This window comes from Lentimonas sp. CC4, assembly GCF_902728235.1.
Lineage (GTDB): Bacteria > Verrucomicrobiota > Verrucomicrobiia > Opitutales > Coraliomargaritaceae > Lentimonas.
On sequence record NZ_CACVBO010000001.1, the window covers coordinates 807401 to 922743 of the forward strand.

Consider the following 115343-nt stretch of genomic DNA (forward strand, 5'->3'; position numbering starts at 1 on the left):
CAACCGCAATGGAGTCAGCACCATCGAGGTGCTACGCCGTGCGCCGAATGTGAACCTCGTCGCACTGTTTGGCCCGGAGCATGGCATCTATGGGAACGAAAAGGCCAATGTCCCAGTTGATGATAAGATCGACCCGCGCACTGGCCTCCCCGTCTATTCACTCTACGGCAAATATCGTAAGCCCTCGGCCAAAATGCTTAGCGGACTCGACGCTCTAGTCATCGACCTACAAGACGTCGGCGTGCGCTCTTACACATATGTCAGCTGCATGCGCTATGCGATGGAAGCCTGCTTCGAAAATGGCGTCGAAGTCATTGTGCTGGACCGCCCGAACCCACTCGGTGGCCTAAAAGTCGACGGCCCTCCGCTCGATCGCCAGTGGCGCAGCTACGTAGGTGCGTTTCACGTGCCCTACGTGCATGGCCTCACTATTGGCGAGCTGGCTCAGGTCGCTCGATACACCTCAGGCACGATGGAAGTGCCTGATAGAGTGCGCCAGAATGGAAAGCTCACCGTGATCAAGATGCGTGGCTGGAACCGTAACATGCTTTGGCCGCAGACAGGCCTGAAGTGGGTGCCCACTTCGCCTTACATTCCCGACCTTTCCGCCGTTCTCGGCTACTCGATGACAGGCCTCGGCGCACAGGTCGGCGGCTTTTCGCACGGTATCGGCACGCCCTACCCATTTCGCTTCCTACGCTTTACTGGTAAATCCCCTCAAGCAGTGCAACAAGCACTCATGGCGAAGCGCATCCCCGGTCTGAGCTTTCGTATCATTCGCACGAAAACCAAGGCAGGTGCTCCAGTCGAAGGCGTCTATGTGAGCGTCAGCGATTGGGCGAAAGTCCGTCCCACCGAAATCAGCTTTTATATGATGCAGCTCACAGCCGCATGGACCCCCGGCAATCCCTTCACCAGCGCAAAAAATCCTGGGCTATTTAATAAACATGTCGGCAGCACCGCATGGTGGAATGAGATCAGTCAACGCGGCGCTCAGGCCAGAACCAAAGACTTCGTGCAAGCATGGGCAACGCAGGCACAAAACTTTCAGCACGGAAGCGCACGCTTCTACCTCTACTAGACGATCATTCGGCCTCAAGCTCACGCTTCGCCTGCCCCACACGATAGGCTTGATAGCGCAACAAAGCGGCCTTCAACGAATCCCCGGACACTGGCTTAGTGATAAAGTCCTGCATGCCTGCCATCTCACAGGCATCGCGGCTTTCATCCAAAGCATTCGCAGTCAGCGCAGAAATGTATGGCTGCGATCGATTCGCACACATTTCGCGTATTGCATAAGTTGCCTCTAAGCCATCCATATCCGGCATCTGTAGATCCATTAAGATCAAGTCATAATCAAGCGATTCAACTTGCCCGATCGCCTCATGCCCATCTCTAGCCCAGACGGCATGTAGCCCATGGCGACTCAAAATCTTCTGAGTTAATTTATAATTTAACGCATCATCTTCCACCACCAACACACGAGTTGACGTGGGCAAATCCAGCTCCCGCTCGATGGCTGTCTGATCCTGCAAAGCATCCTGCATCCGGTCTGCCCAGCTTCTAAAATAAAATGTAAAGGTGCTGCCATGCCCCAAACGACTTACCGCGGAGATCTCTCCGCCAAGCATTTCCACGATTCGATAACAAATCGCGAGCCCTAAACCCGTGCCTCCATACTGACGGGTCGTCGAAGAGTCTGCCTGTGTGAAGGCAAGAAACACGTCATCAATCTTATCCTCAGGAATCCCGATGCCCGTATCACTCACTGAAATATAATAACGCGGGCCATCTACTTCACCGTGGTCTTCCAACCACGCACGCACACGTATCTCCCCTTCGGCAGTGAATTTCACCGCATTACTCAACAAATTATTTAGCAGCTGCTGCAAACGCGTCCGATCCGAACAAACATCGGCACGAATTTCGTCTGATATATCGACATGAATCGCGAGCCCCTTCTTATCCGCATTCACACGAAACAAACCCACCACCTCCGTGATCATGTTCTCTAAATCCACAAGCGAAACAGTCAGCTGCACTTTACCTGCTTCGATTTTTGATAGATCTAGGATCTCACTAATCAAATCCAATAAGATCCCCCCCGAATTTCGAATGGCCTGCAAGTCCTGCAGCTGTTCTTCATCCATGGGCGTATCCTGTAACATTTCGCTGAATCCAATAATCGAATTCAGCGGTGTGCGGATCTCATGGCTCATCGTCGCGAGAAAATCACTCTTTGCCAAATTTGCCTCCTGCGCCAACTCAGCCATTTTCTTCGATCGAGCGGTTGCCAATTGTAGCTCCTTAGTGCGCAGCCTCACCTTCTCTTCGACCTCAGAATAACTATGCCGCAACTGATCGGTCATGTCATTAAATGCCCGTGCTAAATCATCTAATTCACTCTTCCCCCCGGCAGGCACTTGTAAGTCGAAATCACCTCCAGCAACTGTATTGAAATTTCGCGACAAACGACTAATCGGCCGACTAATCCCCAAAGTAAACCAGACACCCAAACCAATCGCGCCAGCGAATAAAACAACCACAGAAATCCAGAATAATAGGCTCAAGTTCGCAGACTGTCGATCACTCCGCTCTTGGCTAGAGAGGATCAAGTAATCCACCATCTCACGTAAGCGCACACCATGATTCTCCAGAAGCTCTACGGACTCTCTTTCCACTTTGGCAGCTACTGTGAATTCGACTGCGACCGCGCGTAGATCCTGCATCACAACGCGCATGGATTCGAGATATACATCTAGGGGCTCAAGCTCCAACGTCTCCGCTAACGCTTCTAATTCAAGATACTTTGCTTCATACGTTTGACGTGCGATTTCAAAGTTAGCCCGAAAGCGCCCCAAATCATTTTCTAACAACAGATCCCGATCAATCACGCCGATCGCTCGATTCAACCAGCCCCACACATAACTATTTGCACTCATAAAACGCTCCAAGCTCTCCAACTGGATCGTCTCTTCTGTAAAACTTGCATGCAGCTCCTGATGATGGGCATCGAGATACTTCTGCATCGCCACGCTATGAGCTCCGAATCGAATGACTCCTTCGCGCACGTCTTTATCCAAATCAGCCAAGAACTGCTTACTCTGCACCAAGCGCTTGAATACAGTCTCATATTCTTCAATACGCGTAATCATGTCGGCTAACGTATCAATATCATACGCATCTGCATTCACGCTCAGCCGATCAAGAATCTCGATCGAGTTCTCCAAGGAACTCTGCACATAACGCTCACCAGTCATACGGTCTTGGAAAATACGATTCCCGATCACGACATTTGAAAGCTCACGAGAGACGACATTCAACTGCGTCAAGCGCTGCTCGTGGCTCCTCACCTCTGCAATCGAATAACGGCTAATCCCCACAAACAGCGCAAACGCCAAGAGCGAGCAAGCAACTGCAATTCCTATTTTTGTCGAAATGCGCATGAGTTATCGAGATGAAGAATCAGAACGATAGACAACTTCCATCTCACCTCCACTATATTTCGAAAGCAAAATAGGAATCGATAATTGCCGACCACCTGTCAACAGCGTGCCCCCCTGCAAACCCATCATCCGCATTTCAACGATAAAAGGGTCTGGGAAATTGAGCGTTTCGATCGACTCAATCAACATCTCAGAAGAGCTCACTGCTTCGCTCCCACAATGAACGACACCACGAAGCACGCTCTCCAGCGCATACAATTTGAGATCCACATCCGCATCCCATTCTGAGAATGTATCGAGGTAGCGATCCTTCAAATTCAAATAATAATCACTACGCTCCTCGATCGGCGCAGAGCAGCCGACTAGCCACACCTCACCTGCCATCAAACGAGACTCCCTCGCATCATTCAACTGCTGTAAATCACGAGCAATCACGAGACCAGTATAACCTCCCTCTCGAAGAGAGGACACCGCCAACGAAAGTGTGCCATGCGGTTGACCACATAAGATGACTACATTCGACTGACTCGAAACCACCCGTGCCACAAAAGACTGAACCGCAACTGGAGGATGCGACAAATCAAAGACTGCCTCAGTCACATCGAAACGTGCAAATCGAACCACTTCGATGCCCGCTTGCTCCACCATTTCCTCCACCTTCAACTTCTGATACATCGCAGGTCGGGAAGCACCAACTAGCACACACACAGACAATTCCCCGAGGTCCCCTTGGTTTTCCTTTAAATAATCCACCACACTTGCAAACAGCTGGATCGCCCGCGGCTTTGCCAAAACCCCATAACTCGAACTGCTTAACAAACGATTGGATAACCCGTAGTGGAGATACAAAATACCGGCAGAATCCAGAACCGGAGCAACTGCCTCACTGACCGCATTCCCCTCTGGGCCGATCACATAATGGACATCGCCCGCCTGCACAAAATCATACGCAATCTCTAACGCTCGAGACGCGTCACTCACATCATCTCGCACCAGCAGTTCGATACGGTAGCGCTCGCCATCGACTTCCAAGCCTCCGTGCTCATTATAATAATCGGCGATCACACTCGCACAGTTCACCGTAACGATACCGCCACGCTGCCCCTCCCCACTTAGAGAAGCAATCACCCCGACTTTCAGCACCTGGCCCTCCGGAACAGACTCGCTCTCACAACCGACTCCTAAAAGAAGCACAGCCACACACAGCACCGTAGCGATAAACTGATTCCGGATGCGTCTCATTCTTGTGGGTAAAATAAAATACGGTCATGCACTAAAAACGCGAAATCAAGTTTCCCATCTCCCGTAAAATCGCCAATCACGACTTCACGCGGTTCCACCTTACTGCCAGTGCGACCTTGGTAATGCAGGTTTTGCTCGAACACTTCCCAGAACATTCGGCTTTCCCACTTTGATTCTTTTTGCACTAGAAATTCCACCACATGGCTCTGTCCATCCACTGCAATCAAATCAACACCGCCATCTTGATCGAAGTCTGCGCTCTCCACATAGCTATAGTGCACGGCTTCGAGGTCCGTCTCGTAGCTTTCCTCAACTAGACGCGTCCAAGCATTGGCCTGCGTAGGTAATCTCCAAAAGCGATCGTCTCCGGTAAAGATAAATTCCGATGCCCCCTTACGTGCCTTCAATTCATGCCACTCCTTCAAATTAATCTTCCCAGCAGCGACTGTGCTGCGATAGCGAAATACGCCATCCTCATCACGCTCTAGTAATTGAAACTCACCTACGCCGCTTACATAGAAAACCAACTGCTGCACATCGCCTCGCTCATATAACGGCACGACCGCCGAGACCATATCATCTCCACGTCGCGCATTAAATTGATCCACCATTTCAAGGTTGCCATCCTTCACTTTAAGCGCACGCGCATAGCCTGCCCTTCCGACGACCAACTCATTCGAGCCGTCGCCATTCACGTCAAATACACTGACCTGCGCTGGCTGAATATCCTTTAACAAGCTCTCACGAATCGTCGAGCCCTGCGCCACCTCTTTAAAAGTCACGCCATCTTCCTGATCCAAAGACAACAGCACCGGTGCCTCTCGCGCCACAAAGATCATCAGCCCGTAGCTATCTTTATCAAACACGGCCACCTCACGAATTGCGAACGGCTTACGCTTAACACCAGTCAGCTCAGTGCTAGAGAGCACCACCCATTCAGAATCCGAATCCTTGCGGTTAGCAGGTCGAGCAAGCGTCAACGTCATCTTACCCTTCAACTCGCTCACCAGCACTAACTCCGAATATCCATCTTCATCCAGATCGACTGCCGCACACACCAGCGGCTCGCCCTCTCCTAACACCAGCTGACGGGGAAATGAGAGTCGCCCACTCTTATCCATCTGACTCACGCCCATGGTCTTCTCCGTCGCACTCACAATCACAACGGTATCTTGATCATCTTTAAAAAACTGCCCACACGCCATCGAAGAAATCCCCGAAAACGAGGGAAACGTCTGCGCCGCCTTAAAATGTCCAGACTCTTTCAAAAATAGCACGAGTTCCGCACCCGCGGGATCTGCTGCTAACACATCCTGCTGTCCATCCCCATTCAAATCACCCAGCGCATAATTCGCCGACAAACGCCCCTTCTTAAAGATCGGGTAGATCTCTGGCTGCGCAGCCGAAAAGCCCTTCGCCTCCTGCACCGCCTCAGCCTTCTTTAATTGAAAGAATTCCAGCCCACCGCTGCGCGAATCCACCGAGCAAAATGCCATCGACTCACCATCCGCTTGAGGTAGCGCGCGCACCGCGCGCACCGAACGCTCAAAAACAAAGCGCCGCTCAGGCCCAAAGCCCCCCTCACTTAACTGCTCACGCAACACCAGCGACTGATCACCATTGGATGTAATGTAGAGCACATCCTTGCGTCCATCTCCCGTAACATCCTCTAGCAGCATATTAAACGGATTATCGCCAGTCAGGTAGTAGAGCTCCGCCTCTCCGAGCTGCCCATGCTTATCCTGATGATACACACGCAGCGCATCCGCAGAAATAACCAACAACTCAAGACTCCCATCGTCATCGATGTCCGAAATCTGAACGGTGCCTGTCCAACCAAGAGTTTCTAGATTATCAAACTCATCGGTCTCCGTCCAATTCCCAGCCTCGTTCTGATACCGAACAGTCAATGGCACGTCGCCCGAAGTATAGGCCAAGTCCGCACGACCATCTCCATTTAAATCCCCCACCGACAAATCAAATACAGGAAAGCCGATCGTAATGCCTTCGCTCTCAAATCGCGCATCTTCAAGTTGCGGATCCCAACGGTTACGGTTTAGCCGTGTCTTACCACTATCACTATCCGTATCCTCGCCACGCTGATACAATATCTCGATCTGTGCCGTATCATTATTCACCACGACCAAATCGTTCAAGCCATCCTGATTGACATCACACACATTCAGCGCGCGCGTCCCCCAGTCCAACTTCAACACCTCCGGCCCTGAAAACGAAAACGACGATGTCTCTGCGCCCGTAAGCAAGCTCACGAACAACACGCCGCAGCCACACAAAAGACTCTGCTTTAAGCCAGCTCTCATTCACTGTCCTCGCTCTTAATGATTAATGTGCGCCCAAACAAACTATCCGGCGCTTCATTCACTTCAGATATCAAACGATACGACACATCCAAATCCGATGGGATCTGATCCGCACTCACCTTCGAGGTAAACCCGCTCAGCTCACCAGCCTCTAGCAATGACCGAAACAAAGGCTCAACCATTTGCTCCGCATTCATATAAGAACGCGTCACCGCATTCGGCTGCTCGATACGTTCAAACAATGCCTCGATCTCACGACTTTGCCACAATCCATCGCCCCCCTCACTCATACGTGAAAGCACCTGATGTAAAAGTCCCACGCGTCCAATATTCACAATCAATTCCGAACGAGTCATCACATAGCTCACATCCGCCTGCTGGGCTTCTGGAAAATTCGGATCACTCGGCCCGTGGATGGTATAAATCGTCTGCCCTTCATACTCTTGGGTTTCGATCATTGCTCGCGCCCCTGGCACCATATCTTTAAATGCCTCAATCGCCTGAGAAAATGCCTGTGAATCATTCAGCTCGACCATAAACAATTGTTGCGACTCGGCCGTTTGCATTCCCTCCAGACCTGCCTCATTCAGCACCGATAAGTTAACGACGCGACTGCCGAAGTTCTCCAATATCGAAGAGCGCAGATCAACGCCAGTGTTCGTTTGCATCATCTGCATCTGCATATCGATCAACGGTGGTAATGTAGGGCTAGCCGAAGTCAGCACTTTCTCCAAATTTGCCAGCATCTCGCTGAAATCAAACAACGACACAGCACTACTCAGCACCCCCTCTGGCACGTAACGTGCCTCTGGCAGCTCCCCTTGCCCATAGCTAAGCAAGCTCAAGAACCCAAGCTTCTCGTCATAAATCATGCCATAATGCGCTAGCACACCATCCTCGATCAAATCGAGATCCGCATACATTGCCTGCAACGACTCCAACGACAGCGCATTTTGCAGACTCTGCGCAGTCACCCCGAACATCGCCAAATTGTTCACCATCGGAAGGTCAACTAATGCTGTATTTAGTGGCGGCATCAAATTCTCCAGGTTCAAATACACAGACACGTCACCCCGCCCGCCATCTTCGCGAGAGCGTCGATACACATCAGAATCCGCAATCGGATCACTTGCACCCTCTTTGATCGACTCCACTGCATCACGCAAACGGCTCTCTGGCGCCGCTAAGACCACGATGCCATCCACAAACGCATAGCCATCCTCGATGTAAGTTTCCTCACCATCAAAGGTCTCATCAAAATACAAAGTCTCACCCATGAACGACTCCTGGATCATCTCATGTTCGACCAATGGATTCACCTCCTGCTGTGCCGCCATATTTCGCTCAAACTGAATGTGCATCAATTCATTTAAACGATCTGCATCTCCAGAAAACTCAGCCATCAGCACCATCTCTTCACGGTCAACCTGCCCCATCATCTTATCCGCCAGCTTGTAAAAAGCCAAACTCGCCTGCCCTGGGAAGAGTTCAAACAACTCATCCTGTGTCAGTCCAAACGCATCAAGCACATCGTCGAAATCTTCTTCATCATCCCCATCATTGCCCGCGTCCTCCGCTGCAACCCTATCAAAAAAATCAAGCAGCTCCTCATCCTCAAACAATTCTACGATCGGGTGCGTCTCCCACTGCTCCCGCGTCTCCGAGATACTCCGAACCGTGACAAAAAAATCAGCATCCTCGCCGATAATTTCCTGAAAAGGCACCGCAAACACCGCAGAGCACGACAGCCCCGCACACACAATTGATAACAAAAATTTATTCATACTTAAAATGACAACTCACAGTTCAAATCTACCCCTCAGGCTTCAGCTCTAATATTTCAGGTTTCAGCTCTCAATCCTCTGTCCTCACCTCCGGCGGGCTCAAGTAGCGGAACCCCGTATTCGGGTTACGCGGATCGAATGCATACGCATCTCGATTATCCAAAAATGACTTTACGATATGCGCAGAAATCGAGAAGCCCAGCCCCTCGGCACCCACGGCAGCGATCTTCATATTGTTCACGCCCACGACTTCGCCGCGCAGGTTAAACAACGGGCCGCCCGAATTACCGGGATTGATCTGCGTCGTCGTCTGCAAATACAGCCGCCCACCAATCACACGGTTCGCCACACTGATGATGCCCTCAGATACAGTGCGATCCAGCCCCAACGGACTACCAATCGCAAAGACAGTCTGCCCCTCACGCACACCACCATCCACGGCAGCCAAGGTCACACTCTCAAACACCTCGTCCGTCTCCGGCTCAATCTTGAGCAACGCAAGGTCCAGCTCCGAACTCGTCGCCACGATCCGCACATTATCATACGTCACCTTAGACATATCATTCGCGCCTTTTCTAAAAATTGTCACTGAGATGCGGTGCTCGCCTGCAATCACATGATCATTCGTCACCACATAGCCATCGGCATGGATGACAAAGCCCGAGCCTAAGCCCGTCGGAGTTTGCACCAGAGCGACAGCTTCGCCCAACTGTTCCACCCACTCTAAGATTGGTTGATCCCCCCGATCTGCCGCCACACTATACAGCGTATCCGTAACCTCAGAAGAAATAACCTCACCGCTCTGAGCATCCACTTCCCCTAGACTTGCGACAGCAGCCTTAGGCACCGTCACCACATCAAAGCCTAGATCCACGTAATACACATCAGGCCGTTCCAAGACGATTGCTCCCCGAATTCCGCTACCATCCTTCAATTCAATCGAATGAATCGCATGTAACGAGGTAAGGGCAAGGGTGAGAAAAGACAATAAGCCAACTTTCAGCATCACAGCATCAAAAGGTAGAAGCTTACAACTGACCAACAAATAAGCTCAAAAAATCCTTGAATTCTTATCGCATTGATTAGGCGAGATGAGCTCACCCACACAAAAGTCTCACAACTCTAATCAACCGAAACATCCGCATAGCAAGCCAACACTCCAGCGACCACTGCATCTGCATACTCCACCAAAATATCATCATCTGCCAGCGCTCGCGCCGCAGCCCGATCAGCCAACGCAGCCTGAATCCGAGCATACGCGGTCACACTATTTGCCACATGGGGCTCCAGCAATACCGTTGGGCACTCAACCATCCGCAGCATCAACAAATTACGCGCAAACAAATACGGCTGCTCTAGGTCCAATAGTATCGCATTATGCCCCTCATACTTGCCAGCGGGTAGAGCCGTCGCCTCCGCCAATGTAACCATCAACGCATCTCCTAATGATAGTTCCACAGCGCCACTCCCATTAACGAGCTTCACCGCCAACTGCGCCTGCTGACGCCCGGACTGCAATTCCCCCGCACTCATGCAGCCGAAAATCAACGCATGCAAATGATTCGAGTCGACTAAACATAGCATCTTTTCATCACCGTATTTATCACTATATCCATCATCTCCAACCTTACTATCACTCTCACTCTCACTATCACTCTCACTCTCACTATCACTCTCACTCTCACTATCAATCTCACTCTCACTATCACTCTCACTCTCACTCTCACTCTCACTAACTGGCCATGCCGCCGCATTGATGTGCAGCGAGATCAATGCATCAGGCTGAATCTCCTGATTCACCAAGCGCGCACGCTCGAGAAGTTCTCCCGTCACAATGGATAAACGCTCAGCCCTAGCCCGAAGCGCACTACCATACGCCCACAGTGCCTCCGGCGTGCATTCAATCGGCTGCCGCACCTGCGTCGCAGCTAATTCCAAATAATCAAACGGCCGCTTAGGATTGACTGGTAAATTTGCCTCCCGCAGCAACGACACCTTCGCCCCCAACGCGACTAACTGCTCCCGAGCCCTCTGCGCCACCAGCAACACGAGTTCGCCCTCGCGCACATAAAAATCATCCTCTGTGATCCGAAAATGTCGCCCCTCGGCATCTGCCCACGCCCCGCCGATATGCCCTGGATCTAAAGCGATGTGCAGTCCCGCCAAAGGCAAGGCACCCTCCGCACGCTCCGAAACGATCTCATTTGGCGTGCGCCAATAGCGCGACGGCGTTTGACGCGCCAACACATCGACATCCATCACCTTGGCCCAATCCGCATACGGGGCATAGCGCGTCGACATCTCGATCGCCAATGCAGAAGCGTCGAGCGCCCAAGCAGACGCCACGAACCTAAGAAAAAGCATACCACCTACGACACTTCGTAACCACATGACACCACACACAACAAATCTTCACCTCACAGACAACCCAGCATCCAGAAATCTGAACCTAGCTAAAGTGACACAGACATTCTTGTCTGTCCCCGAGAATAAGCGACAGACAGCAATGTCTGTATCACGAACAAACCACATACAACTAAACAGTCAGTCGATCCATCAGCCCTTGAAAATCGGCTGGCAACGGAGCAATAAACTCCATCTCCTCATCACGCTCAGGGTGCTGCACATGAAACTCTGTCGAATGTAGCATGACGCGCGGCACATCAATGTCCTTCAAACGACTCGGCCTATAACCATATGTGGTATCGCCCAGCAGCGGGTGATTCAACCCGCTCATATGCACGCGAATCTGATGCGTGCGCCCCGTATGGATCACACAACTAACCAACGCCACCTGCCCACCGAAGCTATGCTCCACCGACCAGTCCGTCTTGGCTTCTTTGCCCATTGCAGAGAGTGCCATGCGCGTGCGATGCACACGATGCCGCGCAATCGCACCATCACAGGTGCCCGCCGTCTTACGAGGGGTGCCGATCACCAAAGCTAGGTAGCGCTTATACGTCTCACGCGCACTAAAGGAGGCCACCAGCTTATGATGCGCCCGATCCGTCTTCGCCGCCACGATCAGGCCAGTCGTTTCCTTATCCAAGCGATGCACAATACCCGGACGATCCGGCGCACCGATACTGCTCAACTGACCATTGGTATGGTGCAGCAAGGCATGCACTAAAGTATCCTCGCCCGTGCCACTGCCAGGATGGGTGACCATGCCCGCAGCCTTATTGACCACGACGATCGACTCATCCTCGTAAATAATATCCAACGGAATATCCACCGCCTTCGCACCCTCACGCACCTCGATCTCTTCAAGCACCGCGCGCAACAACCCGGGGCGATTCACCTTAAAGCGCTTATCAATTGTGATGCCATCAAAGGTCACTTGCCCCGCCTCAAAAGCTTTCTGCAAACGGACACGACTAATATCGTCAAACTCCGAGGCAAAAATCTTATCCGCGCGCCCGGACTTCACACCCGAAGGCACAGTAAATTCAATGATACGATCTGGCATGCCGCAGCATGCAAACAGATCGCAACACTTTGCGAGCCTCCATTTGCGAGACAGTCTCCGTGATACAGACATTGCTACGCCATCTCCGGCAGACCTACGTCCTGTCTTTCCACCGCTCAACGTATCCACGACACGACACCGGAATTGCACGCGGACTCTTACTACTATCGCATATAATGATTTCTGCTGAAACCCAGCGATAGCAAAGCAGAATTGAAATGAAAAAGCGGATACGCATTTTGTCCCGAATGAATCATTTACCTGAAGAAGTCACAAAAGCGTGGGAGGCTCGTAACCCACTCGCGGTATTAACGACTGTAAGTAAAAGTGGCACACCGAATACTGTGTATGTCAGCTGTTATGGCCTAGGAAAAGGAAAGCAGATTATGATCTGCGACATCAAGTTCGGGCAGACGCTCAACAATCTAAAGCACGGAAAACCAGAGGTGTCGTTTCTATTTCAAGCACCCAACTTCGGTGCCTACCAACTCAAGGGCTTCCCACACTATGCCACCGACGGTGAGCAGTTTGAACAAGGCAAGGTCTTTGCCAAACCAGAGGCAACTGTCCGCGGAGTCTTAGCGATCGAAGTCACCGCCATCTACAAAGGCTCAGAGAACATCCAGTGCTGAAGTAGCAGCGAAGTGATACAGACATTCCTGTCTGTCCCAGTAGAACTGCACTTATCCAACGTATCAGACAGGACGTAGGTCTGCCGGAGATGGCGTAGCAATGTCTGTGTCACTTCACTCAACCACACAAAAAAACGCAAAATATAAAGATCTCAAATCTTCATGCGTTTGGAGCTACACCTAACAATCCGATAACGCACGCGCAGTCTCACAATCTTTTGAAATCTGCACCTTCAACGCATCGAGCGACTCGAATTTTTGCTCGGGGCGAATGAAGCGCAGCCACTCGACTTCGATGGAATCGCCCTGGTCCAAGGTGGTATCGCCCAAGGCATGCACCTCTAGTGCGGGCGTTTGATCTGCCTCGGCTACCGTCGGCTTCACACCATAATTCGCCACCGCAAAAGCCCATGGCTGATCCGCGGCCGAACGGAAACGCACCTGATAGACGCCAAAGCGTGGCAAAGACTCAGGTGACCACGGCAAATTCAATGTCGGGAAACCGATGGTCCTCCCAAGCTGCGCGCCACTGACGACTTTCCCTATCGAAAAATAATTATACCCAAACAGGGCATTCACTGCCTCGATTCGACCTGAACCGAGCTCCTTCCGAATGCGAGTGCTACTGATCGGATCGCCATTATGCTTAATACGATCCACGCTAAATACTCCAAGCCCGAGTTGATTGCCAGACTCGACGAGCGTTGCGACATCACCGGCACGCTTCTTACCAAAACGAAAATTCGACCCGATATAAATCGACTTCAACGCAGGCAAAGCCGCCTTTAAATTTGCTAGAAAATCCTCAGCGGGGATCGATGCAAAGGCACGATCAAAGTGCTTCTGGATCACTATATCCACACCGACCGCATGCAGCATCGCTGTCTTCGCTTCGATCGGCATCATCAGAAGCGTCGGCGCATCAGGCCGAAACAGACGGCTCGGATGCGGATCAAAGGTCAGCACCCCACTCACACCGCCAGAGCGTTGTGCCGAGAACACTGCCGATTCAATCACAGCTTTATGCCCAAGATGCACGCCATCAAAGACACCAATCGCGAGGTGCAGTTCACCAGTGAGCCCAGCAAGTTCCTCAAAGCGTTCGACGTGGGCGGGAAGTTGCATGGTTGATGTTTATTAGAGCGCGACGCTTGGCACCGCCTGATTGACCGGAATCAATTTCTTGCGGAGTTCAGAGGGAGCCATGTTTTCGATTTCCTCCAATGTATTCGCATCTTCGATACGAAACTTACCGACTTGAGTGCGGCGTAGCGCACACAAGTGACCACCGCAACCGAGGCGCTCACCCAGATCATGTGCCAGCGTGCGGATGTAAGTGCCCTTACTGCTACCCACGACAACAGAAATTTCAGGAAGGTTGAAATCTAGAATATCATAGCGGCTGACATGAATCACGCGCGGTTCACGCTCAATCGTCTTACCCTCGCGCGCCAACTTATAAAGCTTCTGCCCGTTCACCTTCTTAGCCGAATACATCGGTGGCGTCTGATATTGATCGCCCATGAAAGTCGCCATCACCTTTTCGACATCTGCTTGTGTCAACTCTGGCACTGGAGTGGTTGCAACGATCTCGCCGTCAGCGTCCTGGGAATCAGTGACCTCACCGAGCTTTACAGTGCCAGTGTATTCCTTATCCATGCTCATCAGGAATTGAGACACCTTGGTCGCCTTACCAACAAGGATCAGTAACAAGCCTGTCGCCATCGGATCCAGCGTGCCAGCATGGCCGATCTTCTTAATACGAAATACGCGGCGCATACGCGCTACGATATCGTGCGAGGTCATGCCCTGAGGCTTATCAACGAGCAATACGCCGATCGGATCATCATTTGTTGGCTGAGACATAATAAAAAATGGGTTACTTGGGCTGACCGAGGGCTTCGAGATGTTTGCCCAATGCTTGCATGAGTTGTGGGTAGAATTCTTTAATCGAGCTGTTGTCCACATTTAGACCTGCAGCGCAGGCATGGCCTCCGCCATTGAAAAGCTTAGCGACTTGATCGACGCGGTAGAACGGGTTCTTCGCACGCAAGCTGCCTTTGAGCGCGCCATCGCGGTCTTCAATCATCACACCGATATCCACGCCCGCAATCGAACGTGCATAGTCCACGAGGCCTTCGGAATCATCAATGGTCGCACCGGTTTCGTCATACACACCGCGCTCAATCAGACCGACGCACACTCGGTTATCAAATTCCATGGTCAGCGAATTCAAAAAGTTCTGCAGCAATTTGATCTTCGCAAAGGTCTCGCACTCATAGAGCTCGTGTGCCGCAACCGAAGGCTGCGCACCATACTCACAAAGACGACGCGCGATCTCGAACGTCGCAGCCGTCGTCGAAGGGAAACGGAACTGTCCGGTATCGGTCGCGATGCCGACATACAACGCTTGTGCAGTAATCGCATCAATCTCATAGCCCAAGTCCATATAGAACCCAGCAAGGATCTCTGCAGTGGCCGATGCCGTAGCGATGATCAAATTCTGCTGCGCATAGGCCTTGTTGGAAATGTGGTGATCCACATTCAACGCCACTTCAGGAAACAGCTCAATCAAGCGATCACCAATACGCTTCTTATCCGCGCAATCGACTGTAACAGCCACATGCCCCTCTGGCTGAAAGTCAGATGCGAGGATTAACGGTGTATCGCCGACAAATGCCTTCAAGGTCGCTGGCACTTCGTCGCGATTGATACCAATGGCATCAATACCGAGGCTCTTTAATACACGGACGACGGCAACGATCGAACCGATGCAATCTCCATCTGGGCGTAAGTGCCCACAAACGGCGACCTTCTTACCTTTTAATTGTGCAACACTCGCCGCAAATTGCGGACTCTCATTCGGGTAGAATTCAGCTTGGCTCATCTTCTTTATCTAGTGCGTCTAGTAGGTTTAGGATCTCTGCTCCACGCTCCAAAGACGGATCATACATGAAGTCGAAGCGTGGGAAATATTTCAGCGTCACACGCGACATCACGCGTTGACGCAGCTCTTTACCGATACGCTTAAAGAACGCCTGTGCCTCTTTGATGGCTTTCTCGTCACCAATCACGGCGTAATAAATCTTACACTGGCGCAGGTCAGGCGATGTATCGACATCACTAATAGTGATTCTGACCGACTCTTCACCGCCATAGTAGCGGCGTAGTTGCTCTCCAATCTCACGCTGGAGCAGCTCGTTTACACGGGAAATACGTTTTGACATAATTTAAAGGGATGGAACCTATTCAAAAAAAAATCGGCGACGTGCGCGAGCGCACGCCGCCGAAGTTAAATACTCTATCGTAGCGTTGGGCGGATTTCGACCACCTCGAAGCATTCGATGATATCGCCTTCTTCGTAGTCGTCGTAACCATCCACGTTAATACCACACTCGTAACCGGCGCGGACTTCCTTAACGTCGTCCTTGAAGCGCTTGAGTGTATCAATCTTACTCTCGTGGATGACTTCACCATTACGCAGCAAGCGTGCCTTGCGGTTGCGATTGATCGTGCCTTCGGTGACCATGCAACCAGCAACATTGCGGTTCTTGCCCATGCTGAATACTTGACGGATCTCGGCAGCACCAAGCTTCTTTTCGCTCAGTTCTGGCTCAAGCAACTCGGCCATGCACTCTTCGACTTGGTCGAGCAGTTCATAGATGATGTCGTGCTGAATGATGCGCACATCGTGATGCTTCGCGAGGCTCTGCACGCCATTATCAAGGCGCACATTAAAGCCAACGACAGTCACGTCCGTTTCGCCAGCGCTCGCAAGTGCGATATCGCTCTTACTGATATGGCCGACGCCATGACTGATGATACGGATGTCGACCTTATCGCTTTCGATCTGCTTAAGGCTACTGACCAATGCTTCGGTCGAACCATGCACATCCGACTTAACGATGACGTTGAGGCAGGACTTCTTTTGCTGCGCAATTGCGGCAAACAAATCTTCAACAGTGACGCCACCGCCACCCTCCTTCTTCGCAGATTGATCCGGAGCAACATTTTCTTCGCGCTTACGCTCAGTGGTCGCCTCAGCAGCGGCCTTTTTCGCGGTCTTCTCATTCTTCACAGAAGTAAATTTATTACCGCCACTTGGAACTTGAGACCAGCCAATGACCTTCACTGGAGTGGATGGTGGAGCTTCTTTAAGCACCTTACCATTCTCATCGACCATGGACTTTACCTTACAGTAAGCTTCACCACAGATCAGCGCATCGCCTCTCTTCAAGGTGCCTCGTTCGACGATCACAGATGCAGTCGCACCGCGACCTTCTTCGAGCTGCGCTTCGACGATCGTGCCAGATGCTGGACAAGTCGGATTCGCCTTAAGCTCTAGAACTTCTGTTTGCAGAAGGATCATATCGAGTAATTCGTCGATATTAGTGCCCTTCAATGCGGAAACTTCCACAGCAATGGTTTCACCGCCCCAGTCTTCGGGTGCGATGCCCTTTTCCTGCATCTGTTGCTTGACGCGATCAACATTCGCACCCTTCGCATCGACCTTATTGATCGCAACGATGATCGAGTTGTTCGCCTCTTTGGCAAAACGTAGTGCCTCTTCCGTCTGTGGCTTAAACGCATCATCCGCAGCAATCACGAGAATCGCAACGTCAGTGACGTTCGCACCACGCTCACGCATTTGCGAGAACGCCGCGTGACCTGGAGTGTCGAGGAAAGTAATCTTCTGACCGCTGTGTTCGATCTGATACGCACCGATATGCTGGGTGATACCGCCGGCTTCGCCGTCAGTCACATTTGCCTTACGAATCGTATCGAGCAATGTCGTCTTACCATGGTCAACGTGACCGAGGATACACACAACCGGAGGACGAGGCTTCAGGAAGCGAGGATCATCGTCCGCTACTTCAGCTTTTTTCTTCTTCTCAGCGACCTCAGCTGTGGTCTCACCACGGTGGTGAATCTCAAGCTGGAAGCCGTGACGCTTCGCGATCTGAACCGCAACCGCTTCTTCGATGGTTTGATTCATCGAAGCGAAGATGCCCATTTCCATGAGCTCGGAAATCAATTTGAACGGCTTAACCTCAATCTCTGTCGCGAAATCGCGCACTACGATCGGAGGCTTGGCATGAATGATACGTGCTACAGCTTCAACTGGCACTTCGCCATCGACTGGAGCTTCCGCGTCAGTCGCTTCTAGCTCAGGTGCTTTCGGAGCAGTTGCTGATGGAGGCTTAGGCGGCCCCGGAGGTTTCGGTGGGCCAGCAGGCTTCGGCGCAGCAGGTGGTGCAGCCGGAGTTGGAGCTTTTGCCACAGGAGGCTTAGCTGCCGGAGGCGCTGCGACTGGCGGCTTGGCGGCAGGAGGCTTCGCTGCAGGTGGTTTTGCCGATTCCGGAGTTGGCGCGCTTGCGACAATCGGAGCTTTCGGCGCACCAGTCGGAGCTGGTGGCTTCGCAGATTTAAGCCCCGCAGGCGCAACACCTGGAGGTGGTGTCTTCGGGCGCGGTGCCGCAGGAGGGCCTTTAGGACGTGGCGCAGAAGGCGGAGCCTTGCTCATCGGAGCTGGCTTCGGCACGACTGGCAACGGTTTCGGCTCGGGCGCCGGAGTCGGCTTCGGCTTGGCCGCTTCGGCCGCAGCCTCACGCTCACGCTGAATCTCTTCGGCACTCTTGACGATGACTCCCTCAGGAAAGACGGGCCCCTTCGGCTTCTCAGCCTCAACGGGTTCGGCCTCAGGCGCAGGTGCGGCCTCAGCCTCCTTCTTAGAAGCAAATTCCTCTACGAGTGATTCGGCGGATATATTATCGACGGTGCTGGAAGCGCTTTTGACTTCGAACCCGCGACTACGGAGGAGCTCAATAAGCTCTTTATTCTCCATTCCGACTTGTTTTGAAAGCTGATGTATACGAACACTCATGAAAGAGTTAACTACTTAATATCTGATAGATGGATGGAAGACTTGGGCAATACTTGATTATGCGTTTTGCGCCAGGTATGCTGCAACTTTAGCCAGCACGTCGCTGGCTTCTTCTTCACTAAATTCTGCGTCGACGAGATCGCCAACGGATACGCCTTCGAAGGCTTCAGGACTGATGAGACCGATGGAAACGAGGCGCTGAGCAATCGCGGGCTCAATACCGGGAATCAAATTGATACCCTTGAGTGCCTTTGCGACCTTCTCATCGAAGCCGACCGCTTCCTTCTCTTCCTTGCCGATGTCGAGCTTCCAACCGATGAGGCGGGAAGTGAGCTTGGCATTGAAGCCACGGCGACCGATCGCGATCGAGAGATCATCTTCAGCCACTTCGAAGTGGATACGACGATCTGCTTCGATGACTTTGATGTTCTTCGGCACCGCTGGTTTCAGTGCTTCTTCAAGCAACTGAATCGGATCAGCGTGGTAACGAATGATGTCGATTTTCTCGCCACCGAGTTCACGCACGATCGTTTTAACACGAGCACCACGTGCACCGACGCAAGCGCCGACAGGATCCACTTTAGGATCTGAGCTGTTCACTGCGATCTTCGTGCGGTAGCCTGCTTCGCGAGCCATCGCTTCGAGTGTCACGGTGCCATCAGCGATTTCCGTCACTTCGAGTTCGAAGAGGCGGCGCACGAAATTGATGTTCGAGCGTGAAAGAATAATGTCAGGGCCACGATTGGTTTGCTCAATCTTAAGAAGGAGGCAACGAATGCTCTCACCCGGCGCGTAATCTTCACCCTGCACGCGCTCGCGTGGAGGAAGAATCGCCTCAGCTTTGCCCAAGTCGATGATCAAATCACCGCGCTCACGACGACGCACAATACCAGTGACGATATCACCGACCGTGTCCTTATAATCGTCATAGATACGATCCTTCTCGAACTGGCGGATACGCTGCATAATCGCCTGACGCGCAGTCTGCGCAGCAATACGACCGAGATAGGCTGGATCAATTTCCTGCTCAACGACTTCGCCGAGTTGTGCGTCCGGATTGGTCTGGCGTGCTTTTTCAACATGAATCTCCAGAGCGGAATCACCCACGGAATCGACCACAGTCAAACTCGACCAAGCCTTCAAAGCACCTGTGCGGGGATTGATCTCTACACGGATGTCCTGCCCAGCACCCACTCCCTTTTGGGCGGCGCCAGCGATAGCAGCAGAAATGGCTTCGATCATGTCGGCACGATCGATGCCCTTCTCCTTCTCCATGTATTCTAGAACTGATAGTATTTCGTTACTCATTGCGGGCAGAAAATGAAAAAGCGGACTGATGCCCGCTTAAAAAAGATGTTGCTGGGTTAATTTAAGAATCCAGCAAGCTAAACGGCCTCGGTCGCTTGTCAAGAGTCGGTATTGGGGCAATCGACGATAGTTTTGAGGGCAAAAACCGACTGCGATACAGGCATTCCTGCCTGTTCATCCTCCACTCGCCCAATCACAGGCAGGAATGCCTGCATCACTCTAGCCCTTAGCCCAAACCTGCTCCCGCCCGCCTCCGTTTTCACTTGCCGTCTGCCCGTAACACATCAATTTCCCCCATCCAACAGCTGGCCTTGCTAACGAATTCCCAGGGCCGCAGCCAACCGGCAACCACTGAATTCATGAAAAGCGTCCTGATCTATTCCGGCGGACTCGACTCGACCGTCCTCCTCTATCACTTGCGCGCCGTGGGCCACACCGTCCACGCGCTCTCAGTCAACTACGGCCAACGCCATAGTTGCGAACTCACGCATGCCGCCGAGATATGCCGCTCAATTGATGTGCCCCATCAAACTGCCGACCTCTCTGCCATTCAGCCGCTCCTCGCAGGCAGCAGCCTGACCTCGCCCGACATCGAAGTCGCCGAAGGGCACTACACCGAGGAGTCGATGAAATCGACCGTCGTGCCAAATCGGAACATGATCCTGCTCGCCATCGCCGCAGGCCACGCTCTCTCGATCGGTGCGGAGCAAATCGCCTACGCAGCTCACAGCGGCGACCACGCGATCTACCCAGACTGCCGCAATGAATTTGCCGATGCCATGGCCGAAGCGATCCGACTCTGCGACTGGAGCACGGTGGAGCTCAGTCGCCCCTTCGTCGATTGGAGCAAGGCCGACATCGTGCGACGCGGCGCAGAACTCGAGCTACCGTTCGAAAAGACTTGGTCTTGCTATAAAGGCGGCACCATCCACTGCGGCCGTTGCGGCACCTGTATCGAACGCCGCGAAGCCTTCGACCTCGCAAGCGTCACCGACCCGACCGAATACGCCGCCGACGCACCCAGCGTCGAAACACTCCGCGCCAACGACTGGCGATTATAAATGACTGATGAATAATAGGTAATGACTCATCCATGATGTTTCAGCTTTTCACAATTTCAAACTCTCAGCTTTTCCAAAAGATGCTCACTTGCAAAAAATCTTACCGCGACATTCCGTTCGCCCACCGCCAGCACCGACACGACGGGCATTGCGCCCTGATCCACGGACACAACTGGGGGATCACGCTCACCTTCGCTTGCAGCGAGACCGATGCAAATGGCTTCGTCGTCGACTTCGGCAAACTCAAATACCTAAAGACCTGGATCGACGAGCACCTCGACCATGCCTGCCTTTTCAACGCAGACGACCCCGAAACCGAGACACTGCTCGCCAATGCCGGCCACCTATTCAAGGCATACACCCTGCCAAACTGCTCCTGCGAAGGCGTAGCGGTGCATCTGCATGGTATCTTTGACTCCATGGTGCGAACCGAAACCGACAACCGCGTCTGGATTACCGAAATCGAAATCGTCGAAGACTCAAAGAACAGCGCTGCCTACCGCCCCGAGTAAAGAGACACAGCCCAACCCGCCCCATGACACTACCGATACACGAACAGTTCTACACCTTTCAGGGCGAAGGCGCACATGCGGGGCGCGCAGCTTACTTCATCCGCACCTTCGGCTGCCCAGTGCACTGCCCCTGGTGCGACTCCGCAGGCACATGGCACCCCGACTACATACCCAAGCATATTGAGCGGCTCCCCCCTGACGCCCTAGCGGCAGAAGTCGCCCAGACCCGAGCCGAATTCACGGTAATCACCGGCGGCGAACCCGCCATCCACGACCTAACCCCGCTAACCGATGCGCTTCACGCAATCGGGCAGCAGACTCATCTGGAAACCAGCGGCGCCTTCCCGATCCAGGGCGCGCTGGATTGGATCACGCTCAGCCCCAAGCGCTGGAAACTGCCCCTCGCCGAAAACGTCGCACGCGCCAATGAATTTAAGCTGATCATCGACCGCCCTGGAGCCATCGACGAATACGTCACCGCACTCACCGAGCGCGGTGCCAATCTGGATGCCGATAGTATTGTGTGGCTTCACCCCGAATGGTCACAGCACAGTAACCCCGCGGTGCTGAACGCCATCACCGAATGGATCAAAGCACACGGCGCGCCTTACCGCGCAGGCTGGCAACTCCACAAAAACTACGCAGCCGACACCATGGATCAGCGCAGCGCTCCGCCCGCACCACTCGGCGGCAACCCCAGAAAAGGCTATTAACTCACCAACATTTGAAAACTCGATTGCATCTCTCGCTTTCAGTGCACACTTTCGTCGCACTCGCTGTTACCCTCAGCGTGACCACAATTTAGCACCACTCATCTCATGGCATTCTTCGGAAAAAAAACTAAGACACCCGCTCAGCTCAAAGCCGAGATCAAACAACTGCAAAGCGAACTCGAAGCCCTCGAAGGCCCAAAGCCCGTTGACAAGCAAGCCACACCACCTGCCAAGACTGATCCCGAGACCAACAAGTCCGCATCCAATGCACTCTTTGCCACCCTCTCCCACGAGCTACGCACCCCACTGAATGGTGTGCTTGGCATGGCTCAACTACTCAAAGAGAATAATACCGACAGCAAACTCGATACCCTCGAAAGCTGCGCGCAACACATGCAGTCGGTGCTACACACACTCGTCAATTTATCTAAGATCCAAGAAGAATGGGGCGAACTCCCCGAACACCGCGAATGGATCAACATGCACGACTTCATGGAACAGGTAAAACAAAACCTGACCCTGCGAGCCAGCAACCGCCATCTCAAAATCGAGATCGAGCACCACAACAATACCACCCGCCTGCGCGGCGACTACGACCATTTGACTAACATGATCGAGACCGCCATCCTCGGCTCGCTCGAATGCACCGATATCAACGCCGAAGGAGCCCCCGCCGTGCTCACGGTGAAATGGCGCAACAATCAGAGCGGCATAAAAGTCACCATCATTAACCCGCTCGAGACCATGCCCTCCTCTCGCGGCTCACGCATATCCGAAGTTTCTGGGCTCACCACAAGCAACAGTCACTCACGCATACGCATGGAGTTCCTCTATTGGGCAGTGTCGATCTCGCTCTTGGAAAACCACCAAGGCGGTATGATTGCCTCGAAGCTCGACGGCAACACGGGCGTAAAGACCATACTCGTCTTCCAACTCGAAAGCATGGAAGCCTCGCCCAGCAACGAACGCCCCGTCGGCGGCCTCACACTCTCTGTTGGCGGCAAAGCGCCCAATCCACTAGTCGAACTGCCATTCTGCATGAAAGTGCTCATCGTCGAGGACGATCCGATCAACCGCGAACTCATGTCGATGCTGCTAGAGCGAATTGGCCAGAAGTCCGCAGTCGCAGTCAACGGACAAGCCGCGCTCGACATCATGCTCGAAGACCCAGAGTTCGATCTAGTGCTAATGGATATAGACATGCCCGTCTTAGATGGCATGGCCACTACTCGCGCTCTACGCATTGGCGAAGTGGGCGATATCGGCATGAACATCCCCATCGTCGCCGTCACCGCATTCAACACACTGTCCGACCAGAGTAAATTTAAGAAAGCCGGCATGGATCACTTCCTCTGTAAACCGGTATCACTCAAAGACCTGCGCAGCGTCCTACTCGAGATCAATCGCAAGAAGAAAGAGGAATAGCACAGCTGATTGCGCAGACTCTGTAACACAGCGACACCCCGACTACAGGTCGCCAATATCATCCAGTATGGACTGCTTTGTTGCGGCATCCAAATCAGGAAAACGCGTCTCATTAAACGCGCTTCCAGGCCGATCCAAGCCAAAGGAATCCGCCGAAGGCACTGCAACGGCAACATCCGAAGACACACTGCCAGTTAACGCCGCCGGCAGCTCGTCTGCCCCAATCGCCCCCTCAGGCAATCGACCCGGTAGATACAGCCCCGAAGGCCGAGAAAACATCCACGGCATCACGCCCGTATTGACCTCCACACTGCGCATACGCACTTCATGCGTAAATTCGCTATCCGTTTCCATCGTGCTCACCATCGGAACCGACACCCCCTGGATCACGCTCAATTCGCCATGGGTCGTGACCTCTCTGGCCCCCGAAACCGCATTTACCACGATCTGCTGACGCTCCACAAAGTCCGCACGATCAATCGCATAAACGATCTGCTGGCCTCCCGGCAGCGTCACCTCCAAGTCATAGCAATCATACCCATCAATCACACGCGTGCCTAACAATTTGATCTGTTTGCCTGGGATCCCAGAATAAAGTAAATGTCCCGCCGTTGGCGCATCACGTATAAAGTTCAGCGCCTCCAATGGTGGCATCACAACTGGCTCAGTCGACTCCATCGTATTGAGCTGCCACGCATCCGCCCCATCGTAAGACATCACAATCCGCTCCCGGCCCGCAAATAGTATAACCTTACAATAGTCCGGCTTCTTCTTAAACGCGACGAACTGCAAGGCCCCCTGCGACATACGCAACACGCCTTCGAATCGTAGGCTCTCGACCTTCTGCCAGCCCTCTATCCCACCAAGCGATAGGCGATAATACTCTCTGAGAATATGCGCTACCAGTGGTTCGACTCCTCCCAGCCGCATCGGATCGACTTTTTGAATCGCCGATCGATACGCAGGCGCAGCTACTGAATCAGGCGCAGCACCGCACAGCGAGGCGAGCAAACACAAGAACACAGAGCAACTGAAGAAAGAATAAAACGACATACTGGATAGCGTATCGCAAAAGACGACCAACGAATCGAGCCTAGAAATCAAAAGCCCCCGAGTTCTATCAGAGCGCCCCCCCCTATCTACAACCAAGCCGACTTACTTTGGCATTTTAAACATCCACGGCATGATGCCCGAGTTCACCTTCACCTCATCCAGCTCCAAAGTCGAAACCCACTCGTCGCTTTTATAGCTCACGACCTTCTGTGCAATTGGCATGCCGAACTCACGAATATAGTCCTCATACACCACCCAGCTAACCGTCCCCGTGCGCAGATCAGTATTAACGACTTTAATCTCCAAATAAGTGCGAACATCGACAAAATAATCGACTTGATACTCAGTATCGAGCGTTACTCGAATTTGATGACAAATCGTGCCATCCACAGGCACAGTATCCAGATATTCCATGCGCTTTCCCGTTGCATAAGGGTAGAGTAAATGATTCCCAAATCGAGCACCATGTATAAAGCGACGTGCCTGAGCGGGCTCCATCGCCTCAGCCGCATGCGAACCGCGCTTCACCGCATGCCAAGCAATGCGCCCATCATACCCCATACGTATATCGCCGTGATCGCCATGAATCGTCATTTTTATATAATGCGGCTTCTTCTGGTAGGCATTAAAATCAAACTCGCCCCCAGATAATTTCAACCGACCAGCCACTCGCAAGCTCACGACTCGCTCCCAATTCTCTGCCCCACCGAGCCCCTCCTTGTAGTAGCGATTCAAAATCGAACCCAAGCGATCCACGCCCATCTCTGGCATCGCCGTCTGACGCAAGACAACATTCGCGTCTTCGCCCTCAGCCGCGACCGAAGCGACCGAAGTGGCCGGCTCGACAGAGCCACACGCAAGAGAGACGCAAACAACGAGCGCCCCATAGAAAAGTGTGCACAACTTCGACTGACTCATAAGGAAGAAACTGTCAGGCAATCCGTAGCGCCATGCAAGCCAGTATGTTTGGTGAACATTGAACGCCTCCAGCAGTAACTAAAGCATCGACTCAACGATCAGAACATTACACATCTGTTTATCACGACTCTACTATGCCCCAGTTTGACTACAAAGCCCGACAGCCAGACGGCAAAACCATCACCGGAAGCATCGAATCTGCGGACCGGCGACAGGCTGCCCAACGACTCCAAGAGCAAAAGCTCAGCCCGATCACACTCAAAGAAGTGAGCACAGCCAAGCCCTCGGTATTCAGTAAGCTGCGCAATAAAACAAAATCGCTCAAGAGCCCGAAACGCAGCTCAGCCGATAGCGAGCCGACAAGCTCACAAAACGGCGGCACACCCAGCCGTGAAAAGTCCGGCCTAGCCCTACTCACCCGCCTACTAGAACTGCACACCTCGGGGCTACCGATCGGCGACTCGATCCGCATCCTTAGCCAACGCCTGAGCGACCCTGAGCAAAAGCAACTCGCCAGCTCGATCTGGCGCGACTTAAGCGAGGGTGCCACACTGGCTGGCGCACTCACGCGGCAACCCAAATACTTCTCAGGTTCCATCAGCTATGTCATCGAAGCAGGCGAAGCAACAGGCAACCTCAGCCCGATCCTCCGCAAAGTCATCGACTTTCTCGAAGAAAAGCAGGCGATTCGCAAAAAAATGATCACCAGCATGGCTTACCCTGGCTTCATTTGCACGGTGGCGTTCGTCGTTGTGATTATTTTCCTGACCGTGCTCCTCCCGCAGATCCAAGGCATGCTCGACCGCCTCGGTGGCGAAATGACCTGGAGCGCACGACTCCTCATGGATGGATCGGATTTTTTAATCAAATTCGGGCCCATCCTCGCGATCGCGATCGCACTCGGAGCAGTCGGCATCGCGCAATGGCGCAAGACGAGCGTGGGACGACAACGCTCCGATAAATGGTTTCTTAAGATTCCGCTACTTGGCAAAATTTTCTATTACTCTGACCTCTTTCAATCCGGCAATCTAATCAGCACCCTCCTCGAGAGCGGAATCAACACCACAGAAGTGCTACGCCTGACTGAACGCACGATCAAGAACACCGACCTGCGCGAACGCTTCCACACCGCACGCGGGCAAGTCAACGAAGGTCTCTCGATCGCGCAGGCCTTTAAGCGCAATGAATTCATGCCTGACCTCGCAGTCGACATTCTAACCGTAGGCGAGAACACAGGCAATCTGGGACACAGTATGAGCGAAGTCACCAAAGGCTTTCGCAACGAACTGACAAAGCGCCTTGGGCTACTCACGAACCTAGTCGCCTCCGGCGCATTGGTCTGCGCCTTTATCATGGTGGCTCTAATCGCCATCGGCATCGTGACCAGTGTATTCCAAGTCAGCCAGACCTTGTCGTAGTATCAGACTAGCAATGGCGCAACGCCTGCCAACCGCTGGCGATCAAGATCACCTCAACGATGCTTCCGCAAGGTCGAGACTACGATATACATCCCCAAGATACCTGAGACCAAGAAGCCCAAGATACCAATGGCAGGGAAACCAAACAGCAATGGCCCAACTCCGGTAGTAATAATCAGCGATGAACCAATCAGCAACGAACCGATAATGATGCCCACGGTCAGGCGATTCATCGACGCATTAAAAGTCTCTTCCAAGTTTTCCGTTCCAGTATGGTGGAAATTGATCTGTAGATCCTCCTCCTCAATACGCTGCAAAATACGCTGCATATTTTCAGGGATCTGCTGCATACGTCGCAACATCGACAGCATCGGATAAAGCGTTTGCCGAGTGACGCTCTGCACACTCCAACGCTCCTTATTCAACTTCACCAAGAAGGGCTTCGCCACGCTCAGGATATCAAATTCCGGATCCAATGAACGCGCCGTCTCTTCCACACAAAGAATGGCCTTCGATAGCAGGGCATAATCAGGCGACACCTCAATGCCATTACTCCCGAAGATATAGAGCATCTCTAAGCCAACTGTTCCGATCTTCGTCCCCGATGGACCAAAGCTGCGATGCTTATTCAGAAGGAACGTCACTTCTTTCTCCACGCGGCGACGGTCAATGCGGCGATTATTGACCGCCATACGCTCTGCCACACGAATCACCTTCGCCGCATTCCGATCTGTGATTGCGGCAAAAAGATCCACCAGCAAATAGCGCATCTCCAGTGTGATCTGCCCAGCTTGCCCCCAATCCAGCCAGCAAATTCGCTGATCCGGCGTGATTAGCATATTACCGGAATGCGGATCTGAGTGAAAGAAGCCGGTGCCGACAATTTGATGAAAGACGGATTCGCCGCCCTGCTTAGCCAACTCACGCGCATCGGCCTCAGGCAAGTCCGCCTGATCCGGAGCAACTCCGTCGACCCACTCCGTGACGAGCAAACGACGCGTGGTAAACGCAGTATATACCTTCGGCGCAAAGACACGCTCCTGCTCCGTGTTCAGCGCTCTAAAAATCTCCGCATTATCTGCTTCATTATTATAGTTGAGCTCTTCCTCTAGGCGCTTCTCTGCCTCGCTCACCAGCATCGGTAAATTATACGGGCGCAACTCCTCAACACGTGCATGCAGCTGCTTGGCGAACCAACCAATAATCTCCAAATCCGACGAAATCGTTTTATGAATATCGGCTCGCTGCACTTTAACGCTCACCCATTCTCCGGTGGAAATCAACTTCGCCTTATACACTTGCCCCAATGAACCCGCAGCCACCGGGATCGGCTCAAAATCCGCAAAGACCTCATCAATCGGGCAGCCCAAATCCTTCAACAACACAGGCTCAATCTTCTCAAATGCCTGCGGCTCGACTTGACTGCGCAGCTTCTTCAGCTCCATCACGAGTGGCTCTGGAAGACGATCAGGCCGAGTGCTGAGGATTTGACCAAATTTAACAAAGATGGGCCCCAACTCCTCACACGCATTACGCACCCGCTCGTAGGGCGTCAGGTGCGTGACCTTCTGCCTCACCAGATTACGCAACAAAAACTGCGGCGTATCAAGTTGAAGCAATAAATCCTCGAACCCCCAACGCACCAAAATGGCAACGATTTCCGGCGCTCGAACTGCGTTGGAGAGATAGTTAAAAGGTTTCAAATGAGTTGCTGGTTGTTTGTTGTTCGTTGACAGCTGGCAGTTGGACGCGGCCGATGATCATTTCTTTGCTGTTCGCGCCAAATAGCTCGCGTAGCCATTTGAAAGCGCTGACGCCTTTTCGAAGATCACTCTAAAATCTGCTAATAGCTCATCAGCCATCATAAGTTCGTCATTCGCAGTTATCATATGATCTAAGCATTCATCCTGAGAACCTAAGCTGTTACGAATAAACTTCGCATTATCTAAGTAATGACGCCGACCAAAGCCTTCCGCAATATTTGCAGTGGTCGAACGCGCAGCCCGGATCATTTGATCCGCAAGCAGATAGCGTTCTTCTGCGGGCAATTTTGGCACAATCTGACGAGTCATAAAAAGGCGCAACTCGCGACATGCCTGCCAACACTCTAAGTCCTCAAAACGATCAATACGCCCCATGATATTCCCCTCAACAACAAACAACCAGCAACAAACAACCAGCGACTAGTCGCCGTTCGGAAACTCTTTATGCAAGCGACCTTCGAGCTCAGTCACACGTGCAGCAAGCGCATCATACTGATCCTTCGTCACGACATTCGCTTTGTTCAACATATCGATAAAGAGCTTACTCGCTTCGACCTTTGCCTTCTCAGTCTCCACTTTGCCCTCCTCCACGATTTTCTCGGACATGGCAGCAGCTTCCTCTTTGGTCAGCTTGCCCTTTTCCACTAATTCATCGAGCGACTCCAGAACCTTGTCTTTCGTCACGACGGCCAAGCCTATGCCAGCCAACATTGTTTTTTTAACGAGATCGATCATAACGTCACATAAGGTAAGTCCAATATTGAGAAAGACAAGAAGTAGTATTCAGGAGTCTCAAGATAATGAACCAGATCAAGTTCCAGGGAAATCAGTCCGTCAACACGCCCTATTACTAACTCAAAAACAGCAATAAGCGCGTTGATCGAGCTTGAAAGCCTATAATCCTTCTGATTCTTTCATCCATTTAAATCCCCAATGAGGTTGGCAGACCGTCTACTGTTGCACACCAGCCACTTGAAGTTATTTCCATATGAACAAGTTCCTCAGCCGTCTATCGGCACTCACTTTACTCTTAATCGCAGCGTTTGCGATCGCATTACTCCTTAAGAATCGATCGGCAATGCAGCCTGGCTCTGCCCTCAGCGACTCGCCCGAGAATGCAGTTGCCACGACAAGCCATGCGCAGGCAGATCCGATTGAGGCACACGAAGCCTCGCCACAGGGCCACGCACACACACACAACCATGCCCCCACAGCAGCTCCGCAGCCGACAACGAGCGCCAGCGCCAAACAGGCAAAAGCACTCAGCGCCACACTACAAGGCAAGTCGTCAAGAAAGATATCGGTCGCAACATTCGACACCCTAAAAACAGGCACAGTAGGAGATACCGTTCAACTAGACATCGCAGGCACTCTAATCCACGGCACAATTGCAGCAGTTCAGCGCAAGGATATCTTTCATAAAATCGGCATTCGACTCGATGATGAAGCAGGCACCGCCCTTGTAAACATCACCGATGGCACGCAACTCAAAGCACAAATTTCCCTAACGGGCCAAACCAGCGTATTCACCCTAAATGGAGACATTGAACATGATAGTGCGACCTTTGAGAAGAAAGCAGTCTCAGATGTCTACTGCGCACCGAAAGGCGCCACGCTGACCCAAGCACTGGGGCTCGAGAGCATCAACGCACCAGTCTATACACCATCAGTCCCAGCACCCGAAGATGGCGAAATTCCGATCTTAAATAGCAAACCAGGATCAGAATATGTGATCTACCTCGATCTCGACGGCGAAACCGTAACGGACCCCAATTGGACTGATCGAAATTTTTTCAACACGATCTATGCAACGCCAATGGCGAATAGCACCAACGCATCATGGGTCACCGCCGTCTTCCGTCGCGTCTGCGAGGACTACGTAATATTCGATGTGAATGTCACCACAGACTACGACGTATTTATAGCTGCCGACGTAAAGAAGCGCGTGCAATGCGTATTTACCTCGACCAACTTTGAAGGAGCCGGAACCGGCGGCATCGCTTATGTCGACTCCTTCGGCACCGACGTCGTATGCTGGGTATTCTGGGAGGATGAATACTTTTCTGCATACGCAGCGTCCCATGAAGTCGGGCACACCCTCGGACTCAGTCACGACGGCGACTCAAACTCAAGCTACTACGGCGGACATGGCGACGGTGAAACCAGCTGGGCCCCACTCATGGGCAATGGCTTCTATGACGTATCCGACCCATTTGAACGCCCCAATGTCACACAGTGGAGCAATGGCGACTACGACGATGCCGACAACCAAGAAGACGACCTGGCCATCATCACCACCACCACTCCCAGAACAAATAACAGCACTGAGAAAAACGGCCTCAACTACCGCGCGGACGACTACGGCGACCGCACGATCCTATCCGAAACTTTAAACGTGCCCAACGGTGCGATTTCCCATTACGGTATTGTCGAACAAACAGACGATCAGGACTGGTTTAAATTCTTGACCGAAGGCGGCTCGATACAGATCGACGCCGATGTAGTAAACATCATGTCAACGGAAGGCACTGACGGCTCGAACACTTATGGCTCAAACCTAGCAGTCGAACTGACACTATACGATTCAACTGGCACACAGATAGACCAATCCTCTCCTGACGACATTCTGGGAGCCAGCCTAACAACCAATCTCCCGAGCGAATTAGCACTTTACTATATCAGTATCGACGGCGCAGGTCGTAAAACGTCCAGCGATGGTTTTTCAGACTACGGTAGCCTAGGGGAATACCTCGTCTCAGGAAATATCACCCCCGCGAATATCACTATTTCCGACAACAATGGTCAGCTCATCGGCCCTGACGCTGTAGCAAGCCCAACCAATGGCACCGCATTTGGCTTTGTGAACGAATCAACAACACACCAATTCCAAATCACCAATACCGGCAGCACCCCGATCTCCACCACAAGTATCACCAGCAATACAAACAATTTCACTGCTAGTTCCTTCGCGCCTGCCACACTAGCCCCGGGAGAGTCGCAATCTTTCAACATCACCTTCGATACATCCAGCTATGGCCTTTACTACGGAATAATCACCGTCAACTACGACGACGGAACACCACAGACATATCCGATCAGCGTCAGCGCAACGAGAACCAGCATTGGTGGCGATGATAATTACGAACGTAACGACACCTTCTTCGAGCCCTACAACTTATCGAGCACACCTGGCACGAATCTCCAGTTCCTGCTCGGATACGGCTACCAAAGAAACAACGATTGGTTCCAAATCGCAATTCCTGCAGGCTCCAATCAAATCAAAGCTCAATGCGATTTCCTCAACTCAGAAGGCAACATTGACCTACTACTCTACGACCAAACCGGACGACTACTACAAACGGAAAGCAGCACCGATGACAATGAAACCCTAGAGTATCTAGTCTCACATAGCAATGGAGGCACATTCTATCTGCTGGTAAAATCCGCAGATAGTAACGACGCCGAAACAAATAACATCTATGATTTGACCTGGGACTATGAGACCGTCGTCATCATACCTCCAGCCGCAGAAGACCCCTACGAAGAAAACGACGACTTCAACAACGCCAAAAACATGACCACCGAGCCTTCCCTCTCAGGGTGGTGGGGCCTTGGCACACAACTCGATAACGACTGGTTCAAATTCACCACACCGGGGAACGACAACCGCCTAGATATCTCCTGCACATTCGATAATGATGCAGGCAACATCGACATCATCCTCTACGATGATCGCGGCTATCCGATCATTTCTTCAACTGGCAGTAACGACGTTGAGCAAATCATCATCCCAATTTCGACACCAGGCTCCGTATACTATGTCCTTGTAAAAAGCGGCGAAGAAACCGCAACGGGCAATACCTATGACTTAGAGTGGTCCACCTCGTATACCAATTCCATCGACGATTTCTACGAAGAAAACGATACCCGCGAGACCGCAACTTCCGCAATCAGCACACCTGACACACCCATCTCCGAAACACCAACAGGTAAAGGCATCCAGTATGACGACGACTGGTTCGTGTTCAGCCCTGAAAATGGCACGATCGTCATGCTGATCTATGTCGATTTCCCCGACGCCGTCGGTAATATTCAAATCGCAGCATATGATTACAGAGGAATACTCACATCAACAGGAACTGCCACAGCAGATGGAGCGTTCGTCAACATTGAGGTGCACGGGGGATCAACCTTCTACTTAGAAGTGACTGGCAGTAATATCGGGGATACCTACGACCTTTACTACGAGAACCTAACCGAAGATAAATATGAGCCCAACAACAGTGCAGCCAGCGCAACCGACCTGACTGAATACAACCGCATTCCCCTATCAAGAATCGAAGGATCTGGCATACAAAACGAAAATGATTGGTATAAATATACCGTCCCTGAAGGTTCCTATGCACTAACAGTCGAAGCGAACTTCATCCATGCAGAGGGCGACCTCGACATGGCTCTAACCACCCCAGACGGAACGGTCTACGTCTCTGCTGGCGTGGTCGATGAGGAATACATCTTCATCTTCCCGGACACACTTGAGGAAACCATCGAAGGAGGCGATTACTTCCTTCGCCTGTATGGTTGGGCGGGCAACCATAACAGTGCCTACGATCTGAGCTTCACGGTCCTCGAACCACCCGCCCTTCCAGATCCTGCTCCAGAAGACAACTACGAGAGCAACAATACATTTGAAGATCCATCCACAGCCCTATCCTCTGCCAGCCAACGCGGAGTCCTCCTCTCTAATGTCAATGGATTCGGCACGCAACTAAATGCTGATTGGTATCGGATCTCAGTGCCTTCTGGGCAAAATATGGTAACCGTGCAATGCGACTTCATCCATTACGCCGATGGTAATATCGATATGGCGATCTACACAGGCAATGGCAATCCAGTCGCAACTGCTACCAGTAGCAGCAGCAATGAGACAATCACCTTTCTCGCGGCAGCATCAGGAGGCACTTACCTAATACAAATCACTGGTGAAAACGCGGGCGTCAACTACGACCTTAGCTGGACCAGCACCAGCCCTCCCGCGGAAGATGCTTACGAGCCTAATAGCTTCGTAAAACCCACCAATATTAACTCATTGGAAGGCCAATGGCTCTCCACGCGCAGCGGCAACGCAATACAGTATAACGCAGACTGGTATACCTTCAGCACAACTGGAAAAAACCTCCTTATAATCGATTGCCAATTTTCCCATTCCGATGACAACGACCTTCGTATGGTGCTCTATCGCAATGGATATGAAGTCGACTCAATAGATAGCGACAGTGGTTTAGAAACCCTCTTTTACTTCGACGACGACGGTGGCGACGCCACCTATAAATTGCTGATTGACGGGCCAGGCAATGGCACCAGTTACGATTTATATTGGAACGCCTACTCACTTAACACTACGACTCCCGTCGAAGACAATTATGAAGATAACGACGACTACTTTGAGGCCCGTAGCCTCTCTAGTCATGAAGGCACGTGGCTCAGCGCTATCAATGGCTATGGTGTTAAAATCGATGACGACAACGACTGGTATCGCATCGATATCCCAGCCGGAAAGAGCTTAGTCACCATCAATACTGCGTATGTCAATTACGACTATATCGTGTATCTTCGCGACAAAGACGGCCGCATTCTGTATAACTGGGATGGAGGCAGCACTGGACAAGTCACCCCAAACTCTGATGGCGACACCTTCTACCTAAACATTACCACCTACTTCAACGGTGCTAAATATGACATCAGGTGGAATGCAACCACAGCGAGCATCACCGCGCTAGATGCCGATTCTGACAACTTGTCAGATGCCTGGGAGCAAGCAAATGGCCTGAGCATCGAGAGCATCAATACCGATGAGAATCTCGATGCCGACCGCTACCCGAATTGGGCAGAATATACGCTCAACCTCGATCCAAACGTCTTTAGCAGTAACATTGTGCGGCAATTCCAGGACGAGGATTACATCTACATTCAGTTCACACAACGTCAGGATGCCATCGCCGACGGATACAGTGTTACAGTTAAAGAGAGCGCGACACTGAGTTTCTCAAGTCACGAAGCCGTGCATGTATCCACGGTGCCATCACCTGACAGCGATCAACTACAGATCGTCACATATCGTTGTTCAAATAAACTATCTGATACTCCGGCATGCTTCTTCATGCTTGAGGTCAACAAACCTGAGTGACGAGCACACGGCTCATGTAATACATCCCAAAGGCGGTAGAGAAATCTGCCGCCTTTACTTTGGGCACACCGTAGGATCAATGCGAGACTCCACAGTTTCTCTGTAAACTGTAATTTCTCCCGCGGAGGGTGGGGCTTGATTTTAGCACCAATGCCTTGGTTGCAACATACGTATCTTCTCTGAATCGTCGTCAAGCAATGCGGTATCTATGGAGCCATCCATAGTCTTTTTGCAATTTTAGATGATGGTGTAGATAATGCCAGCGTGTTCGCGTGCCGGAAGATATCCAATTGAATAGCCAGTTTCCCATGTCACACGTGGCGGTGTGCACAGCTTTTTTTTGCCTACATTGTTGCCGATTCATACATGGAAGTAACACACATCGATCAATCATTGAACTGAGGCTACGGGAGAATGAAAGGTAAGGATCAAACATTTAAGAAAACCGTATAATCCTAGATTCGGCAGTTGGCATGGGCTCTGATTCTTAAACCGTTAATTAACGTCCATCCAGTCCACTGCCAAAATGGCGAATGACCTAACACTCAATTCCTAGTTCGAGACCTCACCCAAGTATTTAGGCAGTATGTATTTAGAACCTCTGATTAACCTTAAAAGAGTAGTTAGAAGCTAGAAGGCAGTAGTTAGGAGCTGAATATTAGTGCTTTATGAACAATCTTCGATTCGCCAAATGGCTCCGCCTTTCGGTTGCACCCAAGGGCATAATAAGTGTCGCTGCGCTCGGAAGGCGCCAGCGAACACGATTAACACACATGGTTCCTCACGCTGGGGATATTCTTATAGCCGTGGATGATCTTCGGAGGAATTAAGGGATAGTTTACCAGTAGCGAATTGAAGCGATCCCAGTTCATTGACCCCCTCGGGGTTCGTCGCCCTAGCCATTGACGCGAGTGCCTATGCACTTCATTACGCAAACGCTTTAGGCTTCGGATGTTCCCTGTTATCCCATAGTAGCCTATGGCCACTAAGTTTCCGGTTGATCTGTTCCTGTTGCTCTTTCAAGGACAGATGGCGATGCTTCCAGCCCCACTCTTTGATTGATTTCAGAGAGCAGCGGAAGCGTTTAGCGGAGGTCTTCCGCTGCACCAGTCGCGTCTTCTCTGGATGGTTCTGCAACCCGTAGGCGGCGAAGCGTTCCTTCAATGCCTCCAGTATTGATTCGGCCTCGCCCTTATTAGCAAATCCCATAACGAAGTCATCGGCGTAGCGCACCATCAAGGACTTGCCTTGCAGGTGCGACTGGATGTCTTTGACGATACCAATCATCAAGGACGGTGTGCAGGTATACATTACTGAGTAAGGGGCTTATGACACCCCCTTGCGGCCTGCCAGCTTCGGGAGTATGCACGTGACCTTCCTCCCAAACGCCAGCTTTTAGCCATTTTCTTTATCAGGCGCGTGATCACGCCGTCTCCCACCCTGTGATGGAGTATCTCGCGCAGATGCGTATGAGCGATGGTGTCAAAATACTTGCGTAAATCGACGTCGAGCACGTAAGCCACATCTTGTTCATAGCTTAGGGCATACAGGGATGCGAGAGCATGGTGCGGTGATTTGCTAGTCGGAACCCGAAGGAAAAGTCGTAAAACTCTCCCTCGTAGATCGTCTCCAGCAGCATCACCATAGCGCGTTGCAGGATCTTATCCTCGTAGGTTGAGATACCCATACCGCGGTGCATTCCACTGCAATTCAGTCTCAAACCTCATACAGTTTACGCCGGATATACCAACCGCTGGCAAGCTCGTCGCGATCACCCCACACTTCCTGGATCATAAATGACCTTTGAGTTATTTAATTGGATGCTAGCACTTCCGTTAGTCCTCCAGTGCTAAGCACCGTGGCGACGTGCCATCCTGAGCAACTGAGTCTACACTAATCGTCGAAACTTCGCTTCAGAGCAGGATCGTATTGCTAGAAAGCGTTACACATTGGTAGCATGAGTGATTAGCAAGGCACTTCCTACTACTCGTTGATCACTACTGAGAGAACGTAAACAGGAACTGTTGTGCCGCAATGGAAACGAGGGATCCATTTCAGCAGAGTGATTCAGGTCTCGACTGTTCCTCACACAGTGTAATTGACGATGAACCAGAAAAAAGCCCCGCTCGGATACCGAACGGGGCTTTTGTAAATGGACTAGCAGAAAGCTTACTCTGCCACGGTTTCGATCGAACGATTCACAGTGCCACTCGGCGTCATGATCGTTGGATTCTGGAACAGTGAGTTCGCGTTCACATTACGATAGTTCTGACGTGATGGAGAACCACCAGGGCTGACGAGATTCGCAGTGACGAAGATCAACAGATTGCGCTTCTGACGGGACTCACCTTCCGAACGGAAGAGGCGACCGATGCCTGGGATATCACCAAGAACTGGAACCTTATCATTCACAGTCTTCACTTCATCACGAGTCAAACCACCCATCACAACTGTCGCACCATCAAACACAGTGACTTCAGTTGTAATCTCACGAGTAGAGAAAATCGGCTGATAGAAACCAGCAGGAACCGTCACAGTCAAGTCACCTTGAATCGCAACGCTCGGGCCACCATATTCAACGAATCCTTCGAACTCAGTGACACGTGGCTCAAGAATGAGGCTGATAGTGTCATCGTTCTCAACATTTGGAGTCACTGTCATTTCAACACCAACATTACGAGTGACGAAGTCTTGCGGAGTGCCGGCTGTGATAGAGATACCTCCACCGCCGCTACCAGTCGTGGAGTTATTGCTACCGGAAGAAACAGTCGACTCGATGTCGCCATAGCTTTCAGGGTAACGAAGTTCTTGAGCAACGGTGATTGTCGCACGCTTACCGGAAAGCACGGTGACTTTCGGAGCACTCATCAAATCACTGCCTGTCTTACGTGAGAGGGCGTTGATCGCTAGATCGACGTCTGCACCCGCAACAGTCCATCCCGTAGAGGTAAAGACGCTAGTGGCAGTGTTCGCCAGATCAATCACAGAAGTCAGATTCGGAGCCGCATTGACTGCTTCGATCTCGCCATTCACACGCACTGCAGATGCACTGACGCCGGTTGTGAAGGCAGAGCTCAGGTTACGATTCTGAGTGCTGAACTGACGCGCATTATCATAGGTAGGATTGCCATATTGATCCAATACCGGTGCACCATTTGAATCCAAGATGAATTGTGCACTATCACCAATGGTCCAGTCGAAGCCGAGTTCTTCGAGATCACCCTGTTGGACTTCGAGGAACTTCGATTCGATTTCAACTTGCTTCACTTCGTTATAGTTACGAAGGATCACGCGCATGCGCTCAAGATTACGGCTGGTTTGCGTGACGATGAGTTGCTCACCATCAAATGCGAGGCTTGCACCTGGAATATCGAAGTTCACACCCGCGCTCTGGAAGAAGCTTTGAAGCGCGACGACTTCGTCGTTTTGCGACGGAGCGCTTGAGCTCGAAGCAGACGGCGCAGCAAATGGATCAACGGGGCCGCCACCACTCGAACCACCACCATCACGGAAGCCAGTCAAGCGGATGACAGTTGCACGGGAGATTGGGAAGAATTCCGTGATGCTATTAGAGACACCATCATTGGCATCGCTCTTCGCTACGGTAACCGCATCACCACCGACGTTGTAGGCGAAGTTCACCTGTTGCGTGACGAACTCAAGGATACGATCCAAGTTCAAGTTACGCAGGCTAATGTTCACGCGTGGATTGCTTTCATTCGCATCAAAGAGTGGCACGATGTTCACACCGACGCCTTCTGGATCATACTCAACCGAAAGCTCGGACAGTGTGTCGATCACACGAGTCAGCTCCATACCGGAGAAGTTTACCTGAGGAATCACGATACCCTTCATCTTTTGCAAGATGCCAGTATCTTCTTTTGGCTGAACTGGGCCACCGCCAGTGACATCAAAGACTTTAGGACGCTCCCAGCTTTGATCGACCTCAGTCAGCATTTGCTCACGAGTCTTGTATTGGTTTTGAGCGTGGATATCGCCGAGAATTTCAGCAATACGAGTTTGAAAGAGCTTCGCTTCTGCGTTGTTTGCATCACGGGCTTCGACTTCTTTGAATGTGGAAGAAGCGCCATCGTAGTCACCATTCAAATACTGCGCACGCCCACGTGTAAGGAGATCGCGAATTACCTTAGTTTGCGCGACATAGTCTGGACTAATATCTTGAATTGCTAGGTCGTATGGATTGGAGATTTGTCGATTGAGATCAGCCGCCAATTCATTCGCATCTTTGGATTGACCACCTGCTGCGCGATACTCTTCAAGCAGTGCCTCAGCACCTTTTGCATCACCAGCAGCGGCCAACGCACGCGCTTCAGTTAAAACGATTTCCGCTTGCGCTTCTTGGATGTCCGCTAAGACGTCAGCAGTAGAAGTATTGAGAGTGAGACTTGCATTCGCAGCCGCAAGGAGCCCTGCGGCATCGGTATATGCACCGAGTTCTGCAAGCTTGTTTGCTTCTTCAATTGCAGTTTCAGCCGCCGCGATCTTCATATCTTGGTCTGCTGCTGCTGCTGCAACAATAGAATCTGCAGCAGAAGCGCTAGGAGCCTGCATGATGACATCAACCGACGCATCACCCGCTTGGCCGTAAACAGCATCACCACTTACTTCGCGATCTAAATCCTGATTGATTGAAGCAAGTAGGCGCTGAACATTCTCATCCTCAGGGGCGATTTTAATCAGCTCCTCTGCTTTTTCTTTGGCGAGCCCCAGATTTCCGGAGTCGCGAGCACGGAGTGTCTCAGCCATCAGCTGAACCTTCTCCGAAGCGTTTTGTGCATCGGCCATTTGCGGCGCGACGAAAGTAAAAGTTCCAAGCGCACCAGCCATCAAGATGGCGGACATGCGCTTTCGTGCTGCGAGGTATTTTTTCATATTTAGATTAAGCAATGTTGCTGTTTGTTAAATGTTTTTGAGATTAGAATGCGAAATCAAACACGTCACTATTCGCGTCTTCTTTCTCTTCTACTTCTTCGGGGGATTTAGTCTCTTCGCTTGGGGCGCTGAGTTGCAATTCTTTGATCTCTTCTTCTAATTCTAGTTTTTCGTCGCCCTGTTTCTTCACTGTGACACTCGAATCTTCAAGATTTATCTGCTCTAAGCTGTATTTACCTAGCTTTGTTTCAAACGCTTTTGGCGCCTCTTGCAAAACGACTTCGATTGAAGCGTCCTCATTCGAGCGTAAAATGACAGTCACCACATCATTATAAAGACGCTCTCCGTGAACTAAAGTCACCTCTTCGCCAGTGCGTTGATCCAGCAAGGTAGCAGACGCAATCTTAGAGGTATTGCCGTCCTTGTCTTTCACACGCTCGATAGTGAAATCAATCAACTTGAACTCGGATTTCGGCTTCTCTTTGCCAACGCGCGCACGCACCTGGCGTTGCAGTTCTTCATCATAAAGAAGCAACAGGCTTTTAGACGCATCCTTTAGATCATCTTCAATGTAGCCTTCTAGCTGGATGCGATACGGTTCACGCTCGATTGCAGCGAGGTAAAGGCCAAATGGGATATCTTTAGTGGGCGGAAGGATCGGAGACTCAAAGATGAAGTTTCCATTCTTATCGATCCAAATCTTAGGCGGTGTGAAGACGTCGTAAAGCTCCAGAGGCGACTCCTTCGCCTGCGCTGAAGTCTGAACGGCATCCGGCCAAACGCCTGGAACTTCCGTAGAAATCGGCACTGGAATTGGCTCATACAGGCCATCGCCTGGCTGACCAACCTGCGGCGTAGCCGAAGGGAGCTCTCCAGATTTCATAACGTAAAACCCAACACCCGCGAGGAGTGCCAATATCGCCACTGCAAGGAGCAGTTTATCGTATATTTTATTCATGTGCGATTAGTTTGAGTTCTCCTCGGAATTAGAGGGCAGGATGATTTCGATAAATTCAAGAGTCACGGTAAAGCTAGATTCCGTGTCAGAAATAACAGGGGTTTTGTTTGCTGCCGACTTGGTTTCGGCTGGCTTGTCAGCACTCGAAGAAGCGCCACCAAAGACACTGAAAATGTCGTCGATATTACTGGCCGCCTTCTTGCCCTTCTTCTTTGCGCCTGCGGCACTCACAGTCGGGCGATCGACTTCGACACTGCGCACAACGAGTGGCAATTCGAACTCTGCCAGCTTATTCAAAAACTTGCGTAACGACGGGGTATACCCAGTAAAAGTGACACGAAACGCGAGCGTATCAATGGCGCCAGGGACGCGAGCCGAAATGGCTGGATTAATCTTAAACCCACCATCTGCAGTTGCTGATTGCTCCAATACTTCACGTTCCACTACTTGAATTCCAGCAGGGTCAGACTTAATAAGCTGATCTAAAATATAACGTAGGATCTGACGCTGCTTATCCAACTGCGGAATAATAGCTGCATCATCTGAGATTTTCGTCTCAGATGCGTATTTCTCAAAGCCAAATGCAAAACCATTCGGCACTACAATCTCAGCCTTTACGCCATCCGAATTCTTATGATTCGCAACCCGTCTCCGGTGACTTGACATATACCGTTGCAAGCCAGCCATCACACGCGTGCCATCACTGGAAACCGTGAGACGTGAGCCACGTTGCAAGTCATCTCGCATACTTTGCAGCTTGGCATTTAACTCTTCTGCATTTTTCTGCGCGGCTTGCACATTTTCCGAAGTCGGAGCAGGAGTCGCATATAATAGACCTTTGATTTGGCTATCTGCACTCTCTACTTGCCGCTTCGACGTAGCTAACTTGCCGGACTCCATCACCACCAGCGCAGTGCCACCCACAAAAGCGAGCACACCAACAGCACAGAGGATGCAGAATACGGGATTTTTCTTAAATAAACCCATAGGAATTATAGTGGTTTAGCCGCATCCACGACCAAGTTAATAGTGAAAGGGAGAACATTGAGGCCTTCATCTTGCAACTTCGTCCATGTAACGACAGGCGAATGAGAGGACACAATAAATTCAGAATCTTCGAAGCTAGAACGCAGTTTTTTCAGCTGCTCAGTTAATGCATCCACATCGACGTCCTCTACACCATTTGCAGAATCACGCACCAGTAACTGCCCTTCGACAACGACTTCATAAGAGGACTGACCATCGGCTGCCGCTTCACGCAGGACGTTCAGCTTATCCAACCAAACGTCTTCTGCGAGGTGCAGGCTCCCTTGCAACTCAGCGAAAAACTTAATCCAATTCGATTTCGAATTCACTAAACCTTCGACACGTTGAATCGCTTGACTGGTCGCCTCCGCTTGTTCTTGGAATTTGCGAATTTGAGCTTGGCTCGACTGTAACGGCTGAAGTTCCGCCTGAATCGTCTGCACTTGATCCGAATACGCAGCATTCGCATTCATATATGCGACAAGGACTGGGAACGGCGCCAATGCAAGACAGGCCGCAGCTAAGAGAATAAATGGCTTCTTCCGAGAGAATGCCATCGCAGACTGAATCGCTTCCGGCAGCAAATTCACACCCGCAGCATTCGGAATCATATCGCGACACGCTTCACCGATGATCTCACTCGTTTGCAAGCGTAGCACTTCCATCTCAGTATCAATCGAACCATCCAAGGTCACGTTTTGAAGTGGATCAAAGAACTCAACCTCGACTTTTTGAGTTGTCGAGAGTTGTTCCGCCAATCCCTTCAGGAGCGAACCACGTCCATTCAGCAAAATACGCTTTGGAGCAGCGCCACCCTTCTGGCGGCGGTAGTTCACGATCGAACGTGTAATTTCTTGGCTCATGCGGCGCATGAACGACTCAGAGCAGGATGTCAGCAGTTTCGCACCTGAATCATCCGCAGAGTAACCATTATCCTCAGCAAAGAACTTATGCTTCACCGCCTCAGCTTGTGCAAATGGCTTACCGAGACTATCAGCAATGTTTTGCGTGAGTGAATTACCACCCAACTGAATGTTACGCACAAAGAAACCATCCGGATTGCGAAAAAGTAGATTCGTCGAACGCGCGCCGATGTTGATCAGTAACACATCGTCATCCAACTCGGGGTAGGCGAATTGCAGCGTATTGTAGTCGAGCACCGTCGCAGCACTAATGCTATCGACTGTAAATCCGGCCGCAGAGACGTAGCCACAAAACTCATCCACCATGCTGGACTTAGCCGCAATGAAAAGCACCTCCGTCTCCACGCCGTCATCGCCGACGACTTGGCTATCCCATACCACTTCATGTAGCGGATATGGAATGTTTTGCTGCGCCTCAAATGCGATGATCTGCGCACGTTTCGCTTCTTCAATATGCGGAATACGGATCGTCTTAGTAAGGATCTGATTGCCAGGAACAATCAACGTCGCCTTACCGGAAAGCTTATGAGTATGAGCAAGGGCCTTAAGCGCCTCTCCAATACTCGGTAAGATCGCGTCTTCATTTGACAAGTCGTATTGGAGGTCTTCCGTAACCAACTTGTCGACCTGAAGACTCCCACCATGCGATGAGATAACGGCAGCAGTCACTCGACTGGCACCACAATTTATAATTAACCGTTTAGAACTACTCATGTATAAAAATTAGATGCGTATGAAAGCTCGAAGTAACTGAACTCCAGTCAATCCTGCCCTCATCTCCACACACGCAGTAGCTACTGATGACGAGACCAGAAACAGACAGAATGGGGTGAAGTATTTTGACATTTACAGCTTGGGGACAGACTGAAGTGTCGCGTAGAGGCGCGACAGAAGCTATAGTGGTTATGTAGTGTTTTGGCGCATAGCAATCACTTTCTCAGTGAAAAGTTGCCGTTTTAATGCACTTTTCTCTCTCTCAGTCAAATCAGTGCCACTTTAAACATTTTTTATACAAATATCAGCATCATAGGTGCCCGCCATTCGTAGCGATCATCCCGATTACACTTGCGCCAAACCAAGCCTTAAGAATCGTAAGCACTTATGACCACGCCACTTCCTTTTAAAATAAGCGCACTCATCTTCATCCGTAACGCAAAAGGCGAACATCTCCTGATACAGCGATTAAAATCTCCTAATAAAGGCTGCTGGAGCCCCATTGGCGGCAAGCTCGACATGGCTACTGGCGAATCTCCTTACGAATGCGCCCGCCGTGAAGCACACGAAGAAGTCGGCCTCGAGCTTTCCGACACCGACCTGCACTGCTTCGGCTACGTCTCCGAAAAAAGCTACGAAGGCGCAGGCCATTGGCTGATGTTTCTCTTCGATTGCCGCATTTCGACTGACAGCCTGCCCTGCGCAATCGATGAAGGACACTTTGAATTCTTCAGCCGCGATGCGATTGACCAACTGAAGATTCCCGAAACCGACCACACCTTGATCTGGCCCTATTTTGACAAATACCACGAAAGCTTCATCGGCCTACGAGCCAACTGTGATCCAGAGGGTAAACTAACTGTAATTGAAGAGCTACAACTCCCTCAAGACTAACGAGTAAATTGCCCATTCGTCACTTTCCAGATCGCCCATTCTGAACTCGCTTCTGGCAACTCTGTGCCAGTCGCGATGATCTGAAGCTCGGGCGGACAGGCACGCCAAAACCCGGCCTTACGATACGGGTCGAGCTCGCCCAACACATCGTCGGCCAACAAAACAGGAGTCAGCCCGAGGCGCTCCTGAAAGATCCGTGCCTGCGCGATACGCAGCGCGACACAAAGCCCACGCTGCTGACCGTCAGAGGCATACTCTTTCGCGCCACCAATGCTTAAAGAGAGATTGAAGTCATCACGGTGTGGCCCCTTCTGCGTCGAGCCCATGATCTCATCGCGCTTGCGACCATCGTGCAGCATTCGGCTCACCGATTCCACATCGGGGCACGCGGCATTGACCTTAAACTCTAACTCGGGCCCTTCATCCAACTCAGCAATATCTGCATACACCGCAATCAACACTTCGCGCAAACGCTGCATCTCGGCACGACGCTTAGTCGAGACAGCGACCGCATGCGGTGCAATCTCAGCCTCAAACGCCGACAACTCCGCGGCACTCCCCCCCTTCTTCAGCAGTCGATTGCGCTCCGCCACGCCACGATGATAGTTCCGCAGCGCATGATAATAGCTCGGATCAATCGCTGAAAGAGTCAGATCCACAAAACGCCTACGCTCCGCAGGTGAACCACGCAGTAACATCAAATCGCCCGAGCTTAATGGCACCACAGGGAACCGCCCAATGAAGTCCCCCAACCGCGAAACACGCTCGCCATCGATCTTCACACTGCGCCCCGACTTGCCAGCATGTAGCTCCAGCTCCGTTCGGCCTTCAACATCGTGCTCGATTTCATACACCGCAGCAAACGAACCATCACAGCCCTGCCGCGGCAATGCCGACATACTCTGTGTTCGAAACGAGCGCAGCGCGGTCACCAGCCCAAGTGCCTCTAGCAAATTCGATTTCCCCTGCCCGTTCGCACCGAGCAGAAAGGTGCGGTTCGCCGATAGATCCAGCTCCGCAAACTCAACATTACGAAAATCCTGCACACGGAGATTTAGAAAACGCATAACAACCGTATCCTGTTAAATCGAAATCACCGTCGATGGTGAACGATCCGCCTCTGACCGAAGCGTCGCGTAGCATTCGACGATCGCCACGGCCAACGCCCGCCAATCCTCCACGCTTGTCGTCCATCCAGAACTGACGCGTAGCACTCGGCGCATCACATCTGCCTCCAGCCCCATCGCCGCAAGCACTGGCGACGCCCCCTGCTTGCCCGTCGAACACGCCGAACCAGCTGAGACTAAAAAGCCGCGCCTCTCCAACGCACGTATCCAGCGCACACTGGCAAACTCAGGCAAGATCAACAGCGCCGTATTCCACAAGCGCTCCACCTCAAGCCCGACCACCTCAACCGATGGCATCACCTGACTGAGTTCCTCGAGAAAGATGTCCCGCCCCTCAGCGGAGCCATGCTCCACCTCCTCCAAAGCAGCGACCATTGCTAAGACGCCAGCCACATCCTCTGTGCCCGCACGATGCCCAGACTCCTGCGCACCGCCGAGCAGCGACGTAAAACCCGCATTCGCCTCTGGCAGCAAAACCAGCCCGACACCTCGCGGCCCACCAAATTTATGTGCGCACCCCGTCACAAAATCACCAGCGCCCAAGCCCGACAGCGGCAACTTACCGATCCATTGCGACGCATCACAATGAGCCTGCACCCCTTGCGCGCGACATTCCTCTGCGATGCGCTGCCAGTCATTTAAAATCCCAGTCTCATTATTCGCCGCCATAACTGACAAAGCCATGACCTTGCCTTGATTGAGCAATTCCTGCAGCGCCGCGAGATCCACTGCACCGTGCACATCGAGCATCAACCAATCCACACGCTCGCCAAAGGTCTGCTTCGCCGCCTCCACCACACTCGGATGCTCCGTCGGACTCACCGCGACCCGCGCATCCGCAGGCAACGTCGCCGCCCAATGCGCAAATACAGCATTGTTCCCCTCAGTTGCACCGGAGTTGAACACCACACGCTCGGGAGCCACTTCAAATAACTCCGCAACACGCGCACGCGCTGCATTTAAATGTGCATGCACCCGAGCCGCCGCACGATAGGGACTCGACGGATTCAACCAAAGGTCATCTGTAGCCGCTAACCACGCCGCACGCGCCTCAGGCCGCAATGGTGAGGTCGCATTATAATCAAAAAAGCAGCACTCCATATCTAACACTTAAAGACCAACCTGCCGCATACGTCAAAGACACGCATTACGGGATACGAAGATCCTGCCCGACCTTCAGCGCATTCTCACTCGAGAGACGGTCGCGATTTGCCTGATAAATATCGATCCAACGCGACGGCGTGCCATACACCTTGCGACTAATACCGCTGAGCGAATCGCCGGACTGCACCGTATAGCTACGTGGCGCGCTCGCCGGATCGGGAGCCGGCGCCGTCGCTTGCGGCTGCACCGGCTGTCGAGTCTGCTGGAGCGACTGCGTCACCGTTGTCTGCGCAGTCGGCACACGTCGTGCACCACCCACGACATTTTCCAACTGCTGCACGCGCTTTTCAGCAGCCACTAAATCACGCTTCAAACTATCGTTCTCGACCTTCAAACTCTTCACGAGCTCCATCAAATCAATCCGATCGAGATCCCCCTGATACGGCTGAGCAGGCAATTGCCGTGCAAATTCCTTCTGTGCGGTTTCGATCAATTGACGCACCTGCGTCGCTTGTGGTGCCTGTGGTTTAAACTGTAAGTAGCGCTCGAAATGGTAAATCGCACGCACTGGATCTTTCATCGAATGCAAATAGATATAGCCGGCCTCGAAATGAGACTCTGGCGCATCACGCCGCGCATCAATCACACGCAGAAAAGCACTCAACGCATCTTCCGTGCGACCTTGCCCCTGATACCCCTTGGCTAACTGATACTGTTTCTCATCCGTCTCGCCCACCACTTCAACGCCACTAGGCGTGCAGGCAGAAACGAGGAGCAAAGCGAATAATGATGCAACTAGAGCAAATCGAGGCAGGAACATGATGCAGAGACGTTTAGCAGTGATCCGCCCCCCTGCAACAAACAAGTCACAGCAACTCGACTTTCCCACTGCCCACTCCATCTAAGGCTTGAGCAAGACCTTGCCCAAGCGTGGCTGCTTATCGTGCTTCAAAGCGTCAGCGAATTGCTCAAACGAATACGTTTCCTCAATTGGCAGCTTCACAGTGCCATCGCGCATCATAGCATACACCGCACTCATTACCTCATCGCGGCCTTCAGCTCCCAGCTTCTTGCACCACTTATCCCACCAGAATCCGATCAAGCGCACATCATTAAAAATAAGGAAACGAGTCGGAAAACGAACGAGGTCGCCCACCATACCGCCAAAAGTCACATGCGTGCCGCCTTCGCCCAACGCCTTGATTTGATCACTCGCACTCGCACCGCCGATAGAGTTTAGTGCCAACTGGATCGGCTCTCCGCCAGTCAACTCCTTCACCTGCTTCGGCCAACCACTGCCTTCAACGACGACATGGTCGGCGCCCATTGCCTTCAACGGTTCAACCAGCTCCTCACGGCGCACCTGACTAATAGTCTTAAAGCCCATCGCCTTCGCCATCTGAATCACACTCAACCCCACAGCGGAATTACCTGCATTTTGCACCACCCAACTGCCTGGAGCCAGATCCACGATCTTCTTCAGCAAGCAATATGCTGTCGGTGGGTTAATAAAAGAAATCGCCGCCTGCTCAACAGGCACATCATTCGGCACCATTTGCAAGTCCGCCACAGGGATGCAGGCCGTTTCTTGCCAAGCACCCTCTTCGGGAAAGCGAACACGCGCCCCCACTTCCACACTCGACACGTCTTGCCCCAGCGCATCAATCACGCCAACACCCTCACGCCCAGCGACTGCAGGCAACTCACGCAAACGTCCGTAGCTACCGCCGATCATACCATAATCCGACGGGTTAATCGTCGCCGCTAACAAACGCACCCGAACTTCACCCGCAGCAGGCTCCTGTTGCTCGACCTCTTCCAGTCGTAATACCTCTAGAGGTTTTCCAAACTCATGGTGACAAATCGCTTTTTGTAGTGTCATAGCCCAACAACATGCCCAAAACCAACACACGCGCAAAGATTTTTAACAAATTCAACCTGCATAATTAGCATCCGTAGTTGCCACTATCAGTAACAAACTCTTTCACTTTTCAGACTATTTTCTTAATTCTCCATTCCTAATTCCTAATTCTCCTATGCATCCATTTCTCCAAAAAGACTTTCACATTCGTTGGTCGACACTCACGCCCGATCACATCGAGACAGACATTAGCAAAGCACTCACCGACGCTCAAGCCGCCGTCGATGCCGTTGCCGCACGCAGCACCGACGCACCGGAAACGCTGACCTACGAGAACACCATCGCTGCGCTCGACGACGGCCTTGAACCACTCAACCACGCATGGGGACTCGTCAGCCACCTCGACTCGGTCAACAACAGCCCCGAACTACGCGACGCGCATAACGCGATGCTACCCAAGGTGAGCGAGTTCTTCGCTGGCATCCCACTCAACGAAACACTCTGGAAGACCCTCAAGGCCTACGGCGAAAGCCTCGCAACCGACAAGCTCTCACCTACCAAGCAGCGCTACATCCACGAAACACTCGCCGACTTCCGCGAGCAAGGCGCCGACCTGCCACCCGAGCAAAAAGCACGCGCCGGGGAAGTCCAAAAGCGCCTCGCCGAGCTGACACAGAGCTATTCAGAGCACTGTCTCGACGCCACCAACGCGTGGGAAAAGATCGTCACCGACGAAGCCGAACTCGCCGGCCTACCCGAATCCGCAGTCGCCGCAGCCAAGCAAAATGCCGAGCAAAAGGGACACGAAAACGCATGGCGCTTCACACTCCAAGCGCCCTCCTTTATCCCAGTGCTCACCTACGCCGATAGCGACAGCCTGCGCCAAGAGCTTTGGCAGGCTTACGCCACGATCGGCCGCGAGGGCGAATACGACAACCGCGAACTCGTCCGCGAAATCCTCGACCTACGCCACGAATTCGCTCAGATCGTCGGCCAAGACAACTTTGCCGACCACGTCACTTCACGCCGCATGGCTGCTTCAGGCGACGCTGCGCTCAAATTCGGCAACGCCATCTTTAATAAAATCCAAGATCAATTCGTCGAAGAGACGAACGCATTGAGCCAATTCAAAGCCGACGCCACCAAAGAGCCACGTGAACTGCTCGAACCATGGGAAGTCGGCTACTGGGCCGAGAAGCAACGCCTCGCCAACTTCGACTTCGACGAAGAAGCCCTGCGCCCCTACTTCCCGATCAACCGAGTCATCTCCGGCATGTTCGACATCGCCCAGCAAATCTTCGGCCTCCGCATCGAAGAGCGCGCAACCGCGGGAGGGACGGCCTCCGCGCCGTCAGCCGAACCCAAGTCTCAGTCCTCAGCCCTCAGCTCTCAAGCCTCAGAAGCCCTCCCAGAGGTCTGGCACGAAGAGGTCAAATTCTACGACCTATTCGACGCCGACTCTGGCGAGCAGCTCGGCTCCTTCTACGCCGACTGGCACCCGCGCGAGTCCAAGCGCGGCGGCGCATGGATGAACTATCTGCTCACTGGCAACCGCGATGCATCCGTCGGCCCACGCACACCACACCTTGGACTGATCTGCGGCAATCTAACACCACCCGTTGGCGATCAACCCGCACTCCTCAACCACCGTGAGGTCGAAACGATCTTCCACGAATTTGGCCACCTACTCCATCACCTCTGCGGCGAAGTCGAAGTTAAGTCACTCAATGGCGTCAACGTGCCATGGGATTTCGTCGAGCTTCCCTCACAGATTCTCGAGAACTGGTGCTGGGATCGCGAAAGCCTCGACCTCTTCGCCCGCCACCACGAAACAGGTGACGCCATCCCGCAGGACCTCTTCGACAAGATGCTCGCCGCGCGCAACTACATGAAGGCCAGCGCCAACGTGCGCCAACTCTCCTTCGGTAAGATGGACCTAGAGCTACATATTAACTGGCCAGAGACGAAGAAGAAGGATCTGGACGCGTTCATCAAAAAGCAGCTCGACGGCTATAACGCAGCCCGCAAGACCGAACCGAAATCGAACGTCTTCAATTTCAGCCACCTCTTCAGCAGCCCCACCGGTTACGCCGCAGGCTACTACAGCTACAAGTGGGCCGAAGTGCTCGACGCCGACGCGTTCACCCGCTTCCAGAAAGAAGGTATCCTCAACGCCGAAACTGGCCGCGCCTTCCGCAACGAAATCCTAGCTAAAGGCAACTCCGAGGATCCCGCGCTGCTGTTTAAAAACTTCATGCACCGCAACCCCGATCCCGATGCGCTCTTACGCCGCGACGGACTGATCGACTAGACATTGCATACGCAAATACTTAACAAAAAGCCGTATCCATTGGATACGGCTTTTTTTGTAAATGGAGATAACCGTTAATAGCACATGAGCCCTCGCCCTACCCGCGCAGATGCCGCAGATACAGCTCCGCGCAAGCCTTCGCATCCGACAGGGCATCATGGTGATCTAGCGGGATGCAGTGTTCGTCGCACAGCAGGTTCAACTTCTTCTTATAGATCTTGTAGGTGCATGCTGGCTCGTAGCTCGGCTCGTCCATGCCATAAAACTCCAAGGTCTTACGCAGGCAGGAAAAATCAAAGGCACCATTGTGCGCCACCAACGTGCGCCCCTCGATATAGCCACGGATCTGCGGCCACACCGCATCAAAAAACGGCGCATTATAAGTGTCCGACTCCGTCAACCCATGCACATTCGTATTCCAATAGCTGTAAGTGTTCTCTGGCGGCTGCACAAGAATACTGAGCTGATCAACCACCTCCCCCTGCTCCACTCGGACGAGCCCAACCTGGCAAATACTGGAGCGCGCTGGCTGCGCCGTTTCAAAATCAATCGCGGTAAAAGTAGGCATGCGCACCACAGAACTGAGAAGTGCCGAGGTCTGCAATTCGATTTTTCGCCTCAGGTTCGCACTGATATAAAATCGGCTGTAGCGATGCGACGCCAGTCGCGTCTATTTTTCGGCGGGGAATCGTGTAGTGGTCGACCTCGCTAGCGCGAGTTCGCTACCATGTTTTTGCTTCATTGCACGAGCTTCCCCTCTGTTTGACGATGAACACAAAAAAGCCGCCCAGTAACAGGACGGCTTTTAGAAAAATCAAAAGAACGACAGTCTAGAACCAGCCTTTTTTACCATTGATGTAAGTCGCGACGAAATCTTCGTCTGTCTTAGTCAAGTAGATGATCCCCTCAACTAGACCGATGATACCAGTGATGAAGCCAAGCATACCCAAGCTGATGACAGTTAAAAGAAGCATAATAATGCCTTCTTTTGTGTAGCCTAGAACGAACTTATGGATTCCGAAAGCTCCAAGGAGAATTCCCAAAATACCTGCTGCGATTTTCTTTTCTGATCCTGCTGGTTTGTCTGACATAATAATAAGTAGTTATAAGTTAGTGATGCAGCTCTAGCACTATCAAAAAATAACGCTAGGTTTCCAGATTAAAATACCAGCGACATTTCAGTTAGCGATTCAGCGAAAATTCAATGCGCCAGGAATATTTCGCGCTCACCGCTTGCCCGTTCCGTATCGGCGGGGAAAAACGCGTCGCCGCAGCGCCTGCCTTTGCCGGCGCCACAAAATCCTTGTGCGAATAATTAAGCACCTCTTGCACATCAACGCGCCCACTGGGATCGATAAACACCAGTAATTGCACATAACCTTCCACTCGCCGGCGCTGAAGCTGCACAGGATATTGAATACGCCCATGCCTGGTAACATGCGGCACCTCATCGAGGTCATCGAACCCATAGCGGCTCATTAGCTGCTCGGCTGATTCGACCTGAAAATTGAAATCCAAACTGTCACCAATCGTCAATTCTCCGCCTATTCCAGGATTTAAGCTCAGCTCCAGCTGCTCTAAACTTGGCATCGGCGGCGGTGTGTCCAACTCCGGCGGTGTTTCCTCTTTTTCCTCAGGTGGAGGCGGAGGCGGATCGCTCGGAGGAGGTGGTGGCGGCGGCACTGCCAACACCAGCTCTTCGATCGGTTGCGCCGTAGCAGGCCGCACCTCGCTAAACTGCACCAGCGGGATCAATAAGAAGATCAATAACGCCGCCACCAATCCTAACACCGTGCTAACAGCAAGGTTGGAGCCTTTCTTAGGTGGTTGATACAAGCGCGCCATACGAACCGCGCATGTTCTACGCTTTTATCTGCCTGTCAAAGTCCGAGGGACAAAAAGCACCACTAATTCGTATTTTCCATACTCTCATCGAGCACGCGCTCACGCTTCTCGACCTGACTCCCTCCGGCATCGACCACGCCCATCACCACTTGAGCAGCATATTGAAGACTCATACCAGCGAACCCAGCCAACACCAACGCGAGCACGGCCGAAACTTTGCTAAAATCCCATAATTTGGAAGAGACCAACGCCCCGGCCAATACAAACACGATGCCAAATGTCGCCCACGGCAAGAATTGCTCAGCCCAGTCTGCTTGGATTTCAGGCAATGCATACAGCTCAATCAAGACATAGCCCAAGGCCGCCAGCAGCAATGGAATCATCACCGCAAAAGCCGTGATCACGATCCCCTTCGAACTACTGAAAACACCTGAAAGTAGCCGCGCCACAATCAACATGCCACCAATTGCACATCCCAGCAGGATATAAAACTCGGCAGTGCCAGCTTCGAAAGGAAACACCACCTCTAGGAAGGCGATTAGAGCATCAAGGATTGGTTTAAGCATAACGTCAGGAGCTAGGGATCGATGTATCAGTTGGAATTTACGTTATCTACGTTACGTCAGAATGCGACCCCATTTTAACGAGCGCCCACCGCAGTAACGAGCTCAGCATGTAGCTGTGCCAACTCCGGCATCTCCAGCCCCAGTGCCTGACCACGTCGCAGCGGTTCGCCGAATATCGCCTCCACTTCCACTGCACGTCCGTCGAGATAGTCGATCAAGGACGACGGACGATAAGCGCCCATTCTCTCAGTCACATCGAACTGCCCTTGAAGAAAGGAATCAGCGATCTCATGCCCGCACAATGCCGACGCCGCTTGAACCTCTGCCATCAAACGACGCGCACGCGCGGCCAACCCAGCATCAGCCAAAATCAAGTCCGTCGTAATGCCGCCCGCCGCGATGGCCAATCCGTTGAAAGGCACATTCCAACAAAGCTTACGCCACAGCGCCGCGTCCAGAACCGGTGAGACATTCGCCTTCACGCCTGCAGCGGTAAAGTCCGCGACGACCTCAGCCGCACGCTCAGGCCAGCGTTCCCCGAGCGAACCGATTTCAACACGGCCTGGCAGATAATTTTCAACCACACCCGGCGCGCTTCGGTTGACGCAAACAGAGCACAGACTCGCCAGCACTGGATTGGTCGGAAAGTGCTTTGCCAACAATTCGGCGTTACCCATCCCGTTTTGCAACGTGAGCAAAGTGGTGCGCCCTGGCTCGACCAAATGCTGTAAACTCGGTAGTAAGTCACAGTTCACTGTCGCCTTGGCCGAGATGATCACCAGATCCACCGCCCCGATCGCAGCGGCATCTGTCTCAATAGCACTCGGCCGAACTGAATGTGTCTCACTCAACTCCCCCGAACGCGGATCCACCATGCGGATTGTGATACCGTCCTCACGCAGCGCAGCGGCATCCGAACGTGCAAGCACATGCAGTGAAGCACCCGCCTTCGCCAGCAAACCACCGTAATAAAGGCCAATCGCTCCAGGGCCAACCAGCGCGCAACGAGTAGATGAACTCAAAAATGACATGTAGCTAATTTGGCCACGCAATGCTGTGGCAGCAATTGGAAAAATGAGGCATCGCACAGATCGGAACTGCTTCAGTCTTCGCTAAAGCTACGCAAGATACGAATTCACAAAAAAGACGATGCGTCACAGACATTTCAATCAGCAGAAAAACCAAACGATTAGGAGCTTGCCGAACAAGACCTCATAAGTAACCTATCAATACCTATGAGCAATAAACAAAAAACATCAGGCCTCGCGATCGCTAGTTTAGTCCTAGGGCTATGCTTCTTTATTCCGTTCGGCTTCCTGCTAGCGATCATCTTTGGCTTTGTTGCTTTGAGCAAAGTGAAAGACAGCAACGGTGAGCTAAAGGGCAAAGGCTTGGCAATTAGCGGCATTGTGCTTGGCTTTGCATGGCTCGCCATGATTCCAATCATGGGACTGCTAGCTGCCATGGCGATTCCAGCCTTCCAAAAAGTGCGTGAGACGTCACTTGAAAAAATGATGGCTAATAATGGCAGAATAATTTCGTCAGCGGCACAGCAAACCATGCTCGAGAATGGCACGGTATCGGTTCGGTTTGATGACCTGAGCGATTATCTACAGCCCGACTTCTTTGGCAGCACTTGCCTACCTGGCGAGGACACAACAGTTGAAGTGAATGGCACGTTTGAATTGATCGAACCCTCTCTACAGCGACTTTATGTTTTTAATGCGGATGGTAATTTAACTGAAGTCATTGACTTAAACTACCAATAAGCTGGATCGCGCGATCAGTCTCAGCTCTAGAAAATAGGGCTGAGGCTGGCGGCCACAGCTCTATAACATCAGCCTAATCGAACCGTCGAATCGACTAGCACCTCACTTTTCTCAGAATAGTCCAACGTGCAGTGCAGCCCACGGCTTTCTTTGCGCTGCAGGGCGCAATCCACAACAAGACCAGCGACTAGGATCATGTTGCGCAGCTCCAATAAGCTTTCATCAACTTTGAAATTCCAGTAGTAATCGTTGATCTCGCGGTCGAGCGTCTTAATACGGGTGCGAGCACGTTCGAGACGCTTGGTCGTGCGAACAATACCGACGTAGTCCCACATCGTCCGCTTCACCTCATCCCAATTGTGCAAGAGCACCACGCGTTCGTCAGAGTCCCGCACGTCGCCGTCGACCCAATCTGGCAGGTCCACCATTGAAGCCTTTGCGGCCGACAAATACTCGCCCACTGCTGTCGCACCTCGGTTCGCCATGACCACCGCTTCGAGCAGCGAGTTACTTGCGAGGCGATTTGCCCCATGCAGTCCAGTGCAAGCGACTTCACCACAGGCATACAGCCCAGGCAACGAGGTCTCGCCACTGAGGTTCGTCTTCACGCCGCCACATAAATAGTGCGCTGCGGGCACCACGGGAATCATATCCTTTTCCAGAGCGATCCCCTGCTTCGCGCAATGCTCATAAATATTAGGAAAATGATCATGCAGCTTCTTGAGCGTCAAATGACGTGTATCCAGCCAGACATGACGTGCCCCCGCCTGCTTCATTTCCGAATCAATCGCACGCGCTACTATATCGCGCGGAGCGAGATCTTTTCGCTGATCATAGCGCTCCATGAACGCCTCACCTTTGAGGTTACGCAGAATCGCGCCTTCACCTCGCACCGCTTCACTAATGAGGAATCGATCCGAATCGCGGCTGTAAAACGCAGTCGGGTGGAATTGGATGAATTCCATATTGCGCACTTCAACGCCCGCACGATACGCCATCGCGATGCCATCACCTGTCGCGATAAAAGGATTCGTCGTGTATTGATAAACTTGGCCAATGCCTCCGGTCGCCAACAACACCACACTCGACTCAAAGGTCTCCACCTGCTCGGAGTGCGTATTGAGGGCATATAGGCCGAGCACACGATCATCTCCGGGTAGCCCGAGCTTCGACGCAGTGATCAACTCCACCGCAAAGTGATGCTCATAAGTATCAATATTTGGCGACGTCGCAATGCCATGCAGCAACGCATCTTCAATCGCCTTACCCGTTACATCCTTAACATGTAAAATGCGGCGTTTCGAATGCCCGCCCTCTTTACCGAGCGAGACACTGCCGTCCTCCAACTGCGTGAACGCTACACCACGGCGCGCTAGTTCTTCAATGCTCGATGCGCCGTCGGTCAAAATCTCGCGCACCGCAGCTTCATCACAAAGCCCATCACCTGCATCCAAGGTATCGGCCACGTGCATCTCGACATCGTCCGTTTGCGAAGTCACGGCCGCGATGCCGCCCTGCGCATAGTTCGTATTCGATTCGGCCGAGTTCTTCTTCGTAATAATGGCCACACGTTGCCCTGCCTCGGCGACTTTAAGTGCAAAGCTCAGGCCAGCGATTCCACTACCGATGACGATGACATCGTATGATTTAGACATAAATAGAAGGGAAGTTAGGAGGTAACAGGTAGGAAAGATGATTCAAAAAACTAACTTCTGACTCCTAAATCCTAGCTTCTTTTTAAAGGGCAATATTATCAATGAGTCGTGTCTGATCCAGCCATGCCGCAACACAAACCATATGCTGCCCTGGGATGATCTCGCGCCCCGCGGGCTTCATCGTTAGCCGGTCAACAACCTGCACATAGATCACACGCACACTTCGAGCCATCGACAAATTATGCGTAATCTCCGCAACCACACGGTCGACACTACGCACCCCCTCTTCGCGCACCATGCGCTGGCCTAGCAGGAGCGCCTTCGAAATATTGAGCGCTTCAGCATGCTGCGTGGTCGTCAGATAGCGATTGCGTGAACTGGTGGCGAGGCCATCTTCACCGCGCTTCGTTTCGCCGATGACCATCTCGGTCGGAATGTTGAGATCAGTGATCATCTTCTGAATCACCGCACACTGCTGCGCATCTTTTTGACCAAAGACTGCGATGTCTGGGCGAGCGATATTGAACAACTTCAAACACACCGTCGTCACCCCACGAAAATGGTTCGGGCGCGAAATCCCGCACAATCCAGAGCCCACATCTTCTTCATTCACATACGTGGAGTAGCCCTGCGGATACATTTCAGCCACCGAAGGATTAAATACAATGTCAGCTCCTCGTGCGGCACATTTCTCTAAATCTTCCTCCAAGGACTTCGGATAGCGGTCGAAATCCTCGTTCGGCCCGAACTGGGTGGGATTGACAAAAATCGAAACAATGACCTTATCAGCACGCTCCTTCGCAATATCAATCAACGAGAGGTGCCCTTCATGGAGGCAGCCCATCGTCGGAACTAGCCCGATGAGTCGGCCGCTGGAGCGCAGACCGATGGCGTGAGATTGCATTTCGTTGACCGATTGGATTGTTTGCATAACAAATTTTCGGAACAGGTTACGCCTGTATGACACTTTATCAAAATAATAATCAGAACTTATCAACTCCGCTAAAACTCAATTTGCAGCGTTTAGCCATTATCCATTCACATTCTTAGCAATCATCCATTAGTAATTATTAATTAAATCATGAGCGATTCATACATCCAAGAACTCTTCGCTGAGCGCATCGGCGGCAATCAATACGGCAAATCCACTGCCATTTACAAGTTTGAGAAGATCAAACGCGCGAAAAAAGCAGCGAAAGAAGCCAAGCCAGACGTCGATCTGATCGACATGGGCGTCGGCGAGCCAGACGAAATGGCCTTCCCAATCGTGGTCAAAGCCCTCCAAGATGCAGCCGCTCAACCCGAAAACCGTGGCTACGCGGACAATGGCGGCGACGATTTTAAGGCCGCAGCCGCACAATACATGGCAACCGTTTTCGGCGTGAATGACATCGATCCAGCGACTGAAGTCGTCCACTCGATCGGCTCCAAGACCGCCCTGTCAATGATTCCGGCCTGCTTCATCAACCCAGGCGACGTCGTGCTCATGACCTCTCCCGGCTATCCTGTGCTCGGCACACACGCCCAATATCTAGGCGGCGAGGTCTATAACATGCCACTCAAGGAAGAAAATAACTTCCTCCCTGAGCTCGACGCCGTGCCTGCGGACGTCGTCGCAAAAGCGAAGATCATGGTGCTCAACTACCCGAACAATCCGACTGGCGCATCCGCCACACTCGAGTTCTTCGAAAAGGCCATCGCATTCGCCAAGGCCAACAACTTGATCATTCTGCAAGACGCAGCCTACTCGTCGCTGATCTTCGAAGGCACTCCGATCTCCATCTTCCAAGTCGAAGGTGCCAAGGATGTCGCCATCGAGCTCCACTCCCTCTCGAAGAGCTACAACATGACAGGCTGGCGCATCGGCTTCGTCGTGGGTAACCCGCTCATCGTGCAGGCCTACGCTGACATGAAGGACAACTCCGACTCCGGCCAATTCCTCGCCATTCAAAAGGCTGGTGCCGTCGCGCTCGCGAATCCACAGATCACCGAAGAAATCTCCGCGAAATACTCGCGCCGTATGGACCTCCTCGTGGACGCGCTCAACGGCGCAGGCTTCAAAGCGAAAAAGCCAAAGGGTAGCTTCTTCCTCTACGTCGCCGCACCAAAGTCCGCGACAATCGATGGCAAGACCACCGAGTTTGAATCCGGCGAAGCATGCAGCCAATGGCTCATCACCGAAGAGCTCATCAGCACAGTGCCTTGGGATGATGCCGGCAACTTCGTCCGCTTCTCCGTGACCTTCGCCGCAAAAGGCGAAGAAGCCGAAAAAACAATTGCAGCCGAAATCGGTCAGCGCCTCGCGAAATACACCTTCGCATTCTAAGGGGTCCAAACAGTCCCACGCTTTAACCTTAAAAGAGTAGTTAGAAGGAAGAAGGAAGGAGTTAGAAGCTGAGCATCAGTGTTTTATGGCGTCTTAGACGCTCGCCAAATGGCTTCGCCCTTCGGTTGAGTGTCGCTGCGCTCGGTGGGCGACTATAGGAGAATCTACAAAGGCTTCATAATTAAAGACTAACTTCTAACTACTGAATCTAGGTTTAAACAAAAGCACAGTCCTCGGACTGTGCTTTTTTGTTCTGCGGCGAAAATCCAAAATAGGAGGTGCTTCAGCGATCTGCCAAATAAAGCAGATCTCGCCGGCGACACATGAGGAGATAACCTCAAGCGATTAATCGCAACCCACGTATCGTTTATTCAATCACAGTCATGCTCCACGAATTTGCCTCGATCTAGGGTGGTAATTATTTGACTTTCAAACCCTTCCGAGTGTGATACAGCCTTTACTTTCACGCTCGAAAGTAAACGCATCTTAATTTTTCTTTAAAAACGTGTTCGGCCTTCTCTCAAACGACATCGGAATCGACCTAGGAACTGCAAACACTCTCGTGTTTGCAAAAGACAAGGGTATCGTCCTTCGCGAACCCAGTGTGGTAGCGATCTACACGTCCACGAAGAAGGTCTGCGCCGTAGGTGCCGATGCGAAGAAGATGCTCGGCCGCACACCGGGCAACATCACCGCCATCCGCCCGATGAAGGACGGCGTGATCGCCGACTTTGAAATCACCGAAGCCATGCTCCGGTATTTCATCAAGAAGGTAAACAAGACCAAAACTTTTGTTGCGCCACGCATCGTCGTAGCAGTGCCCTCGGGCATTACCGAAGTCGAGCGCCGCGCAGTTAAAGACTCCGCAATCCGCGCTGGAGCGCGCGATGTCGTCCTGCTCGCAGAGCCTATGGCAGCCGCGATCGGTGTCGGACTTCCAATTGACGAGCCAGCTGCAAACATGATCGTCGATATCGGCGGTGGCACCACCGAAGTGGCAATTATCTCCCTCGCAGGCGTAGTTTACACCAAGAGTATCCGCGTCGGTGGCGACGAAATTGACAACGCGATCGTCAACTACATGAAGCGCGCTTATAACCTGATGATTGGAGAGCGCACAGCGGAAGAGATCAAGATCCGTGTCGGTTCGGCCTTTCCACTCGAAGAAGAAATTTCCATGGAAGTGCGCGGTCGCGACTCTGTTGCTGGCCTGCCAAAGACCATTACCATCTCATCTCCTGAGATTCGCGATGCACTCGCCGATACCATGGCATCCATCGTTGATATGGTGCGCAATGCTTTGGAGCGCTGCCCACCAGAACTTTCAGCAGACCTCATCGACCGTGGCTTCGTCCTCGCTGGTGGTGGCGCGCAGATCCGTGGCCTCGATCAATTGCTAAGCGATGCGACTGGCCTACCAGTGGTCATCGCAGATGACCCTCTGAGTGCGGTCGCAAACGGCACCGGCATGGTGTTGGAAGAACTGGCCTTTCTATTGAAAGACCTCACGGGGAACCCCAAAAGCTAAGCATTGCACGTGGCGAAATTCCGCCTCGATAAGTTCAAGCCGATAGTCGCCTTAGGCCTCTTTCTCGTTGCTTGGTGGATACTGCCAGCGGTGGCTAAGTCATTTATGCGCATCAGCTTTACTGAAGTGCAAGCACCCGCATGGATCGTTTCCTCCTATTTAGATGATCTTGAAGAGTTCTGGGCGCGCCGCAGCCACTCGAAAATCGAGCTCATCGAAGCTGGCCAACAGTTAGCTCGCCAGAAGGCATTTTACCAATTGCTCGATCAGCGTAACAAGATACTCGAAACCGAGGTCATGCGCTTAGAATCAATCCTCGACATGCCTGCTCGCCGCGAATTTCGCTACGAAGTGGCACGCGTCATCCGCCGCGATCTCAACGCATGGTGGCAGCAGATCGTCATTCGCAAGGGAGAGGACTACGGCATCACCGAAGGTGCAGCAGTCATCTTCGCAGGCGGTGTCGTCGGTCGCGTCGTCAAAGTCGATGCATTCACCAGCCGTGTCGAGCTGGTCACCAGTCCGAACTTTCGCATGGCCGCCAGCTTCGAGGGCGACGACCGCCCAGTCGTCTATCAAGGCGTGCCGCAAAGCGGCTTCGGCAAGGCCAGCGGCGAGGTGCGCGATGCACCGCAAGACCTAGTGGCCAACACCCAAACCCCACTACGACTCGTCTCTACACGTTTAGGGGGCACCTTTCCTCCCGGGCTCTTGATCGGCGAGGTCATTTGGCTGGAGCCCGGCAGCACCGGCATCTTCCAAGCAGGCACGGTGCAACTCGACGATCGGCTACTGAGCCTCAGCGAAGTTTCGGTCCTCATCCCACTCAACCCTCTCGATTACGACAGCGATGCTCCTTGATCCACGCGTAATCATCCTCTTTGCAGCCAACGCCCTGCTGCTCTTTCTGTGTCTCTTGGTCAATTCTAGCCTAGCACCGCTCTCGCTGTATCTAGTGCTCCTCGGCCCAATGCTCGTGCTACCCGCACTTTACCTGAATCATCGCTCGTTCTTTATCTGCACCTTGATCACCGGCCTCTGGGTCGATGCCGCGCTTCCCTCTAAATTCGGGCTATTTACTTGCGGCTTCATGGCCATCGGCACCTGCATCACGATGGCCCGTATCCGCTTCCGCGCAGAGCACAACTACCACCCCATCCTAATCGCACACGTCGCGAATGTCGCTTGCATCCTGCTACTCACCATCAGCGAAGGGCTCGCGTATATTAGCTCTCCCGCCTTCTGGGGACAAGTGCTCGTCACCACCCTGCTCTCTCACCTAGCGCTGCTGATCATCGCACCGTGGTTCTTCAACCTCGAGCGCCTGCTTTTCACGCTCTGCCACGCTGAAACAGAGCCCGACGACTTCCCAATGCTATGAGTCAATACGATGTGCATAAGGGGGAAAATCCACGCATCCTACTGTTCCTCTGGATCGTCCTAGCGGCCTCCGCGGTCCTGATCGGCGGGCTCGGATGGAGCCAGCTGATCGACATTCGCGAATATAAGGAAATCGAAAAACGCCAGACCGAGCGACGCATCCTCACGCCCGGGCCACGCGGCGACATCTACGACCGCGACGGCAATCTACTCGTCGGTAACCGTCCGCACTACTCTGCCGTCGCTTACCTCGACGACCTACGCTCCGACTTTCGCAAGGAATACTCAAAGATCTACAACGCCGAGCGTGCCCGTATTAAAGAAGAATACGAGAATACACCCGAAGACGAACGCCCACACGACCCGCCCACCCCGAACTACAACAAGTGCGCATGGACTGCCCGCCTCAACGTCGTCAACCGCTACATCGACATCATCAATCGCATCACCGGCAGAGACGACTCGATTACCGAAAGTAAGCTAATCCGCCACTTCAACGAGAAGCTCCTGCTCCCACTACCGCTCGTCGAAGACCTAAGCCCCGATCAATACGCCCGCCTCGTCGAACAGATCCCCGTCAATTCCCCCATTCAAATCCACACTGGCACCGCACGCTACTACCCCTACAAATCCGCCGCAGCCCACCTACTCGGCTACGTGCAAAACACCCTGCCCGACGCCAGTGAAATCCCCGACGACGGCATCAAGACATTCACCTTCAAAACCAAGCTTGGCAAAACCGGCCTCGAACGCTCCTTCAACGACCTGCTCTCCGGCAAGACCGGCATGGAAATGTGGCGCGTCGACCCTCTCGGCTTTCAAGATACACGCCTAGAAATGATCCCTCCTGAACAAGGCGAGAATCTCATCACCAGTATCGACATGGACCTGCAACTCGCCGCTGAGACCGGCCTGGGCGATCGCACCGGCGCGGCCATCGCACTCGACATACAATCAGGCGAAGTGCTCACCCTCGTCAGCCATCCCACCTACGACCTCAACGACCTGAGCCCATTCATTCCACGCACCACCTTCGAGGAAATCAACGAACGCGGCGCATGGCTCAACCGCGCCCTACAGCTCTCTTACCCGCCCGGCTCCACCTTCAAGCTCATCACCTCCATCGCCGGCATGCGTAACGGCACCATCGATGGCAACACCAAGCACAACTGCCAAGGCGTGCACCGCGTCGGCAATCGCGTCTTCCGCTGCAACTCGCGCTGGGGGCACGGGCAAACCGACCTGCCCGCCGCCATTGAAAAAAGCTGTAACGTCTTTTACTATGCTGAAGGCCTACGCATGGGAATCGATGTCCTCAGCGCCGAAGCCAAGCGCTTCGGACTCGATCAAAAAACTGGTGTCGAAGTGCCCTTCGAAACCAGTCGCGTCGTCGTGCCCTCTAAAGAATGGAAACGAGAAAAAGTCGGTTCGGGCTGGGTGCCTGGCGACACCGCGAACACCGCCATCGGCCAAGGATTCCTCCTGCAGACTCCATTACAAATGGCCACCGTGATCGCCTCCATCGCACGCGGCGAGACGCGCACCAAACCCACCCTTAAAGCACTCACCCGCGAGGAGGCCATGCAGGTCAACCACGGCGGCGAATCCATCGGGCTCACGCCCGAACAAACACACCTCCTCTGGGAAGGCATGGAGCGCGTCGTCGGCCCCAACGGCACCGGCCGCCTCGTGCAAATCGACCACTTCCGCATCGGCGGCAAGACCGGCACCGCCGACTTCCGTGCCCACGGCAAAGAAGTGAACCTCGCCTGGTTCTTCGGGTTTGCCCCTATGGACAATCCGCAGATTGCGGTGGCCGTCATGGTCGAAGGCACCGACGAGAGCCACGGCTACCACGGCGGCTCCACCGCCGGCCCCGTCGCCAAAGACATTTTTCTAAAATTCATCGAGAAATACCCCGAACGCGCAGGCTTCCCAACGGCGTCAGAACAAAGTGACACAGACATTTTGTCTGTGTCATCAGAGTGAGCCGCCTCCACTCAAAGATCCAGCGGACTGACCATCTCCTTCTTTGTTCGGCTCTGCACGGTGTGCGTGTAAATCATCGTCGTCTTGATGTCGGCATGCACGAGCAGTTGCAGCATACCTTGTTCGAAATGAAGGAAGACTCCCAACAGAATGGAGCCACTTAGAAAACCAAGATTGGCACTTTAATGCCCGAGGCGTAGATCACTTCAAAAAAAGAATTAAAATTCAATTCGCAGACAGTTCCATCAGAATTGAAACGATTCGCGGTTGAGATCCAATATACAATAAACCTAATCAAGAAATCGAACAGGTCGTCAGCGAATCATCTCTATCCTTAAAAGAGTAGTTAGAAGACAGTAGTCAGAAGCTGAATATCAGTGTTTTATGAAGAATCTCCGATTCGCCAAATGGCTTCGCCCTTCGGTTGCACCCAAGGGCATAATAAGTGTCGCTGCGCTCGGCAGGCGGCGTCAAATACTCTCGGAAGCGCCTTATTACCAAGGACTAACTTCTGACTTCTAACTCCTGAATCTAGGTTGATCAAAAGAAGAGAGAGAGAATCTATTCACTGGTTGCAGTATTCCGAACCATGATGTGCCACTATTTCAAGCGCAGAAGAATTACATATAACGACACCAGAAATAGGATAGAGATTCGGAATGAATATCCCCTCGGCGGAGCGATATGTCCCGAAATCTGCGTTTCCAGTCATGTCATCCTTTAGATGGCAGGCACCTAGCCTGTAGACTCAGCAGACTCGCCACTGGCTTGCAAGCGACGCTCACGAGCAAACAAATCCTCTTCCCTTTGTTCTAGCTCGGCAAGTTTCTCCATATGCTCGTTCAGACGGGAAATCAAAGACTCCTCCATCTCCGCTAAAGCCTGCTCGCGTTCAGCTAGTAGCCCCTCGCCGTGATTCAAATCTTCATCGCGTCGCGTAAAGCTAGCAGCCTGTAAATGCGACGCTTCCCTCGATTGCCCCACCTGTAACTTTGCAACTTCGTGCTCCTGCTGCAGTGACTGGTAACGCTTCTTTAGATCAGCCAACTCTGCCTCCAAGTCACGAATTCGCAGAGACTCGCTCTCACTTGTCGCTGTTGGCACACGGCCACAATCCTCATCGGTCTTTTCGTAATACGCCTTCGGTGTAAAACTCGAAAAATCAGCAGCCATTAAGGAGAGAACTGAAGTATACTTTAAAGTCGGGCCGATCCCTGAAAATTGACAGTCGCCGAGATGCGACTCCAACAAAACCAGAATGTGCACCTTCGGATCGGCCAGCAATAATCGAACCTTCGCCCGGTTAGCACCCAGAGCACGATCAACCAACTGATCTTTCGTCAGTATACTTAGATGAATGCGAGGAGGAACAGCCATAATTCAGAACATAAGATAAATTACTTACGCAGAAAACAAGGTATATTCCTCTTTTCTTTCACAAGCACAGCAATATCCGGCTCAACACCACAGAGAAAATGAACGAACCTGCAGGCTTTTCAGGTAAAACAGAGCCACGACTCCCGAACGCTACAGCTTCCGAATATCAGCATAGGCACCGCTCGGACGCTCCAGCAATTTTGGAAACGTATCGATCAATTGACGCGCGCAGGTATCACCATCCGGCATTTTCTCCGTGCCCTTCGCCTCCTTCAAAATCGCCAATGGTTTGAAACGCTCATCTTCCGGAAGGTTCGTCAAATAGTCCTGCATCGCAGTATCCACCAAGCCCGGAGCCAAGGATGTAAAGTGCGTGCGGCGCTGCTCATTCGCATACATATGGATCAACATGTTCAATGCCGCCTTCGAAATGCTGTAACCATTCCAGCCACGTTGCCCCGAACGCGAAGCCCCCGACGAAATGGCCACCACCTGCTTCACTTGTCGGCCAGAGGCAAAAATCAGATCCAGCAACCACTTATTGGCGACCATATTGACCTCCATCGTTTCACGAAAATCGCTCAATGGAGTGTCCTTGAAATCACGAATCTCACCCAGCTTCCCAGCATTGAGAACGACTAAGTGTAGGTTCCCTGCATCTGCCAGCAAACTACCCACCGCATGGATCGCAGTCGCAGCATCGGCAAAGTCTGCTGCCTTAAAAATAAGCCCCTTTTCGATCAAATCCTTAGGCGCACGGCGACTGCACCCATATACCTGAGCACCTTGCTCCAAGTAAGTCTTTGCCAAACTATACCCCAAACCAGAGCTTACGCCTGTAATAAATACTTTCTGCATAGCACACCGTATGAGGTTTTTAGCCTAGAAATACAAACATTGTGTGAGCGTTATCCAAATTTCTTGAACACGTAATTCAAAAAACGGAAATCAGAAGCTAGGAGTTAGAAGTTGCTCAATGACACTGAGGAAGTTGCGCCAGTGGGCGCTCTACGCCAACTTGGCGAGACTCAAAAATGCGTATGTCGTAGAAACGGAGGTCTGAATTCTAACTTCTGGCTTCTGCTTAAGGACAACTCGACGCACTACTCCCCGCGCCAGGTATAAGCATGGCACAGCGCCACCGCAGCGGCATCGGATTCGTCCAATCGCTCAGTCAAATCAGCACCTGTAATACTCTGGATCGTTCGCGCCACTTGCTCTTTACTCGCTCGGCCCGCACCTGCCACGGCCTGCTTGATCCGCAATGGGGCATATTCAAAAACTGGCAAGCCGCGCATCGAAGCCACCGCAATCGCCGCACCGCGTGCCGCTCCCAGAATCTGCGCCGTCTGGAAATTTTGCACATAGATGGTCTGCTCAATCGCCACGTGATTGATCTTATGTTGATCAATAAAATCCTCCACTTGGTTGCCGATCGCACCGAGGCATTCGATCTGCGAGATAACCGGCTTCAGCTTGAGCGTCGCCGTTTCCAGCACCCGCACCTTGCCGTTCGGCTGATAGTCCAGCACCGCAAAACCACTGCCACGCAGGCTGGGGTCGATCCCTAGCACGATCCCCTTAAACTGCACCGTGCGCATCGGTGTCGCTCGCAGTGCCTTTGCAGATTGCGCACCGCCTCGCGCGATATGCTCAGCCCAAAGTTTACGTGTCGATTTACGTGCCATTGAGGAGAATTAGGAATTAAGAATTAGGAATTACGAGTTCGGAATGACCAGTTAGTCAATTAAACACCCCTCCCTCCTCAGCTCTCTGACCTCTGACCTCTGGCCTCTCACCTCTGGCCTCTGGCCTCTGACCTCTCACCTCTCACCTCTGACCTCTGACCTCTGACCTCTGACCTATAAAACCAGCTTCAGACCACCGATCACCACAAAGACCCAAATCAATATCTCAAATACCCGCTGGTTGATCCGCTTCACAATCAACGGCGCGATCATCGCAGCCACCAGCGCATACGGCATAAAACTCGCGCTAAACCCGAGGGAGCTGAAATCAATGATGCCCAAATCCATCATGAACGGCACTTTGATCAGATTCACCAATAGAAACAGCCACGCCGATGTGCCGATGTAGGCATATTTCGGCAGCCCCGAGGCAATAAAATAGAGCGCGGCCACCGGCCCCGCCGCATTTGCCACCATTGTCGCAAACCCACCAATGATCCCCGTCGTGGCAATGAACACTGGGTGGTGCGGCAACAGATCCTCCCCCTCATGGTTGCGGCGGCTCCACTTACGAAAGAAGTGCACCCCCGTCATCGAGAGCAGAATCACGCCGATCAAGAATTTGACATGCGCATCATTCACCCGACTAAAGACAAAATAGCCGATCACGATGCCCACGAGCATCCACGGCAGCAGCTTCCAAATATACGGCCACAGTGCATGACGACGATAGATCGAAACCGCCACAACATCTGCCGCGATCAAGATCGGCAGCAACACCCCGACCGATGCTTTCGCTGGCAGTGCCAGTGCCAGCAATACCACCGTGAGATTCCCCACGCCCGGCAAGCCACCTTTCCCCAAACCGACAAAGACCGCGCCCAACGCGACCAGCGCATATTGCCATGTTTCCAATTCCCCCATGGCAACGCAGACTTGCAGCCCGAAGACAGACCTCAACTCTTAATCATAATCTTACTCTTAATCATAATCCCCCTGATCGATTAAGAGTAAGATTATGATTAGGATTAAGACTGCCAGACGAAACTTCGCTCTTCACAACTCCCCCAAAGGCGACACAGTCCTCCTCATGCGTTGGAAATGTATTTGCGCCTACGACGGCACTGATTTTGAGGGTTGGCAACGCCAACCCAACGGCAACGCCGTGCAAAACCATATCGAAGCGATCCTCTCAAAGATCTTCTCCATCAAAATTCTAACCCAAGGCAGTGGACGCACCGATGCCGGCGTGCATGCCAACGGGCAATGCTTCCACTTCGATGCCGATTGGAAGCACCCACCTGAGAAGCTGATCCGTGCGCTGCATGCGCAATTGCCGACGACGATTCAGATCAAATCGATCCAGCCCGTCAGCGACGACTTTCACGCCCGCTTCTCCGTAACCGGCAAGCGCTACAAATACCGCTACACCCTCGGCCGCGCCAAACCGACCCACGACCGCTACGTCTGGGCCTGCCGTGACATTCCACTGGACCTCGACGCCATGAATGCCGCCGCCCAACACCTGGTCGGCACGCACGACTTTACCGCATACAGCGCCAGCCACAGTAAGGACAACGACCCGAACCCCGTAAAAACCGTGCACACGCTGGCAGTCATCCAGCGCGGCAAACAGCTCACGCTTACCGCCGAAGGCTCCGGATTTCTCTACAAAATGGTGCGCAGCATCGCCGGCGCACTCTACGCCGTCGGCCGCGGACGCCTCAGCCCCGACGAGATTCGCACAATTCTCGAATCCAAGCAGCGCACCCATCGCATCGTCACGGCACCTGGCAAAGGCCTAAGCCTCGACCGCGTTTTTTATAAATAACGAACCTTGATACGCAGACATGATGAAACCAATCGCACAAGCCCTCGCACTCATCTTCATGCTGCCGATCTGTCTTGCTCACGGGGAATCTCCCCTCATCGGCACACCACAAGGATCACAACTACAAGATTATCGTGCACAGGAAGGGGCATGGGTGCCTGCAGAAATCGACTCTGAGACTCCTTTGGAAACCTTGATTCAGCGACTAGATCATGATTGGGAGCTTAACTTCACCGGAAAATCCCAATACATTGGTTACACCGACGATATGTTCTCTATTGCAAAGCATGGGGACGCCGCAATCCCAGTCCTCATCGATTACATAAAGGAGAACCATTCATCCAAAGCGAGAATCGGAGCCGTGTATACTCTGCATCTTATTGGAATCGACCGAACTGTTTTCGGTGGCTTTGAAGAAGACTTCCGAAACCAAGCAGCGAGGGATGCATTACTCAGCTTATTGAATCATGCAGACCTACAGCAGTTAGCTGCAAGACTGCTGATGCGTGATCCATGGCCATACGATGTGCCGTTTCTATTTGCCGCACTTGAAAATTCGCAGACTGACGCTTTGCCGATCTCCAAGGCTCTATTTCGCTACGGATTACAGAATATCCCATTCCGGCAAAAGGACGCAATTTCTAATAAGTCCCTGCTACTGCGAGAGGTTCCGACCCCCGAAGGAGGCGACTTGGTTGATCTATTTCGTGCCATGAAAACCGTCAGCCAAGGAGACATTGTAATCGAACCTGGTTTACTTCTCAGTTGGCCTTACCTTCCTCAGGCCCCTACTTGGAAATTTGGATCTCCAGCACAATCCAGCCGTTCCATTGAGAAAATATTGGATCAATATGTTGGCGAAGGCAGACCTTTTAACTACACCGACTTAGGATACCCAGTGGATTGGTTTACAGATGGAGGAAGCATACAACTGTGCTCCCCGATCACAATGAAGCGTCGATGGCTTAATTGGTGGAAATATAGCCTTCATCGGTATGCGCGACCAATGATAACGAATTGAGCGATTCACCCTTGCTAGGGTAAGTAAGTAGTCAGCAGATCCGCGGACCTTTGGCAGGAGGGCAAACGCAAAATATAAAGATCCCCATTCCCCTTGCTCCAAATTATACCTGAAGTAAAGATCTCAGAGATTAAAAGTGACTGTGACATTTCAATACAGCCGTTTGTTGATCTAGAACGTGCCTTCCAATCCAGCTCAACACGGCCTTTCCTGCGTAAAGAACCGCGTCCTACACCATTCATTTAAATTTAGCTTTTGGTCGCAATCGTTGCTTTGCATGAGACGCTAACCATCAAATCAGATAGAACGCACCGACACCGGCCAACACGGTCGCACCTAAAGCAATCGCGATGTGTTTGCGTAATTGCGTCGAACCGAGCGAGAAAACCAAGCCTGCCTTGAGCAAGGTGTTAGCGATCGCGGCGACAATTACTGCTTTCGCTGCCAAATCGGCGGTCACGATGCCATCCTTAAGATTATTGGTAATCGATAGCGCGATGGCATCGAGATCCGTCAGCCCCGAGACAAAGCTCAAAGCGAGCAGGCCCTCGCTCAGGCCGGAACTCATAAACACTTTTACGAGCACAGAAATGATGCCGTAAATCAGCGCGAACTTAATCGCAATCCCTAGCCCAAGCGGGTTTTTCAACTCGGGTATTTCCGTCGCTTCTCTGCCCTTCCGATACAACAGCCCGACGATCAGGATATACAACAAGCCTGGCACCGACAGCACCAGAAACGGCAACCATAGCGACGGGATAAACTCTGGGCAAATGAGCCCGAGTATGATGATCACGCGCGCCAGCATCACCGTGCAGGCCATCACAATTGCTAGGGCAAAGCCTAATGAAAGCGCGGGATAGACCTTCGACTCTCGGCTAAATGCCAGCGTCGTAGCCGTGCTCGATGCTAGGCCTCCCACGAACCCCGTCAGTATCACGCCAGAGCGTGTGCCGAGCATGCGAATCAACAAATACCCCACAAATCCAAGCCCCGAAATGAGCACCACCATCAGCCACAACGAATACGGATTGATCGCCTCCGACGGACCATAGCCTTGGTTCGGCACCAGTGGCAGCACGACTCCCGTGACCGCGACAAATTGCAGGGTTGAGCGAATATCCTCGTTCGTAAAACGCCGCGTCCACGAATGCGTGGTCTGCTTCAGCCCAAGTGTCACCATGGTTAAGGCGGCCAGCATCACCGCGAGCGGCAAATGATCCCAATACACCAGCGCACCGAGGAACAGGGTTATAATCGCAGCAGCGCCCGTTGTAAATCCCACCCGACTTTTATCTTTGTCCACGCGACCATGCAGCACGAGGTGCAGCCCGACTATCACTAGCGCCACGACAAAGCAGTAAGGTGCATAGCTCTCCGAGAGAAATGCCGAGGTATAACCGATCAACGCCCACAGCACGAACGTGCGTAAGCCAGCGAAGGAAGCATCGTGCTGATCTGTTCCCTGCTCCTGCTGATCCCCCCATTGGCGAATTAAGCCAATCAACGCGCCGAGACTGGCACTGAGAATAAGAGACTGGAGCAATAGATCCATAAAACCCAAACGTTTGTTCTAACTAAAAAATCTACAGTCACATTAAGCGGTCGACTCGATCAGGTCAAACCTTGGCAGTGGCCATATGCAATCGCATTGAGGTCGACTACCCCGCCCAGACTCTGCTGGTTGCGCTCCCATCGGTAAATTCATACTGCGCTAAATTTGCTTGCGCAGTAGCTAAGCGCAGGACGAACATATTACGAATGGAACATACGCCTTGCGCATTCGACGTTTGATTCCTCAACTACCCACCATGTCCTTTTCCAATTACAACTCCGCGCTGACACTCGAAGGTCTGCAAACCAAGCCCGAAGGGCAGTATCTGGAGCGGAAGGGGCGCGATACAAAGTCTTCAAAAATTGCCAACGAGTTGATCGGCATGCTCAACGCTGGCGGTGGCACTTTAGTATATGGGATGCATGATTCGGGCGCAGTGGAAGATTTGAATGTGCTCTCACCCCGCGAACTCGACGAGTATCGAAAGTTGGTGCACGACTACATTCACCCTCCGGCAAACATCGAACTGGAAGAACTCTTGCTAACCGATGGCACATTAATCTTCCTCTTTCACGTGGATCATGACTATGAGCGCCTATTTCAGCGCAAAGACAATGAAGCCGTCTACCTGCGTGTGGCGGATAGCAACAAAGGCCCCGAAAAGCGCGCAGAGGTTAAAAAACTGGAATACAATAAGGCGATTCGCTCTTACGAAGACGAAGTGCATGAGGATTTTGATCCCGCTGATTTCGACAACACCGTCTGCGAAGCATATCGCAAAGCAATGCACTACCAAGGCACTTTTGAAGCACTGGCAATAAAGCGAAATTTGGCGACTAAGCGTAATGGGCAGCTTCTCTTTAAAAACGCAGCGATCCTACTGTTTGCCATAGACCCCAGCCAATACATTGCGAATGCCTACGTGCGCTATGTCCGCTACACGGGCACCGAACGGCAAAGTGGGCAGCGGTTTAACGTCGTCAAAGATGAGCGCTTCGAAGACTGCATTCCAAACCTAATTCGCAAGCTAGAAGCATTCATGGAAGCTTCGTTGCGCGACTACTACTATCTCAACATGGAGAATGGACGGTTCGAACGAGTGCCGGAGTCCCCCAAAGACGCATGGATGGAGGGCATCGTGAACGCCCTGTGCCACCGTTCTTATAACCTACAGGGCAATTCGATCTACATTAAACATTTCGATGATCGGCTGGAAATATCCAACAGCGGCCCCCTACCTGCTCAAGTTACAATCGAAAACATCGGCCGCGAACGCTATGCGCGCAATCCGCGGATCACCCGCGTGCTCGCAGACATGGGCTATGTGCGCGAACTGAATGAAGGCGTGCCGCGTATCTTTGACGCCATGCGCGACTCCATGTTAGCAGAACCAGTCTATACTGATATCGAAAGCACAGTCACGTTAACGCTGCGTAATAAAGTAACCGCCCACAAAGAAACGATCTTCAGCGAGACCCTCGAGCGCATAGAAGCCAACTGGGAAGCACTCAACAACAGCCAACAACGGATCATCCAAATACTATTTGAAAAACAGGAGATGGATGTGCCTGCATTCGAGGACGTAATGCCTCTGACTGGGCAGGCAATACGTTATAATCTACGACACCTGATCGAGCTTAAAATGGTGGAGAGGTTGTCCGAAAAAAGACGTGATCCAAATGCCCTCTATCGTTTTTTAAATAAATAAGGATAAAGGAAGACGAAATAAGAATAAAGCACTTAACCATTATCAATCAGACACTTAAGTAACTAAATAGCAAAACAACCAAAAATAAGAATAAAAGCACCGAAAATAAGGATAAACACATAAGTAACTCCCAATAGCAGGACACAGCACGACAAAAACCATTTCCTACCATTAAGAAAAAAAAGCGTCGCACCTGCCTCAGCCCCCCACCTGAAAGGCCTTTCAGAGTCTATTCCTAGATATCTCATCACAACTCGCATAGTGAACCCCTGCCTCAAATCTGCTCTCGATCTCGTATTCCCACGGAGTTGTGTGCATTGTGGCGACGCGATCGAAGAATCGCCCTACGAGTTCCTCTGCGCTCCCTGCGCCCAAGAGATCCTGCCCTGCCTCCCGCCTGCCTGCAAAACCTGTGGCTATCCTTTTTTTGGAGCGGTCGTTGGCCCAAAGGTGTGCCCGCACTGCGTCGACCTCGATCCTGTCTTTGACCATGGTAAGGCGTTGTTTATCGCCAAAACCGCGGGACGCAGCCTCCTACATCATCTCAAATATCAGTCGGGCTTCTATGTATTGAGAGACCTTCAGAAAATAGTCACCACCTCGAGACATTATTATGACTACATTCAAGATGCCACCTTTGTGCCAGTTCCGTTACATCCGACCAAGCTACGAGAGCGCGGATTTAACCAAAGTGAGAGGATTGCTAAGATGCTGGTAGCAGCCACCGAAGGGCGCTCTCAAGTAGAACATCTGCTAATACGACGTGTGTATACACAGAGCCAAACCCGCCTGAATCATGTGGAACGTCACCGAAACGTAAAAAATGCCTTTGCCTTAGCGCCCGATGCGGTTCTAATTCCCGACAAACAATACATCCTCGTCGACGACGTTTTTACCACAGGGTCGACACTCAACGCCTGCGCTCGTGTTCTCCGCGATGCAGGCGTCCTCCACCTGAACGTCGTCACCATTGGACATGGCTAGCGTCTGTTCCCTACATTTTAATTACTAACTTCATCTCACATCATGGCACTCTTCGGAAAACCACAATACTCGACAGTCACCGTAAAAAAGAAGGATATCCCCAAGGATCTTTGGACGAAATGCCCAAAAACTGGTGAAATCATCTATAATAAGGTGCTCAAAGAGAACCTTATGGTCGTGCCATCCAGCGGCTACCACTTCCCGCTCAAAGCACGTGACCGCATCCATTCGATGCTGGACGAAGGCACTTTCGAAGAGATGGACATGGGTGTCAGTTCGCTCGACCCACTTGAGTTCAACGCGACGAGCTCTTACCCTGAAAAGCTGAAAGCCAACCAGAACAAGACCAAGGAGACCGACACCGTCATCTCTGGCGTCGGCATCATGGGTGGCATCAAGGTGAGCATCGCAGTCATGGACTTTCGCTTCATGGCAGCTAGCCTCGGCTCTGCAGCTGGCGAAAAGTTGACCCGCACCATTGAGCGCGGTGTCGATCAAAAGATTCCCGTCATCATCGTCTCTGCTTCGGGTGGTGCACGTATGCAGGAAGGCATCCTCAGCCTCATGCAAATGGCCAAAACCAGCGCGGCACTCGCCCGCTTGAGTGAAGCAAAGATCCCTTATTTCTCGATTTTGACCAACCCGACCATGGCTGGTGTCATGGCAAGTTACGCGTCCCTCGGTGATGTCATCATCGCCGAGCCCGAAGCATTGATTGGTTTTGCAGGCCCTCGCGTGATCAAAGAAACCACACAACAGGATCTTCCTGCCGGTTTCCAAACATCCGAATTCCTAGTCGACCGCGGTCTGATTGACCTGATCATCCCACGTGGCGAAATGCGCGATCGTATGATCAACATGCTCAAGGCGCTCTACCGAGCACCGAAAGCGGCAAAAGCTAGCTAAGCACCTTGGCCATATGTCTGCGCCGGCCGACTATAACGCGACACGCGACTATCTGTATTCCCTTAAACACAAGGGCGCAAAATACGGCATTGATCGTATGCGCCTGTTCGTGGATGCACTCGGGCACCCTGAAGAAGCGTTCCCGGTCATCCACGTCGCCGGCACCAACGGCAAAGGCTCGACCTGCTCGATGCTGGAGTCGATCTACCGCGCCAACGGCTACAAAACGGGGCTCTACTCCTCGCCACACTTAGTGCGCCAAGGTGAGCGCGTGCAGGTCAACCGCGAGATTCTGGACGAGGCCGACATTGTGGCCTACACCAAGCACCTCAAGCCCGTCGCCGAACAGATCGGCGAAGGTGATCCCGACGACCATCCATCGTTCTTCGAATTTATGACGGCCATGGCGTTTTTGCGCTTCGCCGAAGCCAAAGTCGATCTCGCCTTCCTGGAAACCGGACTCGGCGGCCGTCTCGACGCGACCAACGTGGTCGATCCAGAACTCTCGATCATCACATCCGTCAGCCTCGACCACATCGAGCAACTCGGCGATACCATCGAGAAAATCAGTTGGGAGAAGGCCGGTATCATCAAGGCTGGCAAACCTGTGCTGATCGGTAAACTCCCCGACGCAGCCGAATCAGTGGTGCGCAGAGTCGCCCGCGACAAAGGTAGCCCACTCTACTCCGTCTGTGAGCGCTTCCCTGAGTTCGACGCACTCCCCGAAACCAATCTCTCTGGCTCCTGCCAACGTTGGAACGCCGCAACTGCCGTTTACGCGGCCGAAATTCTCAACGAACGCTTCCCGATCGATACCGCACGCACTGCCGAAGCGCTGCAAACCATTCACTGGCCCGGCCGTTGGGAGACGATCCAACTCGCCGACAAGACCCTCATTCTCGACGCCTCGCACAACCCCGAAGGCTCTGAGATGCTGGATGAGAATTTACAGAAGCTGTTCGAGCAGACCAAGCAAAAGCCGATCATCGTCGCGGGCACGCTCGGCGAGTTTCGCGCCCGCAGCCTGATGGCAGTCGTCAGCCGCCACGCCCGCGAGCTACATTTACTCGCACCCGACCAATCCCGCGCCACACCCACGGACGTGCTCGAAACCTGTATCCCCAAAACGAATACAGCACCGATTCACCACCGTGAGCTCGAAGACATTTTCCCTGCTGTCGGCATCTGCACACTCGGTGAGCCTGGCGACACCATCGTCGTGACTGGCTCACTATATTTGATCGGCGAAGTGCTAGAGCACCTCACCTGCGAGACGCCCGTGCAGCAAGGAAAGTTACAGGATACGCCGTAGGCCAGTGAAAGTGATACAGGCATTCCTGCCTGTTACATGTGCATAGTGGCTGACTCCGACGGGACAGACAGGAATGTCTGTGTCACGGCCACGGAAGTGATATAGGCATTCCTGCCTGTTACGTGTGAATAGTGGCTGACTCTGACGGGACAGACAAGAATGTCTGTGTCACGGCCACGGAAGTGATATAGGCATTCCTGCCTGTTACGTGTGAATAGTGGCTGACTCTGACGGGACAGACAAGAATGTCTGTGTCACGGCCCTCAAATTGAATCACTTCAAAATTAGGCTCAGTAATTGCTTGTTACGCCGAACACCTTTTAATCTTCGAATATGGCCGCTCATGACATGCACTTACTCCTCAATCTGGGGTTCATTGTCATTACCGCCGCGACTTTTGCCTTTCTTGGTAAACTGATCCGTATGCCCACCATCGTGGGCTACATTCTCGCCGGCATGGTGCTCGGGCCGGGGCTGCATCTCGTCGAATTGGATCACTCGTTGGAGCTCATTTCCGAACTCGGCATTGCCCTGCTACTCTTTCTCGTTGGCCTAGAGCTTAGCTTTGAAAAGGTCAAAGACCTCGGCCGCGTTGCCCTGATCCTCGGAGGGGCGCAAGTGCTGCTCACCGCGATCGGCGGCACGCTTGTGGCATTTTGCATGGGCTTCAGCCCCATGGCAGCCGTGTTCCTCGGCGGCACGGTTACGTTTAGCAGCACCGTGGTGGTGATCAAGTTGCTCGACCAAAAGGGCGCCATGAGCCGACTCTACGCTCGCATCTCGGTGGCACTCTTTCTAGCGCAAGACATCGTGGTGATCGCGGCGCTGACGATCTTGACGGGCTTCGGCGGCTCCGAACCACTCGCGCCACTGGATCTGTTGATCAATTTTGGTAAAGCCTTCGGCGGCATGGGATTACTACTGATCATCTCGCTGATCGCATCGCGCTACCTACTGCCGAAGCCTTTTGCATGGGCCGCGCGCTCACCCGAAACCGTCTTCATCTGGGCGCTATGCTGGTGCTTCCTGGTCGTAGTGTTGGCGCATAAATTCCATTTATCAGTGGAGATCGGCGCCTTCCTCGCTGGGATTGCCATCGCCCAGTTGCCCATTCACGAAGACTTACACCGACGCCTGCACCCACTGATGGCGTTCTTCATCGCGGTCTTCCTCGTCACGCTGGGAATTAAGATGGAGCTGAGTAGCTTTGGTGCAATCTGGCCTGCGGCGCTGGGGCTCAGCGCGTTTGTCTTACTCATCAAGCCGATCATCGTCTTCAGTATCTTAGCCCGCCTACGGTTTAGCGAATATACCGCCTTTCAAACTGCCATTGCCACTGGGCAAGTGAGCGAGTTCGCCTTCATCCTCCTTGCTCTCGGCGCCACGACTGGGCTGATCGGCCCGGACATCGTCGCGCTCGGCGGCCTCGTTGGTATGATCACCATCGCGCTCTCCTCCTATCTCATCATCCATAGCGAAGCGCTCTACCGAATCATCGCCCGCACGGGTATCCTGAAACGACTGGGAGCCAAACAAGAGCCCGACAAAGAGACGCTTCGCCACCGCAAGGATCACGTGATCGTCGTCGGCATGAACGCCCTAGGCCGCGAGATCGTGAAACAACTCACACTCCGCAGTGAACGCGTTCTCGCGATCGATACCGACCCCAAGAAGCTTGAAGGCCTCGGTGGTGCTGACACCTTGATCGGCAATGTCGAATACCAATCCGTCGTCGAAGAAGTTGGCCTGCGCGAAGCACGGCTCGTCGTCTCCGCATTGCAAATTGAAGACACCAACCACCTGCTCGCCTACCGCTGCCGCTCCGCGGGGGTGCCTAGCGCGATCCACGCCTTCGACATGTCTGTGGTCGAAGACTTACTGGACCTCGATACGACGTATCTAATGATGCCTGCCGCCGACGGCATCATCCAGCAGCGCGACCTAATGGAAGAGGAAGGAGTGTTTCACCGATGAGTGGTATTTGCATCCTTCTTGTCGCTGCTGCGATTGCGTTTGGCTTGGCAAAGCTACTGCGCCTCCCGCCGATTCCGTTGCTGATGCTGATCGGCGCCGTGCTGCATGAGCTGGCGAACTTCTGGGATATCAAAGTGCCGGAGGACTTGCTCAGCGAAATGATGGAGCTCGGGCTGGCGATGCTGGTCTTTACCGCAGGCGTCGACCTGAGCCCGCGTCGGATGCTTGGCCGCACGCGTGCGATCATCACGGTGGCGTCTGTGCAGTTCTTCATTCTCGGGCTGGCGGGCGTAATCACAGCCTTCGCGCTCGGCTACGATGTAACCACCGCTCTTTATCTGGGCTGCGCACTATCAGCCAGTTCGACGCTCGTGGTGGTGCGTCATTTACAACGTCGCCGTCAAATGTTTGAGCCCTTCGGCCGCCTCGTGCTCGGGGTGCTGCTGGTGCAAGATCTCTTCATTATCCTCATCATGGTGGCACTGCTCAAATCGCCCGAAGGCGGAGTTGAGAGCTTCTTTGCCGTCACCCGCGCGGTCGGCCTCGGTTGCGTCGCAATTGGGATACACCGCTGGTTCGTGCCGTGGATCACACGTCGCCTCAAGCTCGATGACGAAGAGTTGATGCTCGGTGCGCTCGGCATTCTGTTCGTGTTCTCGGGACTCGCCTACGTGCTCAAGCTCCCTTTCCTCGTCGGCGCATTCTTTGCTGGGTTCTCGATTTCCGCGTTCCCGATGAACGGACTCGTGCGCGGCATGCTCGGCTCGCTCTCCAGTTTCTTCCTCGCGCTATTTTTCATCGCAGTTGGTGCATCGCTGACCATGCCACAAGGTGATATGCTCTGGCACAGCCTGGTGTTCATTATTGTATTGATCATCGTCACCGTCGGGCTCGTCTCAGTGATCGGCGAAGCGGTCGGCTACTCCACCCGCGCCTCCATCGAGGCTGGCATTCTACTCTCCCAAACCAGCGAATTCTCACTCCTGCTCGCACTGGCTGGCATGTCGTCGGGGCAAATCAGTGCTGAGCTGTTCTCAATGATCACCTTGATCACAGTGAGCACCATGACGCTGACGCCGCTGATCTCACGCGATAAAATAGCCTGGTCGCTGATGAAACTGCACCCGCGCTATCGACGCGGCGAGCTGGACAGCGCGAATTTACGCGGGCACGCCGTGCTACTCGGCTACGGACGAGCCGGACGTCAAACCCTGCAACTCTTTAAAGAGCACGACATCCCTGTGATCGTGATCGACGACGATGCTGCAGTCATCCGCAAGCTCATCGCCCTCGATGTGCGTTGTATCCAAGGCGACGGCGCGAACCCTCGTATTCTGAAACAAGCCAACTGCCGCCAAGCTAAAGCGGTGGTCTGCTCGATGCGTCGCACACGCGACGCAAAAATCGCCCTCGATTACTTGAGAAACCACTCCACCAAGGTCTTCATCCGCACCTTTGAGCCGGATGAAACTGAATTCGTCAAAAAAGCCGGCGGCTATCCAATCGAAACCGCCCGCGCGTCGGCACATACCATGATCGAGTGGTTAGATGTGAATTTGAAGGAAGGTTGATGGGTTGAGAACATCAGCACTTTAATCGTTCATCCTAAAAAGATGAGTTGAAACGACGAATCACGCAGATCAACGCGAATAAATGACAGAAGATGCATATCCACAATCCATAAAACTCACCGAAGAGAAGCAATCTCTTCGCCACTTCGGCTACCTCTCAGATTGCTTTTTCTTCATCCTAGATTCGGCAGTTGGCATGGGCTCTGATTCTTAAACCGCTAATGGACGTTAATTAACGTCAATCCAGCCCACTGCCAAAATGGCGAATGAGCTAACACTCCATTCATAGTTAGAGACGTCACTCAAGTATTTAAGCAGTATGCATTTAGAACCTCTGATTAACGTTTATTAACGGTTAAACTCATCTTTTTAGGTTCATGCATCGTGCTGGATAAACGTTCAATCAGCGTCAATAAGCGGTTAAAAAAAATGCGTTGGATTGGTTCTTCTTTTGTCCCTGAAAATGACCTCCGACAGTTTCATCGTCGTAGCCGCTTCTTCAATTCATCGAGGCTCAGCCATTTTGCATCTCCCGACGCGATTGTCTGCCTTCGCTCCTCAAGAACAGCTCCATGCCAGCCTTGAGAGCTGGGCGCATTCTTCTCATCCTGACACATGGCATCCCAAAACGACTCCATAGCCTGCAGACGCTCCATGCGACTCATCTTACTCACATCAGGATTCATACGTCAGTAGCTAACGAAAGTGCCTCGCGCGACAAGAAGTTAACGATGTGAATTTGTTAACTTAAGCAGGAATATAACAATCTTTGACATCCCGATACATATCATTAGCGTTCCCGTATGAATGTTTCACTCACCCCCAAGTTGGATCAATTCGTCGCCGACCAAGTCAAACAGGGGCGCTATCGCTCATCGAGCGAGGTCGTGCGCGAAGGCCTACGCCTTCTAGAAGCGAATGAGGCGAAACTACAAAACTTACAGCAACAAGTCGAAGAAGGCCGCCAGTCCGGATACAATAATGGCAAACCCGCCATGCAACGCCTCCGCGAAACACTGAAGAATAAGCACGGTGTCTGATTACGCACTCAGCCGACAAGCCGAGACAGACATCGAAGCCATACTCGATTACATCGCTCAAGACGACCCCGTCTCGGCAGTCGCCTTCTACGAGTCTCTGGATAGGCTCTTCCGGCGCTTGGCCGATTTCCCCAAGATCGGACGCGAGCGAAATGAGATCAGTATTGGCCTACGCTCGATACCAACCGGCCGCTATGTCATCTATTTCGAGCAAGAAAACCCAGTGCAAATCGTCCGAGTGCTGCATTCTGCCCTCGAACTCGACGATGCATGGTAGCTACTGGTAAGACCCCGAAACAGAGTTTCGAGGCTACGATCATTGGAGATCGAACCTGCCGAAATGGACAAGAGTGTCCATACTCCACAAAAAAGCGGCGAGGCACACTGGCCTCACCGCTTTAGAAAAATACTACTGCAAGCGCTTACTTCGCGTTCGCTGCAACCAGCTTGTAGAAATCTACAAACAGGGCATCGGCATCGTTCGGGCCAGGTGCGGCTTCGGGGTGATACTGCACGGAGAAGACGGGCTTGTCCTTGAGGCGTAGGCCTTCGACGGTTTCGTCGTTCAAGTTGATTTCAGTCACAATCGCGCCTGCGGCTTCCAACTCTTCGCGAGTGGAGGCGAAACCGTGATTCTGCGCAGTGATCGACACCTTGCCAGTTTCGAGGTTCTTGACTGGCTGATTACCACCGCGGTGGCCGAATTTCAGCTTAAAGGTCTTTGCACCGATCGCGTGCGTGATGATCTGGTGGCCGAGGCAAATACCGAATGTTGGGTAAAGCTCGATCAACTCCTTCACGGTCGCGTGCGCGTAATCGACTGCACTTGGATCACCAGGGCCATTTGAAAGGAAGACGCCGTCTGGGCTGATCGCTTTGATCTCTTCTGCAGTCGCTGTCGCAGGAAAGACGTGCACATCAAAACCGTGGTGCTGCAATTTACGATAGATCGAGAACTTACCACCAAAGTCCAATGCAGCCACTTTGTAGCGCTTGGTTGGAGCCGCATCACTGAGCAACTGAGTGCCCACAACCGTGAACGGAGTGGATTGCTTACGCTCAGGATCCCACTCATAGGCTTCCTTAGCAGTCACTTCCTTAACGAAGTCGACACCGACGAGACCGCCGAAGTCCTTGGCACGTTGCACCGCTTCTTCGTCTGTAATGTCCTCAGTGCTGATGCAGGCCTTGAGCGCACCAGACACGCGGAGCTTCTTAGTGATCGCACGAGTATCGACACCTTCGATGCCGGGAATACCAGCTTCTGCCAAGTAGTCTTGGATTGAAGTATTGCTGCGCCAGTTACTCGCAACTGGGCTGACTTCGCGAACGATAAAGCCTTTGACCTTCGGACCATCGGACTCAACGTCGTCTGGGCAAATGCCATAGTTGCCGATCTGCACCGCAGTCATTGTGACGATTTGAGAGAAATAAGAAGGGTCGGTCAGGATCTCCTGATAGCCCGTCATACTAGTGTTAAAGCAGGCTTCGCCTACATTAGTCGCTACGGCACCAAAGGCGCGGCCACGGAAAATAGTTCCGTCTTCAAATGCGATGATTCCAGTTTGTGTCGTTTTAGCCATGTTAGCGGAGGAGCAAAAAGAGAATTCGCCAGCATGCAAGCCTTGGCGCACAAAAAAGCCGCGCTCATTGCTGAGCGCGGCTGAAAAATCGAAAGAGTCGAATCAGTCTAGTTACCGACAGGCGCATTCAGCATCTGCTCCATCACTTGATCGAGCGAGAAAGTCGCCGCCTTCATGCGTGGTGGATACTCCTTGAAAGTCTGTAAGAACTCGCCGACATACGTCTGAGCGGGCACCAAGAGATACGCTCGGTCGAGCAACCAATCGTAGTAGGTGTTTGATGTAATAGGCGCACGCTCATAAGGATCGCGACGAACATTTAGGATCAATGGAATGCGTAGTGGCACGAATGGCTCCATCCATGCGCGGAAACCAGCTTCAGTCTTCTGCTCCATGAAGATCAACTTCCATTGCTCATAGCGCAACGCAGTCAAATCGCCATCATCCGAAAAGTAGAAAATCTCACTGCGAGGGCTTGGCACGCCTTGAGGATCCTTCAGGTGATCCATCAAGTTATAACCATCAAGGTGGATCTTATAGTCACGCCCTAGCGCGCTTGATGTATAGCCATCCAGCAAGTCTTCCTTGAGATCGGCATCACCTGCAGCTGCGACGAATGTCGGCAACCAGTCCATGTGATGCACCACGCCATTACTGACAGAACCGGGCTCCACGACTCCAGGCCAGCGAACCAAGCAGGGCACGCGCCAGCCGCCCTCCCAGTTGGTGTTCTTCTCACCGCGGAATGGTGTCGCAGCGGCATCGGGCCACGTGTTGTAGTGCGGACCATTATCAGTCGAGTAGTGAATAATCGTATTATCAGCGATACCCAGCTCGTCGATCACTGCGAGAAACTCACCAATGTGCATGTCATGCTCGATCATGCCGCAAGTATATACATCAGCCAGAGGGTTCTTCGCCTTGATCGCTGCTAGCTTCTCTTCGCTCACGTGTGTGCGAAAGTGCATGCGTGTGCCACTCCACCAGACAAACCATGGCTTGTCGGCTGCTTCTTGACGACGAATGAAGTCAATTGCACGAGCAACCGTGTCATCATCCACTGTTTCCATGCGCTTCTTAGTCAACGGACCGGTATCTTCGATCTTACCGTCTGCGAAGGAATGAATCACACCGCGTGGGCCGAACTTCTTACGAAACTCTGGATCTTTCGGATAATCTTCATTTTCCGGCTCTTCCTCGGCGTTGAGGTGGTAAAGGTTACCATAAAATTCATCAAAACCGTGATTGGTTGGTAGGTGCTCGTCGCGGTCACCGAGGTGATTCTTACCGAACTGCCCCGTGGCATAGCCGTGATCCTTCAGCAGCACCGCAATCGTTGGGTCGAGTTCGTTGATCCCTTGAGCCGCGCCCGGTAGGCCGACTTTAGAGAGACCCGTGCGAAACACACTCTGCCCCAAAATAAATGAGGAACGGCCCGCGGTGCAGGACTGCTCACCATAGTAATCGGTAAATAGAATACCTTCGTCAGCGATACGGTCGATATTCGGCGTATGGTAGCCCATCATGCCGCGAGTGTATGCGCTGATGTTAGATTGGCCGACATCGTCGCCCCAGATGACCAAAATATTTGGCTTATCGGCTGCTTGGGCGAAGCTCATCGAAGCTAGGCCCACCGCCAGTGTGAACAGTGTTTTTTTCATAGTTATAGTGAGGGTTTTTCTCAAACGCACAGAAGCAGAACGAATCGTATGCTTCCTGCACGAAAGGGTGAAGCTAACTAGTTACAAGGCCTCTTCATCAATTGCAATTGCGCAGGGCACTTTATACAAGAATTCTGCCCATTTTAATGGCCACTTTAACCAATAAATAACCTTACGTGTTTGAATCTGCAGACGGTTCACCTACTCTCACAAATCTATGAGCACCGCCCTCCCTAAAATCCTTGAACTCAGCAAGCGCATGCAGACGTCGATCATCGGTCAGCCTGCAGTCGTCGAGCGCCTGCTGCTCACCCTACTGTGCAATGGCAATGTGCTCGTTGAAGGCTTGCCCGGTCTCGCGAAAACGCGCGCCGTTAAAAGCCTCGCGCAAAATATGGAGGCCGACTTCAGTCGCATCCAATTCACGCCCGACCTACTGCCATCCGATATCACTGGCTCCGAAGTCTATCTGGGCGAAGACGCCGCTGAGCGCTTCGCGTTTCAACAAGGCCCCATCTTCGCCAACATTGTGCTCGCCGACGAAATCAACCGCGCCCCCGCAAAGGTGCAAGCCGCCCTGCTCGAAGCAATGGAAGAGCGCCAAGTCACGGTCGCCAGCAATTCGCACAAGTTGCCCGACCTCTTCATGGTCATGGCCACGCAGAATCCGATCGAGCAAGAAGGCACCTACCCGCTGCCTGAAGCACAGATGGACCGCTTTCTGCTACACGTCTATATCGACCACCCCGATCCAGCCTCCGAACTGGAAATCCTACGCCTCGTGCGTAACGAAGGTGGCGGCCACAATAACAAAGCGTCCGCGGAACCACTCGCTCAGGAGGTCGTCTTTACCGCCCGCGAAGAGATTGCACAAGTCAGCATCGCAGAATCACTTGAACGCTATATCGTCGACATCGTCGCAGCCACCCGCGGGCAAAATACCGCCGGCGAGTCCGTTGCTAAATACATTCAAGTCGGCGTCAGCCCACGCGGCTCGATCGCCCTCGACAAATGCGCCCGTGGACATGCCTGGCTACAGGGCCGCGACCATGTCACCGTCGAAGACATCCGCGCCATCGCTGGCGATTGCCTACGCCACCGCCTAGTGCTCAGCTTCGAAGCCAACGCCGACGGCGTCACCACCAACGACGTCATCGATACGTTGTTAAAGAACGTCGCGATTGCGTAATTCTCCTACCACCGGTCATGATTTGTGAACAGCATATCGAAGAGAGTTCGCGCCCCCAACGTAGGGGCTTTGCTTGCCGTTTCGACAGGCTCAAGGCCCTGAGCTTGTCGAAGGGCGAAGACCGCGCACTGCCGACAGGCACACGAAATTTCGTAACGTCTCCTGCCTTCGCGGTTCGCGCAAGCACGCCCCCTACAAAGCTCTCAGCCCTCCCACCTCAGGTCTCAGCTCTCAGGTCTCAGCTCTCAGCTCTCTTAACAAATGAACTGGAACCTACTAAAGCGTAAGAAAGCCAAAGCCGAATCGACCTCCGGCGCTTACGCAGAGCTAGATCAGCTCATCCGGCTCCGCTTTGAGACGCAGGACTTTTCGCTACGCCCCACGCAGCCAGTCTCCAGCGTGCTCAGTGGTCGTTATGGCTCCAAACTACGCGGCCGCGGCATGGACTTCGTCGAAATCCGCCGCTATCTGCCTGGCGACGACACGCGCACCATGGATTGGAAAGTCACGGCTCGCACCCGCCAACCGCATGTGCGGGTTTGCGCCGAAGAGAAAGACCGCGCCGTGCTGATGATTGTTGACCAGCGGCAGAACATGTTTTTCGGCACGAAGCGGCAGATGAAATCCGTCACCGCCGCCGAGTGCGGCGCCGTCGGCGTCTGGCGTGCCCTCGCATCCGGCGATCGTGCGGGCGCCATTGTTTTCAACGATAGCGAAATCGCCGCCGTCAGGCCACAACGCAGCGAAGCCAACGCGATGACGATTCTCGGGCATATTGTGCGCATGAATCACGCACTCAAAGTCGACGCCGACCAGCAGCCCAATCCCAATGCATTCAACAACGCACTCCGCCGCGCCGCTCAAATCGCCACACACGACGTATTAATTGTCATCGTCTCCGACATGGCCGGTGTCGACGCAGACAGCGAACGCCTCGTCGCGCAAATGGCCGCCCACAACGACGTGCTCACCCTCATGACTCACGACCACTCACGCATCGACGCCTTCAATGATGCACTCAACGTATCCGATGGCACACAGCAAACCGAAGTCAACTTCACCGACAAAACCACCCGCGACCATTTAAAATCCGACTTTGACCTAGAACAGCACAAACTAGAAAAGCACCTACGCCGACTCGCCGCGCCCATGCTCATGATCAGCAACGGCGAAGACACCGTGACCCAACTACGCCGCCAACTAGGCGTGCCCGTTTTAAAGAAAACGTAGGGGCTTTGCTTGCGAAGCCCGCGACAACACCACAACGCCACACACCACCAAAACCCTTCGAAACCACCACAAAGCACCCACCTTCTCGAACAACCGAGCCCACCTGCACATTCGCGGGCTTCGCGAGCAAAGCCCCTACAAAAAAAAGAATCACAAAAAAATGAAACCACGGCCCATACGTAAAACAGACAATCTACGCATCGGTCGTGTCTCCATTCCACATGCGCGGTATTTCATGACACTCTGCACCGAATCCAGAAAAACAAACCTCACTAACCCATTAACTGCCACCGCCATCCTCAATGCCTGGCGCGCACAGCACTCCACCCACGACTACACCTTTCACTGCGCGACGATCATGCCCGATCACATTCATTGGCTCTGCACTTTAGGCACACGACTCACACTCGCTCAAATCATCAGCAAATTCAAAACAAAGACCAAAGGTGCGATGGAGCAAGCAAAGCTCACATGGCAGCGCAACTACCATGACCATCGCCTTCGCGCCGACGACGCACTGGAACCATTCAGTAAATATATCTTCCTCAACCCATACCGTAAGCAGCTCTTATCAATCAACCAGACATGGCCGCACTGGAGATTAAGTCGCGACTATACGCCCGAATTCACTTTAGCCTTAAACAGCAACCAAGGCCCACAACCCGAATGGCTTTCCGAAACACCGACACTCCAAGAAATCATCGACAATGATTTAGGACGCAATACGTAGGGGCTTTGCTTGCGAAGCCCGCGACACCACGAAACATCCCAAGCGCCAAAAAACCTTTCGCCACCACCACAACGCACCGTAGGACTCACCGTCCATCGTAATCACTTGCACATTCGCGGTCTTCGCGAGCAAAGCCCCTACGATTTAAACAAATTAAAACCGAACCCTTGGAACCCGACTCACAAAGCCTCAGCAATCTGCACGACATCGTCGTGCCTGCTGCCCCTAGCTTCTGGCCACCGGCCAGCGGGTTTTGGATACTCATCGCCCTGGTTCTCATGCTACTGATCTCCGCGGCATGGTGCATCACTCAATCGCGCCGACGCAACGCCTACCGTCGCGCAGGACTCACACTACTGGAATCGGCCACGACCGCTTACGAAATTAACGTTGTGCTCAAACGCGTTGCGCTCGCCGTGTTCCCTCGGGAACAGGTCGCCGCCCTCCATGGTGAGGACTGGATACGGTTCATGCAGGCCACCTGCCCTGGCGAACAATTCGAGCCACTCAGTCAATCGGACGAAGCCACGCCCGCCACCGAATCCATTCGTGCCAGCGCTCGCACATGGATTCGCAAACACCAAGCCCAAGCTGCCAAGTGATCTTACTCGCATATCCTTGGCTGCTCGTGCTGCTACTGCTGCCGCTCATCGCGCGTATGTTACTGCCAGCCTACCACCCGCAAAAGCCCGCACTCTGGGCACCGTGGTATGCGCGCGTCGTCAATTTACTCAAAGGCAGCCACGCTCCCAATAAACAGGCCGCGCCACAATCGCGCAGCCAACTCACACTCACATGGGCAATGTGGACCTTACTCGTGCTGGCACTCACACGCCCTCAATTCCTCGAAGAGCCGATCTCGCAGACCTTACCAACCCGTGACTTGCTACTCATCGTCGATCTATCCGGCTCCATGGAAGCCAGTGACTTTACCGCGCCCGACGGCGAAAAAATCGACCGTCTGACTGCCGTCAAATCGGTGCTCGATGAATTCCTCGAGCGCCGCCAAGGCGACCGCGTCGGGCTGATTGTCTTTGGTAATGCCCCTTTCGTGCAGGTGCCCTTCACTCAAGACCTCGATGCCTGCCGCATCTTACTGGAAGAAACCACTGTCCGCATGGCCGGCCCGCGCACCGTATTTGGCGATGCGATTGGCTTAGGCATTACTCTGTTTGAACGCAGCGAAGTCGAAGACCGCGTCATCATCGCACTGACCGATGGCAACGACACCGGCAGTAAAGTGCCACCTGCCGAAGCCGCTAAAATTGCTAAAGACCAAGACGTCCAGATCCACGTCGTCGGCGTCGGCGACCCCACCACGACTGGCGAAGATGCGCTCGACGAAGACGCTCTCACCACCGTGGCATCGACCACCGGCGGACAGTATTTCCACGCCAATGATCGCGACGAACTGGAATCCATCTACACCGAACTCGACCGTATCGACTCACGTGACATCGAGTCCGAAACCTATCGCCCACGCCGCGATCTGTTCTACTGGCCACTCGCAGCGATGCTAGCGCTCAGTTGCGCTCAAATGCTACTCAGCTCAACTCGAAAGGAGGCGCAACATGGCTGACTTTCACTTTCTACGACCATGGTGGTTACTTGCGATCCTGCCCTGTGCACTGCTGTGGCTACGCGCCTGGCAACAATCCACCTCACTCGGCAATCTTGCGAAGTCCGTCGATCCGCACCTGCTCAAGCACCTGCTAATTGATGCAAACTCGACCAAACAGTTCCGACCACCTCACTTACTCGCAGCCACACTCGTATTATCGATACTCGCACTCGCGGGTCCGAGCTGGAAACAAACACCCGCGCCCTTTGCCGATGCCCAAGCCGGCCTGTTCGTTATCTTACGCGTCAGCCCGACCATGCAAGCGACCGATGTGCAGCCCACGCGACTCGAGCGCGCGCGGCACAAACTCAGCGACCTACTCGAAGCACGCGCCGGCACAGCCACCGGATTGATTGCCTACAATGGCAGCGCGCACCTCGTCATGCCGCTGACGAAAGATGACCGCATCATCAGCACCATGTCTGAAAGCCTCAGCCCCGAGATCATGCCCCGCGATGGCGATGCCTTAGGCGACGCGCTCCAACTCGCACACAGCTTTTTCGAACGTGCCAACATGGCTGGCTCGATTCTAGTCATCACCGATAGCGTCACTCAAAGCGACGGCCTCAGCAGTCCACTGCCGGTGCAGTTCTGGTCGATCCAGTCACCACAAGCCCCAGTCACACCCGAGATACAGACCGCAGCGCGCCAACTCAATGCCTCCGTCACCAAGCTCAGCATCGACGACACCGACGTGCAACAAATCGCCCGCCGTGCCCAATCCGACTTTGCCAACGCCAGCAACGATGCCCTCGGTAACCGTTGGCAAGATGGCGGCTATACACTGCTACCGCTGCTCGCCCTACTCTATTTGCTCAACTTTAGAAAGGGCTGGCAGCTATGATACGTCGACTCATCTATTGTGCCTGGGGAATCACAATGCTCATATTGGCAGCCTGCCTGTTTACCGATGCTGGCAACATTCGGCGCCCCGACGACCTTGCCTACAAGCTGTATGCAAAAGGTGAATACAAGGAAGCCGCCCAAACCTTCACCAACAGCGAATGGCAAGCCATCGCCCTCTATCGCGCAGGCGACTTCAAAGCCGCCGCCAACATTTTTGCAGGCTACGACACACCCGAAGGCTGCTTTAACCACGGCAACGCACTCGTTTTTCAGGGCAACTATACCGCCGCAGCTGATCGCTATAGTCGTGCCCTCGAACTACGCCCGGATTGGGAAGCTGCCATAACCAATCGCGGCATCGCACTCGCCCGCGCCAAGTTACTCGAGTTCCAAGGCGGCGAAGGCACCGGCGGCAAGCTCGGTGCGGATGACACCATCATCTCCAACCAGCCCCCCAGCGACACTCCCAACGACCAGACAGAAATCGTCGAAGACGCCGCGCCACTCAGCGACGCCGAACTCCGCGCCGTCTGGCTGCGCCAGGTGCAAACCAACCCAGCCGATTTCCTAAAATCCAAGTTCAGCTACCAAGCCAGCAAGGAGGCAAAGCAATGAGTGCACCATCAAATTGTAGGGGCTTTGCTCGCGAAGTCCGCGACGCCACGAAAAACTCCCAAGCGTCCAAAGCCCTCCGCAACCACCGCATCGCCCCAAGCAATTCCCTCCAGCGTAGGGGCTTTGCTCGCGAAGACCGCGACACCGCGAAAACCTCACAAACGTCCAAAGCCCCTTCGAAACCACCACAAAGCTTCGAACCACTCACTGCACCGCGTAACCACTTGCACATCCGCGGGCTTCGCAAGCAAAGCCCCTACGTTTTACTCCTACTGCTATTCTCACTGTCCCTCCACGCAGCCGAAGACATCGTCGTGCGCACCAACATCAGTCCGGAATCGGTTTGGGTCGGCCAACGCATGACACTCCAAATCGACGTGCTGGGCAAAGACGGCTGGGCGCAGATCAGCGACATTGACGCCGTCGAAATACCAAACTGCTACCTACTTCCCTCGGGTAACAGCCGCGTGCGCCTACAAGAAAGAATCGAAGGTGCCGACTACTCCGGACAACGCTATGAGCTCTCACTCTACCCACAGCGCGATGGTAGCATTGAAATCCCAGCGCTCTCACTCCCCGTGAAAATACAAACCTGGGGCGCCGGTGCAGGCACCAACGAGCAAGTCGTCACCACCGAACCACGCTCAATCGAAGCCAAACTCCCTGCAGGCGTGCAAAATGTGCACAGCTTCGTCGCCTCGTCGAAATTCACCGCCACGCAAACATGGAGCTCCGATGCCAGTGACTTCAAAGTCGGCGATGCACTGAAACGCAGCATTCAACTAAGGGCCGACAATTTACCAGCGATGCTCCTACCCACTATCGCGTATCCAGACATCGAATACCTCAGCAACTACCCCGAAACACCAGAGCTCAGCGACACGACCGAACGGTCGACTCCCCTTGGACTACGCAACGAGTCGATTACCTACCTCTTCGAAGCCAACGGCACCGCTCAATTACCGGACTACAGTTTCCAGTGGTGGGACACACAGACTGAAACCCTAACAACGGTCACCCTTGAAGGCAGACAAATCCAAATAAGTGGAGGCATGACACACCATGCACACTCAAATGAAGCAAGCAGCACAGCACACTGGAAATGGTCGATTGTTATACTCTTTTGCATCGTCGTTACCATCGTCATCGTGCGCCGCGCGCAGACCCAGCGTAACTCTAATACCGAGAGAACCCTCTTCAACCAGCTATTGAAACAAGCGCAAAACGGAAACGTATCCGCAATTCTCAACGCCTCCTTTCTCTGGTTAGAAAGCCTCCCCACGCAGCCGCGACAACTTAGCCTCTTCTTTAAAACACATGCTGACAAAAACACTGCAACCTTGGCCGAGGCATGGATCCGCGATCCCGGTTCGTCAATCAGCCCAGATCAACGCCGAAAATTGGTGAAAGCGCTTCGGCACGCACGAAAGCAAGCACTTGTAATCACACGGCAATTTGACCATTTATCAAAAGCACAGAAGTGCCTCCCACAGCTGAACGAATAGATATCGTGCTCGATATCATCTGACACAGCACATAATTTAAGCCTCAAAATCTAATCTAACACTTCAAAACAATAAACAGCATGCTACGCACCTACATTATTCCCCTTACCCTCGCTAGCGTTATAGCCGCTCAATCAACGCAAGCTGCAGGCCTCTGGCTTCACGAAACTGGAACCGAAGATCTCGGGGTAGCCACTGCTGGTCGCGCGGCCACAGCTGGCGATGCGACTATCGCCAGTGGTAACCCAGCCGGCATGCCACTCTTGACGGAACAAGATAATCTCGTCGTGACCTCTCAAATTCTCTACGTAGACAGCCGCTTCGATAGCGAGACGAAGGTCAACGGGGGCGGCAACGGGGGCAATGCTGGAGGAGTCATCCCCAGTGGCACTGCCTCCTACGTGCACAAATATAGCGATGACCTGGCCTTCGGGCTCAGCTTCGGATCCTACTTCGGACTTGGCTTGGACTACGGCGACGACTGGGAAGGACGCTACTATGTAACTGAAGCTGAACTCCTCACCATGGGGCTCAATCCGTCTGTCGGTTATCGTATCAACGACCAATTGCTGATCGGCGGAGGCGCAAATTTTTTCTACTCCACACTCGACCAGCGCGCGGCAGTCAAGAACGTGCTCAACCCAAGCCAAGGCGACGGAAAGCTCAAACTTGAAGACGACACCTTCGGTGCCGGCTACAACCTAGGAATCATGTTCGAACTGACAGAAGACACGCGTATCGGTCTGACCTACCGCTCGCAAGTCGACCTTGAGTTTGAAGATGCCCTCGAATTTTCAAACTTAGGCCCTGCCTTGTCAGGCCTAGAAGGGACAAAAGCAGACCTCGAGCTGAACGTGCCACAACAAATCCTCCTCGGCTTACATCATCAGCTAAACGACGATTGGACGATCATGGCGAGTGTCGCTTGGCAAGAATGGAGCGAGTTCGGTAAGCAAGAGATCTCGATCACAAGCCCCAACCCGGCCGACATCGAAAAAGATCTCGAGTTTGACGACACATGGCATTTCGCCCTTGGCGCTCAATATCAAATCAATCCCGAGCTACGCTGGTCGGTTGGCATCAGTCACGACACCTCACCGATCGACAAAGCCGAAAACCGCACTCCTGATATCCCCTTTGATCGCATCTGGCGTTTTGCCACAGGCCTAAACTACCAATGGAAGGAAAACATCTCTATCGGCCTCGCCTATGAATATATGGACCTGGGTAGTGCTGAAGTAGACGTAACAGGCAACCCCGTGCGCGGAGACCTCAAAGGTGATTACAGCACCAACGCGGTTCACTTCTACGCCCTAAATTTCAACATGACCTTCTAGGCTCAATCGGCAGCGTCTCAGCTGCAGCGACTCATTTGACTCTCAATCACCAATAACCAAAAAACATGAAGTATATCCACACATCGAGGCTGACGAAAGTCGTCGGCCTGACCATCGCAGCGCTCAGCAGCACTGCACTCTACGCGGCGGATAAGCCGAACATCCTCGTCATTTGGGGCGACGACATCGGCGTGCACAACATCAGCGCCTACAATCACGGCATCATGGGCTACCAGACGCCCAACATCGATCGCCTCGCCAATGAAGGCGCGCTCTTCACTGATTCCTATGCACAGCAAAGCTGCACCGCCGGCCGCTCCTCTTTCATCCTAGGCCAACACCCGTTCCGCACCGGCCTGCTCACCATCGGCATGCCTGGCTCTGACCACGGCATCCCCGACTGGGCGCCCACACTGGGTGACTTGCTCAAGGAAGAAGGCTACATGACCGCTCAATACGGCAAAAATCACCTTGGCGACCAAGACAAGCACCTACCCACCGCGCACGGATTCGACGAATTTTACGGCAACCTTTACCACCTGAATGCGGAAGAAGAGCCAGAAGGCTACTACTATCCGAAAGACCCTGCCTTTAAGGAAAAATACGGCCCACGCGGTGTGATCCGCTCGACAGCCGACGGCAAAATCGAAGACACTGGCCCCATGACGCGCAAGCGCATGGAAACCGCTGACGATGATTTCCTCGCCAACGGCTTGGACTTCATTGAACGCGCGAACAAAGCCGACAAGCCATTCTTCATGTGGTTCAGCAGCACACGCATGCACGTCTGGACTCGCCTCAAAGAAGAGTCCATGGGTGTCACTGGCATCGGAATCTATCCGGACGGCATGGTGGAGCACGACGGACATGTCGGCCAACTACTCGCCAAACTCGACGAGCTCGGCATCACCGATAACACCATCATCGTCTACAGCACCGACAACGGCGCTGAAACCGTTTCATGGCCCGACGGCGGCATCACGCCCTTCAAGGGCGAAAAAGGAACGACCTGGGAAGGTGGCTTCCGCGTGCCAATGATCGTCAAATGGCCTGGCGTCATCAAAGGCGGCACTAAGATCAACGATATCATCTCTCAAGAAGACTGGATTCCAACACTCATGGCAGCCGCTGGTCAGCCAGAAATCAAAGAGAAGCTCAAAGAAGGTTATACAGCCAACGGCACCGAGTGGAAGGTGCATCTCGACGGTTACAACTTCCTGCCTTACTTCAGTGGTGAAGTCGACGAAGGCCCTCGCTCGCAAATCTTCTACTTCGGTCAAGGCGGCGAGCTCAACGCGATCCGCTGGAACGACTGGAAGGTGCACTTCGCGATCCTCGAAGGTAACATCACCGACGCCCAGCGCATCGAAACCTCATGGCCACTCATCATCAACTTGAAGGCCGACCCGTATGAGCACGCATGGGAACACTCTGGCATGTATCTCCGCTGGATGGCCGACAACATGTGGCTGTTCGTGCCGATTCAGGATGAAATCCAAACATTCCTCGGTTCATTGAATGGCTACCCATTCCAAGAAGGCCAGGCGCTGAACGCGGGTAACATCAACTACCAGTCGCTCAAAGCACTACAGATCCTCAAGCAGATCACCGAAAAGGGCTTGTTCGAAATGCCGAACAACTAAAGCCGCTTTTTAATACCAAGCTTATCAATGCGAGTCCCAGTGGGGCTCGCATTTTTTTGTGCGCTATCAGACGTAGGGGCTTTGCTCGCGAAGCCCGCGGATGTGCAAGCGGTTGTGGAGGAAGAAATGGTGGTTCGACGCGTTGTGGTGGTTTCGAAAGGGCTTTGGACGTTTGTCACGTTGCGGTGTGGTCGCGGGCTTCGCGAGCAAAGCCCCGAAGAGGGAACTGAGATCGACGGCTTTAGCTCCAGTTTTTGTTCAACACATTGACTCCCCAACACTTTGATCGCCCCTTTTCAATAACTGCTAATAAACGATCAAGCGTAGGGGCTTTGCTTGTCCGAAACCATGAGCCTGCCGAATTGGCGAAGCCCGCGTATGTGCAAGCGGTTGTGGAGGAAGAAATCGTGGTTCGATGCGTTGTGGTGGTTTCGAGAGGGCTTTGGACGTTTGGGGCGTTTCTGTGTTCTCGCGGGCTTCGCACCTGTCCGCCGTAGCCTTGGCGAAGGAGGAAGCAAAGCCCCTACGAATGATAGTTGCGTTGAAAGCTCGGCACAGGCTCGTCCATTAGGAGGCTCCTGCTACGAAGTCAAAAAGTTAGAATTTCCCCTAACGAATAAGACCGCATTTTCGCTTGAAGCTATCGAGATCAAGCTATGCAATCACCCGAACTATGACAGCCCCGACTCCAAACGATCAGAGAACCCATTTCGCATTTACCTTTATTCCGATGCTATACGGTGGCAGCAAACGTAGCTACCTAAACATGGCAGCCCCTGACACGGCGACGACAGCGTTTAAAGATGCATGGACGCGTGTATACGAGCAATTCACCCTCGATGGCAAAGCGGTTCCTGCAGATGGCTTGGAAGCACGCTCCTTTCAAGAGGAAGGCTACATTGTAACGATAATACAATTCCCTCCGGGTGCAGGCATGAATGAACCCGTCTACGCAGCCAGTGTTGTTGGCCCTTGTCATGACATTAACCTGCAGAGTGATGCGGTCGAGCAACTCCCCGTGCGTTACTTTGTCGGTGTCATAGCAGGCGAAAAGCTCGCAATCGTAGAAGTTGTAGATGAAGGCCTCATCGACCAAGAGGTCTCGCTCGAAATCGATCCGTTCATCTTTGTCGATTGGGTGCGCAGCACGATCATCACAGGCGTTGGAATTACCTCTGTGCCGAATACGGATACCTCGATGGATGAGGCGATCGCACAAGCGCGACTCGAACTGCCTGCGATAACCGAGCGCTTCCTTCGCGGAGAACTCGAAGCGTTCACCGTAAAAGTTAAAATCGTCGACGACGACGACCAAACCGAGCACATGTGGCTCTCAAAACCCAGCTACGCGAATGGCAAATTCACTGGCACCTTCGAAAGTGAACCACGAAACGTAACCAATATTACCGTCGGCCAAACCTATTCTGCCTCATTAGCGGAAATCACCGATTGGATGTATATGAAAAACGGTCAAATGGTCGGCAACTACACCCTCCGAGCCATGCTGCCTCGAATGGCTCCGGAACAAGCCAACAAAATTCGAGCCCGCCTTGCAGGACTCGAACCGCACCCCGCGCCCAAGCCAATCGCCACAAACAACGAGAGCTCAATGACAGCGGAAGGACGGCAGGCCTTACGCACCAACGTAGTCAGCTTTCTCAACAGCAGAAAATTTAACGCCTACGCCGCTAAAGTCTACCCCGCGAAGGTGCGCGGCACCAACCAAACCATGCAGAGCGCATTGCTCGATGTCGCACATCAGGGTAAGGTCGAGATGGCCTATATCGTGATGGCGAACTCCCAACTTACGCGCGGTAAAATCGATCACGCACCAGCATTACTCATTGCCGGAACTGGAGGCGATGATGCATCCGAGCAACATACGCAGCAAATCATGCTGAAAATTGCCAACGAAGACTATGACGACCTCCCCGCAGCAGACGTCAAACAGCTGCAAGATATGCTCGCAGACGAACAGTTCCAGCTCTTCCGCATGCGCGCCTTGCCCGCCTCACTCACACAAGGCAAACCCGTCTATTTCTTCGACGTCATGCTCACTGCGGACTGTCTGATGCAAGGCGGAGACTCACCTCAACCGATATGCCCCTGTATCGTCGCTCCAGAGAGCGACGCTAAGATTTTCCCAATACCACTCAATGCAATGAGTGAAGATGAGCCAACGGCAAGCACTCCACCTCCTATCCCATTGCAAAATGAGAAAGCGCCGGCCTCTGCAACGTTCGCTCTAATATTTGGCATCGCGTCATGGATACTGTTCCCCCTATTTGCCATCCCCGCGCTACTATGCGGGCACCAAGCGAGATCCAAGATCAAGCAAGGACTATTCACCAAAGGTGGCACGCGAGCACTCATCGGCCTCATTCTCGGCTACCTCATGCTCGCTTCGTTCGTCGGCATCATCATTTACGGAATAACCGGAAACAACTGAGAGTCCCGATCAATACGGCTCGCCCAGCACTTCAGCTAACACTGCCTCTGCACTACCCGGCGGTGGCTGTAGACCCAAATATGCTGATAGCGTCGAAGCTCGCGACCGTGCTTGCATCACGATGAATTGTCTGCGGCTCTAGATCGGCTCCAGCGCAAAGCCTCCGTAGGGGCTTTGCTTGCGAAGCCCGCGGATGTCCAAGTGCTTCTGGAGGAAGAAATGGTTGTTCGATGCGTTGTGGTGGTTTAGAGAGGGCTTTGGACGTTTGTTGCGTTGCTGTGTGGTCGCGGGCTTCGCGAGCAAAGCCCCTACGAGGGAACTGAGATCGACGGCTTGGCTGCCGTTTTTTTATTTCGCTAACTCGCCCAACACTTCGTGTCGCCCCTTTTTAAGAACCGCTTATCAATGCGAGTCCACACCTAGGATCGCATTTGCTGTGCCAACTGCGATCAAGTGTAGGGGCTTTGCTTGCGAAGCCCGCCCATGTGCAAGCGGTTGTGGAGGAAGAAATGGTGGTTCGGTGCGTTGTGGTGGTTTCGAAAGGGCTTTGGGCGTTTGTCGCGTTGCGGTGCAGTCGCGGTCTTCGCGAGCAAAGCCCCTACAATGAAACACTTACTCGCCCAACACTTCTTCTAACACCGTGCCTGAACTTCCCGAAGTCGGCTGCAATCCGAGATACGCACAGAGCGTCGAGGCGACATCCACGGTGCTGACATGACGATGGATCGTCTGTGGCTCGAGATCCGCACCCGCAAAGATGACTGGCACATAGGTATCGTAGCGCCACGGGGAACCGTGCGTGCACGCGACATGCAAGCCATCGAAATCGGCAATGAACCACTGCGGCTCAAAGACGACATACACATCGCCCGAACGCTTGAGGTGGTAATTATTCAGCACGGCCTGAAAAACGGGTGAGTCCGCAGTTTCGCCGCGCGCGAGTGCTTGGCTGGAAACCGCAAGTGCCACGCCTGGAAATTTGGTTAATTCCTCAGCAACCGCCTGCTCGACTTCAGCTTTATCGAGCCCCTTTTCGCTCAACACATCCTGATTCAAATACACGTATGGGTGTGCATAGGTTTCGATCAACTCCTCACCAATGCCAAAGCGCTCCTTCAAGCGTTCAAAAGCTGGCGCCTTATCCCAAGTATCTGGCTCTACATAATTCACATCAAAGCCATACTCCTGCAAAGCTCCCGGCGCTTCAGGGCCGCCATGATCCGCAGACAACGCAATCAATGTATGCTCAAGGCCAACAGTCTCATCCACATACTCTAATAATGCCGCGATGGTGCGATCCAGTTGCAGCAAATTATCTTCCGCCTCTAAACTCGAAGGCCCGAAAATGTGACCAATATAATCCGTCGACGAAAAGCTCACAGACAAATAATCGGTGATCTCATCCTGTCCGAGCGATTCGTTCGCAATCAATGCTTTCGCGAAATCAAGCGTGATTTGGTCGCCCGCAGGGCTCAAGGTCAGGTAGGTCGTAAACCCTCGACTATCTCGCTCACCAAATTGATGCGGGAAAGTTCGTCCGAAGCCTGGCATTGCAGTCTCCCACGCTTGATCATCGCGGTCACCAAACAAATATGAGCTCTGGTCCTGTGAGAGCTCCCAAGCTTTCCCCACATAGCGCTCGAGCGGGTCGGATGCATTCCACGCGGTCACCCACTCTGGATACGCATCATAGTAGTAGGTGCTGGTGACAAATTCACCGGCGGCCTTGGAAAACCAAAATGCTTTGCCGGCATGCCCCGCCATCGACACCGCGCCACGGTCTTTGATAGACACCCCGAAGACCTTGGCATGCCCCGCAGAGCGCACCGCGAGTTCATCCGCAAAGGTCGACGACAGCAGTGCTCGTGGTGAGCGTCCATCTGTATTCGCCGCGCGCTGAGTCGGATCGATTTCATTCGCGTCGTCCACATCCGCATCCGCCGTCAACAGCGCATAATTCGGATCTTCGATATTATAAGTCGTCTGTCCGGTCTCACGGTCAAACCAGATATTAGCTACCATACCGTGCACCGAAGGCGTCGCGCCGGTCGCGAGCGTCGCGTGACCGACGATTGTCTCGGTGTTCGCATGTGGATGATGCGCGTTGGCATAATTGATGCCCTCATCCAGAAAATACTGGAAACCGCCATCCGGCATACGATCGATAAAACGCGTCAATTGATCACCGCGCAATTGGTCGACCGTGATTTGAAGCACCAACTTTGGAGATTCAGCCTGTAGGCTGAGGCCAGCAGTGGCGAGCAGAGCAAGAGGAAGGGCAGATTTCATAACGGCAATCAATGCAAAATATCCCACCAAAGTCAAAACAGAGAGAAAATTCCCCCGATTTAATCCGAAGCGTGCAATACTTCGCGCAAGGCCTCAGTCACTGCGCTGGACGCATCGACCTGCACCCAGTAGATCATATCACGACACTTCTTCTCATTCGCGATGATTCCCGCCTGGCGAAGAATCCGTAGATGATGCGATGTCGCCGGCTGAGAAAGCCCGATGCGCTCGGCAATCTTCGAGACGTTACAGGCGTTCTCACAAGTCGGCTCCGTCGGCAGAATCCGCAAGATCTGCAAGCGCACGGGATCGCCAATCGCCCAAAGCTGCTTCGCGAGGACATCGAGATCTGTTTCCTGTGTTGGCATTGACATATTTAAGTATATGAATACGTAGATAGAATAACGCGGCAAGCTTTAGCTCAAAAATAATATACAAAAGCACCAGTTCTTTCAGCTGGAGCGGTCTTCGCAAGCAAAGCCCCTACAACTAACTTCTAGCTCCTGACTTCTAGCTCCTTTTCACATGTATCCAAACGACTCACTTACTCATTGGCATCGCGGCCAAGGCCATTGGGCCGATGTGCCTGCCGAGCAATGGCACGACTGGAAATGGCAGCTCAAGAACCGCATCACCAAGCTGGAGCAGCTAGAAACATACCTGGAGCTCACACCGGATGAACGCGCAGGCTGCCTCTTTGCTAAAGACAAGTTGGCACTGGCGATCACGCCTTATTTCTTCAATCTGATCGACCCGAGCGATCCGAATGACCCCGTGCGCCGACAAGTCGTGCCAAATGCTGGCGAGATGCAGGTTGCACCCGAAGAACTGCTCGACCCCGTCGGCGAAGAAAACACTAAGCCTGTCGATGGCATCGTGCACCGCTACCCAGACCGCGTGCTCTTTCTGGTGACCGACCGTTGCGCGTCCTATTGCCGCTACTGCACACGCAGTCGCCTCGTCTCGAATGCGCAGGACTACAACTTCCACCCAGAGTTCGACAACGGCCTCGAATACATTCGCACGCATCCGGAAATCCGCGATGTGCTCCTAAGCGGCGGAGATCCACTCTTATTATCCGACAAGAAACTCGACTACCTGCTCGGCGAACTGCGCAAGATCCCGCACGTCGAGTTCATCCGCATCGGCTCTCGCATCCCAGTCTTTCTACCACAGCGGATCACACCCGAGCTTTGTGAGATTTTCAAAAAGCACGGCCCGATCTGGCTGAGTATTCACGTCAACCACCCGAACGAGTGCAGCCACGAGCTACGTGATGCTTGCGAGCGACTATCCTTCGCCGGTGTTCCCATTGGCAATCAATCGGTCCTTCTGAAAGATGTGAACGACGATTCCGAAACGATGAAATCGCTGATTCACCGTCTCCTGATGATGCGCGTGCGCCCCTACTACCTCTATCAATGTGACCTTATAACTGGTAGCGCCCACCTGCGTGCCGATCCACGCAAGGGCATCGAAATAATGCGTTTGTTACGCGGCCACACGACCGGCTACGCGATCCCACAATTCGTAATTGATGCGCCTGGCGGCGGCGGAAAAATCCCGATCAACCCCGAATACGTCAAGGAAGTCACTGATAAAGAAATTATTATGCAAAATTTCCAAGGTCAGGAGTATCGCTATCCATTAGTAAGCGCTGCGGCTCAAACGCTCGACGAGCACGCACCCGAACTCGACCCGATTCTGGCATAATTAGCTCAAATGTTACACATCCGTAACACTTGAGCGGTTTTTTAACATTGCTGTTCAGGGTCTAGGGTCTTTCCTCTCTGGTTTTCTCGCTCAATCAAACCAGAGATAATTAGATGACTTTATTTTTTGCGATTTTCGGGAGCCTCGGGCTCTTCCTCTACGGAATGAAAGTAATGAGCGAGGGCCTACAAAAGGTCTCTGGCGAAGGCCTTCGTGCCCTCATTCGCAATATGACACGAAACCGTGTCTCAGGAATTGTCAGCGGCACGCTCATGACCACGCTGGTGCAGTCCTCCAGTGCAACGACGGTGATGATCGTCAGCTTCGTGAATGCCCGCCTGCTGACCCTCCGAGAGTCGATCGGCATGATCATGGGCGCCAACCTCGGCACCACCACCACTTTCTGGATCGTCGCCTTCCTCGGCTTTAAGTTCAGCCTCAACTCGATCGCCCTTCCTTGCGTGGGCATCGGCGTAGCGATGATTTTCTTCAAGCGCCCGAAAATCCGCGATACCGGAGAAGCACTGATCGGCTTCGGCATCCTGTTCCTCGGTCTAAGCTTCCTCAAGGGCTCAGTCCCTGACGTTAAGTCAAACCCTGAGATCTTCTCATTCCTTGCAGACTGGACTGGTCACGGGATGGGCTCGGTAGGTATTTTCTTTCTTTTCGGGGTCATCTTGACCGTTGTCGTGCAGTCTTCCTCTGTCGCTGGTGCAATCACGCTGACCCTAGTCGCCAAAGGCTGGATCGGCTATGAAGATGCCGCTGCCATTGTGCTTGGTGAGAATGTAGGCACCACCATCACCGCGAATCTCGCGGCCATGACAGGCGGGATCGAGGCCAAGCGCGCAGCTCGCGCCCACTTTCTATTCAACATCGTCGGGGTCATCTGGATGCTGGCCGTATTCTACCCATTTGTCCAAGGCATCGAATGGCTAACCAACCAGAGTATCCATTGGCTCACCCCTGGGGAAGCGACCCCAACAGGAGACAATACGCTATACAAACTCGCGCTGTTCCACTCGATGTTCAACCTGACTAACATCCTCGTGCAGACTCCATTCGTCAAGCAGCTCGCGCTCTTGGCCACCAAGATGGTAAAAGAGAAAAAAGCCACGTCCGAAACGGTCGAGCACATCAATTACCAAGCGCCAAACTTGCCACAAACTGGTGAAATCAACCTCGCCGAAGCAGAGCGTGAAATCAAAGGCATGGCCGAACTCACCCGCGAGATGTTCAGTGGCTTCAACGAAGTTTACGAGAACCCAGACAAAGACCTCTCAGTTCGCGTCAAAGAGTTAAAAGCGATGGAAGAGCAGAGCGATCGACTCGCCTTCGACATCACTCAGTATTTGATCTATTGCACCTCTTCTGAGCTCAGTCGCGAACGCTTGAACGAGGTCACTGTGATGCTGCGCGTCGTCTCCGAACTGGAAGAAATCTGCGATTGCGCCTACAACTTGGTAAGACTCGCTCAACAGAAATACAACAAGCAGCGCGTCCTCCCAGCCGAGACGCAAGAAGCGATTCGCAACTTTAGCGGCCCGGTGGACCAATTCATGAGTTTCTACATTGAGAGCCTCAACCGCAAAGTCAGCATGGCAGACATGGAAGTCGCTCAGCAACTCGAAGACACCATTGATGCATCACGCAAGAAGCTCCGCAAGGAAGCCGTGCGCCGCATGAGTGACCCAACAAATATCAAGTCTGAGATGCTCTACATCGATATCCTGAACAACATTGAGAGCATCGGCGATAAGTCGCTCAACATTCTCAAGTTGCTCAGCCAAATCGACTAATCTGTATTTCAACCCTGGCTCGATGTCACAAACGCGCGACATCGAGCCAGTCGTTTGACATTTCAACAAAACTCGTCGAGGTAGAGGCTATGAAACGTCTCATGTTTTTCTGGTGTGCGCTGCTGGCACTATTTAGTCCGAAGCTTAAGCCAACTGCTCACGCTTCGGAAACCCATGCACCGCACGGATCGCACAGTCGGCACACAGCCTTCAACTCGTGGCACGATTTCTCCTTTAAAATTGACGACAGCAAGTGCCGCGTCGGCATTGCCTCGGTCAAGCTCTCCGTAAGTGAGCTCAAGCCCCTGAACGGCAACCTAGTGGCCACCTACAGCATCCATGTGCCACTAAAAAAGTCTGAAAACGACACGGGAAAAATCGTGCTCCCGATCGACGTCACCGTAGAGGACCTCCACAAGCAAGGCGGCGTGCTGGTCGGCACCGCTTACAGTGACACAAAGGGCAAGACTCCCAACAAGATCATCTGCGAAGTCGGTCCCAACACAACCAAGGGAATCATCCTCGAAATCATCACGGACAAGCGGACGCTCAATTTCAAATCACGATACACCGTGATCGAGGCTGACAACGAGAGCTAGGCGCTGCCGTAGAAGCGCGCTTCCAGAGACCTCTAAACCGAGCAAACTACAGCTAAAGCGCGAAGCTGCCGCACCTACAAAAAAAGCGTTCATCGTCCAATAGCGGGGGTGAGGAGCAGAAACATTGTAGCGAACTCGCGCTAGCGAGGTCGACCACTGCAAGGTAGAGTCCCCAAAAACAGACGCGACTAGCGTCGCATCGCTACAGCTGATTCTCGACTAGAAACATTGTAGCGAACTCGCGCCAGCGAGGTCGACCACTGCAAGGTAGAGTCCTCAAAACAGACGCGACTAGCGTCGCATCGCTACAGCTGATTCTCGACTAGAAACATTGTAGCGAACTCGCGCCAGCGAGGTCGATCACTGCAAGGTAGAGTGCCCAAAAACAGACGCGACTGCGTCGCATCGCTACAGCTGATTCTCTATTATACTCACGCGCATCATGATTTGTGAAAAGTGCATTCATGCGATTTCGCTATCTTGCTGTAGGGGCTTTGCTTGCGAAGCCCGCGCAAAGGCCACACGCATAGGAAGTTGTAAAACTTTAGCTGCCTTCGCGGGTGCCGCCCGTCGACAAGCTCAGGGCCTTGAGCCTGTCGAAACGGCAAGCAGCACCCCTACGCCAGATGCTTCGATTTTACAAATCACAATACTTGATGCGCGTGAGTATAGAAACATTGTAGTCGACCACTCTTCTTATGTGAACATCTCGATGCTTCCCCAGAAAATGACGAAGCACCGACACAAAAAAGCCCCGCTCGATTTACGAACGGGGCTTTTTGAAATTAATACGCTAAAAGCGACGGCTTACTCGAAGGAGTGCGCGCCGAGCTTGCGAGGGATCTTCACCATCTTAAGCTTTGCAAACGTTGGCACGCCATTCTCGTAAGGCACTTCCACTTCACCTTGGATGAGTGGCAATGCATACTTGTAGAAGTTGTAGTTCATGCTGACACCATCTTCGTTGATCCAGCTCTCAGGAAGCTTCTTCACGCCATTGGCGATTTCAGAAAGCGGAGCGAGACCTGTTTCGCATGTGTAAGTGTCACCATCGCCACGAACAAGTGTGACCATCTTGTCAGTGTGACCTTCGATCGCAGCTTCAACAGCAGCCTGACCAGCGAGGTAAGCTTCGTCGTTATCTGTCTGCGAAGAGCAGTGTGCCGCAGCGCGTTGCGACATACCCAGCGATACAGAGCGCGCCTTGATTTGCAGTGACTCTTCAACGAGGCCGCGGAGGTATTCACCAGCGCCACCGAGTTGCGAGTGGCCAAATGCATCCGCACCCTTGCTTGCTGTCGAAATGTAGTTGCCGTCATCATCGACGAGGCCTTCGCCCACAACGACCACACAGTATTTCTCCTTCTGGAGCACGTGTTGCACGTCAGAGATGAACTTCTCAGGAGAGAACGCGACTTCTGGCAAATAGATGAGGTGTGGCGCGGCATTTGGCTCGTCGCGAGATTTCGCAAGCGCAGCACCGGCAGCGATCCAACCTGCACTACGGCCCATCACTTCGATGATTTGCACGAGGTCGTATTGCCCCATTGCCGCATTATCGCAGGCGATTTCCTTAACAGTGGTCGCGATGTATTTGATCACGCTGCCGTAGCCTGGAGTGTGGTCAGTTGTGACGAGATCGTTGTCGATCGTCTTTGGCACACCGATCACACGGAGTTGGTAGCCACGCTCTTGAGCGAGCTTAGAGATCTTATCAGCAGTATCTTGAGAGTCGTTGCCACCCGCGTAGAAGAAGTAGCGAATATTGTGCGCTTCGAAGACTTGAAGCACGCGATCGTAGTCCTGCTGGCTCTTGAGCTTGAAACGGCAAGTGCCCAGTGCTGCACCAGGTGTGTGGCGAAGCGCACGGATGGTTTGCTGAGATTCTGCTGCGAGATCGATGAGTTGCTCGTTTAAGATGCCAAGGACACCATTCACCCCACCGTAGATTTCTTCGATGCACTCGTGGTTGAGCGCTTCGGCAACGACACCCGCGAGGCTGGCGTTAATGACAGATGTTGGGCCGCCGGATTGGGCGACTAGGCAATTTCCTTCGAGTTCTTCTGACATAGGTAATAATTTCTGTTAATTTGAAAGGTGTGTTGTGTGTAATTTTGACCGAACTGAACGCAATACTTAAAGAATCGCGCCCGGTGTATAGTTGGCAGCAGCTGGGAAACTCTGCGCTTCTTCGCGAACCGTCGCGCAGAAATTCTCGACCTGGATGGTCGCCAAACCGGTCATCGCTTGAGCGCGACCCATCATTTCAGCGAGCTGCTCTTCGGAAAGACCGAGGCGGGCATCCGCGCCGAGGCGTGCGACCAAATCATTCTTGGTGATCGTGCCGTTGCGCAAGTCGCGCACAGTCTGCACCGCATGCTCCTTGATCGCTTCGTGCGCCTCTTCGCGCCCTGCACCTGCTTTAACTGCTTCCATCAATACTGTGGTCGTCGCAAGGAATGGGCCGTAACGCTCATTCTCCTGAGCAATGACAGCAGGATACACTTCCATCTGATTGATGATCGTGATGAATGTGTCGATCAAACCGTCGATCGCAAAGAAGCTATCCGGCAAGAAGACACGGCGCACGACTGAGCAAGAGACATCGCCCTCGTTCCACTGATCACCAGCGAGTTCGCCTGCCATCGTGAGATAGCCCTTAAGGATCGCTCCGAAACCATTGATACGCTCACAGCTACGGCTATTCATCTTGTGCGGCATCGCAGAAGAACCCACTTGGCCCTTAGCGAAACCTTCGCTCGCTAGCTCGTGGCCAGCCATGATGCGGAGTGTCTTCGCAAAACTGGATGGACCCGAAGCGAGACGCACGAATACGGAAACGACTTCGAAGTCGAGACCACGCGGGTAAACTTGACCGACAGTGTCGAGCGCAGCCCCCACACCGAGGTGATCGAGAATGCTACCTTCAAGCGACGCAACCTTAGCGGAATCGCCACCAAAGAGTGTCAACAAATCCATTTGAGTGCCAACAGGCCCCTTCAGACCGCGCACCGGATAGTTGTCGATAATACGGTCAAGCTCGCGAACAGCGAGGAGCAGGTCTTCGCCAAACATAGCGAGACGCTTACCGAAAGTGGTCGGCTGAGCCGGCACATTGTGCGTGCGGGCGGTAATCACGAGGGACTTCCACTGCTCTGCACGATTTGCCAGAGCGAGCAATGCCGCGACCGCTTTATTGCGGACGATTTCGAGCGCTTGAATGATCTGCAGCTGCTCAACGTTTTCAGTCAAGTCGCGGCTGGTCAGCCCTTTGTGAATGTGCTCATGACCTGCTAGGTCGCAAAACTCTTCGATACGCGCCTTCACATCGTGACGAGTGATCGCTTCGCGCTCGTTGATCGAATCCAGGTTAATTTCACCCTTCACACGCTCATAGGCGTCGATCGCTTCTTGAGGAATATCCAGACCCAATTCCTTCTGCGCGCGCAGCACGGCAATCCAGTAATCGCGCTCTAATTTGATGCGCCCTTCCGCGCTCCAGACTGCGCACATTGCCTTGGAGGCGTAACGCCCCGCTAATACATTTGGTATGTTTTCCATAGATTCTTAAATTTGAGAAAACGGAGAAAAATACACCTCTGCCTCCCTCATGCGACCAAAAAACCGCTCAAATCCACGTTTAGCGTATCAACACCACACCAAGCAGCGAACTTAGTCAGCGTCATCTTTGAGAATCGCTAGTGGACGGCCTTTCACTCCGACATATACCACCACGATCTCTGCGGGCACATCCCCATCGTTACGCCCATAGTGCCAAGTGTTGACCGTTTCGATCAACCCTTCGCCCGCCGTAACGATGCGCTCCTGACCATCTTCTGAAATCACAACGATTTCACCGCTGATCATATACCCCGCATTGATCGACGGGTGCAGGTGCCACTTTAACTTCGAATGCGGAGGGATGGTCACTTTCTTTACTGTTACTTCTGGCGCTTCAGTCGGATAAGCCGGCAACGCCGCGCCATCCCATGAAGCTCCGGACTGAGCCAGCACCTCAACTTCGACTCCAGCACCGTGCGCGTTGGCAGCATGACGTGGACCGCAATGAGAGTGCCCCAACAAGCCACAGCCTTGAAGAAATAGAACACTAGATGCCAGTAGGGCTACTGCGATTTTCATAAGAACACTTAGCTCAAGCACTTCACCGCCAATTCGCGGCAGACTTCTTCCTGTTCGTTCGGGCGCTCGATGATACCTTCAAAGGCCTCCGCAAAGGCAATCTGGAATTGAATCAGCTTCTTGAGCGGCACCTTCGTCGCCGTGCCTGCGAGATTGCCCAAATACCATGGGTTTTGCGTAAAGACATTCAGATTACTCTTCTCCTGATCCTCACCGAAATGATGCCCATAGGTGCGAGCCGCCGCTTCGAGCTCAGACTTTGCAATGCCACGCCCACCGAGACGAATCGCTCCAGCATCGAGCAGCACGCGCAACTGGATTAGCAAGCGATTGCGCGACTGCAAACTACCCAGCAACCCACGCGAGTCATTGTTGGTAAAGAAATGTCGACGCAATGCTTCCAGCGTCCAATCCAGCTTCAACGAATAAAACGCATCTGCCGCTTCGAAGAAATCCGCATCGCCGAAGTTCGGCACCAGATCCGTGACCAAGCGCTCACTGATCTGCTCACCACTGTCACTCACGTAAGTCGCGAGCTTACGCGTCTCTGCCACGATCAGGCGCGAGTTACCATTCACCTTACCGATCAAAAGCTGCACCGCATTACGGCTAATGGTGACGCCTGCCTTGTCGCACTCTTCCTGAATCATGCGCGCATACATGGTCGCCGCATTCTTATCGACCGCCAACGCAGTAAAGTCCGAATTCTTCTGACACCACTTAAAGAAACTACGGCGCTTATCAACAGGCTGCGCGGTGATCAACACCGACACCGCATCAGGTGAAAGCCCAGACAGCACCGCCTTCAAATTGTCCAATAAATCCAGCGTGCCTTGAGCGCGCCCCGTCTGGCTATCCGCCATAAAATTTACATTCTGCAACCACACCACCTTTCGGTCACCAAATAGAGACAACGTCTGCACCGCACTCGTGAAGCGATTGATCGCATCTTGCACCTCCGCAACATTCCCCGCACGTCCATCGACCACTTCCTTGGAAAGATCATCGGCGATATCTTTAGTCTGCTCGGCAAACCACTCCTTACCTTGTTCAGAAACAAGGTAATCGTCGTCGCCGCAGATAAATGTGAAGGCTTTCGCTGGCATGGGCAATACGGCTGCGCCGTAATAGTAAATGAATAATGACTAATGGAGAAACCACCAATGTGCGCACTCCACCAAACAGCGCAACGCGGAAGTCCAAGCCACATTTAATTATTCTCAGCCCTCATGTCTCAGCCCTCATGTCTCAGCCCTAAGCTCTCAAGTCTCAAGTCTCTGCTCTCAGCCCTCAAGTCTCTGCCCTCAGGCCTCTTCGCAACAGCTAAGAAACTCTTCCATCTTATACTTGCGCAACTTACGGCGCATCCAGTCCAATGCAATCTGCACCGCGCGTGCCTTCATATCAAGCCGCCCGCCGGTGAAATGCACCGTCTTGCACCACACGCCCACAGGCGAATGGTAGCCAAAGTGAATCGTGCCGACCGGGTTCGCCTCATTACCGCCATCTGGCCCCAAAAAACCAGTCACGCTCAATCCGTAGTCTGCCGACAATCGCTCCGCCGCACCAGACGCCATGGCCACGGCACATTCAGGGCTCACCGCGCCGTGTTGTTCCAGCAATACTTCCGGCACCCCAAGTAGCGTCACCTTCACATCGTCCGTATAACAGATAACGCCGCCAGCAAAGACACTCGATGCGCCCGGAACATTGGTAAACGCATCACCAACAGCACCACCCGTGCAGGATTCGGCAAGCGCCACGGTTCGATCCAAGGCTCGCAATTCATGATATACCACCTTTGCGAGCGAACAATTGCCAAAGCATACGAAATCAGCCCCAAACACCTTGCGTGCCTCCTGCCCAATCAACTTTAACTGATCCAGCGAGAGCGAACCATCACGGCAACTCAGCCGCACATCCACCATCAAATAATGCACGCAGTATGCCACGATCAGTCCCGCATGCGCCTCAATAATCGGCTGCATCTTTTGCTCTACAGTCGACTCTCCCACCCCAGACGTGCGCACCTGCACATAGGTCTGCGCCTCACGGATCAAACCCGCCTCCCGCAACCGCGGCAGCACCTGCTTCTCAAACATAGGCTCCAACTCATGCGTTGGCCCGGGCAACATGATCAACACCTTGCCACTCTGAGTATAAAAAATCCCTGGAGCCGTGCCGCGCTCATTATGCAGCGCCTCTCCATCCTTAAAACGATGGCACTGCTTTAAATGATGCACGCCCATCTTACGCTCTAGCATCGCAAAGCGATCCTTGATCGTCGCCTCAATCTCGGGGTCAAACACTAGCTCCACCCCCAGCACCTGCGCAATCGTCTCGCGCGTCAAATCGTCAGCCGTCGGCCCCAGACCACCCGTCGTAATCACCAAATCCGAACACTCCCATACCTCCATGAATCCACGACGAATCTCCGCAGCATCATCCATCAGCACCCGACTTCGTGTAATCGAAACGCCATGACGCGCCAATTGCTCGCCCAAATAAGTGAGATGAGCATTTTCGCGGATACCGACGAGAAGCTCGTCTCCAAAATTAATGACTTCGACTGAAAGTGGTTTAGGCATGAGTTGTTAGTTGAGCGTTGTCGCGATACGAACAACACTGCTTAAACAAATGACACTACATCAAATTGTCACAAATGCCAGATTCAGACAAAATTAACATCAAAGAAAAAGTCCGCCGCCTGCCGCACAAGCCGGGCGTTTACCTGATGAAGGACCGTCTAGGCCAGACCATCTACGTCGGCAAGGCGAAGGATCTGAAGAAGCGCGTCTCCACCTATTTTCAAGCCTCCCGCAAGACCATGGTCTCACAACCCAAGGTGCGCGCCATGATCGATCTGATCTACGACTTCGATCTGATCATCGTCAAATCCGAGGCCGAAGCACTGCTGCTCGAAGGTCAGCTCATCAAGAAATACAAGCCGCGCTACAACACCGACTTTACCGACGATAAACGCTTTCTCCTGGTGCGCGTCGACCTACGCGAACCACTCCCGCGTTTCCGGCTCACCCGCAATCGCACCGACAGTAAATCGCGCTACTACGGCCCCTTTGCCCACTCCACACATCTGCGCAAGACCCTCCACGAACTGCGCCGCAAATTCGGCATCCTCCTCAGCGATGCCAAACCACTCAAGCTCGGCGACGAGCAATGGCGGCTCTACGACGACGCCCGCGCCGAAATCTACGAGCACCCCAACGAGCTCAGCCAAGCCGACTACCACGAACGCGTCGACGCCGCCTGTGCTTTCCTCGACGGCCAGACCCGCGAATGGCTCGCCGAGCTAAAGGTGCAAATGCAGACCGCCGCCGAAGCACGCGAATACGAGAAGGCCGCCCAACTGCGCGACCGCATCACCGCACTCAAGCAAACCAGCGTGCGCACCCGTAAATTCGAGCGCCCGCTCCACGACCCGACGCCCAAAGCCGAGACCCTCGCTCAGCTCAAAATCGACCTCGCCCTGCCGACACTCCCCGAGCGCATGGAGTGCTTCGACATCTCGCACATTTCAGGCAGTTTCTGCGTCGCCTCCATGGTCGCATTCAAAGACGGCCGGCCCGACCGCAAGAACTACCGTCGCTTCAAAATCAAATCCTTTATCGGCAACGACGACTTCCGCGCCATGGAAGAAGTCGTCGGCCGCCGCTACCGCCGCCTGCACGACGAGGAAAAGCCCTTCCCTGACCTCGTCATTATCGACGGCGGCGCAGGCCAAGTCACCTCCGCGCTCAAAGCCTTCCTAGGGCAGGGACTCGAGCCGCCGGCCCTCATCGGCCTCGCCAAGAAGAACGAGACCATCATCTTCAGCGACGGCCGCGAACCGCTCAACCTCTCGCACCACGCCCCGGGCTTAAGGATGCTCCAACACATTCGCGACGAAGCGCACCACTTCGCCAACAGCTTCAACGCCGAGTTACGCAGCAAGAAACTACGTGAATCGATCCTCGATGACTTCAAAGGACTCGGCCCCGCCAAGCGCCAAGCCCTCCTACAGCATTTCGGCTCCATCGAAAAGCTACGCTCCGCTAGCGCTAAAAGCATCACCCAAGTCGAAGGCATCGGCCCAAAGACCGCCGACCGACTCATCGAATTCCTCCGAAACGAAGACTAACGCAACCATCAGATCGCCAAAGCACTCAATACACGGCACGCAGCATAAGCACTACCCCCTATAACTCGCAGCAATATCCCCTCCTATAACCAAGAAAGGGTGATGCCCTCAGTATAAAAATATAGGCCATTTTGGCTCGCGACAAATTGCGACCATCGCAATAACCTCGACTTTAAAACTCCACAAATTACACCGCTCGAAAAAACAAAAGAAACTGCCTAACTCAGCAGACTTTTAAACAAGACGCCGGCAGCCAAATGAAACCAACACAAATACGTTTTCTAATATTTGCATGCCTTGTCATTCTATCGATTGGCCTAGTGTTCAATCATCCATGGCTGTTTAAATTAATAATTGGTCCCTTTTATTTCGGGGATCCACTTTTTCTAGACATGCACGGCCAGTTGGCTTCGGCTCAAGCATGGAGTGAAGGGTTTGACGTCCTCAACAACCCCAACCCCCTCGACATTTTACATCGAAGGCACATCGGCCCCACATGGATGCTACTCATGGGGCATCTGGGACTCGGCGTAAGGCATACTGGAATACTGGCGGTCACCTCAATATTAGGAGTCATCGCGATTGGGCTAGCGCTCTTTAATCCGAAGAATTGGAGAGAGGTCTTCTTAGGCTGGCTCGCCTTGTCGTCTCCTTCTGTTTTATTCGGATTCGAGCGTGCCAATATTGATATCACTCTGTTCTGCGTTCTCTGTCTCGCCGCATTCATCGCAGCCCAAGCAACTGAAGGAGAAAAAACGAAAGGATGGATGGGGTGGCTTGCCTGGTCGATCATCGCAATAAATATCGGCTTCAAATATTTCCCTGCGGCAGCCTTCGTAGTTTTAGCACACGAACGTTGGGGATGGCGTCGATTTGCTCAGTTCACACTGGCAGGAAGCATTGCATGCGCAGTATATGCGATGACGCACTGGCAAGAAATCCAATGGGTCAAAGGCCAAGTTTCTTCGGAACCTGCTCACTTACAGTTCGGCGGCTCAATGTTTTTACAACTAATCGGAGTGCACGAAAACAAAGTCTTTCTTCTGTGTGTAGGTCTCGTCGGTCTAATCCTGCTGATTGGCGCCATGCTAGCCGCAAGATCAAGAATACGGCTACCCCATTCGACTGAATGGCCCGGCACCTTTTTTCTTCTCTCCGCTTCAACGGTAATTTTCTGCTTCACGACCAGCAGCAACTTTGAATATCGGCTCGTATTCCTACTCCCTGCATTTCCACTACTAATTCGGACACTCAGCGACAAGAAACACCCCACCTACATCCGAATCCCTTACATCCTAACCCTCTGCCTGCTCTACTTTCAGATGTGGAGTGATGCGGCATACTTCTTCACCACCTACGACCCAGAGACAGCCAGATGGAACGAGCAGTTATCAACTGAATTCCTATTACTGAAGAATTCCCTCTCTTGGGTTTTAATAATATTACTCGCTTGGATCATGACATTCGTGCTCTACCCTCGCCTAGACGGATTGTTCAAAAGTTGGAAGTCCGAGCACAGGTTAAAACTCAAAAATAAGCACGCGACACCCGGACAAAACCTCTAACATAAATGAAAGGTATAATACTAGCAGGAGGCACAGGCACTCGCCTACATCCCATAACGATGGCGATTTCCAAACAACTAATGCCAGTGTATGACAAGCCAATGATCTACTACCCTCTGTCTGTCTTGATGCTCGCTGGCATTCGAGAGATATTGATCATTACAACTGCGGAGGATCAACTCGCATTTCGGCGGTTATTAGGCGATGGTGCTAAATTGGGGTGCGACTTCCAATACGCGATTCAAGAAACACCAAATGGAATCGCCCAAGCCTTCATTATAGGTCAGGAATTCATCGGATCGGACAAGGTCGCTCTAATCCTAGGGGATAACATTTTCTACGGATCCGGCTTCGGCCAGCTGGTGCGGCGCCACACGGATCCTGACGGGGCAGTTATTTTTGCCGCCACCGTTCAAGACCCAAAGCGCTATGGAGTGGTTGAATTTGACTCAAATAACAATGCCCTTTCGATTGAGGAAAAACCAGAATTCCCAAAGTCTAACTACGCCATACCTGGACTATATTTTTACGACAACAACGTCACCGAAATCGTCAAAACCATCCCCCGATCCCCTCGTCGCGAATATGAAATAAGTAGCATCAATCAGGTTTATCTCAAAGAAAACAAACTCAAGGTCGGGATTTTCAATCGCGGAATCGCTTGGCTAGACACCGGCACCTTCGCTTCACTTAATGAAGCTTCCACCTTCGTCCGTGTCATCGAAGAACGGCAAGACACGAAAATCGGTTGCATTGAGGAAGTTGCGTATTATTCAAAGTTTATTAATCGCGAGCAATTATTAGAACTCGCAGCCAAATATTCAAAATCTGGTTATGGTGATTACCTCAAACGAACTGCCAGATAAAATTGAGGCTTTCTTGCATTTAATAAAAAATCAGAATGAGTTTGCCCCTAGAAAAAACACACATACACAACGGAGTGCTGATTTCGGTGGTGTGCCCCGTTTATGGCTCACCTTCGACCATTCCGCTTTTGTGCGAACGGCTACATGAATCTCTGACTAAAATAACAGCCAACTATGAAATCATCCTAGTCTTTGATTGTTCCCCAGATAACGGATGGGAATTCATTCGCATAGAATGCGCTAAACATAAAAATGTCGTCGGCATACGCCTCTCTCGAAACTTCGGCCAACACTATGCAATAACCGCAGGCCTTAAGACAGCAAAAGGCGAATGGATCGTGGTGATGGATTGCGACCTCCAAGATCAACCTGAGGAGATCGAAAAGCTCTATGCACGTGCAATAAAAGGTGCAGATATCGTGCTAGCACGAAGAACAAACAGGAAAGACCATGTCTTGAAGCGACTGTCATCAAAATGCTTTTATCGACTATTCAGCTACATGACAAATTCCGAACAAGATCCTGGCATAGCCAATTTCGGAATCTACCACCGAAAACCGATCAATGCGATCCTATCAATGGGAGATAAAGTTCGTTTTTTTCCAACAATGGCTCAGTGGGTCGGATTCGAGAGGACAACCGTTGAAGTGGAGCACAGTAAAAGACAGGAAGGCAAGTCCACCTACAGTTATAAAAAACTGATTCACCTCGCGATAGACACCATCATTTCATTCTCGGACAAACCATTAACTTTAAGTGTTTATCTCGGAATGACCACTAGCTTCGGGTCTTCAATTGTCAGCGCTTACTATCTATTTAGGTATTTCAGTGGGGGGATCAAAGTCAGCGGCTT

General features: G+C 52.8%; 96 protein-coding genes (2 of these 96 running past the window's edge). 45 read left to right on the forward strand and 51 right to left on the reverse strand.

The window, feature by feature from the left end:
- On the forward strand, nt 1–1081 hold the 3' portion of the coding sequence (locus tag GZZ87_RS03595; RefSeq protein ID WP_162027407.1) for a DUF1343 domain-containing protein. It extends 161 nt beyond the left edge of the window; the window shows 1081 of its 1242 coding nt (coding positions 162–1242); the start codon falls outside the window, past its left edge; it ends in the stop codon at nt 1079–1081.
- Between the two features lie 4 nt (nt 1082–1085).
- Here GZZ87_RS03595 and GZZ87_RS03600 read toward each other — a convergent pair whose 3' ends face one another.
- From GZZ87_RS03600 to GZZ87_RS03630, 7 genes are all read right to left on the reverse strand, one after another.
- Nucleotides 1086–3446 carry an ATP-binding protein gene (locus GZZ87_RS03600; protein ID WP_162027408.1) on the reverse strand — a complete coding sequence of 787 codons (2361 nt, stop codon included), beginning with the start codon at nt 3444–3446 and terminating at the stop codon, nt 1086–1088.
- Between the two features lie 3 nt (nt 3447–3449).
- Nucleotides 3450–4688 (reverse strand): ABC transporter substrate-binding protein, encoded by a 1239-nt coding sequence (locus tag GZZ87_RS03605; protein ID WP_162027409.1) that lies wholly within the window; start codon nt 4686–4688, stop codon nt 3450–3452.
- A complete protein-coding gene (locus GZZ87_RS03610) occupies nt 4685–7009 on the reverse strand; it encodes a VCBS repeat-containing protein (protein WP_162027410.1) in 2325 nt (774 codons plus the stop codon). Before GZZ87_RS03610 ends, GZZ87_RS03605 begins: the two co-directional genes overlap by 4 nt.
- Nucleotides 7006–8793, reverse strand: a complete 1788-nt coding sequence (locus GZZ87_RS03615; RefSeq protein WP_162027411.1) for a hypothetical protein — start codon at nt 8791–8793, stop codon at nt 7006–7008. Before GZZ87_RS03615 ends, GZZ87_RS03610 begins: the two co-directional genes overlap by 4 nt.
- 70 nt (nt 8794–8863) lie before the next feature.
- The gene (locus tag GZZ87_RS03620) at nt 8864–9781 is read right to left on the reverse strand and encodes a trypsin-like peptidase domain-containing protein (protein WP_244648056.1); all 918 of its coding nucleotides are present in this window, start codon (nt 9779–9781) and stop codon (nt 8864–8866) included.
- 134 nt (nt 9782–9915) lie between these two features.
- Nucleotides 9916–11157, reverse strand: coding sequence for an N-acetylmuramoyl-L-alanine amidase (locus tag GZZ87_RS03625; protein WP_162027413.1), 1242 nt, complete (start codon nt 11155–11157; stop codon nt 9916–9918).
- A 172-nt stretch (nt 11158–11329) separates the two neighbouring features.
- Nucleotides 11330–12262 (reverse strand): RluA family pseudouridine synthase, encoded by a 933-nt coding sequence (locus tag GZZ87_RS03630; protein WP_162027414.1) that lies wholly within the window; start codon nt 12260–12262, stop codon nt 11330–11332.
- Between the two features lie 248 nt (nt 12263–12510).
- On the opposite strand from GZZ87_RS03630, the gene GZZ87_RS03635 reads away from it, so the two are divergent.
- Nucleotides 12511–12894, forward strand: coding sequence for a pyridoxamine 5'-phosphate oxidase family protein (locus tag GZZ87_RS03635; protein WP_162027415.1), 384 nt, complete (start codon nt 12511–12513; stop codon nt 12892–12894).
- A 180-nt stretch (nt 12895–13074) separates the two neighbouring features.
- Here GZZ87_RS03635 and ribF read toward each other — a convergent pair whose 3' ends face one another.
- The 6 genes from ribF to nusA form a co-directional block, all read right to left on the reverse strand.
- Nucleotides 13075–14019: a riboflavin biosynthesis protein RibF gene (gene ribF, locus GZZ87_RS03640; protein WP_162027416.1), complete on the reverse strand. Its 945-nt coding sequence runs from the start codon at nt 14017–14019 to the stop codon at nt 13075–13077.
- A gap of 12 nt (nt 14020–14031) precedes the next feature.
- A complete protein-coding gene (gene truB, locus GZZ87_RS03645; RefSeq protein ID WP_162027417.1) occupies nt 14032–14760 on the reverse strand; it encodes a tRNA pseudouridine(55) synthase TruB in 729 nt (242 codons plus the stop codon).
- A gap of 13 nt (nt 14761–14773) precedes the next feature.
- On the reverse strand, nt 14774–15781 hold the full coding sequence (locus GZZ87_RS03650) for a bifunctional oligoribonuclease/PAP phosphatase NrnA (RefSeq protein WP_162027418.1): 1008 nt from the start codon (nt 15779–15781) through the stop codon (nt 14774–14776).
- Nucleotides 15768–16121, reverse strand: a complete 354-nt coding sequence (gene rbfA / locus GZZ87_RS03655; protein WP_162027419.1) for a 30S ribosome-binding factor RbfA — start codon at nt 16119–16121, stop codon at nt 15768–15770. The genes GZZ87_RS03650 and rbfA overlap by 14 nt, the downstream gene beginning before the upstream one ends.
- A gap of 74 nt (nt 16122–16195) precedes the next feature.
- Complete coding sequence (gene infB / locus GZZ87_RS03660) at nt 16196–18778, reverse strand: translation initiation factor IF-2 (RefSeq protein ID WP_162027420.1); 2583 nt, start codon at nt 18776–18778, stop codon at nt 16196–16198.
- A 57-nt stretch (nt 18779–18835) separates the two neighbouring features.
- Complete coding sequence (nusA, locus tag GZZ87_RS03665; RefSeq protein WP_162027421.1) at nt 18836–20086, reverse strand: transcription termination factor NusA; 1251 nt, start codon at nt 20084–20086, stop codon at nt 18836–18838.
- A gap of 359 nt (nt 20087–20445) precedes the next feature.
- Between nusA and queC the strand changes: the two genes are divergently transcribed.
- From queC to GZZ87_RS03685, 4 genes are all read left to right on the forward strand, one after another.
- Nucleotides 20446–21147: a 7-cyano-7-deazaguanine synthase QueC gene (gene queC, locus GZZ87_RS03670; protein WP_162027422.1), complete on the forward strand. Its 702-nt coding sequence runs from the start codon at nt 20446–20448 to the stop codon at nt 21145–21147.
- Between the two features lie 80 nt (nt 21148–21227).
- Nucleotides 21228–21659: a 6-carboxytetrahydropterin synthase gene (locus tag GZZ87_RS03675; RefSeq protein WP_162027423.1), complete on the forward strand. Its 432-nt coding sequence runs from the start codon at nt 21228–21230 to the stop codon at nt 21657–21659.
- A gap of 23 nt (nt 21660–21682) precedes the next feature.
- Entirely contained in the window at nt 21683–22372 is a 690-nt protein-coding gene (locus tag GZZ87_RS03680; protein ID WP_162027424.1) for a 7-carboxy-7-deazaguanine synthase QueE, read from the forward strand.
- A 105-nt stretch (nt 22373–22477) separates the two neighbouring features.
- Nucleotides 22478–23797, forward strand: coding sequence for a hybrid sensor histidine kinase/response regulator (locus GZZ87_RS03685; RefSeq protein ID WP_162027425.1), 1320 nt, complete (start codon nt 22478–22480; stop codon nt 23795–23797).
- Nucleotides 23798–23839: 42 nt separating this feature from the next.
- On the opposite strand, the gene GZZ87_RS03690 is transcribed toward GZZ87_RS03685, so the two are convergent.
- Nucleotides 23840–24850 carry a hypothetical protein gene (locus GZZ87_RS03690; RefSeq protein WP_162027426.1) on the reverse strand — a complete coding sequence of 337 codons (1011 nt, stop codon included), beginning with the start codon at nt 24848–24850 and terminating at the stop codon, nt 23840–23842.
- Nucleotides 24851–24952: 102 nt separating this feature from the next.
- Nucleotides 24953–25768 (reverse strand): hypothetical protein, encoded by an 816-nt coding sequence (locus GZZ87_RS03695; protein WP_162027427.1) that lies wholly within the window; start codon nt 25766–25768, stop codon nt 24953–24955.
- A gap of 134 nt (nt 25769–25902) precedes the next feature.
- On the opposite strand from GZZ87_RS03695, the gene GZZ87_RS03700 reads away from it, so the two are divergent.
- On the forward strand, nt 25903–27186 hold the full coding sequence (locus tag GZZ87_RS03700; RefSeq protein WP_162027428.1) for a type II secretion system F family protein: 1284 nt from the start codon (nt 25903–25905) through the stop codon (nt 27184–27186).
- Between the two features lie 53 nt (nt 27187–27239).
- On the opposite strand, the gene GZZ87_RS03705 is transcribed toward GZZ87_RS03700, so the two are convergent.
- The 3 genes from GZZ87_RS03705 to GZZ87_RS03715 are packed head-to-tail and all read right to left on the reverse strand — an operon-like array spanning nt 27240 to nt 29684.
- A complete protein-coding gene (locus GZZ87_RS03705) occupies nt 27240–28889 on the reverse strand; it encodes an AarF/UbiB family protein (RefSeq protein ID WP_162027429.1) in 1650 nt (549 codons plus the stop codon).
- Nucleotides 28890–28946: 57 nt separating this feature from the next.
- Entirely contained in the window at nt 28947–29324 is a 378-nt protein-coding gene (locus GZZ87_RS03710) for a four helix bundle protein (RefSeq protein ID WP_162027430.1), read from the reverse strand.
- A gap of 45 nt (nt 29325–29369) precedes the next feature.
- The gene (locus tag GZZ87_RS03715) at nt 29370–29684 is read right to left on the reverse strand and encodes a hypothetical protein (RefSeq protein WP_162027431.1); all 315 of its coding nucleotides are present in this window, start codon (nt 29682–29684) and stop codon (nt 29370–29372) included.
- A gap of 253 nt (nt 29685–29937) precedes the next feature.
- On the opposite strand from GZZ87_RS03715, the gene GZZ87_RS03720 reads away from it, so the two are divergent.
- Nucleotides 29938–35136: a DUF1573 domain-containing protein gene (locus GZZ87_RS03720; RefSeq protein ID WP_162027432.1), complete on the forward strand. Its 5199-nt coding sequence runs from the start codon at nt 29938–29940 to the stop codon at nt 35134–35136.
- Nucleotides 35137–36063: 927 nt separating this feature from the next.
- On the opposite strand, the gene GZZ87_RS03725 is transcribed toward GZZ87_RS03720, so the two are convergent.
- The 6 genes from GZZ87_RS03725 to pilM form a co-directional block, all read right to left on the reverse strand.
- Entirely contained in the window at nt 36064–36447 is a 384-nt protein-coding gene (locus tag GZZ87_RS03725; RefSeq protein ID WP_162027433.1) for a reverse transcriptase domain-containing protein, read from the reverse strand.
- A gap of 226 nt (nt 36448–36673) precedes the next feature.
- Nucleotides 36674–36823 (reverse strand): hypothetical protein, encoded by a 150-nt coding sequence (locus tag GZZ87_RS03730; RefSeq protein WP_162027434.1) that lies wholly within the window; start codon nt 36821–36823, stop codon nt 36674–36676.
- Between the two features lie 482 nt (nt 36824–37305).
- Nucleotides 37306–40029: a type II secretory pathway, component PulD gene (locus GZZ87_RS03735; RefSeq protein ID WP_162027435.1), complete on the reverse strand. Its 2724-nt coding sequence runs from the start codon at nt 40027–40029 to the stop codon at nt 37306–37308.
- 43 nt (nt 40030–40072) lie between these two features.
- Nucleotides 40073–40987: a hypothetical protein gene (locus tag GZZ87_RS03740; RefSeq protein WP_162027436.1), complete on the reverse strand. Its 915-nt coding sequence runs from the start codon at nt 40985–40987 to the stop codon at nt 40073–40075.
- A gap of 6 nt (nt 40988–40993) precedes the next feature.
- The gene (locus GZZ87_RS03745) at nt 40994–41974 is read right to left on the reverse strand and encodes an Amuc_1100 family pilus-like protein (RefSeq protein ID WP_162027437.1); all 981 of its coding nucleotides are present in this window, start codon (nt 41972–41974) and stop codon (nt 40994–40996) included.
- A 5-nt stretch (nt 41975–41979) separates the two neighbouring features.
- Nucleotides 41980–43650 carry a pilus assembly protein PilM gene (gene pilM, locus GZZ87_RS03750; RefSeq protein WP_162027438.1) on the reverse strand — a complete coding sequence of 557 codons (1671 nt, stop codon included), beginning with the start codon at nt 43648–43650 and terminating at the stop codon, nt 41980–41982.
- Between the two features lie 387 nt (nt 43651–44037).
- On the opposite strand from pilM, the gene GZZ87_RS03755 reads away from it, so the two are divergent.
- Complete coding sequence (locus GZZ87_RS03755; RefSeq protein WP_162027439.1) at nt 44038–44544, forward strand: NUDIX domain-containing protein; 507 nt, start codon at nt 44038–44040, stop codon at nt 44542–44544.
- Here the strand turns inward: GZZ87_RS03755 and recF are convergent.
- The 4 genes from recF to GZZ87_RS03775 all read right to left on the reverse strand — a co-directional run bounded on the left by recF (nt 44541) and on the right by GZZ87_RS03775 (nt 48657).
- Nucleotides 44541–45611, reverse strand: a complete 1071-nt coding sequence (recF, locus tag GZZ87_RS03760; RefSeq protein ID WP_162027440.1) for a DNA replication and repair protein RecF — start codon at nt 45609–45611, stop codon at nt 44541–44543. The two genes, GZZ87_RS03755 and recF, sit on opposite strands and share 4 nt — an antisense overlap.
- Nucleotides 45612–45626: 15 nt before the next feature.
- Complete coding sequence (locus tag GZZ87_RS03765; protein ID WP_162027441.1) at nt 45627–46772, reverse strand: aminotransferase class V-fold PLP-dependent enzyme; 1146 nt, start codon at nt 46770–46772, stop codon at nt 45627–45629.
- A gap of 46 nt (nt 46773–46818) precedes the next feature.
- Nucleotides 46819–47553 carry a LysM peptidoglycan-binding domain-containing protein gene (locus tag GZZ87_RS03770; protein ID WP_162027442.1) on the reverse strand — a complete coding sequence of 245 codons (735 nt, stop codon included), beginning with the start codon at nt 47551–47553 and terminating at the stop codon, nt 46819–46821.
- Nucleotides 47554–47676: 123 nt separating this feature from the next.
- On the reverse strand, nt 47677–48657 hold the full coding sequence (locus tag GZZ87_RS03775) for a zinc-dependent alcohol dehydrogenase family protein (RefSeq protein WP_162027443.1): 981 nt from the start codon (nt 48655–48657) through the stop codon (nt 47677–47679).
- A gap of 154 nt (nt 48658–48811) precedes the next feature.
- Here GZZ87_RS03775 and GZZ87_RS03780 point away from each other — a divergent pair, with 154 nt between their 5' ends.
- Nucleotides 48812–50947, forward strand: coding sequence for a M3 family metallopeptidase (locus GZZ87_RS03780; RefSeq protein WP_162027444.1), 2136 nt, complete (start codon nt 48812–48814; stop codon nt 50945–50947).
- Between the two features lie 97 nt (nt 50948–51044).
- On the opposite strand, the gene GZZ87_RS03785 is transcribed toward GZZ87_RS03780, so the two are convergent.
- The 5 genes from GZZ87_RS03785 to GZZ87_RS03805 all read right to left on the reverse strand — a co-directional run bounded on the left by GZZ87_RS03785 (nt 51045) and on the right by GZZ87_RS03805 (nt 54380).
- Nucleotides 51045–51515, reverse strand: coding sequence for a 3'-5' exonuclease (locus GZZ87_RS03785; protein WP_162027445.1), 471 nt, complete (start codon nt 51513–51515; stop codon nt 51045–51047).
- Between the two features lie 262 nt (nt 51516–51777).
- Nucleotides 51778–52038: a TM2 domain-containing protein gene (locus GZZ87_RS03790; RefSeq protein ID WP_162027446.1), complete on the reverse strand. Its 261-nt coding sequence runs from the start codon at nt 52036–52038 to the stop codon at nt 51778–51780.
- 91 nt (nt 52039–52129) lie between these two features.
- Nucleotides 52130–52792, reverse strand: coding sequence for a TonB family protein (locus GZZ87_RS03795; protein ID WP_162027447.1), 663 nt, complete (start codon nt 52790–52792; stop codon nt 52130–52132).
- 62 nt (nt 52793–52854) lie between these two features.
- Entirely contained in the window at nt 52855–53358 is a 504-nt protein-coding gene (locus GZZ87_RS03800) for a hypothetical protein (protein ID WP_162027448.1), read from the reverse strand.
- Nucleotides 53359–53432: 74 nt separating this feature from the next.
- Nucleotides 53433–54380 (reverse strand): 2-dehydropantoate 2-reductase, encoded by a 948-nt coding sequence (locus GZZ87_RS03805; RefSeq protein WP_162027449.1) that lies wholly within the window; start codon nt 54378–54380, stop codon nt 53433–53435.
- 213 nt (nt 54381–54593) lie between these two features.
- Here GZZ87_RS03805 and GZZ87_RS03810 point away from each other — a divergent pair, with 213 nt between their 5' ends.
- On the forward strand, nt 54594–55127 hold the full coding sequence (locus GZZ87_RS03810; RefSeq protein ID WP_162027450.1) for a DUF4190 domain-containing protein: 534 nt from the start codon (nt 54594–54596) through the stop codon (nt 55125–55127).
- A gap of 68 nt (nt 55128–55195) precedes the next feature.
- On the opposite strand, the gene nadB is transcribed toward GZZ87_RS03810, so the two are convergent.
- Together nadB and panC are read right to left on the reverse strand one after the other, a co-directional pair.
- Nucleotides 55196–56782: an L-aspartate oxidase gene (gene nadB, locus GZZ87_RS03815; protein WP_162027451.1), complete on the reverse strand. Its 1587-nt coding sequence runs from the start codon at nt 56780–56782 to the stop codon at nt 55196–55198.
- An 82-nt stretch (nt 56783–56864) separates the two neighbouring features.
- A complete protein-coding gene (gene panC, locus GZZ87_RS03820) occupies nt 56865–57713 on the reverse strand; it encodes a pantoate--beta-alanine ligase (protein WP_162027452.1) in 849 nt (282 codons plus the stop codon).
- A 150-nt stretch (nt 57714–57863) separates the two neighbouring features.
- On the opposite strand from panC, the gene GZZ87_RS03825 reads away from it, so the two are divergent.
- The 5 genes from GZZ87_RS03825 (at nt 57864) to GZZ87_RS03845 (ending at nt 64005) form a co-directional block, all read left to right on the forward strand.
- Nucleotides 57864–59108, forward strand: coding sequence for an LL-diaminopimelate aminotransferase (locus GZZ87_RS03825; RefSeq protein ID WP_162027453.1), 1245 nt, complete (start codon nt 57864–57866; stop codon nt 59106–59108).
- A 505-nt stretch (nt 59109–59613) separates the two neighbouring features.
- Nucleotides 59614–60636 (forward strand): rod shape-determining protein, encoded by a 1023-nt coding sequence (locus GZZ87_RS03830; RefSeq protein WP_162027454.1) that lies wholly within the window; start codon nt 59614–59616, stop codon nt 60634–60636.
- 9 nt (nt 60637–60645) lie between these two features.
- Nucleotides 60646–61497, forward strand: coding sequence for a rod shape-determining protein MreC (gene mreC / locus GZZ87_RS03835; protein ID WP_162027455.1), 852 nt, complete (start codon nt 60646–60648; stop codon nt 61495–61497).
- Nucleotides 61487–62017: a hypothetical protein gene (locus GZZ87_RS03840; RefSeq protein ID WP_162027456.1), complete on the forward strand. Its 531-nt coding sequence runs from the start codon at nt 61487–61489 to the stop codon at nt 62015–62017. Before mreC ends, GZZ87_RS03840 begins: the two co-directional genes overlap by 11 nt.
- Nucleotides 62014–64005, forward strand: coding sequence for a penicillin-binding transpeptidase domain-containing protein (locus GZZ87_RS03845; protein ID WP_162027457.1), 1992 nt, complete (start codon nt 62014–62016; stop codon nt 64003–64005). Before GZZ87_RS03840 ends, GZZ87_RS03845 begins: the two co-directional genes overlap by 4 nt.
- Before the next feature lie 735 nt (nt 64006–64740).
- On the opposite strand, the gene GZZ87_RS03855 is transcribed toward GZZ87_RS03845, so the two are convergent.
- The 4 genes from GZZ87_RS03855 to GZZ87_RS03870 form a co-directional block, all read right to left on the reverse strand.
- Nucleotides 64741–65382 (reverse strand): hypothetical protein, encoded by a 642-nt coding sequence (locus tag GZZ87_RS03855; protein ID WP_162027458.1) that lies wholly within the window; start codon nt 65380–65382, stop codon nt 64741–64743.
- A gap of 150 nt (nt 65383–65532) precedes the next feature.
- Entirely contained in the window at nt 65533–66240 is a 708-nt protein-coding gene (locus GZZ87_RS03860; protein WP_162027459.1) for an SDR family NAD(P)-dependent oxidoreductase, read from the reverse strand.
- A gap of 245 nt (nt 66241–66485) precedes the next feature.
- The gene (locus tag GZZ87_RS03865) at nt 66486–67070 is read right to left on the reverse strand and encodes a crossover junction endodeoxyribonuclease RuvC (protein ID WP_162027460.1); all 585 of its coding nucleotides are present in this window, start codon (nt 67068–67070) and stop codon (nt 66486–66488) included.
- Nucleotides 67071–67244: 174 nt separating this feature from the next.
- Nucleotides 67245–68030: a sulfite exporter TauE/SafE family protein gene (locus GZZ87_RS03870; protein WP_162027461.1), complete on the reverse strand. Its 786-nt coding sequence runs from the start codon at nt 68028–68030 to the stop codon at nt 67245–67247.
- Between the two features lie 58 nt (nt 68031–68088).
- Here GZZ87_RS03870 and truA point away from each other — a divergent pair, with 58 nt between their 5' ends.
- A complete protein-coding gene (truA, locus tag GZZ87_RS03875; RefSeq protein WP_178106579.1) occupies nt 68089–68901 on the forward strand; it encodes a tRNA pseudouridine(38-40) synthase TruA in 813 nt (270 codons plus the stop codon).
- A 19-nt stretch (nt 68902–68920) separates the two neighbouring features.
- On the forward strand, nt 68921–69922 hold the full coding sequence (locus GZZ87_RS03880) for a hypothetical protein (protein WP_162027463.1): 1002 nt from the start codon (nt 68921–68923) through the stop codon (nt 69920–69922).
- Between the two features lie 292 nt (nt 69923–70214).
- Here the strand turns inward: GZZ87_RS03880 and GZZ87_RS03885 are convergent, their stop codons facing one another.
- Entirely contained in the window at nt 70215–71477 is a 1263-nt protein-coding gene (locus tag GZZ87_RS03885) for an MgtC/SapB family protein (RefSeq protein WP_162027464.1), read from the reverse strand.
- Nucleotides 71478–71733: 256 nt separating this feature from the next.
- Between GZZ87_RS03885 and GZZ87_RS03890 the strand changes: the two genes are divergently transcribed.
- From GZZ87_RS03890 to GZZ87_RS19880, 7 genes are all read left to right on the forward strand, one after another.
- Nucleotides 71734–73185: an ATP-binding protein gene (locus GZZ87_RS03890; protein WP_162027465.1), complete on the forward strand. Its 1452-nt coding sequence runs from the start codon at nt 71734–71736 to the stop codon at nt 73183–73185.
- 261 nt (nt 73186–73446) lie between these two features.
- The gene (locus GZZ87_RS03895) at nt 73447–74169 is read left to right on the forward strand and encodes a ComF family protein (RefSeq protein ID WP_244648057.1); all 723 of its coding nucleotides are present in this window, start codon (nt 73447–73449) and stop codon (nt 74167–74169) included.
- A 42-nt stretch (nt 74170–74211) separates the two neighbouring features.
- Nucleotides 74212–75075, forward strand: coding sequence for an acetyl-CoA carboxylase, carboxyltransferase subunit beta (accD, locus tag GZZ87_RS03900; protein ID WP_162027466.1), 864 nt, complete (start codon nt 74212–74214; stop codon nt 75073–75075).
- Nucleotides 75076–75088: 13 nt separating this feature from the next.
- Entirely contained in the window at nt 75089–76387 is a 1299-nt protein-coding gene (locus GZZ87_RS03905) for a folylpolyglutamate synthase/dihydrofolate synthase family protein (protein WP_162027467.1), read from the forward strand.
- A 333-nt stretch (nt 76388–76720) separates the two neighbouring features.
- Nucleotides 76721–78361: a cation:proton antiporter gene (locus GZZ87_RS03910; RefSeq protein WP_162027468.1), complete on the forward strand. Its 1641-nt coding sequence runs from the start codon at nt 76721–76723 to the stop codon at nt 78359–78361.
- A complete protein-coding gene (locus tag GZZ87_RS03915) occupies nt 78358–79932 on the forward strand; it encodes a cation:proton antiporter (RefSeq protein ID WP_162027469.1) in 1575 nt (524 codons plus the stop codon). Before GZZ87_RS03910 ends, GZZ87_RS03915 begins: the two co-directional genes overlap by 4 nt.
- Before the next feature lie 82 nt (nt 79933–80014).
- The gene (locus GZZ87_RS19880) at nt 80015–80146 is read left to right on the forward strand and encodes a hypothetical protein (RefSeq protein ID WP_280178261.1); all 132 of its coding nucleotides are present in this window, start codon (nt 80015–80017) and stop codon (nt 80144–80146) included.
- A 265-nt stretch (nt 80147–80411) separates the two neighbouring features.
- Here the strand turns inward: GZZ87_RS19880 and GZZ87_RS03920 are convergent, their stop codons facing one another.
- Nucleotides 80412–80618 carry an addiction module protein gene (locus GZZ87_RS03920; protein WP_162027470.1) on the reverse strand — a complete coding sequence of 69 codons (207 nt, stop codon included), beginning with the start codon at nt 80616–80618 and terminating at the stop codon, nt 80412–80414.
- A 117-nt stretch (nt 80619–80735) separates the two neighbouring features.
- On the opposite strand from GZZ87_RS03920, the gene GZZ87_RS03925 reads away from it, so the two are divergent.
- Both GZZ87_RS03925 and GZZ87_RS03930 read left to right on the forward strand, forming a co-directional pair.
- A complete protein-coding gene (locus tag GZZ87_RS03925) occupies nt 80736–80972 on the forward strand; it encodes a type II toxin-antitoxin system ParD family antitoxin (protein ID WP_162027471.1) in 237 nt (78 codons plus the stop codon).
- Nucleotides 80965–81249 carry a type II toxin-antitoxin system RelE/ParE family toxin gene (locus tag GZZ87_RS03930; protein WP_162027472.1) on the forward strand — a complete coding sequence of 95 codons (285 nt, stop codon included), beginning with the start codon at nt 80965–80967 and terminating at the stop codon, nt 81247–81249. Before GZZ87_RS03925 ends, GZZ87_RS03930 begins: the two co-directional genes overlap by 8 nt.
- A gap of 145 nt (nt 81250–81394) precedes the next feature.
- Here GZZ87_RS03930 and carA read toward each other — a convergent pair whose 3' ends face one another.
- Nucleotides 81395–82555 (reverse strand): glutamine-hydrolyzing carbamoyl-phosphate synthase small subunit, encoded by a 1161-nt coding sequence (gene carA / locus GZZ87_RS03935; protein ID WP_162027473.1) that lies wholly within the window; start codon nt 82553–82555, stop codon nt 81395–81397.
- Between the two features lie 107 nt (nt 82556–82662).
- Nucleotides 82663–84216, reverse strand: coding sequence for an arylsulfatase (locus GZZ87_RS03940; protein ID WP_162027474.1), 1554 nt, complete (start codon nt 84214–84216; stop codon nt 82663–82665).
- Nucleotides 84217–84433: 217 nt separating this feature from the next.
- On the opposite strand from GZZ87_RS03940, the gene GZZ87_RS03945 reads away from it, so the two are divergent.
- The 11 genes from GZZ87_RS03945 to GZZ87_RS03995 all read left to right on the forward strand — a co-directional run bounded on the left by GZZ87_RS03945 (nt 84434) and on the right by GZZ87_RS03995 (nt 97381).
- Nucleotides 84434–85405: a MoxR family ATPase gene (locus tag GZZ87_RS03945; RefSeq protein WP_162027475.1), complete on the forward strand. Its 972-nt coding sequence runs from the start codon at nt 84434–84436 to the stop codon at nt 85403–85405.
- Nucleotides 85406–85666: 261 nt separating this feature from the next.
- Nucleotides 85667–86635 carry a DUF58 domain-containing protein gene (locus GZZ87_RS03950; RefSeq protein WP_162027476.1) on the forward strand — a complete coding sequence of 323 codons (969 nt, stop codon included), beginning with the start codon at nt 85667–85669 and terminating at the stop codon, nt 86633–86635.
- 160 nt (nt 86636–86795) lie between these two features.
- Nucleotides 86796–87365, forward strand: coding sequence for a transposase (locus GZZ87_RS03955; RefSeq protein WP_162027477.1), 570 nt, complete (start codon nt 86796–86798; stop codon nt 87363–87365).
- A gap of 167 nt (nt 87366–87532) precedes the next feature.
- Nucleotides 87533–87967 (forward strand): DUF4381 domain-containing protein, encoded by a 435-nt coding sequence (locus tag GZZ87_RS03960; protein WP_162027478.1) that lies wholly within the window; start codon nt 87533–87535, stop codon nt 87965–87967.
- Nucleotides 87931–88944, forward strand: a complete 1014-nt coding sequence (locus GZZ87_RS03965; RefSeq protein ID WP_244648058.1) for a VWA domain-containing protein — start codon at nt 87931–87933, stop codon at nt 88942–88944. Before GZZ87_RS03960 ends, GZZ87_RS03965 begins: the two co-directional genes overlap by 37 nt.
- Entirely contained in the window at nt 88937–89830 is an 894-nt protein-coding gene (locus tag GZZ87_RS03970; RefSeq protein WP_162027479.1) for a VWA domain-containing protein, read from the forward strand. The genes GZZ87_RS03965 and GZZ87_RS03970 overlap by 8 nt, the downstream gene beginning before the upstream one ends.
- Nucleotides 89827–90447, forward strand: coding sequence for a tetratricopeptide repeat protein (locus tag GZZ87_RS03975; RefSeq protein ID WP_162027480.1), 621 nt, complete (start codon nt 89827–89829; stop codon nt 90445–90447). The genes GZZ87_RS03970 and GZZ87_RS03975 overlap by 4 nt, the downstream gene beginning before the upstream one ends.
- Nucleotides 90444–91952 (forward strand): BatD family protein, encoded by a 1509-nt coding sequence (locus tag GZZ87_RS03980; protein ID WP_162027481.1) that lies wholly within the window; start codon nt 90444–90446, stop codon nt 91950–91952. The genes GZZ87_RS03975 and GZZ87_RS03980 overlap by 4 nt, the downstream gene beginning before the upstream one ends.
- An 80-nt stretch (nt 91953–92032) precedes the next feature.
- Entirely contained in the window at nt 92033–93289 is a 1257-nt protein-coding gene (locus tag GZZ87_RS03985; protein ID WP_162027482.1) for an OmpP1/FadL family transporter, read from the forward strand.
- 65 nt (nt 93290–93354) lie between these two features.
- Entirely contained in the window at nt 93355–94932 is a 1578-nt protein-coding gene (locus GZZ87_RS03990) for an arylsulfatase (protein ID WP_162027483.1), read from the forward strand.
- 673 nt (nt 94933–95605) lie between these two features.
- The gene (locus tag GZZ87_RS03995) at nt 95606–97381 is read left to right on the forward strand and encodes a DUF2314 domain-containing protein (RefSeq protein ID WP_162027484.1); all 1776 of its coding nucleotides are present in this window, start codon (nt 95606–95608) and stop codon (nt 97379–97381) included.
- Nucleotides 97382–97519: 138 nt separating this feature from the next.
- Here GZZ87_RS03995 and GZZ87_RS04000 read toward each other — a convergent pair whose 3' ends face one another.
- The 3 genes from GZZ87_RS04000 to GZZ87_RS04010 form a co-directional block, all read right to left on the reverse strand.
- Entirely contained in the window at nt 97520–97684 is a 165-nt protein-coding gene (locus tag GZZ87_RS04000) for a hypothetical protein (protein WP_162027485.1), read from the reverse strand.
- Nucleotides 97685–97993: 309 nt separating this feature from the next.
- Nucleotides 97994–99670, reverse strand: coding sequence for an alkaline phosphatase family protein (locus GZZ87_RS04005; protein ID WP_162027486.1), 1677 nt, complete (start codon nt 99668–99670; stop codon nt 97994–97996).
- Between the two features lie 59 nt (nt 99671–99729).
- Nucleotides 99730–100038, reverse strand: a complete 309-nt coding sequence (locus GZZ87_RS04010; RefSeq protein WP_162071427.1) for a metalloregulator ArsR/SmtB family transcription factor — start codon at nt 100036–100038, stop codon at nt 99730–99732.
- A gap of 157 nt (nt 100039–100195) precedes the next feature.
- Here GZZ87_RS04010 and GZZ87_RS04015 point away from each other — a divergent pair, with 157 nt between their 5' ends.
- From GZZ87_RS04015 to GZZ87_RS04025, 3 genes are all read left to right on the forward strand, one after another.
- Nucleotides 100196–101383 carry a KamA family radical SAM protein gene (locus tag GZZ87_RS04015; RefSeq protein WP_162027488.1) on the forward strand — a complete coding sequence of 396 codons (1188 nt, stop codon included), beginning with the start codon at nt 100196–100198 and terminating at the stop codon, nt 101381–101383.
- Nucleotides 101384–101496: 113 nt separating this feature from the next.
- Nucleotides 101497–103182, forward strand: a complete 1686-nt coding sequence (locus tag GZZ87_RS04020; protein ID WP_162027489.1) for a Na/Pi cotransporter family protein — start codon at nt 101497–101499, stop codon at nt 103180–103182.
- A gap of 89 nt (nt 103183–103271) precedes the next feature.
- Entirely contained in the window at nt 103272–103781 is a 510-nt protein-coding gene (locus tag GZZ87_RS04025) for a hypothetical protein (RefSeq protein WP_162027490.1), read from the forward strand.
- An 807-nt stretch (nt 103782–104588) separates the two neighbouring features.
- On the opposite strand, the gene GZZ87_RS04030 is transcribed toward GZZ87_RS04025, so the two are convergent.
- The 5 genes from GZZ87_RS04030 to GZZ87_RS04050 form a co-directional block, all read right to left on the reverse strand.
- The gene (locus GZZ87_RS04030; RefSeq protein ID WP_162026317.1) at nt 104589–105851 is read right to left on the reverse strand and encodes a 6-phosphofructokinase; all 1263 of its coding nucleotides are present in this window, start codon (nt 105849–105851) and stop codon (nt 104589–104591) included.
- Between the two features lie 66 nt (nt 105852–105917).
- Nucleotides 105918–107342, reverse strand: coding sequence for an adenylosuccinate lyase (gene purB / locus GZZ87_RS04035; RefSeq protein WP_162026316.1), 1425 nt, complete (start codon nt 107340–107342; stop codon nt 105918–105920).
- Between the two features lie 111 nt (nt 107343–107453).
- A complete protein-coding gene (locus GZZ87_RS04040) occupies nt 107454–107921 on the reverse strand; it encodes a cupin domain-containing protein (protein ID WP_162026315.1) in 468 nt (155 codons plus the stop codon).
- 8 nt (nt 107922–107929) lie between these two features.
- Nucleotides 107930–109027, reverse strand: a complete 1098-nt coding sequence (gene holA / locus GZZ87_RS04045; RefSeq protein WP_162026314.1) for a DNA polymerase III subunit delta — start codon at nt 109025–109027, stop codon at nt 107930–107932.
- A 198-nt stretch (nt 109028–109225) separates the two neighbouring features.
- Nucleotides 109226–110509 (reverse strand): CinA family nicotinamide mononucleotide deamidase-related protein, encoded by a 1284-nt coding sequence (locus tag GZZ87_RS04050; protein ID WP_162026313.1) that lies wholly within the window; start codon nt 110507–110509, stop codon nt 109226–109228.
- Between the two features lie 74 nt (nt 110510–110583).
- On the opposite strand from GZZ87_RS04050, the gene GZZ87_RS04055 reads away from it, so the two are divergent.
- The 4 genes from GZZ87_RS04055 to GZZ87_RS04070 all read left to right on the forward strand — a co-directional run.
- Entirely contained in the window at nt 110584–112059 is a 1476-nt protein-coding gene (locus tag GZZ87_RS04055) for an excinuclease ABC subunit UvrC (RefSeq protein WP_162026312.1), read from the forward strand.
- 257 nt (nt 112060–112316) lie between these two features.
- A complete protein-coding gene (locus tag GZZ87_RS04060) occupies nt 112317–113624 on the forward strand; it encodes a hypothetical protein (protein WP_162026311.1) in 1308 nt (435 codons plus the stop codon).
- Nucleotides 113625–113629: 5 nt separating this feature from the next.
- On the forward strand, nt 113630–114490 hold the full coding sequence (gene rfbA / locus GZZ87_RS04065) for a glucose-1-phosphate thymidylyltransferase RfbA (RefSeq protein ID WP_162026310.1): 861 nt from the start codon (nt 113630–113632) through the stop codon (nt 114488–114490).
- A 35-nt stretch (nt 114491–114525) separates the two neighbouring features.
- A protein-coding gene (locus tag GZZ87_RS04070; RefSeq protein WP_162026309.1) for a glycosyltransferase family 2 protein crosses the window boundary here: on the forward strand, nt 114526–115343 show its 5' portion. Its footprint extends 145 nt past the window's final position; the window shows 818 of its 963 coding nt (coding positions 1–818); the start codon lies at nt 114526–114528; its stop codon lies off the right edge, out of view.

Coding starts and splice junctions, on each gene's coding strand:
- GZZ87_RS03600 (WP_162027408.1), bottom strand. CDS start 3,446: ATGCGCATTTCGACAAAAATAGGAATTGCAGTTGCTTGCTCGCTCTTG.
- GZZ87_RS03605 (WP_162027409.1), bottom strand. CDS start 4,688: ATGAGACGCATCCGGAATCAGTTTATCGCTACGGTGCTGTGTGTGGCT.
- GZZ87_RS03610 (WP_162027410.1), bottom strand. CDS start 7,009: ATGAGAGCTGGCTTAAAGCAGAGTCTTTTGTGTGGCTGCGGCGTGTTG.
- GZZ87_RS03615 (WP_162027411.1), bottom strand. CDS start 8,793: ATGAATAAATTTTTGTTATCAATTGTGTGTGCGGGGCTGTCGTGCTCT.
- GZZ87_RS03625 (WP_162027413.1), bottom strand. CDS start 11,157: ATGCTTTTTCTTAGGTTCGTGGCGTCTGCTTGGGCGCTCGACGCTTCT.
- GZZ87_RS03630 (WP_162027414.1), bottom strand. CDS start 12,262: ATGCCAGATCGTATCATTGAATTTACTGTGCCTTCGGGTGTGAAGTCC.
- GZZ87_RS03635 (WP_162027415.1), top strand. CDS start 12,511: ATGAATCATTTACCTGAAGAAGTCACAAAAGCGTGGGAGGCTCGTAAC.
- ribF (WP_162027416.1), bottom strand. CDS start 14,019: ATGCAACTTCCCGCCCACGTCGAACGCTTTGAGGAACTTGCTGGGCTC.
- truB (WP_162027417.1), bottom strand. CDS start 14,760: ATGTCTCAGCCAACAAATGATGATCCGATCGGCGTATTGCTCGTTGAT.
- GZZ87_RS03650 (WP_162027418.1), bottom strand. CDS start 15,781: ATGAGCCAAGCTGAATTCTACCCGAATGAGAGTCCGCAATTTGCGGCG.
- rbfA (WP_162027419.1), bottom strand. CDS start 16,121: ATGTCAAAACGTATTTCCCGTGTAAACGAGCTGCTCCAGCGTGAGATT.
- infB (WP_162027420.1), bottom strand. CDS start 18,778: ATGAGTGTTCGTATACATCAGCTTTCAAAACAAGTCGGAATGGAGAAT.
- nusA (WP_162027421.1), bottom strand. CDS start 20,086: ATGAGTAACGAAATACTATCAGTTCTAGAATACATGGAGAAGGAGAAG.
- queC (WP_162027422.1), top strand. CDS start 20,446: ATGAAAAGCGTCCTGATCTATTCCGGCGGACTCGACTCGACCGTCCTC.
- GZZ87_RS03675 (WP_162027423.1), top strand. CDS start 21,228: ATGCTCACTTGCAAAAAATCTTACCGCGACATTCCGTTCGCCCACCGC.
- GZZ87_RS03680 (WP_162027424.1), top strand. CDS start 21,683: ATGACACTACCGATACACGAACAGTTCTACACCTTTCAGGGCGAAGGC.
- GZZ87_RS03685 (WP_162027425.1), top strand. CDS start 22,478: ATGGCATTCTTCGGAAAAAAAACTAAGACACCCGCTCAGCTCAAAGCC.
- GZZ87_RS03690 (WP_162027426.1), bottom strand. CDS start 24,850: ATGTCGTTTTATTCTTTCTTCAGTTGCTCTGTGTTCTTGTGTTTGCTC.
- GZZ87_RS03695 (WP_162027427.1), bottom strand. CDS start 25,768: ATGAGTCAGTCGAAGTTGTGCACACTTTTCTATGGGGCGCTCGTTGTT.
- GZZ87_RS03700 (WP_162027428.1), top strand. CDS start 25,903: ATGCCCCAGTTTGACTACAAAGCCCGACAGCCAGACGGCAAAACCATC.
- GZZ87_RS03710 (WP_162027430.1), bottom strand. CDS start 29,324: ATGGGGCGTATTGATCGTTTTGAGGACTTAGAGTGTTGGCAGGCATGT.
- GZZ87_RS03715 (WP_162027431.1), bottom strand. CDS start 29,684: ATGATCGATCTCGTTAAAAAAACAATGTTGGCTGGCATAGGCTTGGCC.
- GZZ87_RS03720 (WP_162027432.1), top strand. CDS start 29,938: ATGAACAAGTTCCTCAGCCGTCTATCGGCACTCACTTTACTCTTAATC.
- GZZ87_RS03725 (WP_162027433.1), bottom strand. CDS start 36,447: ATGTATACCTGCACACCGTCCTTGATGATTGGTATCGTCAAAGACATC.
- GZZ87_RS03730 (WP_162027434.1), bottom strand. CDS start 36,823: ATGGGTATCTCAACCTACGAGGATAAGATCCTGCAACGCGCTATGGTG.
- GZZ87_RS03735 (WP_162027435.1), bottom strand. CDS start 40,029: ATGAAAAAATACCTCGCAGCACGAAAGCGCATGTCCGCCATCTTGATG.
- GZZ87_RS03740 (WP_162027436.1), bottom strand. CDS start 40,987: ATGAATAAAATATACGATAAACTGCTCCTTGCAGTGGCGATATTGGCA.
- GZZ87_RS03745 (WP_162027437.1), bottom strand. CDS start 41,974: ATGGGTTTATTTAAGAAAAATCCCGTATTCTGCATCCTCTGTGCTGTT.
- pilM (WP_162027438.1), bottom strand. CDS start 43,650: ATGAGTAGTTCTAAACGGTTAATTATAAATTGTGGTGCCAGTCGAGTG.
- GZZ87_RS03755 (WP_162027439.1), top strand. CDS start 44,038: ATGACCACGCCACTTCCTTTTAAAATAAGCGCACTCATCTTCATCCGT.
- recF (WP_162027440.1), bottom strand. CDS start 45,611: ATGCGTTTTCTAAATCTCCGTGTGCAGGATTTTCGTAATGTTGAGTTT.
- GZZ87_RS03765 (WP_162027441.1), bottom strand. CDS start 46,772: ATGGAGTGCTGCTTTTTTGATTATAATGCGACCTCACCATTGCGGCCT.
- GZZ87_RS03775 (WP_162027443.1), bottom strand. CDS start 48,657: ATGACACTACAAAAAGCGATTTGTCACCATGAGTTTGGAAAACCTCTA.
- GZZ87_RS03780 (WP_162027444.1), top strand. CDS start 48,812: ATGCATCCATTTCTCCAAAAAGACTTTCACATTCGTTGGTCGACACTC.
- GZZ87_RS03785 (WP_162027445.1), bottom strand. CDS start 51,515: ATGCCTACTTTTACCGCGATTGATTTTGAAACGGCGCAGCCAGCGCGC.
- GZZ87_RS03790 (WP_162027446.1), bottom strand. CDS start 52,038: ATGTCAGACAAACCAGCAGGATCAGAAAAGAAAATCGCAGCAGGTATT.
- GZZ87_RS03795 (WP_162027447.1), bottom strand. CDS start 52,792: ATGGCGCGCTTGTATCAACCACCTAAGAAAGGCTCCAACCTTGCTGTT.
- GZZ87_RS03800 (WP_162027448.1), bottom strand. CDS start 53,358: ATGCTTAAACCAATCCTTGATGCTCTAATCGCCTTCCTAGAGGTGGTG.
- GZZ87_RS03810 (WP_162027450.1), top strand. CDS start 54,594: ATGAGCAATAAACAAAAAACATCAGGCCTCGCGATCGCTAGTTTAGTC.
- nadB (WP_162027451.1), bottom strand. CDS start 56,782: ATGTCTAAATCATACGATGTCATCGTCATCGGTAGTGGAATCGCTGGC.
- panC (WP_162027452.1), bottom strand. CDS start 57,713: ATGCAAACAATCCAATCGGTCAACGAAATGCAATCTCACGCCATCGGT.
- GZZ87_RS03825 (WP_162027453.1), top strand. CDS start 57,864: ATGAGCGATTCATACATCCAAGAACTCTTCGCTGAGCGCATCGGCGGC.
- GZZ87_RS03840 (WP_162027456.1), top strand. CDS start 61,487: ATGCTCCTTGATCCACGCGTAATCATCCTCTTTGCAGCCAACGCCCTG.
- GZZ87_RS03845 (WP_162027457.1), top strand. CDS start 62,014: ATGAGTCAATACGATGTGCATAAGGGGGAAAATCCACGCATCCTACTG.
- GZZ87_RS03855 (WP_162027458.1), bottom strand. CDS start 65,382: ATGGCTGTTCCTCCTCGCATTCATCTAAGTATACTGACGAAAGATCAG.
- GZZ87_RS03860 (WP_162027459.1), bottom strand. CDS start 66,240: ATGCAGAAAGTATTTATTACAGGCGTAAGCTCTGGTTTGGGGTATAGT.
- GZZ87_RS03865 (WP_162027460.1), bottom strand. CDS start 67,070: ATGGCACGTAAATCGACACGTAAACTTTGGGCTGAGCATATCGCGCGA.
- truA (WP_178106579.1), top strand. CDS start 68,089: ATGATTAGGATTAAGACTGCCAGACGAAACTTCGCTCTTCACAACTCC.
- GZZ87_RS03880 (WP_162027463.1), top strand. CDS start 68,921: ATGATGAAACCAATCGCACAAGCCCTCGCACTCATCTTCATGCTGCCG.
- GZZ87_RS03885 (WP_162027464.1), bottom strand. CDS start 71,477: ATGGATCTATTGCTCCAGTCTCTTATTCTCAGTGCCAGTCTCGGCGCG.
- GZZ87_RS03890 (WP_162027465.1), top strand. CDS start 71,734: ATGTCCTTTTCCAATTACAACTCCGCGCTGACACTCGAAGGTCTGCAA.
- accD (WP_162027466.1), top strand. CDS start 74,212: ATGGCACTCTTCGGAAAACCACAATACTCGACAGTCACCGTAAAAAAG.
- GZZ87_RS03905 (WP_162027467.1), top strand. CDS start 75,089: ATGTCTGCGCCGGCCGACTATAACGCGACACGCGACTATCTGTATTCC.
- GZZ87_RS03910 (WP_162027468.1), top strand. CDS start 76,721: ATGGCCGCTCATGACATGCACTTACTCCTCAATCTGGGGTTCATTGTC.
- GZZ87_RS03915 (WP_162027469.1), top strand. CDS start 78,358: ATGAGTGGTATTTGCATCCTTCTTGTCGCTGCTGCGATTGCGTTTGGC.
- GZZ87_RS19880 (WP_280178261.1), top strand. CDS start 80,015: ATGACAGAAGATGCATATCCACAATCCATAAAACTCACCGAAGAGAAG.
- GZZ87_RS03920 (WP_162027470.1), bottom strand. CDS start 80,618: ATGAATCCTGATGTGAGTAAGATGAGTCGCATGGAGCGTCTGCAGGCT.
- GZZ87_RS03925 (WP_162027471.1), top strand. CDS start 80,736: ATGAATGTTTCACTCACCCCCAAGTTGGATCAATTCGTCGCCGACCAA.
- carA (WP_162027473.1), bottom strand. CDS start 82,555: ATGGCTAAAACGACACAAACTGGAATCATCGCATTTGAAGACGGAACT.
- GZZ87_RS03940 (WP_162027474.1), bottom strand. CDS start 84,216: ATGAAAAAAACACTGTTCACACTGGCGGTGGGCCTAGCTTCGATGAGC.
- GZZ87_RS03945 (WP_162027475.1), top strand. CDS start 84,434: ATGAGCACCGCCCTCCCTAAAATCCTTGAACTCAGCAAGCGCATGCAG.
- GZZ87_RS03950 (WP_162027476.1), top strand. CDS start 85,667: ATGAACTGGAACCTACTAAAGCGTAAGAAAGCCAAAGCCGAATCGACC.
- GZZ87_RS03955 (WP_162027477.1), top strand. CDS start 86,796: ATGAAACCACGGCCCATACGTAAAACAGACAATCTACGCATCGGTCGT.
- GZZ87_RS03965 (WP_244648058.1), top strand. CDS start 87,931: ATGGATTCGCAAACACCAAGCCCAAGCTGCCAAGTGATCTTACTCGCA.
- GZZ87_RS03970 (WP_162027479.1), top strand. CDS start 88,937: ATGGCTGACTTTCACTTTCTACGACCATGGTGGTTACTTGCGATCCTG.
- GZZ87_RS03975 (WP_162027480.1), top strand. CDS start 89,827: ATGATACGTCGACTCATCTATTGTGCCTGGGGAATCACAATGCTCATA.
- GZZ87_RS03980 (WP_162027481.1), top strand. CDS start 90,444: ATGAGTGCACCATCAAATTGTAGGGGCTTTGCTCGCGAAGTCCGCGAC.
- GZZ87_RS03985 (WP_162027482.1), top strand. CDS start 92,033: ATGCTACGCACCTACATTATTCCCCTTACCCTCGCTAGCGTTATAGCC.
- GZZ87_RS03990 (WP_162027483.1), top strand. CDS start 93,355: ATGAAGTATATCCACACATCGAGGCTGACGAAAGTCGTCGGCCTGACC.
- GZZ87_RS03995 (WP_162027484.1), top strand. CDS start 95,606: ATGACAGCCCCGACTCCAAACGATCAGAGAACCCATTTCGCATTTACC.
- GZZ87_RS04005 (WP_162027486.1), bottom strand. CDS start 99,670: ATGAAATCTGCCCTTCCTCTTGCTCTGCTCGCCACTGCTGGCCTCAGC.
- GZZ87_RS04010 (WP_162071427.1), bottom strand. CDS start 100,038: ATGCCAACACAGGAAACAGATCTCGATGTCCTCGCGAAGCAGCTTTGG.
- GZZ87_RS04015 (WP_162027488.1), top strand. CDS start 100,196: ATGTATCCAAACGACTCACTTACTCATTGGCATCGCGGCCAAGGCCAT.
- GZZ87_RS04020 (WP_162027489.1), top strand. CDS start 101,497: ATGACTTTATTTTTTGCGATTTTCGGGAGCCTCGGGCTCTTCCTCTAC.
- GZZ87_RS04025 (WP_162027490.1), top strand. CDS start 103,272: ATGAAACGTCTCATGTTTTTCTGGTGTGCGCTGCTGGCACTATTTAGT.
- GZZ87_RS04030 (WP_162026317.1), bottom strand. CDS start 105,851: ATGTCAGAAGAACTCGAAGGAAATTGCCTAGTCGCCCAATCCGGCGGC.
- purB (WP_162026316.1), bottom strand. CDS start 107,342: ATGGAAAACATACCAAATGTATTAGCGGGGCGTTACGCCTCCAAGGCA.
- GZZ87_RS04040 (WP_162026315.1), bottom strand. CDS start 107,921: ATGAAAATCGCAGTAGCCCTACTGGCATCTAGTGTTCTATTTCTTCAA.
- holA (WP_162026314.1), bottom strand. CDS start 109,027: ATGCCAGCGAAAGCCTTCACATTTATCTGCGGCGACGACGATTACCTT.
- GZZ87_RS04050 (WP_162026313.1), bottom strand. CDS start 110,509: ATGCCTAAACCACTTTCAGTCGAAGTCATTAATTTTGGAGACGAGCTT.
- GZZ87_RS04055 (WP_162026312.1), top strand. CDS start 110,584: ATGCCAGATTCAGACAAAATTAACATCAAAGAAAAAGTCCGCCGCCTG.
- GZZ87_RS04060 (WP_162026311.1), top strand. CDS start 112,317: ATGAAACCAACACAAATACGTTTTCTAATATTTGCATGCCTTGTCATT.
- rfbA (WP_162026310.1), top strand. CDS start 113,630: ATGAAAGGTATAATACTAGCAGGAGGCACAGGCACTCGCCTACATCCC.